This window comes from Pseudomonas sp. ICMP 460 (assembly GCF_002723595.1).
GTDB lineage: Bacteria > Pseudomonadota > Gammaproteobacteria > Pseudomonadales > Pseudomonadaceae > Aquipseudomonas > Aquipseudomonas kitaguniensis.
In genome coordinates this window covers 1-113659 of sequence record NZ_LKBR01000002.1, presented here as the reverse complement: position 1 = coordinate 113659, position 113659 = coordinate 1, and the positions used below count along the sequence as shown (strand labels likewise).

Below are 113659 nucleotides of genomic sequence, written 5' to 3'. Positions count from 1 at the left end.
TTTAAGGGTGTTGGAAGATCGCGTGGTGGTGCCCATTGGTGGTGAGCCGCAGGCGGTGGACGTCAGAATCATCAGCGCTACCCACCGTGACCTGTTGGCACGTGTTGCCACCGGTAGCTTTCGCGAAGATCTTTACTATCGTATCAATGGCCTTGAAATTGCCGTGCCGCCCTTACGTGAACGTAGCGACAAAGCGCAATTACTGGCGTTATTACTGGCGGAGGAGGCTGCAGGGCAGGTTGTGTTGATTGATGAGAAGGCGAACGACGCTTTGCTCAATTACGCTTGGCCGGGCAACGTTCGGCAGTTGCGCAACGTACTGCGCACCTTGGCGGCTTTGTGCGAGAAAGGGCAAATCAGATTCGAAGATTTGCCGCCTATCATCCACGAGACGCGTGCGGTGATGGTCGTCGAGCCCCGTCATGGGGGCGCTTTGGATGATGCGGAGTGTATGGCGTTGCTCAATGCGCTTAAGCAGCATCGTTGGCACATGTCCCGTGCGGCAGAAAGTTTGGGCGTGAGCCGGAATACGCTTTACAGGAAGTTGCGCAAGCACGGAATCGACCGTTGTTCACACACGTGATCTGCGCGTTGTTAAGGCAACACTAAGGAAGCTGACTACCAGCCACTAATGAGCAATGTGGTTAAAACTGAAATATTTGGATAAAATTTTCCGAATTTTTTTGAACGATTTGCGTGATTTTGCACCACTCAGCGTACGAACAGTTACCCATCTTGTTTCGTGTGCGAGTGTGGAAATGACAATTTTTGAAGCTGTTAGAGTAACGCCAGCCTTATCAAGTAAAGGGGTGAACGAACCTCCTGCCGCTGCCGCAGGGCTGAGCATCGATAATGCCGTCGCCAGGAGCCACGTCACAGCGCAAATGCCTGACACCCCCGAAGCGCGTGCAACGGCTGACGCTCAGTTGGCGAAGCCCTACGCGATAGCATTAGCGACGCGCTCCTATCACGCCTCAATAGCGCCGCCTGATGTTCAAGTTCCCCCGCAGTCCACACTAGGACGTTGGCGCACTCAACTGGACAGTGCTTTCAAAAGCCCTCGGTTTTTATCGTGGGCAAAAGAACAGGGACTTGATACCAAGAGCCTTAAAATGGATCCCGCGCTTGGGGAATTGAGGGGAATTGTAAATGGCAGGATGCAAACGTTTACCTTAACAGACGATTCGGGTTGGTCGGATAACGCTCGAGTGCTGTTGTCGATTGCCAAAGCGATCGCACCAATGCCCGGGCAAGCGTTCGATTATCCGTGGCCGGACGGTAAGGTGCCGTTGTACACGGTGGGGCGATTTTACGGCGTGCCTATCGACCTTTCCCCTTCACAAGCCGCCTCGCACCGAGAGAAATTAAAAGCAGGGGCCGCGTTTGAGTTCCCGCCTCTGGCGCGCGCGTCGCAGCGATCTGTAGAGGCGTTAGAGGGCCAGAGCAAGGCGCTGGGTGATGATGCTAACCAGCATGCACTGCTTGCTGCGTTGAGGTCCCAGGTAGACGATGCCGAAGGCAAGATAGACCTGAACAACAGCAGGGTCCCGATTGACCGACGTTCAAGATTATTTTTCACCGAACAGCGCCGGGAGATAAGTGTTGCGCAAATGCTCGAACAGCAGGGGCATAAACTACCCGGCACCCAAACACAGGCGCATGGCTTGGCTAATGCACTGTCCTTTGACCTTGTCCATCGGATGCCTGGCGCTGACGCTGGCGGAGTAAGGCATATTGCTGCGCTGCTGAACAAAACTGAATTACGCAAGATGAAAGCGGTGGTGGGTCAGTGGAAGTTGAAACATACAAGCCAGGCGCCTGATCCGCAGGCAGGGGCTGGGGCAGGCAGTTTGTTACGGAGTTTGGTCAGCACGCTGGCGGCGTCCACAAAGAAGGTGATTGCAGACAACCCTTCATTAGCACTGGACCAGCTCATTCGGTCGCCCGATGCGCAGGAGTTGGGCAAGGCGATACAACATAAACTTAAATCAGCCGTGTCGCCGACCGGTGCCACGGAGGCCTTGACTGCGGCCCTCTTGCAAGAACTTGATCCTGACCCAGACAAGTCACGTTTCAACCTGGCGGGCTATAACCTCTATAAGAGCGAAAATGTGGGTGCCTCCGCGGTTGAGATCGTTAAACGGTTCACTACTTACCTTGAAACCAAGGTAGGGGTTGAAGCCGCGCCGCTTGCTGCGCGGCTATTACTATCAGCTGCTGCGCCTGAGTTGCTGGTGAAAAATATTCCACCTAACCTTGTTTATGGATCTCATACGTGGGCGGATTTCTCTATAGCGGTCGCACTGGTAGAGCAAGAGGCGCACGGCGCATCGGCGAACATGACGCTCAGTCAAGTCATAAGCTATGCGGATGCGCAGCTTAGTACCCTTGACGGTGGGGACGCGTTAGCTGCAGCGTCGGCGGATTCGCTTATTGCGTGGGGCCTCGCTAATCAGGTGATTAAAAGCAACCCTAAAGGTCGGTATGCGTTAGAGGATATTGAGCAGTCACTCAAGGTGTTAAAAAAGCAGAAAAAAGAATTGGCATGGGCGCGCGTAGAACTACTGAAGCCAGCGCCCACTCGGGAGGAGCTGGCGCTGGCTGAGTTCAAGCGGGTGTTCCCGAATGTTGACCCAACAAAGACAACATTACGCGGTGTTAGGGACGACAAGTATGTCGTATCGCCACTGGATGTCTACATGACGGAGCCATTAGATACAAGCTTGTGGAAGTCGCGAAATGAACAGGAAATGCCTTGGGAGGCGATGAAATCTCGTTTTTCTGAGCTTGATCAAACTATCAATAAAACATTTTCTGAAAAGTTTGATGAATATACAAAGAGTCAGGCAGCGGCCTGGGCTGTCCAGTTCAAATATCAGGTTTCTCTGCTGCCTGTAGCGGACCAAGCGCGTATTAAACAATCAAATGTCACGTTCATGGAAGTCTCCCGCCCGTTTTTAGGCACAGAGGAAAAGAATAACCTGTCCTTGTACCCCGGGCGCCAACCACGAACGCCGACTCAAAGCGAACTCAAAGCATTAGCAGGGGGGCTGGCTGTGCTTATGAAAGTGGAAGGCGTTGACGGGGAGGTCGAGTACTATAGTTATCTGCCCCGCTTAGGGAAAATCGTTAAGGAAAAGGGGCTGCCGCAAGATCCGTCAAAATTTGATGACAGTACTTATTTTTCCGAGGATTCCGCCGCGCGTGTGCCGGGCGTATATAACGTGGTGACGCAATTCGATGCCACCAATAAACAGCGTGATTCGCGTGACGTAACTGATGAAGAAAGAGTTCCTTATTTTTCTCCACGAAACGGCTCGCTGGGGACCGTCGTGGGTAAATTTTTCACAAAAAATTATGGGGATTTAAAAGCAGGGGTTACGGGTGAGACAAGAATTGAAAAAAACACCAAAGCTAATCAACGCGTCAATGAGTTTTTGCTGTCGCTTGTTCCTTTTTATGACGGTATCAAAGATGCCATCAAGGGCAATATTGCCGGCGCAATTTTTAATATCGGGTTCGATATTTTGGGGTTCTTGCTTCCCGCGGCAGGCGCCGCGAGCAAAGCTGCGAAGCTGGGTAAGTCGACAGGCAAAATAATCGCGCGTACTTTTTTTGCAGGTATCGGCGCTTCGGTGGGCGTTACCGATGCAATTCATCTGCCGAAAAATCTTACGCGCGGAATAAAGACGTTAGGTAAGGACGCAAAGACGCTGTTCAAATATGGAGATGAGGTGCTTCCCCGGTTAAAAGGGAACTATAGGTCTTATGAAGTAACAAGGACTTATAAAGAGGGTGATGTAGTAAAGGGGTTCTATCAGGTGGAGTCACAGGGTGTGCTTACGCCAATACTCGCTATCTTTAACAAGGGGGGGTGGTACGCGTATAGCGCCCTCACCAATACACCCTTCGGCCCTCAGTTAGCCCAATTTGGTCTGCTGAGCGCAATGCGGCCTCCAACGGGAGCGTGATAATTTTCACGTACTCGGATTGGCTGGCATTGACCGCATCAGTATGGATTTTTAAAGTTATGCTTGGTTGGGTATTCTAGCTTGCAGCGCTTAGTGTCTGGCTGGCGAAGTATTCTCGCCGCGTTTGTGCTGTATTAGTTATAAGCGTGTATTGTTTTTTGGGGGGGGTGGAACTGGTTGATGTCGTTCTGTCACACAGTAGGTGAAAGAAAGGGATGGCTTTCTAATGTAAATTAATCATTAGGTAGATCATTATGATATTTTCAAACGCAGTGGCACGGCCGATAGTAAGCATGAAGCTTGGCGATCTTTTTAGTGGAGGGTGGTCCAGGACCGAAGCGCCTAGCCCTGTAAGGCCAGTTGAAGTGCCTAGAGTAGAAGTCCCGGGAGGGTCGAGGCCGGCAGACAGCGCCGGTAATAGCTTTGATCAAGGGTTCGTTGATAAAAAAGTAAGTGGCTTCGAAGGGCAAGGGCACGTCAGTGGTCAACGACAGCCTGGGGATACCCCCGATGCAGAGGCCCCCGCTGCTCCAGAATTGGCTCAATTCAGAAAAGCGAACGGGGCCAAGTGGCAAGCTCAAAAAGATGCTGGGGCTCGGGATAGGTTGTTTGCTCAGCCGACGGCAGGTCGAGTCGACGGACAGGAGGTCGGGGCCTTTTCTGAGAGAGCCCTGGCAGAAAACGCCACGGCGTTAGTGGCTGCTAAAACTGCGAAAGTGGATCGGGCGCTTCCGCTTGAACGGCGAAATATTTTAAAGGTCGCCGCAATTACTGCAGCAATCACCGCACCCTTAACGGTTGGCCTGACATTGGCCGCCAATGTCGGTCTCGAATATCTAAAACCCCTAATTAATCCGCCGAAGACGCCAGCCACAGAGGAACATGTTAAGGAGTCGCTATTGGTCGATAATGCTCAGAGGAGCGTATTTGTATTGGCAAATACCTTGGCTGACCTTCGTTCAGAGCCGCATGTCTCACCCAGTGTGGAATGGCTGGCAAAGACAAATGATGAGCGTATGGACTATCTTGACGAGATGCTTGACTACCTGGAACCGGAGTTTGCTAAAGAAGCGGGCGCGCTGGGTATTCAAACTCAGGCTCCGTCAACAGGAGCGCAAGAAGATGATATCAAGAGCCGGGCGACTGGCGTGGAGTCCCGAATGGCATACCTCAACGAGCTGATGGGCGCCATGAAAGACAAATATAGTTAATATCAGCCTCGTACACACCGCAGTAAGTTGTTCCAGCGGTTGCTCACTCAGTGGGGCAACTGCTGACAGTGCTTCAATACCCTGACGGTCATCCTCTCCGATAAAATCGACGTCAATGGTTGCGTGGTCACTTTGGGAACCATCGAGTTCTCATACGCCCAAAGGGAGTCACGGCGTACTTCGTTTGAAGCCCGGCCGCTCGCCGCATAATAGGTGCGATTTCCCCCTCCCTGCGCTAACCTGCCTCGATGTTCAAGAGGTCAACCATGCACATTCATATTCTCGGTATCTGCGGCACTTTCATGGGTTCGATGGCGGTGTTGGCCAAAGAGCTGGGCCACCATGTCACCGGCTCCGACGCTAATGTTTATCCGCCCATGAGCACGCAATTGCAGGCTCAGGGTATCGAGTTGACCCAAGGCTACGACCCATCGCAATTCGACCCGGCCCCGGACCTGGTGGTGATCGGCAACGCCATGTCCCGTGGCAATCCTGCGGTCGAATATGTACTCAATAAAGGCTTGCCGTATGTCTCCGGTCCACAGTGGCTGGCCGACCATGTGCTGCAAGGTCGCTGGGTACTCGCGGTGGCCGGCACGCACGGCAAAACCACTACCAGCAGCATGCTGGCGTGGGTGCTGGAGCACGCTGGCATGAGCCCGGGCTTCCTGATCGGCGGCGTGCCGCAAAACTTCGCGGTGTCGGCGCGTCTGGGTGAAACGCCGTTTTTCGTGATCGAGGCGGATGAATACGACAGCGCGTTTTTCGACAAGCGTTCCAAGTTCGTCCACTACCGCCCGCGCACGGCGATCCTCAACAACCTGGAGTTTGATCACGCCGACATTTTCCCTGATCTGCCGGCGATTGAGCGCCAGTTCCACCACTTGGTGCGCACCATTCCGAGCGAAGGCCTGGTCATCCACCCGACCACCGAGCCTGCGTTGCAGCGCGTGATCGACATGGGCTGCTGGACGCCGGTGCAAACCACCGGGGCGGGCGGGCAGTGGCAGGTCAAGTTGCTCAGCGAAGACGGCTCTACATTTGAAGTGCTGTTTGAAGGGCAAGCCCAAGGCATTGTCGATTGGGGCATGACCGGCCAGCACAACGTCGCCAACGCCCTGGTCACCCTGGCGGCCGCGCGGCATGTAGGCGTGGTGCCGGCCATGGGCATTGCTGCCTTGAGCGCGTTCAAAAGCGTGAAGCGCCGTATGGAAAAAGTCGCCGACGTGAACGGCATTACCATTTACGACGACTTCGCCCACCACCCAACGGCGATTGCGACCACGCTGGATGGCCTGCGCAAGCACGTCGGTGATGCCAACATCATTGCGATTGTCGAGCCGCGCTCCAACTCCATGAAGCTTGGCGCGCACCGTGATGGCCTGCCGGAAAGCGTCAACGATGCCGACCAGGTGGTCTGGTATGCGCCCGCCAACCTTGGCTGGGACCTGCCGTCCATTGCAGTGCTGTGCACTGTGCCCTCAACCGTTTGCGATTCCATCGAAGGCATTATTCAACAGGTCAAACTCAAGGCCACACCGGGCACCCACGTAGTGGTGATGAGCAACGGCGGCTTCGGCGGCCTGCACGGCAAACTGGCTGAGGCGTTGAAATGAGCGGCCCGGAACGCGTGACCCTGGCGATGACCGGTGCCTCCGGCGCACCCTATGGCCTGCGCCTGCTTGATTGCCTGGTGCGTGAGGAGCGCGAGGTGCATTTTTTGATCTCCAAGGCCGCGCAGTTGGTAATGGCCACCGAGACCGATGTGGCGTTGCCGCCCAAGGTGCAGATGATGCAAGCCTTCCTCACCGAATACACCGGTGCGGCGGCGGGGCAGATCAAGGTTTACGGTAAAGAAGACTGGATGTCGCCGGTGGCCTCCGGCTCCGGTGCGCCGGCAGCGATGGTGGTGGTGCCGTGTTCCACCGGCACCTTGTCGGCGATTGCCACGGGTGCCTGCAATAACCTGATCGAGCGTGCGGCGGATGTGACCCTGAAGGAGCGCCGCCAGTTGATTCTGGTACCGCGCGAGGCGCCGTATTCGAGTATTCACCTGGAGCACATGCTCAAGTTGTCGAACATGGGCGTGACCATCTTGCCTGCATCGCCCGGGTTCTATCACCAGCCGCAGACCATCGATGACCTGGTGGATTTTGTGGTGGCGCGCATTCTCAACCTGCTGAATATTCCTCAGGACATGCTGCCGCGTTGGGGCGAACACCATTTGAGCAACGATGAATAAGGCGCTGCTGGTGGTGTTGGCGCTGCAGCTTGCGGGCTGCGCCACGGCGCGCACGCTGGATGCGGCGCAGCCCGGTGCGCCAGTGGTGTACGCCGGTACGCGGTTGGATGTGTATGCGATCAACGGCGGCTGTTGCGCCCGCGACCGGTTTGGCGCTGAAGCGCCGAGCTACCCGCACATCGACCTGCCGGCCAGTGCGCTGCTCGACACGCTGCTGTTGCCGTTGTCGGTATTGACGGTATTGGGCGTGGGCTTCAATGCAACCGGTGGCCTGTAGCACCGACCTCGCAGGCAACCCAAAACCACTGTGGGAGCGGGCTTGCTCGCGAAGGCGGCGTGTCAGTCGATGCCTAAGTTGACTGATCCCACCGCCTTCGCGAGCAAGCCCGCTTGTTGTGTGCCAGAGCTCAACGACGTTACTTGCCGAGCTTGCGCAACTCGTCTGACTCCACCACGCGCACGCCATCTTGCTCTTCGAGTGCCAGGCGCCACATGGCGCGGGCCAGTTCACAGACTTCAATGCCGTGGTATTTGCCTGGAATCAATCGCGACAATGTGCCCGCCAGTTGTTCGGCCAGGCGCGGGTGCAGGCGTTCGCCGAGTAACAGCGACGGCCTCGCGATGGTCAGTTGCGGCCAGTCCTGCGCCTGCAACGCCAACTCCATTTCGCCTTTGACGCGGTTGTAAAAGATCGAGGATTTCGGGTCAGCGCCAATCGCGCTGATCACGATCAAGTGGCGCGCGCCCATTTCCCGCGCGCGCTTGGCGAAGGCCACCACCAGGTCCAGGTCGACCGCGCGGAAGGCCGCCTCGGAGCCCGCCTGCTTGATGGTGGTGCCCAGGCAACAAAAGGCGATATCGACCTGGCCGCTCAGTTGCGGCAGCAGTAGCGCGGGGTCGCCTACCGGGTTTTCCAGGCGCGGGTGTTCGGCCAGCGGCTTGCGGCTGGGCGCCAGTACACGGGTCACCGTGGGTTCGTTGAGCAGGCGGTCGAGCAGGTGTTCGCCGGTGAGCCCGGAGGCGCCGGCGAGCAAGATGTGTTGAGGTGTCAGGTACATGGTGTTTCCCCCTTGTTACACGTAACAGCTTAGTTGCCTTTGGCTTCCTTGCTATTCATAGAGACGCTTTCGAGCGCCTTTCGTGCCTGTTGTTTGCGTAATAATTGCCAGTGGGCGATCACGCCTTTGGGGGCCCAGATCTGTGGTTCAGAGGCTTCGAAGTTGTCCGCTTGTTCGCGCTCGGCCACATGCACTTGGGCCAGTTTGAAGGCTTGTTGCAAATCGTCGGTCTGGTTGAAAGCTTGAGCAAAAAGGGCGTCGCCAAAATAGGTGAAATCCGCTTCCTCGGAGCAACCGAAAGACACGCGATCCGCGCGCGAGGCGGTCATGATCAGCGTGCGCTCATCCTTCAGCGCCGGGATAAACCCGCCGGAATAACAGGCTGAAATCACCACCACCTTGTCGCGGGCTTTCAGCGGTTCGAGCACCGCCGCCAGTTCATCGGCGGGCAGGTCGGCCAGCTCCATGCGCGGCTGGTCGAGCACCAGTTCGTGTTCGTGGGTGCCGTGGCTGGTCAGGTAGATAAACACCAGGTCTTCCGGCCCGGTGCGCTCGGCCAGGGTTTGCACCGCGCGGCGCAGGCTTTCGCGGGTGGCCAGCGGGCGGTCGGTGATGTGGTCGCGGTGGTTGACCAGGCGGATCTGCCCGCGCGCCCCGAAGCGCGTGGCGAGCAGGTTGCTGACGTAATCCGCTTCGCGCAGGAACACACTTTGCTTGCCATCGCCCGCCAGCACCAAGGTGTATAGCTCGACGGCGGGCGTGGAGGCCGGCACGGCGGCGAGGGCGGCATCGAGCAAGCGGCCTTGGGCCAGTACGCCGATTTCGAGCGGGTCGGGCAACAGCTTGCCGTCGGCATCGCGCACGCGCAGGCCATTCACCCACGTGCCGGCCTGCACAGTGCCGTCGGTGAGTACGAGGGTGCCTTTGCCTTGATAGCTGTCGCTGTCAAAACCGCCGATGTAGAAGCTGCCATCGGTGAGGTTCAGGCGGCCTTCGCCGCTGAACCGCCAGTCGCTGAACTGCCCGACATAGTGGCTGCCGTCGACGCCGATCAACTCGCCTTTGCCGCTGAGTGCACCTTCCTTGAACTGGCCGATCCACACGTCGCCGTCGGCGTTTTCGTAGCGGCCTTTGCCGTTGAGCTGGTTCTGTTTGAACTGGCCGACATAGATGTCGCCATCGGCGCTGTTGAAGGTGCCGTTGCCTTCGAGTTGGCCATCGACAAAGTGGCCGCTGAACTGGTTGCCGCTGTCGTCGTTGCGTTGGCCTTCGCCGTTCGGTTTTCCGTATGCGAACTGGCCCTGGTATTGGCTGCCATCGGCCAGTTCCAGGCGACCGAGGCCGGAATACTGGTCGTCCTTGAATTCGCCGCGGTAGGTCATTTGGCCCTCTTTGAGGGTGCCTTCGCCGTTGCGCCGCCCGCTTTTGAAACCGCCATCGTAGCTGCTGCCCGAGGTGGTCAGGCTGCCCTGGCCGTCGAACAGGCCTTGCTGGAACTGGCCCTTGTAAACCTCGCCGTTGCTGCCATGCCATTCGCCCTGGCCGTGCCACTGGCCTTTGTCGAACTGGCCGGCGTACCAGCTGCCGTTGGGGTAATCCACGCGGCCCTGGCCTTGCAGCAAACCATTGACCACATCGCCACGGTAGCGGCCGCCATCGGGCAGGCGCGCATCGGGCGGCAACAGCGATTCGCCGTCTCCGCAAGCGGTGAGCAACAGGGCAAGGGCAAGGGGGGCGAATGGGCGCATAGCGGGATCCGGATAATTGAGCGCCGAGTATGCCGTAGCTACGCGATTCATACATAAATTTACATACACTGTGGCAAGGTTTCTCACCTCACCACAGGCGCGGCCTTACACGAAGCAGAGTGATAACGACTCGGCGATGTAAGCAGGCTTTTCCTGGCCTTCGATTTCCAGGGTGGCAGTGGCCTTGAATAGCCATTGGCCAGGTTTTTTCTCGGTCACGTCAGTCAGGGTGACGTTAAGGCGCACCCTGGCATTGACTTTTACCGGCTGGATGAAGCGCACGCTGTCCAAACCATAGTTGATCGCCATCTTCAGCCCTTCGGGCATGATCAGGATGTCCTCCATCAGTTTGGGCATCAGCGACAGCGACAGAAAGCCATGCGCGATGGTGCTGCCGAATGGCGTTTGCGCGGCCTTGGCCGGGTCAACGTGGATGAACTGGTGGTCGCCCGTGGCCTCTGCGAACAGGTTGATACGCGCCTGATCGATGGTGAGCCATTCGGAACGTCCCAGTTCCTTGCCGATATAATCTTTGAGCTGCGCTACAGGTACACAGGGCATTGCGACTCTCCTTGGGGCATCGGCTTTTATCACCCAGGCGCTGACAGGGCGGGTGTTTTTTGTGGGTCACACAGAACCCATGTAGATCATCATGCGCAACCGACCCGGTCAACCCACCATGCTTTTGGCGAATGCCGATGCATAGGGCAGGCATGCTTATAATGCGCGCGGGTTTTGAGGGGGAGAAAACGCATGCTGTTACGTGGGCTGACATGGCTGGTGCTGTTTCAATTGATTGGCACCGCGCTCAACCATTTGCTGTTGCCGGTGCTGCCGGGGCCGATCATTGGCTTGCTGTTGATGCTCGGCTTTTTGATCGCGCGCGGCGAAGTCGGCGAGCCACTGAGCCTGGCAGCCAGCAGCCTGTTGCGTTATTTGCCGCTGTTGCTGGTGCCGCCCGCCGTGGGCGTGATGGTCTATGCCAAAGACATCGAGGCAGACTTCTGGGCCATTATCGGCGCGCTGGTGTTGTCGCTGGTGATCGCGATGGGGTTTGTTGGCGTGTTGATGCAAAAGCTGGTCAAGCGCCAGGCGCGCCCGGAGCAGGACCAATGATCTTCGACACGCAAGGCGCGTGGACGGCAGTCATCCATCATCCCTTGTTTGGTATCGGCATCACCCTTGGCGCCTATCAACTGGTGCTGGCGGCGTTCGAGAAAACCCGCTGGGTGTTCCTGCAACCGGTGCTGGTGTCGATGCTGTTAGTGATCGGCGTGCTGCTGACCTGCGGCCTGAGTTACGTCGAGTACCGCAAGAGCACCGAGATCATGGGCATCCTGCTCGGCCCAGCGACCGTAGCGCTGGCAGTGCCGCTGTATTTAAACCTGCGACGAATTCGGCAATTGTTCTGGCCGATTCTGACTACGCTGGTGTTAGGCGGCGTGCTGGTTACCGGCCTGTGTGTACTCTTGGGCGGGTGGTTCGGCGCCGAGCACCGCATGCTGATGACCATGGCGCCCAAGTCGGTAACCTCGCCGATTGCCATGCTGGTCGCCGAGCAGATCGGCGGCGTGGCGGCATTGGCGGCGGTGTTTGTGCTGATCACCGGGGTGGTCGGCGCAATGATCGGCCCGGCGTTCCTGTCACGCCTCGGCGTGCACAGTCCCGAAGCGCGCGGCATGGCCTTGGGCATGACCGCCCACGCCGTCGGCACCTCGGTGGCGTTGCAGGAAAGTGAAGAGTGCGGCGCCTTTGCGGCGCTGGCCATGAGCCTGATGGGCGTAGCCACGGCGGTGTTCCTGCCGTTGGCCGTGTCGGTAATTGTTTAAAGGAAACCTTTATGAGTCTGGCCCTGTTCCCGCTCAATACCGTGCTGTTCCCAGGCTGCACCCTCGACCTGCAACTGTTCGAGGCACGTTACCTGGACATGATCAGCCGCTGCATGAAAAACGGCGAAAGCTTCGGTGTGGTGTGCATTCTCGATGGCCGGGAAGTCGGCATGGCCCCGGATGGCTACGCGCTGATCGGCTGCGAAGCGCTGATTCGCGACTTCAAGCAACAGGACAACGGCCTGCTGGGGATTCGCGTCGAAGGCGGGCGCAGGTTCCGTGTGCGTGACGCTGGCGTGCAGAAGGACCAATTGCTGGTGGCCGAGGTGCAATGGCTGGAAGAGCTGCCCGACCGCGTGCTGGAAGACGAGGACGCCGACTTGCTGGCGTTGCTTCAGGCACTCGCCGAACACCCGATGGTTGCCTCGCTGGACATGGACGCCCGCGCCGATGGCCAGCAGGCCTTGGGCAATCAGTTGGCCTACCTGTTGCCGTTCACCGAAGCCGACAAGATCGACCTGCTGCAACTCGACGATCCGCAGCAAAAGCTGGACGCGATCCAGATGTTGCTCGACGAGTTGCAGGGCGAACTCTTCACTCAGTAGGCGTAGCGCAGCAAGGCATGCGGTGTGCCGGTGAGCGCGATAAAACTCAGCACCGCCACCAGCGCCGGAAGCAACAGCCACCAGGTTTTTTGCGGCATGGCCGGTAACCGGCTGCGGTACTCGCTGGCGGCCAGGCTGAACGCGCACACCGTCATCGCCAGCAGCGTGCCGGCCAGAATGTCCGTGGGCCAATGCGCACCGAGGTACACCCGCGACAGCGCGATAAAGGCTGCCGGAATACAGCCGAGCAGCATCCAGGTCAGGCGTAAGCGCGTGGGTTGCCCGCGACCTGCCAGCACTGCCAGCGCCAGGAAGAACGCAAACGCACCGGAGGCGTGGCCGCTGGGCATGCTGAAGCTGGTCAGTGGGTCGGTGAGGATTTCTGGGCGGCCGCGCGCAAAAAACAGCTTGGTGCCTGTATTGATCACTGCCGCCCCGGCCAACGTAGCGCCGACAAACACCGCGTGCCGCCATTGCCGCGCGAGTAACAGCAGCCCGGTGAAAATGGCGCTGGCGAAGAACATCTTCTTGAACTCGCCCAACTGGGTAATCCGCACCATCACCTCGTCCAGCCACGGGCTGCGATGTTCCTGCACCAGCGCGCTCAGGCCTTGATCGAAGTGGTTGAGATGCGGGTAGCCGATAAACATCGCGATCAATAACGTCAGGCTGGCGCAGCCCATCCATAAGGTTGCGCGACGGTGGCCGCGCAAGCTGCTGTTTAAACTCAGCCCCAGCAACACCGCCAAACACACCGCCACAACGCCTGCTTCCGGCCAGAAGCCTTCTGGTAACGGCAGGCGGAATGCGGCGCCGGTGGCCCAGCCAGGCAGTAGATACGCCACCGACCAGCCCGCCGCCGCCAAAATGCTCACGGCGGCAAAACGCGGGAAGGGCATGTCGCACATGCCGGCCACCATCGGCAGCATAGGCCGCAGCGGGCCGATGAAGCGCCCTACAAGCAGGCTGGCAATGCCGTACTTATGAAAGTAGGTTTCTGCGCCATTCATCCATTCAGGGTGGTGACGCAAACCGGGTAGGCGCCGGATGTTCTGATGGAAATGTCGGCCCAGAAAGTACGACACGCCGTCGCCCAGCAAGCCACCGAGGAAGCCCAGTAACAGCGTTTCGCTCAGCGACAGCGCACCGCTGCCGGCGAGTGCCGCAATGGTAAACAACAACACCGTGCCCGGCACGATCAGCCCCGCGATCGCCAAACATTCCACGCACGCGACGATAAACACCGCCACCGCCAGCCATTCTGGGTTCACGGTGAGCCAGGCGGTAATGCTATCGAGCCATTGGCCCATAAAACGTCACTCCCTCTATGCAATACATCACTCGAAACGCTGAAGGTCTACTGCGTTGCAGGTATCAATTTTCAGCAGGCGCAGCCGGTTTAAACCAAAAAGTAATCGCGGCCTTCGACTTGGCCCCGGCGCAGCGGGTTCCGTGTGCAATAAGGCGCATAGCCAGCATCGACGAAACGGTACATCAAGTGCTCATCGCGTCCGCTGGGGATGCCGAGGCGTGTGGTCTGAATAATCTGCGACGGTGGTTGGTCCACGTCTTCCACATACAATAATTGCGGGTCGAAGCGCTTGGCGTCCCACATCGGCACCTTCAAACCCAGGGCTTTGCACAGCAGGGTCTGGCCTGCGCAGAGTTTTTGCGAAGCGCGAGGGCTGCCGTCGGGATTCGGGTTATTCAGCAGCATCTGCGCCAGGCTCGCCGGGCCGGACACTTCGTCCACCCACGGATAAGCCGATTTGATCAGCACGGCATTGCCCGGGCCTTGCGCGCTGAAGTTCAGCGAATCGCCGCCACGGGCGTAGTACATGTAGATGTGCCCGCCATCCAGAAACAAAGCCTTACGTTTTTCCGTGTAGCCGAGTGAGGCGTGGCTGCCTTTTTCGGCCACGTAATAGGCTTCGGTTTCGATGATTCGCGCAGAAAGCCAGTGATCACCGACGCGATGGCGTATGACTTTGCCGAGTAGTTCGCGCGCAAGAATCTGCGCGTCGCGGTCGAAGAAGCTGTCGGGCAGGGCGCTGGCGGGGAGCTTGGGGGCGAAATTGGGCATGGCGGTCAGAGGTTAATACGGCTAAATGTGACGGAATAATAACAACTCCCACCTTAATTGCCGCTGAACCTCAGGTTTTTACAGTTCATTTCAACCATCCGCCCCTCACCGCTGTCAGTCGGGCGGCGTCGCAGCTATAATCTGCCGCTTTCCTCTTTGCCAAGACTCCCCGACCATGACTGAGTCCGTTCTTGACTACATGACCCGCCTGGGTCGCGCTGCCCGTCAGGCCTCGCGGTTGATCGCCCGCGCGAGCACGGCGCAGAAGAACCGTGCCCTGTTGGCCGCCGCCGACGCTCTGGATGCTGCGCGCTCCGAGCTGACCGCCGCCAACGAACGGGACCTGGCCCGTGGCCGCGAAAATGGCCTTGAGCCAGCCCTGCTGGACCGCCTGGCACTCACCCCTGCGCGTATCGACGACATGATCGAAGGCCTGCGTCAGGTGGCCAAGCTGCCTGACCCCATCGGTGAAATCCGCGACATGCGCTACCTGCCGTCGGGTATTCAGGTCGGCAAAATGCGCGTGCCGTTGGGCGTGATCGGGATCATTTATGAGTCGCGCCCGAACGTGACCATCGACGCCGCGAGCCTGTGCCTCAAGTCCGGCAACGCGACCATTTTGCGCGGCGGTTCCGAAGCGATTAATTCCAACCGCGCCATTGCCGCCTGCATTCAGCAGGGTTTGGCCGTGGCCGAGCTGCCGGCCGAAGTGGTGCAAGTGGTCGAAACCACCGACCGCGCCGCCGTTGGCGCGCTGATCACCATGCCGGAGTTTGTCGACGTAATCGTGCCACGCGGTGGCAAGAGCCTGATCGAGCGCGTGAGCCGTGATGCCAAAGTGCCGGTGATCAAGCATTTGGACGGCGTGTGCCACGTGTACATCGACATCGCCGCCGATATCGACAAGGCGATCCGCATCGCCGACAACGCCAAGACCCATCGTTACGCCCCGTGTAACACCATGGAAACCCTGCTGGTGCACGCCGGCATTGCCGATCGCGTGCTGCCGCCGCTGGCCGCCATTTACCGCGACAAAGGCGTGGAACTGCGCGGTTGTGAGCGCACCCGTGCGTTGCTCGGTGCAGACGTGATCGAGGCCACCGAACAAGACTGGTACACCGAGTACACGGCGCCGATCCTGTCTATCCGCATCGTCGACGACTTGGACGAGGCGATTGAACACATCAACAAATACGGCTCCAAGCACACCGACGCCATTGTTTCCGAGCATTTCAGCGATGCCCGGCGTTTCCTTAACGAAGTGGATTCCGCTTCGGTGATGATCAACGCCTCTACGCGTTTTGCCGACGGTTTCGAGTACGGCCTGGGGGCGGAGATCGGCATCTCCACCGACAAGCTGCATGCACGCGGCCCGGTTGGCCTGGAAGGCCTGACCAGCGAGAAGTACGTGGTGTTCGGCGACGGTCATGTGCGCACTTGACGGCTAAACGCATCGGGCTGCTCGGCGGCACCTTCGACCCCGTGCACATTGGCCATTTGCGCAGTGCCCTGGAAGTGGCGGATGCCCTCGCGCTGGATGAGCTGCGGGTGATGCCCAACGCGCGGCCGCCACACCGCGATACGCCGCAGGTGTCTGCGCAGCAACGCCTGGAAATGGTACGCCTAGCGGTGGAGGGCATAGCGCCGTTGGTGGTGGACGACCACGAGCTCAAGCGTGATAAACCGTCCTACACTGTCGATACGCTGGAATTGCTGCGCGCCGAGTTGGCCGCAGATGACCAATTGTTTCTGCTTTTGGGCTGGGACGCTTTTTGCGGCCTGCCCTCTTGGCATCGTTGGGAGGAACTCCTCCAGCATTGCCACATCCTGGTTTTGCAACGCCCGGATGCCGACAGCGAACCGCCGGATGCCTTGCGCAACCTGCTGGCCGCGCGGTCGGTAAGTGACCCCTTGGCCCTGACCGGGCCGAACGGGAATATTGCATTCGTCTGGCAGACCCCGCTTGCGGTGTCCGCCACCCAGATCCGTCAACTGCTGGCCAGCGGGAAGTCGGTACGTTTCCTGGTGCCTGACGCGGTCCTGGCCTACATCGATGCGCACGGGCTTTACCGTGCGTCGAACTGAAAAGGCGCGCTTGAACGCACGAACAGTCGTGCAGCGAGCGCCCGAACATACGAGCAAAACGAGTTTTATATGACCAACAAAGACGTAAGCAAAGTTAAGCGCAAAGGCACCTTCAAAAGCGCACCGCTGCCGGTTGAAGCCCACGTTGGCCCGGAACTGGCTGGCGAAGAGCTGGTAAAAGTCGCCGTGGCTGCCCTGGAAGACGTTAAGGCCCAGGACATTCAAGTGCTGGACGTGCGTGACAAGCAGAGCATCACCGACTTCATGATCATCGCCACCGGTACGTCCAACCGCCAGATCGGCGCGATGCTCGACAAGGTTCGCGAAGCCGTCAAAGCCCAGGGCGTCAAGCCGCTGGGTGAAGAAGGCAAGGGCGACAGCGACTGGGTGCTGCTGGACATGGACGACGTGATCGTTCACATGATGACCTCCAACGCCCGTCAGTTCTACGACCTGGAACGTCTGTGGAAAGGCGCCGAGCAGAGCCGTGCCGCCGATGGCAAGCACCACAACCCGGAAGTGGGCCACGCGCACTTCGACAAGCTCAACAAAGACCAGGAATAAGGAACGGCTGTGCGCCTGCGTCTGATCGCTGTCGGTTCACGCATGCCCAAGTGGGTGGAAGAAGGCTGGCACGAGTATGCCAAGCGTCTGCCCGCTGAGCTGTCGCTGGAGCTGGTGGAAATACCGCTCAACACACGGGGCAAGAATGCCGACGTGGCACGCTTTATCCGTCAGGAAGGCGAAGCCATGCTGGCCAAGGTCGGCCCCAACGAGCGTATCGTCACCCTTGAGGTGCACGGCAAACCCTGGAGCACCGAGCAACTGGCGGTGGAACTGGATCGCTGGCGCCTTGACTCGCGTACGGTCAACTTCATGGTGGGCGGCCCCGAAGGGCTGGCGCCGGAAGTGTGCGCGCGGGCGGACCAGCGTTGGTCGCTGTCGGCATTGACGTTGCCGCACCCGTTGGTAAGGATTCTGATCGGTGAACAGCTGTATCGCGCCTGGACAGTTCTGTCCGGGCACCCTTACCACAAATAATCTGCGCCCCTGCCGATGACCCAGCCGATCCGCATCAAGGACCACGAGAAAGACGCACGTCTGGTACGCGCGCGGGTGGTGTTTGGCGCTTTTATGGTGGTCGGCTTGATCGGCGTGCTGATTGCGCGCCTGTATTTTCTGCAGGTGATCCAGTACGAATATCACTCCACGCTGTCGGAAAACAACCGGGTGCATGTGCAACCGATTCCGCCGACCCGTGGGCTGATTTTCGACCGCAATGGCGTGGTAGTCGCCGATAACCGGCCCAGCTTCAGCCTGAGCATGACCCGCGAGCGGTCCGGCGACTGGCAGCAGATCCTCGATGTAATCGTTGAGGTGCTGCAACTGACGCCGGAAGACCGCGTGATCTTCGAAAAACGCATGAAGCAGGGGCGCCGGCCATTTGAGCCGGTGCCGATTCTGTTTGAGCTGACCGAAGAGCAAATTGCGCGGATCGCGGTGAACCAGTTCCGCTTGCCCGGTGTGGAGGTGGTAGCGCAGTTGGTGCGGCATTACCCGCAAGGGCCGCATTTTGCGCACTCCGTTGGCTATATGGGGCGGATCAACGAGAAAGAGCTGAAAAGCCTCGACCCGGTGAATTACAGCGGCACCCACCATATCGGCAAAACCGGCATCGAGCGTTTTTACGAGCCCGAGTTGCACGGCCAAGTGGGTTACGAAGAAGTCGAAACCAACGCGCGCGGGCGTGTGCTGCGGGTGCTCAAGCGCACCGACCCGGTGCCGGGCAAAGACATTGTGCTGAGCCTGGACATCAAGTTGCAGGAAGCTGCCGAGATGGCCCTCGGCGGGCGGCGTGGTGCCGTGGTGGCACTGGACCCGAAAACCGGCGAAGTGCTGGCGATGGTCAGTCAGCCGAGTTTCGACCCCAACCTGTTTGTCACCGGGATCAGCTTCAGGGCCTACGCCGAGCTGCGTGATTCTATCGACCGGCCGCTGTTCAACCGCGTGCTGCGCGGCTTGTATCCACCCGGCTCGACCATCAAGCCGGCGGTGGCGATTGCCGGCCTCGATTCGGGCGTAGTGACCGCATCGAGCCGCGTGTACGACCCCGGCTACTACATGCTGCCCAACTACGACCACAAATACCGCAACTGGAACCGCACCGGTGACGGCTATGTCGATTTGGACACCGCGATCATGCGCTCCAACGACACCTATTTTTATGACCTGGCCCACAAGCTCGGCATTGATCGGCTGGCTGCCTACATGGGCAAGTTCGGCCTCGGTCAAAAAGTCTCCCTGGACATGTTCGAAGAATCGCCTGGCTTGATGCCGTCACGCGAGTGGAAACGTGCGACCCGTCGCCAGGCGTGGTTCCCCGGCGAAACCCTGATTCTGGGGATCGGCCAGGGCTACATGCAGGCGACGCCGCTGCAACTGGCGCAGGCCACGGCGCTGGTCGCCAACAAAGGCATCTGGAACCGCCCGCACCTGGCCAGGACCATCGAGGGCGAGAAGCCGGTCGATGAAAACCCGATCCCTGACATCGTGCTGCGCGACCCGTCCGACTGGGCCAAGGTCAACCACGGCATGCAACAAGTGATGCACGGCGCGCGGGGCACCGCGCGCAAGGCGGCGATCGGCGCGCAGTACCGAATTGCCGGCAAGAGCGGTACGGCCCAAGTGGTCGCGATCAAGCAGGGCGAGAAATATGACCGTTCCAAGGTTCAAGAGCGCCACCGTGACCACGCGTTGTTTGTCGGTTTTGCGCCGGCCGACGACCCCAAAATAGTCGTGGCCGTGATGGTCGAAAACGGCGAGTCCGGCTCCGGTGTTGCGGCGCCAGTGGTGCGCCAGATCATGGACGCCTGGCTGTTGGCCGACGACGGCAGGCTCAAACCCGAATATGGTGGCCCCCCTTCAAGCACCGAGGTTACGGCCCGTGAAGAGTAATTTTGACCGCATCCTCTCCAGCGAAGATGTGATGCGTCGCCGCGCGACGTTGCTGCAGCGCATGCACATTGATGGCCCGTTGCTGATTCTGCTGCTGACCTTGGCCGCCGGCAGCCTGTTTGTGTTGTATTCGGCCAGCGGCAAGAACTGGGACCTGCTGATCAAACAGGCGTCTTCGTTCGGCCTGGGCCTGTTGTCGATGGTGGTGATTGCGCAGCTTGAGCCGCGCTTCATGGCGCGCTGGGTTCCGCTGGGTTACGTCGCGGGCGTGCTGCTGCTGGTGGTGGTGGACGTGATGGGCCACAACGCCATGGGCGCGACCCGCTGGATCAACATTCCTGGGGTGATTCGCTTCCAGCCGTCGGAATTCATGAAGATTCTGATGCCGGCGACCATCGCCTGGTATTTGTCCAAACGCACCTTGCCGCCGCAGCTCAAGCACGTGGGCATCAGCCTGTTTTTGATCGGCGTGCCGTTTATCTTGATTGTGCGCCAGCCCGACCTTGGCACGTCGCTGCTGATTCTTGCGGGCGGCGCGTTCGTGCTGTTTATGGGCGGCTTGCGCTGGCGCTGGATCCTCAGCGTGCTGGCCGCGGCAATCCCGGTGGCCGTGGCCATGTGGTTCTTCTTCATGCACGACTACCAGAAGCAGCGCATCTTGACCTTCCTTGACCCTGAGAGCGACCCGCTGGGCACCGGTTGGAACATTATCCAGTCCAAGGCGGCCATTGGCTCCGGCGGAGTATTTGGTAAGGGCTGGTTGCTGGGCACTCAGTCGCATTTGGACTTTTTGCCCGAAAGCCACACCGACTTCATTATTGCGGTGCTGGGCGAAGAGTTCGGCCTGGTGGGCATTTGCGCGCTGTTGCTGATCTATTTGCTGTTGATCGGGCGCGGGTTGGTGATCACCGCGCAGGCACAAACGCTGTTCGGCAAATTGCTCGCCGGCAGCCTGACCATGACTTTTTTTGTTTACGTTTTCGTCAACATCGGTATGGTCAGTGGCCTGCTGCCGGTGGTTGGGGTGCCGTTGCCATTCATTAGCTACGGCGGAACTTCGCTGGTGACATTGCTGTCAGCGTTTGGGGTTTTGATGTCGATTCATACGCATCGCAAGTGGATCGCACAGGTTTGAATAAGGTGAAGATGTCAATGCAAGTAATGCGCGGCTGGGCGACTCGGCATGCGTCCTGGATGGGCCTGATTGGGCTACTGGGCGCGACGCAAGAGGCGCAGGCCGGTGACTACGATGGCTCACCTCAGGTCGCCGAATTTGTCGGTGAGATGACCCGCGACTACGGTTTCGCCGGTGAACAGCTGATGGGCGTGTTCCGCGAAGCCCAACGCAAACAGGCGATCCTCGATGCGATTTCACGGCCCGCCGAGCGCGTGAAGCAGTGGAAGGAATATCGCCCGATGTTCCTTACCGATGCCCGCGTAGCGCGCGGCGTCGACTTCTGGCGTCAGCATGAAGCGGTGCTGGCCCGCGCCGAGCAGGAATACGGCGTGCCCGCCGAGGTGATCGTCGCGATTATCGGCATTGAGACCTTTTACGGCCGTAATACCGGCAGTTACCGCGTGATCGACGCCTTGTCGACGCTGGGTTTCGATTACCCGCCGCGCGCCGAGTTCTTTCGCAAGGAGCTGCGCGAATTCCTGTTGCTGGCCCGCGAAGAGCAAGTCGACCCGCTCACGCTTAAAGGCTCCTACGCCGGTGCGATGGGTTTGCCGCAGTTCATGCCGAGCAGCTTTCGCGCGTATGCGGTGGATTTTGACGGCGACGGCCACATCAATATCTGGAGCAACCCCGACGACGCCATCGGCAGCGTGGCCAGCTACTTCAAGCGCCACGGCTGGGTTGCCGGCGAGCCGGTAGTGATCCGTGCGCAGGTGACCGGGGAGCGCGCCGACGAAGGCCTGACGCAAGGAATCGAGCCGGTCAAAACGGTCGGGGAGTTGCGAGCGCTGGGCTGGTCGAGTCAGAATGCGCCACGCGACGATATGCCGGTGACGGCGTTCCGTCTCGAAGGCGAAAACGGTCCGGAATACTGGATGGGCCTGAAGAATTTTTACGCAATCACGCGTTATAACCGCAGTGTGATGTACGCCATGGCCGTGCATCAGCTGTCAGACATGCTGGTCCAAGCACGGGGCAACAAGTAATGCGGGCATCGCCGTTCCATAAACCGCTCAAGCTGGTGGCGTTTGCCGCGTTGTCCTTGCTGGTTGTCAGTTGTTCCTCCACCCCTACCAGCAGCCGTGCGCCGGCGCAAAAGTCCGGGGGGGCCGTGGTTCGCGCCCAGCCGGGGCTGGACATCAACCGCGCGCACAAAGACGGCGCGCCGTGGTGGGACGTCGACGTGTCGAAAATCCCGGATGCCACGCCAACCCTGCATACCGGGGCGTACAAGGCCAACCCGTATACCGTGCTGGGCAAGAACTACTTCCCGCTGCAGGATTCCAAGACCTACGTTCAGTCGGGCACAGCCTCCTGGTACGGCACCAAATTCCACGGCCAGAACACCGCCAACGGCGAAGTGTATGACCTGTACGGCATGAGCGCGGCACACAAGACCTTGCCGCTGCCCAGCTATGTGCGCGTGACCAACCTTGATAACAACCGCACGGTGATCCTGCGCGTTAATGACCGTGGGCCGTTTTATTCGGACCGCATCATTGACTTGTCGTACGCCGCCGCAAAAAAACTCGGTTACGCCGAAACCGGTACTGCGCGCGTGAAGGTTGAAGGTATCGACCCGGCGCAGTACTGGGCGCAGCGCGGCAAGCCAGCGCCGTTGATGCTCAACGAGCCGCAAACCGCGCAACCGCAAGTAACCGCGTCAACCGGCAAGATCGAACAGTGGACGCCACCGCCGGCGCAGCACGCCCCGGACACAGTCGTGGTGCCTCACGCAGCACCGGGCGCTTCAACCGTGGGCGGCCAGTACCTGCAGGTGGGCGCTTTCGCCAACCCGGATGCGGCAGAACTGTTAAGGTCCAAGCTCAGCGGCATGGTCAAGGCGCCGGTTTTTATCAGCTCCATCGTGCGTAACCAGCAGACCTTGCACCGTGTACGCATGGGCCCGATCGGTTCGCCGAGCGAAGTAGCGCAAGTGCAGAACAGTGTGCGTCTGGCCAACCTGGGGCAACCCAGCGTGGTCACCGCCGAGTAAGCAGTAAAGGCTTGATGGTTCGGGTGCGCCTGCGCGCCTGAGCCCTGGTTGTTGGCTCGTTGAACAATAAAACCCAGGGGCAAGGGGTGAGCGGGCAACCGAACACGTGACAGTCTGGAAGCGGGCTGTCTGAATAGTTTTGCCCGCGAGGGCAAGTTTCCATAAGCAATTTCGAGAGACGGATGAACATCACCACCTTAGCCAAACGCACGTGCCTGCTTCTTTCGCTGATCATCACCCCGGCCGCCTGGGCGGTTGAAATGGTGCCGGCTTCCCCGCAACTGGCCGCCAAGGCCTGGGTTCTCATGGATGCCGCCAGCGGCAACGTGCTGGTCGAGAACAATGGTGACCAGCGCCTGCCGCCAGCCAGCCTGACCAAGCTGATGACCGCTTATATCGCGACGCTGGAAATCCGCCGTGGCCAGATCGGCGAGAACGACCCGGTCACCGTCAGCGAAAATGCCTGGCGCACCGGCGGTTCGCGGATGTTCATCAAGGTCGGTTCGCAGGTCACTGTGAGCGACCTGCTGCACGGCATCATCATCCAGTCCGGTAACGACGCCAGCGTCGCCTTGGCCGAGCACATCGCCGGCAGCGAAGACGCGTTCGCCGACATGATGAACAAAACCGTGGCTGACCTGGGCATGACCAACAGCCACTTCATGAACCCGACCGGTCTGCCGAACCCTGAGCACTACTCGTCGGCTCACGACATGGCGATCCTGGCGCGCGCGATCATTCGTGTCGACCCGGTGCACTACGCGATCTACTCCCAGAAGGAGTTCTTCTGGAACAACATCAAGCAGCCTAACCGCAACTTGCTGCTGTGGCGCGACAAGACCGTCGACGGTCTGAAAACCGGCCACACCGAAGAAGCCGGCTACTGCATGGTGTCGTCCGCTGTGCGTGATGGCCAACGTCTGATCGCCGTGGTATTCGGTACCAACAGCGAGCAGGCCCGTGCGGCCGAGACGCAGAAGCTGCTGACCTATGGCTTCCGTTTCTTCGAAACCCAAACCTTCTACCAGAAGGGTACTGAACTGGCGCAGGCGCCGGTGTGGAAGGGCGCTACCCATCAAGTCAAGGCCGGCCTGGCTGAAGACCTGACCCTGACCATGCCTAAAGGCCAGCTGAAAAAGCTGGTGGCCAGCATGACCATGAACCCGCAATTGGTTGCGCCAATCGCCAAGGGTGACGTTATCGGTAAAGTCGAAGTGAAACTCGACGACAAGGTGGTGCACAGCGCCGACCTGATCGCCCTGGACGCTGTCGACGAAGGTGGTATCTTCCGCCGCGTGTGGGATAGCATCCGTCTATTCTTCTACGGCTTGTTCAACTGATAGTGTGCACCTGCAAAGCCCCGTGTTGATCCGACACGGGGCTTTGCCCGTCGCCACGGCTTACGCTTACGAGGCCGTTACGCCATGACCGATAAAGAAGTAGAAGTAAAGGCGCCGAAGATCGAATTCCCGGTGGTGGACTATCCCATCAAGGTGATCAGCGATACCGGTGTCGGCCGTAAAGACCTGATTCTCGAGATCGTGCGTAAACATGCGACGATCAACGACCAGCGTGTGGACGAGCGATCCAGCTCCACAGGCAAATACACCACGATCCAGTTGCACATCGTTGCGACCGGTCAAGACCAGCTCTACGACATCAACAGCGAGTTGCGGGCCACCGGCTTCGTGCACATGGTGCTGTGATGTCACAGGTTCTGGGCTTTCGCGAGCTCGGTCGGCTGGACTACGAGCCGGTCTGGCACGCCATGCAGCGTTTCACCAATGAGCGCGGCAGCTCGGCCCCGGATGAAATCTGGCTGGTGGAACACCCGCCGGTGTTCACCCAGGGGCAGGCCGGCAAGGCTGAGCATCTGCTGCTGCCGGGTGATATTCCGGTGGTGCAGGTCGACCGAGGTGGCCAAGTAACTTACCATGGCCCCGGTCAACTGGTTGCGTACCTGTTGCTGGACGTGCGCAAGCTTGGGTTCGGCGTACGCGACCTGGTGAGCCGCATGGAGGCTTGCCTGATCGAGCTGTTGGCCAGTTACGGCGTGACCGCCGCGGCCAAGCCCGATGCACCCGGCGTGTATGTAGACGGCGCGAAAATCGCGTCCCTCGGTTTACGCATTCGCCACGGTTGTTCCTTTCACGGCCTGGCCTTGAACGTGGACATGGACCTTGCGCCGTTTCGACGGATCAACCCGTGCGGTTACGCGGGGCTTGCGATGACCCAACTGAGCGAGCACGCCACACCGATTAAATTTGCCGAGGTAAGTGCCCGGCTGCGTGCGCAGCTCGTCAAACACCTCGACTACGCTGAGCAGACGACCCTTACGGGCGGAATCGACTGATTATGACTACTGATGCAGTGCAAACCATGATCCCGACGCTGGACATCACCGAGCGTCCGGCCCCGGCCCCGCGTGCCAAGGTGGAAGCCGGCGTCAAGCTGCGCGGCGCCGACAAAGTTGCACGCATCCCGGTCAAGATCATCCCCACGACCGAACTGCCGAAAAAACCTGACTGGATTCGCGTGCGCATCCCGGTTTCGCCGGAAGTCGACCGAATCAAAGCGCTGCTGCGCAAACACAAGCTGCACAGCGTGTGCGAAGAAGCGTCCTGCCCGAACCTCGGCGAATGCTTCTCCGGCGGCACCGCCACCTTCATGATCATGGGTGACATCTGCACCCGTCGTTGCCCGTTCTGCGACGTTGGCCATGGCCGACCGAAGCCTCTGGACGTCAACGAGCCGGAAAGCCTGGCTGTCGCCATCGCCGACCTGAAACTCAAATACGTGGTGATCACCTCGGTAGACCGCGACGACCTGCGCGACGGCGGTGCCCAGCACTTTGCCGATTGCATCCGCGAGATCCGCAAGCTGTCGCCGAACGTGATGCTCGAAACCCTGGTGCCGGACTACCGTGGGCGCATGGACGTGGCGCTGGCAATTACCGCCGCCGAGCCACCGGATGTGTTCAACCACAACCTGGAAACCGTGCCACGCCTGTACAAAGCCGCGCGCCCAGGTTCGGACTACCAGTGGTCGCTGACCCTGCTGCAGAAATTCAAGCAGATGATGCCGCACATTCCGACCAAATCCGGCCTGATGCTGGGCTTGGGCGAAACCGACGAAGAAGTGATCGAAGTCATGAAGCGCATGCGCGAACACGACATCGACATGTTGACCCTCGGCCAGTACCTGCAACCGTCGCGCAGCCACTTGCCGGTGCAGCGTTTTGTGCACCCGGACATCTTCGCCTGGTTCGCCGAGGAAGGTTACAAGATGGGCTTCAAGAACGTCGCGTCCGGCCCGCTGGTACGTTCCTCGTACCATGCCGACGAGCAGGCCAAGCTGGTCAAGGCGAGCCTGGTGTCCTGATATAGATTTATGTAACACCCCCAGCTCTAAAGTGGGAGTAGGTTGTGTGGGAGGCGGCTTGCTCCCGATGGCGGTTTATCAGTATCAGACGTGCTGACTGACACACTGCCATCGGGAGCAAGCCTCCTCCCACATTTCGTTCTGCGCTACACACGGAGATCCATGGATGAACACTGCCGTACCCGCACTGCGCTCTGAAGGTACCATCGGCCTGATCGCTCCAGCCGGCCCCGCCGCACTCGATGTTGAAAAAGCCGTGCAATGGATGCGCGCCCGTGGCTACCAATTACAGATCTTCCCCGGCGTGTACGAACGCGACGGCTACCTCGCCGGCAGCGATGAGGTGCGCCTGCGTGACTTGCACGCTGCCTTCGCCGACCCCGAAATAGATGCCATCTTCTGCCTGCGCGGCGGCTACGGCACACCGCGCTTGCTCGATCGCGTGGATTTCGACCTGCTGCGGGCCAACCCCAAGCCGTTCGTGGGTTATAGCGACATCACCGCGCTGCACCTGGCGATCAACCGTTACGCGGGTTTCGTGACCTTTCACGGGCCGATGCTGAATGCCGACTTGCTCGGCGACAAGCAGCAACCGACTGAATCGTCGCTGTTCAACATGCTGCGCGGCCAATTGGGCGCAGGCAGTGTGCTGACGCACCCGGTGGCCTACCCGCTGACCACCCTTGAGCCTGGCATCGCCTGTGGGCGCTTGCTCGGCGGTAACCTGTCGATGATCGCAGCGTTGATGGGCACCGCGTATGCGCTCGATGCACAAGGCATTATTCTGCTGATTGAAGACGTCAACGAGCCGCTCTACCGCATCGACCGCTTGCTCACCCATTTGCGCCTGGCGGGCAAGCTGGCGCAGATTGCCGGTGTGCTGGTGGGGGATGTATCGGGCGTGGATAACGCTGCATTGGCGCGGCTGCTGAAGCAGACCTTCGAACCGTTGCGTATTCCGGTGCTGGCTGGCTGGCGCAGCGGGCACTGTGACCCGAACCTGACCCTGCCGATGGGCGCGCTGGTGCGGCTGGATGCGGGGCAGCAATGCGTGGTGCTGGAGCAGGATGTGGTGTTTAAAGCCTGAAAAGCCGCCATCGCGAGCAAGCCCGCTCCCACAGTGGGGATGCATTTCCCTGTGGGGGCGGGCTTGCTCGCGATGGCGGTAGTGGCGCTACGCCGATCTATTGGCTTTGCAGCGACTCAAGCAGCTTCACTGTCGGGTAACCGTCGGCTGGCCAGCCCAGCGCCTGTTGCGCTGCGCGAATGGCCTTGCGCGTGTTGGCGCCAATAATGCCGTCCGGGTTGCCGGCGTCATAACCCTTGGCGCTGAGCGCCGTCTGCAAATCGATGCGTTGCGAGCGACTCAGCGGCAGCTCGTCTTTTGGCCAAGCGCCACGAATGATGCCGCCGCCGCCGAAGCGTTCCGACAGCAAGCCAACCGCCAGCGCGTAGGACGACGAGTTGTTGTACTTGAGGATCGCGCGGAAGTTATCCAGCACCAGGAACGCCGGGCCACGGTAGCCTGCGGGCAGCAGCAGGGCGGCGGACAGTTGGTCGACATTCGCCGGCAGGCTGGCGCCAGGCGGTAGCTGAATGCCGAGTCTCAGCCATTCAGCCACGGTTTTGCGCATGCCGCCGTCGGCCAGCGCGAAGTCGAAGTTCGCCGGCAGTTGTTGCACCTCAAAGCCCCACGGCTGGCCTTTCTGCCAGCCGGAGCTTTGCAGGTAGTGCGCGGTAGAGGCGAGGGCGTCGGCCGGGCTGTTCCAGATATCGCGGCGACCGTCGCCATCGAAGTCCACTGCATGGGTGTTGTAGGTCGTCGGGATGAACTGGGTCTGGCCCATCGCACCGGCCCAGGAGCCTTTCATCTGGTCGGCCTGAATATCGCCATGCTGGATGATCTGCAGCGCCGCCAGCAATTGCGCTTGGGCAAACGCTGGGCGACGGCCTTCATACGCGAGCGTCGCGAGGGAGCGGATCACCGAGTTATTGCCCTGGAACTGGCCGAAGTTGCTTTCCATGCCCCACACCGACACCAGCGCTTGGCGGTCGACGCCATAGCGTTGCTCGATACTTTGCAGGGTATCGGCGTATTTGATCAGCAAGGCTTGGCCGTTGCGCACGCGTACCGGTGACAGCGCACCATCGAGGTATTCCCACACCGGGCGCGAAAACTCCGGTTGGCTGCGGTCGGCGCGGATCACTGCCATGTCGGGCGTGACGTTGGCGAAGGCGTTATCAAACACGGCGGGTGTGATCCCGGCCTTCAGGGCGTCCACACGAAAACCAGCCTGCCATTCGGCAAAGGTCTGGGTCGGTTGGATATCAAGATTGTCCACCGCCAAAGGGGCAACCACGGCAGGCGCGACGGCCGGTGCGGTCTGCAGTTTCGGCAATGGTTGAGCGTCTGCGGCGGTGGGTTTTTCGGCGCAGGCGACAAGCAAAATGAGGCTGGAGGCAGCGATCAATTGGCGAAGGTGCCAACGACGAGAAAGACTAGAGGGCATGCACAGGTCCAGGGATTACAAATCAGATGCTGACCTTATCATGCCGGAGGGGCACTTGCCTTCAAGCAGCCAGAAAGTAAGAAGCCTCCCAGCTATTAGACTGGAAGGCTTCGCGGCGGTAGCTGCCTTTGCCCTTGCCGGCGCGTTCCTGACGGCTGCGGAACAGTGGCTGGGCGATGATTGATTTGGCCTTGTTGGGGCCATGCTGGGATGGCTTTTTGCTCATGGTCAGTACTCTCTAGAGGTGGGGTGAAGCGGTGCAAATCATCTGCCGAAGTTGCGCGGCTGTAAAGCCCGGCACGTTTCAGGAAATGTAAATGTGATTGAAATGTAGGAGGGGGCTTGCTCCCGATGGCGGTCTATCAGTGATGGCTGTAATGGCTGACTCGCCGCCATCGGGAGCAAGCCCCTCCCACAGGGGATAGGAGGTTATTCGGCGGGTAATGTAAGGCGCTGGCCAGACATCAATAGTGACAAACGGCTGAGGCTCATCCATGGCGAGCCCGCCGCCTGGCCTTTGATTTGCGCGTCAATGCGCTGGGCTTCGAGCAACAGTTGCGCCCAGCGTTGCGCCGAGTACCGTTGCAGGGCTTTGCTCATCAGCGGTTTGCGCTTGTCCCACACTGGCGGCCTGGCTTGGCTGAAGGCTTTGTCCAGCGGGATGCCCTGGCTGTATTGCAGGGCAATATTAGCCAGCACGCGCAGCTCCCGCGCCAGCGCCCAAAGAATTACCGGCGGCTCGACGCCTTCGCCGCGCAGCCCTTCGAGCATGCGCAGGGCGTGGGCGGGTTCACCGTTGAGAATCGCATCGACCAGCCCGAACACATCAAAACGCGCGCTATCGGCCACTGCGCCTTGCACGGTTTCGACGGTAATCTGCCCGTCTTCGGCCATCAGCTTGAGCTTTTCGATCTCTTGGGCGGCGGCCAGCAGGTTGCCTTCGACCCGCGCGGCGATCAGCTCGACAGCGTCTTGTGTCGCCGACAGCCCCGATTGGGACAGGCGCTGACGAATCCACTGCGGCAACTGGTTGCTGTCCACTGGCCAGATCTGGATGAACTGGGTCTGTGGGCCTTCCACCAACGCCTTGCCCCATTTGGTCTTCTGCGCGCTGCCGTCAAGCTTGGGCAGGCTGATCAGCAACACCGTGTCTTCAAATGGGCGCGAGCAGTATTCCATTAACGCGGCCGCGCCTTTGTCACCCGGCTTGCCCGAGGGCAGGCGCAATTCCAGCAGGCGTTTTTCGGCAAACAGCGACATGCTCGCGCCGGCCTGCAGCAACGTACCCCAGTCGAAACTGGCGTCGGCGCTGAACACCTGGCGTTCATCGAAGCCTTGTTGGCGCGCGGCTGTGCGAATGGCGTCTGCCGCTTCCTGGCACAGCAACGGGTCATCACCGCTGACGATATAGACAGGCGCGAGGCCACCTTGCAGGTGTTTGGCGAGTTGGGCGGGAGCGAGTTTCATAGGCGGGTCGAACGGGGCGCCTGGGCGCCCCGCTTGGCTTACTCTACCGGGACTTCAGCAGGCGATTGTTTCGGCGTGTTGTCTTCATACTCTTGCGCCGCTTTCAGGGCGTCGGCGTCAGCCTTGGCCTTGTTGTCGGCAGTACGTTGCAGCACTTCAAGCTGTTGTGGAGTCAGCAACTGCAGGCGCAGCATCAGGCGCTGGATCAGCTCACGACGCATTTCCTTGCGAACCTGGGTGATTTCCGAGTCCGAACCCACCAGGTTGTTACCGTCGTGGCTCACGACCTTTTGCACCTGAATCTTGTCACCCATCAACGGCAGGTGGTCGCGGCCCTGAACTTCGAAGTTGAGTTCGGAGGTCAGTTCGATGTCGGACGCACGGCCAGCGCTTGCGTAGCTGAGGTTACGCTGGGTGTCTTTCTCGTCGACCAGGTTCAGTTTGTAGAGCGCGCCGGTGTACACGCGCACGCCGCTGTTTTCCAGGGTCTGGCGCAGCTGAGTCACGGTTTCGCCGTAGGCGTTGCGGGCGCTGACGTCCAGTTCCTTGATGCTCAGTTCATTGGTGCCGGTGCCGCGCAGTTGAAAGCCGCAAGCACTCAGCAGCACAGCAAGGCCCATCACCAGCAAATTGCGTTTGATCATTTTGTTGCTCCCCTTGAAACCATGTGGGCCTTATCGAGGCCCTGGAGGTTTTGTTCGGCGCAGGGCTCAAGCCCTGCGCCCGATCCGATTAGCTAGCGACTATATTCACCAGTTTGCCGGGCACCACGATCACTTTGCGGATCGTCAGGCCTTCGGTAAAGCGCAGCACGTTTTCGTTGACGCGTGCCGCCGCTTCGACGTCTTCACGGCTGGCGCTGGCGGGCATGTCGATCTGGCCGCGCAGTTTGCCGTTGACCTGAATCACCAGTTGCAGCGTGTCCTGTACCAGGGCGCTGTCATCCTGCACCGGCCACTTGGCATCAATGACCGCTTCGCTGTGGCCCAAACGGCTCCACAGTTCGTGGCTGATGTGCGGCGTGATCGGCGCCAGCAGCAAGGTGACTGTTTCCAGGCCTTCCTGCACCAGCGCGCGGTCTTGTTCGGTGGTTTGCGGGGCTTTTTCGAGTACGTTCATCAGCGTCATCACTTGCGCGATGGCGGTGTTGAATTTGTGATTTTGCCCTACGTCCTGGCTGGCCTGCCGGATGGCCAGGTGGGTGCTGCGGCGAATGACTTTCTGCTCGTCGGTCAGGCCGGCCACGTCGAGTTTGCCCGGCAGGCCCTGGCTGACATGCGCGTGCGCCAGGCGCCAGACGCGCTTGAGGAAGCGGTGCGAACCTTCGACGCCAGAGTCGGACCATTCGGCGCTCATGTCAGGCGGCGAGGCGAACATCATGAACAGGCGGCAGGTGTCGGCGCCGAACTGATCGATCATCGACTGAGGGTCGACGCCGTTGTTCTTCGACTTGGCCATCTTCTCGGTGCCACCGATTTCCACCGGCAGGCCGTCGGCAATCAGCTTGGCGCTGATCACTTTGGCTTTGCTGTCACGCTCAAGTTCTACGTCGGCGGGGTTGAACCAGGTGTAGGCGCCATTGGCTTCGCGACGGTAGTACGTGTCGGCGATGACCATGCCTTGCGTCAGCAGGTTCTTGAACGGCTCATCGGAGCTTACCAGGCCTTCGTCGCGCATCAGCTTGTGGAAGAAGCGCGCGTACAGCAGGTGCAGAATGGCGTGTTCGATGCCACCGATGTACTGGTCCACCGGCAACCAATGGTCGGCAGCGGATTTTTCCACCAGGCCGCCTTCATAGTGCGGCGAGGCATAACGAGCGTAGTACCACGAGGACTCGACGAAGGTGTCCATGGTGTCGGTTTCGCGCTTGGCAGGCTGGCCGCATTTCGGGCAGGCGCATTCGTAGAACTCGGGCATGCGCGCCAGCGGCGAACCGGCGCCGTCCGGCACCACGTCTTCCGGCAATATGACCGGCAACTGGTCTTCCGGCACCGGCACGTCACCGCAGCTTTCGCAGTGGATGATCGGGATCGGGCAACCCCAGTAGCGCTGGCGGCTGATGCCCCAGTCGCGCAGGCGGAACTGGGTGCGCGAGGCACCGAGGTTTTTCTTGATCAGTGCAACTTCAATCGCGTCAAAGGCGCCGGCGAAGTCGAGGCCGTCGAATTCGCCGGAGTTGATCAGTTCGCCGTGCTCGCCGTAGGCGTCTTGCCACGGGGCCGGGTTGGTGTCACCCGCGCTGGTACGCACCACGGACTTGATCGGCAGGCTGTATTTGATGGCGAATTCAAAATCGCGCTCGTCGTGCGCCGGCACCGCCATGACCGCGCCGTCGCCGTAGTGCATCAGCACATAGTTGGCGACCCATACCGGGAGCTTTTCGCCCGTCAGCGGGTGCTCGACGAACAGCCCGGTCGGCAGGCCTTTTTTCTCTTGGGTGGCGACGTCGGCTTCGGCCACGCTGCCGCCTTTGCATTCGGCGATAAACGCCTGCAGTTCAGGGTTGTTGTGTGCGGCCTGGGTGGCCAGCGGGTGTTCGGCGGCCACGGCGACGTAGGTGGCGCCCATCAGGGTGTCCGGCCGCGTGGTGAAAACTTTGAGTGCGCCCGCTGCGCCGATGGAGTCGAGGTTGTACGGGAACTGCACTTCCATGCCCTTGGATTTGCCGATCCAGTTGCGCTGCATGGTCTTGACCTGTTCAGGCCAGCCCGGCAAATCGTCGAGGCTCGACAACAGTTCATCCGCGTAGGCGGTGATCTTGAAGTAGTACATCGGGATTTCGCGCTTTTCGATCAGCGCGCCGGAGCGCCAGCCGCGACCGTCAATGACCTGCTCGTTGGCCAGTACGGTCTGGTCGACCGGGTCCCAGTTCACGGTGCCGCTTTTTTTGTAGATCACACCTTTTTCGAACAGGCGAGTGAACAGCCATTGTTCCCAACGGTAGTAATCAGGCTTGCAGGTGGTCACCTCGCGTGACCAGTCCACCGCCAGGCCCAGGCTGCGCAGCTGGGTCTTCATGTAGGCGATGTTTTCGTAGGTCCACTTGGCGGGGGCCACGTTGTTTTTCATCGCGGCGTTTTCTGCCGGCATGCCAAAGGCGTCCCAACCCATGGGTTGCAGGACATTTTTGCCGAGCATGCGCTGGTAGCGGGAGATCACGTCGCCGATGGTGTAGTTACGCACATGCCCCATGTGTAGCTTGCCGCTGGGGTAAGGGAACATCGACAGGCAATAGAAAGTCTCCTTGCCTGGCTGTTCACTGACTTCAAAGGACTTCTGCTCGTCCCAGAACGACTGGGCGGCGTTTTCTATTTCACGGGGCTGATAGTGTTCGTGCATGGCTACTTTTGAACTGAATGGGGTGGCCTAATCCTCTTCGGTGCAACGTTCAGGTTGATCGACACCAAAAAGCGGCGCGTCCGTGCCCAAACCCTGCGGGAAGTGGAGTTACAGGAAGCGCCGTAGCATACATGACCCCACTCTATCGAGGGAAACCCTGATTGCTCGGCAAGGGCCGTCTGTCGCGGCGCCACGCACGCGCGGCAACCGGGACTACGCTGTTTATTGGGGAGCAAGTCTTATCTTCAATGAGGTGAGGGATGGCTGAATCGCAGCGAACTTTAACGAAACCGCAGCTATATGAAGGATTGATCGAGCGTTTGGGTCGGGCACTGGATGCCGCAACAACCGCAGGCCGATTGCGTGATGAACGGCCTCTGGAGTTGGAGTTGCGTGGCTTGAGCAAGGCAGAGCTTGAACTGATCAAGGTCTACCTTGAGTTGAATCACCACCGCGCCGCGCTTGCGCAGGCTTCCCCGCCCGCCACAGAGCCCTCGCGTTCAGCCAAGGTGATCTGGCTGAAGGACGTGTGTGCGGGCCGCAGCCCTGAAAAGCTGCGAGCCGTACGGTGCAAGTAAAACGCAGGGTTATGCCTTAACTTTCTTGATTGAAATGTGCGCGTAAAGATTGTCGTAAAACCACGTTGCATCTAGGCTTCGGGCATCTTTGGAGATGCCCGATGCCTTTTCGTTATTTCATTAAACAACTGCTTTTGCCGCCCGGTATTTTTTTGCTGTTACTCGCGCTTGCCTGGTGCTTTCGTAAAAGTCGCCCACGCTTGGCCGGGGTGTGTTTTGCCGCCGGGTTGGGCGGGATGTGGCTGATCAGCCTGCCGGTGATGGTGCAATGGGCGGCGCATGCCCTTGAGACCGAACCGCCGCTGGCCCGTGAAGACTGGGCGACGCTGGCGCAGCGCGCCGATGCGATTGTGGTGTTGGGTTCGGGGCGTGAGCGCGGTGACCCCGCGTGGGGCACAGACCAGCCCACGGGCATCGGGCTGGAGCGCCAGCGCTATGCCGCGCGACTGGCCAAGGCGTCCGGGTTGCCGTTATTGACCAGCGGCGGCCTGCATTACGGCACGCCGCCGAGTGAGGCCGAACTGATGGCCGTGTCGCTGCAGGATGATTTTGGCGTCAGCGTGCGCTGGAAAGAAGAGCGCAGCCGTACCACGTGGGAAAACGCACAGATGAGCGCCGAAATTCTATTGCCGCAAGGCATCAAACGGGTGGTGGTGGTGACTCAGGCCTGGCATATGCCGCGCGCGGTGTGGAGCTTTGAGAAGGCCGGCTTCACGGTGGTGCCCGGCCCGGTAGGCTTTTTGGGTGTGGACAATGCCCGGCCACTGGGCGGCTGGATGCCGGAGTTCGTGTCGGTGTGGCGCAGCGGGCAGTTGATCAATGAAGCGGTGGGGCAGGTGGGGTATCGGTTGTTTTACCGATAACAGCGTAAATCAACAGGTGGGAGGGGAGCACTCCCACCGTGTTTTGGGTGTGTCTGTTAAACGGTTTTCGACATTCGAGCCGCCAGCAATGCCCAACCGAACAGCGCCAGGCACACGATGATCAGCGGCCACGAGCGCCATTGCAGGTACGGCGTGAGGTTGTGCATCGGCACCACTTCGCCGTACAGAATGCCGCGTTCGAACTGTGGGATCTGCTCGGTAATCTGCCCAAACGGGTTGATCAGGCCGGTCACGCCGTTGTTGGTGGCGCGGATCATCCAGCGGCCAGCTTCCAGCGCGCGCATCTGCGCCATTTGCAGGTGTTGCAGCGGGCCGATCGAGCGGCCAAACCACGTGTCGTTGCTGATGGTCAGCAACAGATCGCTTTGGGCCGAGAGGCCTGCAGCGAATTCCGGGTACACCACTTCATAGCAAATGAACGGCGCAATCTGATAACCCTTGGCCTGCAACATCGGCTGGTCCGCAGGGCCGCGGGCGAAGTCCGACATCGGCAGGTCGAAGAAGGCGATCAGCCCGCGCAGCATGTCTTGCAGCGGCACGTATTCGCCAAAGGGCACCAGCTTTTGCTTCAAGTAAGTGCCTTCGCCTTCGCCGAGCACGGTGATGCCGTTGAAGAAGCGCTTTTCATGGCGCACTTCCTGGCGGATCGGCACGCCGGTGATCAGCGCGGTGTTCCGGTCGGCGGCGAACTTGCCCATCATGGCCAGGTAGCCTTCGACGGAGTCCTTGAGCACCGGCACCGCCGTTTCCGGCCACACCAGCAGGTCGACGCGTTTGGAACTCAAGCTCATGTCGCGGTACAGCGCCAACTGCGCATTCAGCTGTTCGGGGTCCCACTTCATGCTTTGTTCGACGTTGCCCTGAATCGCCGCCACGCTCAGCGGTGCGCCGGAGGGCGTGGTCCAGGCGTGATGCTTAAGCGCGAGGCCGATGGCCCATGGCGCAACCAACAGCACCAGACCCGCGCCGATAAAGCTGTTGCGCTTGCTTGCCAGCAGGCGCGGCAGGTTGCACAGCACGGCGGCGGTCAGCGCCAAGGCGAACGAGATCAGCCACATCCCGCCCAGCGGCGCGAGGCCGGTGAGTGGGCCGTCGAGTTGGCTGTAACCGGAATAGAGCCAGGGAAAACCCGTCAGGAACCAGCCGCGAAACGCTTCCTGGCCCACCCACAACGCAGCAAAGGTCAGCGCGTCGGCCAATGGCGCTTCATTGCGGCGCAGCCAGCGCGCCCACAACCAAGCGGGCAGGGCGAAGAACCAGGCAATCGCGGCAGTAAACAGCAACATCAAAAAGCCAGCCAGCAACACCGAAGCGCCGCCAAAATGGTGAATGCTGTAGTAGATCCAGCTGGTGCCGGCGCCAAACAGGCCGAAGCCAAAACACCAGCCACGGCCCAGCGCCTGACGTGGCGTCAGCTCGCGCAGGCCGATATAGAACAACCCGACTGCGACCAACGCAAACGGCCACAGGTCGAACGGCGCCAGCGCCAGTGTTGTCATGGCGCCAGCCACCACGGCCAGCAAATTACCGGGCCAGCCGGGTGCGATCAAACGGCGCATGTCAGTCCTTAGCGGGCAATAGGTGTGAGGCGAATCAAGTGAATCCGGCGGCTGTCGGCATTCAGGATGCGGAACCGATAAGCGCCGATCTCGGTGGTTTCGTTACGCTTGGGCAGGTGCCCGAACGCACTCATCACCAGGCCACCGACGGTGTCGAACTCGTCGTCGGAGAATTCGCTGTCGAAAAACTCGTTGAAGTTCTCGATCGGCGTCAGCGCCTTGACCAGGAAGTCACCGCTGGGCAGCGGCTTGATATAGCTGTCTTCTTCTACGTCGTGCTCGTCTTCGATGTCGCCGACGATTTGTTCCAGCACGTCTTCGATGGTCACAAGCCCTGCCACGCCGCCGTATTCGTCGATCACGATGGCCATGTGATTGTGGTTGGCGCGGAACTCGCGCAGCAACACATTCAGGCGCTTGGATTCAGGCACGAAGGTGGCCGGGCGCAGCAGGTCCTTGATGTTGAAGGAGTCGCCGTTCTCTTTGAGGATCAACGGCAACAGGTCCTTGGCCAGCAGGACGCCCATGACGTCGTCATGGCTTTCACCGATCACCGGGTAGCGCGAGTGCGCCGAGTCGATCACGGCCGGGAGGAATTCCCGTGGGGTCTGGGTCGCCTTGATGCTGATCATCTGCGAACGCGGAACCATGATGTCCCGAACTTGCAGGTCAGCCACCTGGATGGCGCCTTCGACGATGGCCAGCGCTTCGCTGTCCAGCAACTTGTTCTGATGGGCCTCGCGCAGCAGCTCCAGCAGCTCCTGGCGGTTTTTCGGCTCGTGGGCAAAAGCCTGGGTCAGTTTACCCAGCCACGACTTCTGCCCGTTGCTCGATCGGTCTTCGCTCATAGCGATTACTCTAAATCCTTTGTTGTGTCAGTTAGGGGGTGTATCGGTTTCGTCGTCGGCATAGGGGTCGCGATGCCCCAGTTCTGCAAGCAACGTTTGTTCCAGTGTTTCCATTTCCACGGCTTCGTCATCGTCTATATGGTCGTAGCCCAAGAGATGCAAGCAACCGTGGATGACTAGATGTGCCCAATGCGCCTCAAGTTCCTTGCCTTGTTCCCTGGCCTCGCGTTCCACCACTTCAACACAGATGACCAGATCGCCCAGCAGCGGAATATCCAGTAACTCATCCGGTACGTCGGCGGGGAAGGACAGCACGTTGGTCGCGTAGTCCTTTTGGCGCCAGGTGTGATTCAGCTCACGGCCTTCGGGCTCGTCGACCAGACGAATGGTCAATTCCGAGTCGGCGCTGCGCTGGCGCAAAGCCAGCGTGCACCACTCACGGAACTGCGCTTCGCTGGGGGCGGGCGCTTCGGTGGCCAACTGCAGGTCAAGCTCAAGCATCGCGGCGAACGTCCTTGGCCGGGGCGTCATCACGGTGATCAAAGCGCTCGTAGGCTTCGACGATGCGCTGAACCAGTGGGTGGCGCACTACGTCCTTGGGCATAAAATGCGTAAAGCTGATGCCCGGCACGTCCTTGAGCACCTCAATCACCTGCGCCAGCCCCGACTTCGTGCCCTTGGGCAGGTCAACCTGGGTGACGTCGCCAGTGATCACGGCGGTGGAGCCGAAACCGATACGCGTCAGGAACATCTTCATCTGTTCGACGGTGGTGTTCTGGCTTTCGTCGAGGATGATGAAGCTGTTGTTCAGCGTACGGCCACGCATGTAGGCCAGCGGGGCGATCTCGATCACCTGGCGCTCGATGAGCTTGGCCACGTATTCAAAGCCGAGCATCTCGTACAGCGCGTCGTAGAGCGGGCGCAGGTACGGGTCGATCTTCTGGGCCAGGTCGCCGGGCAGGAAGCCGAGTTTTTCACCCGCTTCAACCGCCGGGCGCACCAGCAGGATGCGGCGCACTTGCTCGCGCTCCAGGGCATCAACCGCGCAAGCCACCGCCAGGTAGGTCTTGCCTGTACCGGCGGGACCGATGCCGAAGTTGATGTCGTTATTGAGGATTTCTTTAACGTAGCGCTGCTGATTCAAGCCGCGTGGGCGGATCATGCCTTTTTTGGTGCGCAAGGCCACGCTGGCTTCGGCGACCGGGTTGTTGGCCAAGTCTTCCACGGCAGATTCCTGCAGGTACAAGTGCACGGACTCCGGCGACAGCTCACTGCCCTTGGTTTCGCGGTAGAGGCGGCGCAGCAGGTTTTCTGCCGACGTGGTTTGCTCGGGTTCACCAATAAGCTCGAACTGATTGCCGCGGTTGCGGATCTCGATGCTCAGGCGTTGTTCGATCAGGCGCAGGTGCTCGTCGAACTGTCCGCACAGGTTGGCGAAACGGCGAGCCTCAAAGGGCTCGAGGATAAAACGATGGGGTTCTGTAGGTGCGTTCAAGGTCGCTTTTAGCCGCCCTTTGGCTGTTGAGGTGAAACAGAGGATAACGCCAGTGGCGCGGGTACGAAAGCACTTATCTAGCCCAAGTGCAGCGCGGTTCCCATGTGGGAGCGGTGTGGGAGCGGGCTTGCTCGCGATGGCGGTGTGTCAGCCAATACAGGTAACAACTGATCCACCGCCTTCGCGAGCAAGCCCGCTCCCACATTTTGATCTCAATCAGTCACAAATAAGGGTGGGTTACTGCACCAATGACCCACGCAACGAGTGCGGTTGGGCCGCATCAATATGCACGTCGGCGAACTGGCCAATCAGGGTGGGGGTGTCGCAACGGAAGTTGACGATGCGGTTGTTCTCGGTACGGCCTTGCAACTCGCCCGGGTCTTTTTTCGAGTAGTCGGTGACGAGAATGCGCTGGATCGAACCGACCATTTGTCGGCTAATTTCGAAGCCTTGCTGGTTCAGGCGATGTTGCAGCGCGTTCAAACGTTCTTTTTTCAGCGCTTCCGGGGTTTCATCCGCCAGGTCGGCGGCCGGGGTGCCGGGGCGCTGGCTGTAGACGAACGAGTAGGAAAAGTCGAAACCGACGTCTTCGATCAGCTTCATGGTCTGCTCGAAATCTTTCTCGGTCTCGCCGGGGAAGCCGACGATAAAGTCCGAACTGATGCAAATACCCGGCACCGCTGCGCGCAATTTGCGCAGTTTGGATTTGTATTCCAGCGCGGTGTGGTTGCGTTTCATGGCTGACAGAATCCGGTCCGAGCCCGATTGCACCGGCAAATGCAGGTGTTTGACCAGCTCCGGCACCTCGGCGTGCGCCTGAATCAGGCTGTCGGAGAACTCCAGCGGGTGCGAAGTGGTGTAGCGAATGCGCTCGATGCCATCCACCGCCGCCACTACGCGGATCAGCTCCGCCAGGTCGGCCAGGCGGCCGTCTTGGGCCTGGCCACGGTAGCCGTTGACGTTCTGGCCAAGCAGCGTCACTTCGCGCACGCCGTTTTCGGCCAAATGGATGATTTCCGCCAGCACGTCGTCAAACGGCCGGCTGACTTCTTCGCCGCGCGTGTAAGGCACTAAACAAAACGTGCAGTACTTGCTGCAGCCTTCCATCACCGACACGTAGGCACTTGGCCCGTCAATGCGCGGCTCCGGCAAATGGTCGAACTTTTCGATTTCCGGGAACGAGACGTCTACCTGCGGCAACTTGGTGAGGCGCGCGGCGTCGATCATTTCCGGCAAGCGGTGCAGGGTTTGCGGGCCAAACACCACGTCGACATAGGGTGCGCGGTCGCGGATCGCGGCGCCTTCCTGGCTGGCCACGCAGCCGCCGACGGCGATCACCATGTCCGGGTTCGCCAGTTTCAATTCGCGCCAGCGGCCTAGCTGCGAATACACACGGTCCTGCGCCCGCTCACGAATCGAGCAGGTATTGAGCAGGATGACGTCGGCATCTTCGGCGCGGGCGGTGACTTCCAGGGCCTGGTGGGCGCCCAGCAGGTCGACCATGCGCGAGCTGTCGTACTCGTTCATCTGGCAACCGTGGGTTTCGATGTAAAGCTTCTTGGCCATGGGAATCATCAACTGGTGGTAAAGAACCGCGCATTATAGGCGGCATGCCCATTGGTTCCTAGCGCTGTGCATCGGGTGCCATGCTATAGTTCGCGCCCTCTTTTATATCCCCGATGTGTTGTTCGCCCACCATGACCAAACGTGAAGCTCCAATCTATAAGGTGATTTTCCTTAACCAGGGCCAGGTGTTCGAAATGTACGCCAAGCAGATCTATCAAAGTGATCTGTGGGGCTTCCTGGAAGTGGAAGAGTTCGTCTTTGGCGAGCGCACCCAGTTGGTCGTCGACCCGGGCGAAGAAAAGCTCAAGGCGCAGTTCGAAGGCGTGGTGCGCAGCTTTGTGCCGATGCATTCGATCGTGCGCATCGATGAAGTCGAGCGCTTGGGCACACCGAAGATCAGCGAAGCGCGTGGCACCAGCAATGTCATGCCGTTTCCGATGCCGATGCCTGAGAAGTAGGGCTTTAGACCGGGTCGCGCCCTATCGCGAGCAAGCCCGCTCCCACAGTAGACCGAGTCCCATGCTGAAATGCAGTCAATTGTGGGAGCGGGCTTGCTCGCGAAGAGGCCCTTGAAAGCACTAAAAATCCAAGGCAGCGGTGAAAAGGGCGAACGCCCATCGGCACTCTGCAATTGCTGCAGGTAATTGCGCAAAATCTCCCACAGTAGACCGAGTTCCCATGCTGGAATGCAGTCAAATGTGGGAGCGGGCTTGCTCGCGAAGAGGCCCTTGAAAGCACTAAAAATCCAAGGCAGCGGTGAAAAGGGCGAACGACCATCGGCACTCTGCAATTGCTGCAGGTAATTGCGCAAAATCTCCCACAGTAGACCGAGTTCCCATGCCGGAATGCAGTCAAATGTGGGAGCGGGCTTGCTCGCGATAAGGCCTTCAAAGCCACTAAAAATCTAAGGCAACGGCGAAAAGGGCGAACGCCCATCGGCACTCTGCAATTGCTGCAGGTAATTGCGCAAAATTTCCCACAGTAGACCGAGTTCCCATGCCGGAATGCAGTCAAATGTGGGAGCGGGCTTGCTCGCGAAGAGGCCCTTGAAAGCACTAAAAATCTAAGGCAACGGCGAAAAGGGCGAACGCCCATCGGCACTCTGCAATTGCTGCAGGTAATTGCGCAAAATCTCCCACAGTAGACCGAGTTCCCATGCTGAAATGCAGTCAAATGTGGGAGCGGGCTTGCTCGCGATAAGGCCTTAAAGCCACTAAAAATCTAAGGCAGTGGCGAAAAGGGCGAACGCCCATCGGCACTCTGCAATTCCTGCAGGTAATTGCGGAAGATCTGCCCCAGCACCTGAGTCGCTACCTCCAGTTCATCGCGCTGCATGTGCTCGGCGACTTCGTCGGCGGTGTCCAGCGCGTCTTCGGCGCCGTTGACCGCGGCCATTTTCAGCACGATGTACGCCTGAACGTTATTGGCCGGCACGCCTTCGCCTTTGAAGAACATGTTGCCCAGCTGGAATTGCGCCTGAGCGTGGCCCTGCAACGACGCTTGTTCGAAGTAGCTCAAGGCTTTGTTGAGGTCACGGGCAGGGTTTTTGTCGTCGTGGTAGTACGCGCCCAACTCGTATTGCGCCTGCGCATCCCCGCCTTCGGCCTGCTTCTGGCACGCGCTCAGGGCTTCTGCCTGGCTGTCTGGCGGGGTATTGAGGGTGCAACGACCCATCGCTGGGATTAACAACGAGTTGCCGCCTGCTTGTGCATGTGCCAGCAGCGGCTGAAGGAGCAACAGGCAGCCCAGAACCAGGGTGCGGCCGGTGCGTTTCATGGGAATCGACTTACCTCTGACGGGGCGCGCGGACCCTCGGGGAGTCCAATAAGCGCGCATTATGAAATAAGCAGGCCCCTGCTTACAAAGTCTTTACTCGTTTTTCTGCTGCTTGGGCAAGTTATCTGCCGGATTGCAGGTGATTTCTCAAGAAACGCAGGAAATCACCGTCAGCAAAATAGCAAATTCTGACGCCGCCACGTGCAACGTCAGATTAAGTGCCCCTTACTTCAGGGCCGCGAAGGCGCGCTCGGCTGCATCCAGGGTCAGTTTCAGCTCTGCATCGCCATGCGCGATCGACGTGAAGCCGGCTTCGAAGGCGCTCGGTGCCAGGTAAACGCCGCCATCCAGCATCAAATGGAAGAAGCGTTTGAACAGGTCGGCATCGCTGCCCATCACGTCATCGAAGGTGACGATGGCGTCGGCGCCGCTGAAGTACAGGCCAAACATACCGCCGGCCTGGGTGGTGACAAACGGGATGCCGGCGGCATCGGCGCGTTGTTGCAGGCCGTCGAGCAGGCGGGTGGTGTAGTCGCTCAGTTCGGCATGGAAGCCCGGGCGGCTGATCAGGCGCAGGGTAGTCAGGCCGGCGGCCATGGCCAATGGGTTACCCGACAAGGTGCCCGCCTGGTACACCGGGCCGAGCGGCGCGATGTGTTGCATGATTTCGCGCTTGCCGCCGAAGCAGCCTACCGGCATGCCGCCGCCGATGATCTTGCCGAAAGTGCTCAGGTCTGGCGTGACGCCGTAGTAAGCCTGGGCGCCGCCGAGGGCGACACGGAAGCCGGTCATCACTTCGTCAAAAATCAGCACCACGCCGTGCTTGTCGCACTGCTCGCGCAGGCCTTCGAGAAAGCCCGGCGCCGGTGGCACGCAGTTCATGTTGCCGGCCACTGGCTCGACGATGATGCACGCGACTTCCTCGCCGACTTCGCTGAGCATCTGCTCAACCGCTGCGATGTCGTTGAACGGCAAGGTCAGCGTGTGTTTGGCGAACGCCGCCGGTACACCGGCCGAGCTTGGCACGCCTTGGGTCAGGGCGCCGGAGCCGGCTTTCACCAGCAGGCTGTCGGAGTGGCCGTGGTAGCAGCCTTCGAATTTGATGATGCTGTCGCGGCCGGTAAAACCACGTGCCAGGCGAATCGCGCTCATGGTGGCTTCGGTGCCGGAGCTGACCATGCGCACCATTTCCATCGACGGCACAATCGCGCACACCAGGTCGGCCATCTCGGTTTCCATGGCGGTCGGCGCGCCGTAGGACAAACCGTGTTGCAGTTGCTGGCGCACCGCATCCAGCACGTCCGGGTGGCTGTGGCCGAGGATCATCGGCCCCCAGGAGCCCACGTAATCCACATAACGCTTGTCATCTTCGTCGGTGACGTAAGCGCCTTCGGCATGCTTGAAGAACAACGGCGTGCCGCCCACGCTTTTGAACGCGCGCACGGGGGAGTTAACACCGCCGGGGATGTGTTTCTGGGCATCGGCAAACAAGGTTTCAGAACGGGACATGATCGGGCTCTCTAAACTGAATATTTAAGAAGATCGTTGAAGGCGCGGGCGCGGCGCGTGACTTCCTGGGTGCTGTCGGCACCGAACAGGCCGTGCACCACCGCGAGCAGGTCGGCGCCGTGGGCCACTAACGGTTCGGCGTTCTGCAGGGTGATGCCGCCGATCACGCAGACCGGCAACTGCACGCGCGCGCGGGCCTGGGCGAGCATTTCAACGGTGGCGGTGGGTGCGCCGGGCTTGGTAGAGGAATTGAAGAAGCGGCCGAAGGCGACGTAACTGGCGCCTTCTTTGGCGGCTTGCTCGGCGAGTTCGATCTGGCTGTGGCAGGTGGCGCCGATGATCGCTTTGGAGCCGAGCAACGCCCGCGCCGGGGTCAGCGGGCCGTCGGTCTGGCCCAGGTGTACGCCGACGCCAAGGCGTGCGGCCAATTCGGCGTCATCGTTGATGATCAATTGGGTCTTGTAGCGTGAGCACAGTTCTCGCAGCTTTTCGGCTTCACGCAGGCGGCGCGCTTCGTCGCAGCTTTTGTCGCGGTACTGCAACAGGGTCACGCCGCCGTCCAACGCCGCTTCGACGTAAGCGAGGAATTTGCCGGCCAATAATTGGCTGTCGGTAATGGCGTAAAGGCCACGTAGTTTCATCGGGCAAGTCCCTTGGTATTACGAGCAGAAATCCAGCGGCAGCCGACGCGGCACGAACTGGCCCTGGCCGAGCTGCTCCGCGTCACGCAAGGTGCGCCACGTGTAGTTAAGCGCCGATTGCACCGCGCTGACCAGGCCTTCGCCCTGCGCGAGCCGGCCAGCCAGCGCGCTGGCGAGCGTACAGCCTGAGCCGTGATAGCTGCCGGGCAGGCGCTGGCAAGTAAAGGTCTGGCGCGTGCCGTCGCGGCTATACAGACGGTTGTGCACTTCGTGTTCGTCGCCGTGGCCGCCGGTGATCAGCAGATGCTTGATAAACGGCAATAGTTTTTCGGCGCATTGGTCTGCGGTGCCTTCAGGCAGCTCGGCGAGGATGCGCGCTTCAGGCAGGTTCGGCGTGGCGATCAGCGACAACGGCAACAGCCGCTCGCGCATCGCGTAACCAACTTCGTCCTTGCCCAGGCTACCGCCGCCGCCAGCGCGCAGCACCGGGTCGCACACCACTGGCAGGTGCGGGTGCGCCTGCAGCAGCTCGACCACGGTGTCGACCATCGCGGTGGAACCTAGCATGCCGAGCTTGACCGCCGCCACTTCGGAATCGCTGAGCACGGCGTTGGCTTGCGCCAATACCCACTCGCGGTCGAGCACGCGGAAGTCGCTGACATTAACCGTGTTTTGCACGGTCAAGGCGGTGACGGCCGGCGCCGCGTGGCAGCCTTGGGCCAGCAGGGCTTCAATATCTGCCTGCAAGCCGGCGCCGCCACTGGGATCATGGCCGGAGAGACAGAGGACAACGGGGCGAGAACTGTAGATATTCATGGTGCGCGAGCTTACCACCAAACGCTTTTTGCGTGGCCGTGTGGCGAGGGTTGAATTTCATCCAGGCCTGCGTGCGAGCATAGCCATTTGCTAGCACTTGAAGAAGGCCTTAAAAACCCTGAAAGCCTTGAGCTAGAGCCTTTCAAAAAATCATTTCAATGGTGTCCAATGGCCTTTACGGGCTATGCTAAAGTGGATTTAAACAACTTACTGTATCGCCGGTATACGTCTACTCAAAAGGAAGAGGGGCTTTTGACATAACCGGACAGGCCACGCTGGGGCTCTATGCGCTATCTATTGATTTTACTATTGTGCGGGCTGCCGATGCTCGCCAGCGCCGTCGAGTTCAACCCAGGCACGCGAAGCCTGCCGTTGGGCCGTGCCATGCAAGTGCTCGAAGACCCGACCGACGCCCTCACCATCGCCGACGTCAGCTCACCCGCGTACGCCGCTCAATTCAAGCCCCATGACAAAGCCACCCTGAACGCCGGCTATTCGCGCTCGGTGTTCTGGCTCAAGGTCGACCTGCATTACACCGCCACTGACCCGCGTGCCCCGCGTACCTGGTTTCTGGAACTGGCTTACCCGCCGCTGAATCATCTGGACTTGTACCAGAACGATGGCACCGGCACTTACCGGCTAACCACCCGCACCGGCAGCACCTTGCCGTTTTCCAGCCGCGATGTGCGCCAGAGCAATTACCTGTTCAAGCTCAACTTTGTGCCCGACCAGCGCCAAACCGTCTACCTTCGGCTGCAAAGCCAAGGCTCTATCCAGGCGCCGCTGACGCTGTGGGCCGGCACCGCGTACCTGGAAGAACAACCGCTGCGCCTGTATGTGCTGGGCGCCATTTATGGCGTGCTGCTGGGGATGCTGGTCTACAACCTGTTCATCTACCTCAGCGTGCGCGACACCAGCTACCTCTATTACATCCTGTACATCGCCTCGTTCGGCCTTTACCAGTTGTCGGTGAACGGCGTGGCCGTGGAGCATTTGTGGCCGAACAACCCGTGGTGGGCGAATGCGGCAGTGCCGTTTTTGATCGGCTCGGCGGCGCTGTTCGGCAGCCTGTTCGCGCGCAGCTTCCTGCACACCGCGCAGCACAGCCGCTGGCTCAACCGAATATTGCTCGCGCTGGCGGCCTGTGGCGGGGTGGTGATGGTGTTGGCGCTGCTGACCAGCTACGCCGTGGCCTTGCGCCTGGCCACCGGCTTGGCGCTGGTGTTTACCGTGACCATTTTTATTGCCGCGATCAAGGCCTGGTATTGCGGCCAGCGCATGGCACGTTATTTCATCATCGCCTGGTCGGCGTTCCTGCTCGGCGGGCTGGTCAATACGATGATGGTGTTGGGCTATTTGCCGAACATGTTCCTCACCATGTACGCCAGTCAGATCGGCTCGGCGATTGAAGTGGCGCTGCTCTCGCTGGCGCTGGCGGATCGCATCAACGGCATGCGCGAGCAGCAAGCGCAGATCTTGTTGGACGCCAGCCAGAAGCTCGAAGTGCTCAACCTGCAATTGGCTCGCAGCAACCGGCTCAAGGATGAATTCCTTGCGACCTTGACCCACGAACTGCGCACCCCGATGAACGGTGTGATCGGCTCGTTGGAATTGATGCAAACCGTGCCGCTGGATGAAGACCTCGCGCAGTACCAGCAAACCGCCGCCGGTTCTGCGCGGGACATGATGCGCATGGTCAACGGCATTCTCACCCTGACCGAACTGCAAGCCGGCCGCCTGACGGCCCAGCCGCAAGTATTCAGCCTGCGCGGCGCACTCGACACGTTGCGCCAGCAATTCAGCGCCAGCGCCCACAGCAAGGGGCTGGAATTTTCCATCGACGTGGCGGATGAGTTGCCGGACCGCGTGATCGGCGATGCTGGCAAACTGATTCAGTGCCTCGACTGCCTCTTGGACAACGCCTGCAAATTTACCCACGAAGGCGCCGTGCGCTTGCGCGTGGTCGGTGTTGGGCAACGTGATGGCGAGTTGCGCCTGAGCTTTATTGTGACCGACACAGGCATTGGCTTCGCGTACATCGACGAGGCCACGCTGTATCAGCGCTTCTTCCAGGTCGACGGTTCGATGACCCGCGAATACGGCGGCTTGGGTATCGGCCTGGCGATTTGCAGGCAACTGATCGAGCTGTTGGGCGGGCGCCTGACGCATCATTCCGAGCCGCGCAAGGGCAGCCGTTTCCAGCTGGAAATGAACGTCAGCCCGGTGCCGGCCGAATCAAAGCCGCCGGCAGCGGTGCCGCACCCGCAGCGTGCGCCGCAAGCCTGCACGGTGCTGTTGGTCGACGATAACAGCGTCGGCCAGTTGGTGGTGCGCGGCATGTTGCTCAAGCTCGGTTACAGGGTGAAGACCGTGGACGGCGGCCCGGCCGCGTTGACGGCCTTGCAGGAGCAACACGTCGACGCGGTTTTGCTCGATGTGCCTGAAGGTGGTTTTTCGCTGTGTTGTCAGATTCGGGCGCTGCCGGGCTGCGGTGAGCTGCCGGTGATTGCCTTGAGTTCGTCACTGAACGCCTCCGAGCGTGAGCGCTGTCATGGCATCGGCATCACCGACCACTTGGCCAAACCGGTGCGTTTCGAAGCGCTACAAGCACTGATGGAGCGCCGCGTACTGTGCCTGCCAGAGGGTGAAAGCGCCGAGTATTCGGCGCGTCTGCCACTTTTTTAAGCGCGGTGACGGTGCTTAACTGGAACCGGGGCCTCATTCGACGTGGCCCTTTTCAGGAGGCCTGTCATGAACCTGCACCAGTTTGCTGAAACCCACGACGTCACCAATCAGCCGCCGTCGCTGGACGGCATTAACCTGTACCGCATCGACGTACCGCTGCAAGCGTGGGCGCGCCGCTTTGGCGCTGGCTGGGCCGAGGCGCGTATCGACGCGTATGGCGCATTGGCGGGCGGGCCGTTGATGCAGGCCGGGTTTCTGGCAAACCAGCACAAGCCGGTGTTCAACAGCCATGACCGGTATGGCCATCGCATCGACCTGGTGGAGTTTCACCCGGCGTACCACGAGCTGATGCGCACTGCGGTCGAACACGGCTTGCCGTCGCTGCCGTGGGCGCATCCGCAGCCCGGCGCGCACGTGGCCCGTGCCGCCATGACTTACCTGCACAGCCAGGCCGATGCCGGCACCGGCTGCCCGCTGACCATGACCTTTGCCTGTGTGCCGGCACTGCGCCTGCAACCAGACCTGGCACAGACCTGGCTGCCGAAAATTCTCGGCACCGAATACGACCCGCGCAACGTCGGCATCGCGCACAAGGCTGGCGCCACCATCGGCATGGCCATGACCGAGAAACAGGGCGGCACCGATGTGCGCGCCAACACCACCCGCGCCTATCCCGTCGGCGCGGGCGGCCCCGGCCAGGCGTATGAATTGGTGGGGCACAAGTGGTTTTGCTCGGCGCCCATGTGCGATGCGTTTCTCACCCTGGCGCAGACCGACAAAGGCCTGACGTGTTTCCTGCTGCCCCGGCAGCGCCCGGATGACACGCGCAACCAGTTCTACATCCAGCGCCTGAAAAACAAACTCGGTAACTGCTCCAACGCCTCCAGCGAAGTCGAGTTTCGTGGCGCCCTGGCCTGGATGATCGGCGAAGAGGGGCGTGGCGTACCGACCATTATCGAAATGGTCGCCATGACCCGCTTCGACTGCATGGTCGGCTCCAGCGCCCTGATGCGCCAGGCGCTGACCCAGGCCAGCCATCATTGCGCGCATCGCTCGGTCGGCGGGCGCATCCTCAGTCAGCAGCCGCTGATGCAAAACGTATTGGCCGACCTGGCGCTGGAAAGCGAGGCGGCGCTCGCCTTGAGCCTGCGCATGGGCCGCGCGCTGGACCACCTGGAGAGTGAGCAGGAAGCCAAATTCGCTCGGCTGGTCACGGCGGTGGGCAAGTATTGGATCTGCAAGCGCGCGCCGGCGATGATCAACGAAGCCGCCGAGTGCATGGGCGGCGCGGGGTATGTCGAAGACAGCATCCTGCCGCGGCTTTACCGTGAGGCACCGGTGAACTCCACGTGGGAAGGGTCCGGCAATGTGCAGTGCCTGGACGTGCTGCGGGCGCTGTCAAAAGAGCCGGGCGTGCTGGAGGCGTTATTTGTTGAACTGGGTGACGGGCATGGCGACAAGCAGTTGGCGCGGCACATCGAGCAACTCAAGTCGGCGTTCATGGACACTCAGGCTATCCAGTACCGCGCGCGGCAGTTGACCGAGGACATTGCCGTGGCGTTGCAGGCCAAGCTGTTGCTGGAGGCGGGTAACGCGGCGGTCAGCGACGGGTTTATCGCCAGCCGCTTGGGCGAGTCATCCGGCCGGGCCTACGGCACCTTGCCACGTGGAGTGGACGTGGAGGCAATCGTCGCCCGCTCCACACCCACCGCCTGACCCCACTTGATCAAAATGTGGGAGGGGGTAAGCCCCCTCCCACAATGGCCTTCTCACATTATTAAGTGCATTCCACTTCCGCTGTTTCAGTGAGGCCGCGATACAGGCAAGATAAAGGCCTGCACGTCAGAACACAGGATGCTTACCGTGACCGAAGCTTTTGTTGTCGTTCAAACCGCTGAAGAAGCCGTGGACCGGCTGGCGGCTCTGCATGAGCAGGCCACCGGCGCGCTCAATCAAGCCCTCAAGCAATACCTCAAGGACCGCGTCGAACCCGACGCCGCACAACGCGCGCTGTTTCGCTACCCGGAACTGCGCCTGACCTACCACTGCCACGGCGAAGTCCCACAGACCACACGCGCGTATGCCAAGGTTCAGTTGCCGGGAACCTACAGCGTCACCGTCACCCATCCTGCGGCATTCCGTAAGTACCTGCTGGAGCAACTGGTGCCATTGATGCACGACTTCACCGTGACGGTAGAAGTGGGCGTCAGCCAACAGAACATTCCATACCCGTACGTAGTGGAGCAAGGCGACGAACTCGCAGGCTCCGGCGTGACTGCCGCGACGCTGGCGCGGGTGTTCCCCAGCACTGATCTGTCGGCGGCCACCGATGGCATTGCCGACGGCCTGTATGACTGGGAAAACACCGACCCGCTGCCGCTCGCGCTGTTCGACGCCGCCCGTGTGGACTTTTCCCTGCGCCGCCTGGTGCACTACACCGGCAGCGACTGGCGCCATGTGCAGCCGTGGATTTTGCTGACCAACTACCACCGTTATGTCGACCAGTTCATCGTGCATGGCCTGGAGCAACTGCGCAGCGACCCGCGTTTTATTCGCATGGTGTTGCCGGGCAACGTGATCATCGACAAGAGCATGGACCACGGCGAAGCCTCGGCGATTGCCGCAGGCGTGGTGTGGCACCGTTATCAAATGCCGGCTTATCACCTGCAGGCCTCTGACGGCCACGGCGTGACCCTGGTGAACATTGGCGTCGGCCCGTCCAACGCGAAGAACATCACCGACCACTTGGCCGTGCTGCGCCCACATTGCTGGCTGATGATCGGCCACTGCGGCGGCTTGCGCCAATCGCAAACTATCGGCGACTACGTACTGGCCCACGCCTATATGCGCCGCGACGGGATTCTCGACCGCGTAGTGCCGCCGAACATCCCGATACCCGCGCTGGCCGAAGTGCAGATGGCCTTGCAACAGGCGGCTGCCAACGTGACCGGCGAAAAAGGCGAAGAGCTGAAAAAACGCCTGCGCACCGGTACGGTATTGACCTACGACGACCGTAACTGGGAACTGCGTTGGGCGCAGGAGCGGCCGCTGATCAACCTGTCCCGCGCGGTGGCGGTGGACATGGAAAGCGGCACCATCGCGGCGCAAGGCTACCGTTTGCGCGTGCCGTACGGCACCTTGTTGTGTGTGTCGGACAAACCGCTGCACAGCGAGATCAAGCTGCCGGGTTCGGCCAACGCGTTCTATGAGCGTGCGGTCAGCCAGCACTTGAAAATCGGCATCGAGGCGGTGGACCTGTTGCGCACCGAACTCAACTCGCTGCACTCGCGCAAACTGCGCAGCTTCGACGAACCGCCGTTCCGCTAAGCGGTTGGGATGGTCATTTAGCGGTCAGGCCACTAGCATTGTCGGTCCTGACCGTTAGATGTTCCTTTGCCATGTCCCGTCCCACCCGTCCCGATTCGCGCCGCCCTGGCGTGAAACCTGCGAATGCTGCACCGCGCCGTGTCGCCAAGGCGCCTCCGGCCGAGCCGAAATTGGTGCTGTTCAATAAACCGTTCGACGTGCTGACCCAGTTCAGCGACGAAGGCGGGCGCGCGACCCTCAAGGATTTCATCGACATGCCCGGTATCTACCCGGCAGGCCGCCTGGACCGCGACAGCGAAGGTTTGTTGCTGCTGACCAACGATGGCCAGTTGCAGGCGCGGATTGCCGACCCCAAGCACAAACTGGCGAAAACCTACTGGGTGCAAGTCGAAGGCGAACCCAGCGAAGCGCAGTTGCAACGCTTGCGTGACGGTGTAGAACTTAACGACGGCATGACTTTGCCTGCCGAAGCCCGACAGCTCGACGAGCCAGAGTTATGGCCGCGCAACCCACCGGTGCGGTTTCGCAAAAGCGTGCCGACGCACTGGCTGGAACTGGTGATTCGTGAAGGGCGAAACCGCCAGGTACGGCGTATGACGGCGGCGGTGGGCTTGCCGACCTTGCGCTTGGTGCGCGTGCGAATTGGCGACTGGTCCATCGATGGCCTGGATCAAGGCCAATGGAAGGAAGTGCCGGCGCGGCTATAGGGCGCCGGACTCGATCAGGCCGATCACCACGCTCTTGATCACGAACGCGGCCACGCCCAGCCCCAGCACAAAAAACAGGATGAACGAGCCAAAGCGCCCGGCCCTGGATTTTTTTGCCAGGTCCCACACGATAAAGCCCATGAAGATAATCAGGATGGAGACCAGAATGGTCATCATCCATTCTTCAAACACGGCGGGATCGGTGGCGTCCATGGGGTGTTTTTTCCGACAGGGCAGGCGGCAAGTATAAAGCAGCGTCACAGGCACACTATTGATCTGGATCGAAGTGCAATCCAAATGTGGGAGCTGGCTTGCCTGCGATAGCGGTGTGTCAGCTAAGAATATGCCGCTGATCCACCGCTATCGCAGGCAAGCCAGCTCCCACAAGGGATCGCCAGTGTGGTTGAGGTCAGGTGCGCAGGTGCGTCAGCGGTAATTCGGTGCTGTTAAGCACCTGGTTGAGCACAAAGCTTGAGCGCACGCTGGTCACGCCTTCAATGCGGGTGAGATGACCGAGCAGCAGTTTTTGATAGTGATCCATGTCCGGCACCACCACTTTCAACTGGTAGTCGGCGTCCATCCCGGTCACCAGGCTGCATTCCAGCACTTGGGGCAGGGTGCGGATGGCCGCTTCGAAGTTCTCGAAACGCTCGGGAGTGTGGCGGTCCATGCCGATCAGCACGTAGGCGGTGAGGCTCAGGCCGAGCATCTTGCGATCAAGCAAAGCGACTTGGCGCGCAATGTAGCCGTCGTCTTCCAACTGCTTGACCCGGCGCGAGCAGGGCGACGGCGACAAGCCGATGCGTTCGGCCAACTCCTGGTTGGAGATCCTCGCATCACGCTGCAATTCCGCCAAAATACTCAGGTCGTATCGGTCAAGCTTGCTCATTGGGTTGGCCTTTGTCGTAACTATTGCGGTGAATTATCCATGAAGGGTTAAAAATTGCGCAAGCACTGTTTATTAACGCAATCTTCGCAATCATCTGTCGGGCGCTCGCGGGTATCTTTATTAACAGAATCACCGCCTGGACAAACAGTCCACTGCAGCTCGCCCAATCAGGCCCGCTGCGGCCGCCGCCCAAGCAGGGTTGGCCGGCCTCCAGGCTGCACACTGTTCACAAGACGGCGTGAGGTGAGCCAACGTCAAAAGCGTTGAGCAAGGACGAAATTCTCAAGGGGTGGCCGACGGGTCGCCCCTTTTTCTTTGGCTTCAGAAAAACTCCTCGCGACTGATAACCTGTCAAAGAACCTGATCAGGCTTTTCCAGTCTCATACTCTGAGGCCGGACACGATGGGCCCTAATCCGCAGTGAGGAATAGCATGAAGCGCATCTGGCGTTTGGCAGGTGTAGGTGTGCTGATGGTCGCCATCAGCACGCAAGTGATGGCCGACGACCCGCGCTCCGAAGGCGGTGGTCAGCATGAAAGAGGGCCGCAAGGCCCGCGGCAAGATAACGAGCAGCCGCGCCCGCAGAATAACCAGCCGCGCCCGCAGAACAATCAAGCGCGCCCGGAAAACAATGCGCCGCGCCCGCAGAACGAGCATTTTGAGCGTGCCGAGCAACAGCAACACGGCGGCGGGCAGTGGCAAGGCCGCCCGCCAGGTGCCGAGCAGCCTCGGCCTGCGCCGCAACCGGCGAATAACCTGCCGATACAGGGCCGCCCAGACACGGTTCGGCAAACTCAGGAACCGCGCCAGGGTTATTATCAGGACATCCCGCGCCGTAATGACGGCAACCCACATTGGCAGGCCGGTAATGGCCCCGGCCCGCACCCGAACGACAACCGCTGGCCGGGCCGCCCTGATGGGCATGGCAATGGTTGGGGCGCAGGCCCGCAATATCGCCCTGGCTATACCGTCGACCGCTTCCCCGACCGCAATTACCGCGTGCCCTACCGTGGCCAGGATTACTTCTTCTCGGGCGGTTACTGGTATCGCCCGCAAGGCCCGCGGTATGTAGTGGTCACGCCGCCGTATGGGATTCGCGTGCAATACCTGCCGGACTACGCACGTGAAGTGTGGGTGGGCAGTTCGCTGTTCTTCCTCGCGGCCGGTTCCTACTACACCTACGAAAGCAGCTCCCAGCAGTACGTGGTGGTGCAGCCGCCGACGCAAGTGCCGGCGCCGCAACCCGCGCCGCAAGGCAATGGCTATAACGTGACAGCCTACCCTGCCAACGGCCAGTCACCGGCCCAAGTGCAGCAGGATGGCTATGACTGCTATCGCTGGGCGGTGCAGCAAAGCGGCTTCGATCCGCAGGCCGTGACCTATGCCCCGGACCCTGCGGTGGTGCAAACCTACCGTCAGGCCCAAGGCAACTGCCTGACCAGTCGCGGGTACCAAGTGCAGTAAGCAGGGGCGAAGCTGCAAGCTTCAAGCTTCAAGCTCACCGCGCACGGCTTGAGCTTGTGGCTTGTAGCTTGCCGCTTGCCGCTTAAAGGCTGCCGCTATCGGCAGGGTCGGCGTGCACCAGCACTTCGGCGCGCGGGTAGGCTTGGTGAATTGCATCGGCGGCTTGGTCGCTGATGCCGTGGGCGACTGACAGCGTCAATTCCCCTGGCAGTTCCAGGTGCAACTGCACAAACCAGTGGCTGCCGGAAATACGCGTGCGCAAATCATGCGCACCCAACACACCCGGCACGCCACGCGCCAACTCCAGCATATGCTGGCTGACATCCGGCGGCAGTTCCTCGTCCATCAGCACCGCGAAGCTTTCGCGGGCTATCTGCACCGCGCTCCACAAGATGTAGGCGGCAATCCCCAAGCCGAACCACGCATCCACCTGATTGAAGCCAAAACCCGCCAACACCAACGCCACCAGAATGCTGCCGTTAAGCATCAAGTCCGAGCGGTAGTGCAGCGAGTCCGCGCGCACCGCGTTGGAGCCGGTTTCGCGGATCACGCGGTGTTGCAGCATCAGCAACGCAACCGTCAGCACCAGTGAAAACACGATCACGCCGATGCTCAGCCATGGCGCGCCCACCGGCTCCGGGTGCTGCAAGCGCTGATACGCCTGGAACGCGATCAGCACCGCACTGCCGCCGATAAACAGCGCCTGCGCCATGCCCGACAGCGATTCCGCCTTGCCATGCCCATACCGATGATCGTCATCGGCTGGGCGCAGCGCGTAATGCACCGCGAGCAAATTCAGCAGCGACGTTACGCCGTCGAGCAGTGAGTCGGTCAAGCCTGCAAGCATGCTCACCGAGCCGCTGAGCCACCACGCGATAGCCTTGGTGATGATCAACGCACAGGCCACGCCGACCGACGCGCGGGTGGCCAGGCGCAAAAGCTTGGCGTGTTCGGGACTGGTGGTCATGGGCGGTCCTTAGGCAGCAGGTTGCAGGCCCAGGGAAGCAAGTTGTTGCACGCTGCCCTTGAACTGAATCATACGAGGGTCGTCCAGCGGCAAGGTACGGCCGGTTTCCTTCTGGATGATGCTTTGCAGCTTGGCGTTATCGACCTTGCCGTCGGCGCCGATGGCTTCGTGGAGTTTTTCAGGGGCGACTTGGGCGGTCTTGCCCGGCTCGAAATAGATCGCGCCGGTGGCGAAGTCGACGCCGAACGCGATCAGCCCCGGGATCACATAGAACAGCAGGCCTACGGCATCGAGCACGGCAATCGCCGGGTCGATCTTGCCGTCGATCTGGCCACGGCGGTCCGGGTAGAAAATCGAACCGCAGGCCGTCAGTTGGCTCAGCAGGGTAACGGCGAGAACACCGCCGATGACACGGGAAGCGATACGCATGGAAGTTCTCCTGAAGGGGTGACTAAAAGCAGCGAGTCTACAAGACGCCGATGTTCAAATGTGCAAGCACGCTGGTTTGGGAGATGTGCTTGTGTGGGAGCGGGCTTGCTCGCGATAGCGGTGTATCAGTCAACACCTGTAGTGAATGACACGCCGCCATCGCGAGCAAGCCTGCTCCCACCGTTGACTGGGTTCACAGTTCAAGCCAGTTGTGTTTTTGAGACCACCACCGGCGTCCGGCAGTTCGCCGTTATACTCGCGGCTCTGCTTTGGAGCCAGTATGAATTTGTTGCCCATCGATGATGTTTTACCCGCCCTGCGTGACGCCTTGGCGAATCGCCATGAAGCCGTGCTCGAAGCGCCGCCCGGCGCCGGTAAAACCACCCGCGTACCGTTGGCATTGTTGAACGAGCCCTGGCTGGCGGGGCAAACCATCCTGATGCTCGAACCCCGGCGCCTCGCCGCGCGTGCCGCCGCCGAACGCCTGGCCAGTGAGCTGGGTGAAAAGGTTGGCGAAACCGTGGGCTATCGCATTCGCCTCGACAGCAAAGTCGGCCCCAACACGCGCATTGAAGTGGTCACCGAAGGCATCCTCACTCGCCGCCTGCAAGATGACCCGGCGCTGGAGGGCGTGGGCTTGCTGATTTTTGACGAGTTCCACGAGCGCAGCCTCGACGCCGACCTGGCGCTGGCCCTCAGCCTCAACGGTCGCGACTTGTTTCGCGATGAACAGCCGCTGAAAATCCTGCTGATGTCGGCCACCCTTGAAGGCGAACGCCTTGCCGCGTTGCTTGGCAATGCGCCGATCCTGCGCAGCGAAGGGCGCATGTTCCCGGTGCAGATGCGCTGGGGGCGGCCGTACCAGGCCGGTGAATTTATCGAGCCGCGCGTGGTGCAAACCGTCCTCGAAGCGCTGCATGACGAGACCGGCAGCGTGTTGGTGTTTCTGCCGGGGCAGGCCGAAATTCGCCGGGTTAATCAACAGTTGGCCGAGGCCCTCGGTGATCGCAGTGACGTGTTGTTGTGCCCGCTGCACGGCGAACTCGACCTGAATGCCCAGCGCGCCGCCATCGACCCGGCGCCCACCGGCAAACGTAAAGTGGTGCTGGCCACCAACATCGCCGAGACCAGCCTGACCATCAATGGCGTGCGCGTGGTGATCGACGCCGGGCTGGCGCGGGTGCCGCGTTTTGACCCTGGCAGCGGCATGACCCGCCTCGACACTCAGCGTATTTCCCGCGCCAGCGCCACCCAGCGCGCCGGTCGGGCAGGGCGCCTGGAACCGGGCGTGTGTTATCGGCTGTGGTCCGAGGACCAACACGAAGGCTTGGCCGCCTATGGCAGCGCGGAAATTCTCGCCGCCGACCTCGCAGGCCTGGCCTTGCAACTGGCGCGCTGGGGCGTCACGCCTGCGCAACTGGTGTGGATGGACGTGCCGCCGACCGCCGCGTATGCACAGGCGCAGGATTTGCTGGTGCGCCTCGGTGCTTTAAATGAACACACCTTGACCGCGCATGGCCAAAAAATGGCCGAGCTGCCGGCGCATCCGCGTATCGCGCATTTGCTGCTGCGTGGTCAGGATTTGGGGCTGGCGGCCACTGCCTGTGATGTCGCCGCGCTGTTGGGTGAGCGCGATATTTTACGCGGCGGCGGCGCCGATTTGCACAGCCGGTTGGCGCTGCTGTCCGGCGAAGAACGGGCGCGCGGCGCGCAAGGTGGGGTGCAGCGGGCCAAGCAATTGGCGCGGCAATATCGCGGCTATTTAAGGGGCAAGGCGACGCAACCGGTGGCCGACCCCGACCACCCGCGCTGGCTCGGCGCGCTGCTGGCGCTGGCCTACCCAGACCGTGTGGCCCAGCAACGGCGCCCCGCTGGCGCCGAATATCGCCTGGCCAACGGCCGCGCCGCGCTGTTCGCCGAGGCCGACAGCCTGATGAAACAAGCCTGGCTGGTGATCGCCGACCTCGGCAGTCGGCAGGGCCAGCGCGAAGAACGCATCTACCTCGCGGCGGACTTTGACCCTGCGCTGTTCGACAGCGTACTCGCCGAGCAAGTGCGCAACGTCGACCAGTTGGACTGGGATGAGCGCGAGGGCGTACTGCGCGCCGAGCGCCAGCGCAAAGTCGGCGAACTGGTACTCAGCCGCGAGCCACTGACCGGCCTCGACGAAGCCGCGCGCAGCCAGGCGTTGGTCAACCTGGTGCGCCGCAAAGGCCTGGAACTGCTGCCCTGGACGCCCGAACTGCGTCAATGGCAAGCCCGAGTGATGCTGCTGCGCCAGCTTGATGTTGGTAAAACCAGCGAATGGCCCGACATCAGCGACAACGCCTTGCTCGCCAGCCTCGAACACTGGCTGATGCCCTACTTGGGCAAAGTCTCGCGCCTCAGCCATTTTGCCAACCTGGACATCTCCAGTTTTCTGCACAACCTGTTGCCTTGGCCGCTGCCTCAGCGCCTCGACGAACTTGCGCCGCAGCATGTGAAAGTGCCGTCGGGCTCCTCAGTGCGTTTGGACTACAGCGAGCAGCCGCCGATTCTGGCGGTGCGCCTGCAGGAATTGTTCGGCCTGGCCGACACCCCGCGCATTGCCGGCGGCCGCCAAGTGGTCAAGTTGCACCTGTTGTCACCCGCGCGGCGGCCGGTGCAGGTGACGCAAGACCTGGCGAACTTCTGGCGCAGCACGTATGCCGAGGTGAAGAAGGATTTGAAGGGGCGTTACCCAAAGCATTACTGGCCGGATGACCCGTTGGTGGCGGAAGCGACGGCACGGGCTAAACCGAGAGGTACATGATCGTTCCCACGCTGATCTGGCGATCTGGTGCTTACTGCGCAGCAGGCAGCAGGAACCGTGCAATCACCGGCAAATGGTTGGAGATACGCAATGTGTCCGCCTGCCGCACCTTGGCCTCTACCCGCTTGATACGCGGGCTGTGGAACAGGTAATCCAGCGTGCGATCCGGGCCGGCCAGGCTCGGGTCGTTGGGGAAGTGCGTCAGCCACTGCTGCCGGTCGATACCGCTGGATTCGTTGTTGCTCGGGATCAGCGGGTATTTATCCCAGAGCAGGTGCAGTTCGCTGTCCGGCGAATACGCGCTGCGCTTGTTGGCGTCCAGGCGCAGGAATTGCCCGAGGGGCAGCAGGTTGAAGTCGCCGCCGATCAGCCAGGGCGTGCCACGGCCTTCGAATTTATCGAGCAATTTCACCGTGGTTTTAACCTGTTCCAGTACCGCTGAGCGCCCAGGCGCACCGCCATCCAGGCGGGTGTTGAGCACCGCCAGTTGGCCGCCGTCGCTTAACGGCAGGTAGGTCAACAGCAAGGCGGGTTTGGGCTGGAACTGGCGGCTGATGAAGTCGGTCGAGGCGACGGGCAGTTGCAGGCGTTCGGCATGTTCGATCTGGTAGCGGCTCAGCGTCGCCAGTTTGCGCCCCACACTGCCGAAGATGTGCAGGTCGGGTACCAGGTCGGCTTTCCAGTCGTAGGTTTGGGCGCTGCACGGGTAGAGGTCGGCGAGGCGTTCTTGCAACAGGGCCAGCTGGTCCTGGTAGTGCGAGCGTTTGGCGTTGTTGTCGAGTTCCTGCAGCAGCAGGATGTCGGGTTGTTCGTCGCGGATTACCCGCGCCACTTCATCCAGGCTGGCAGCCATGTCTTCGACAGTGGGCCGCTCGTCCGGGCCTTTACCGTCGGTGGTGTCGTACCAGAACACGTAGTTTTTGCCGGCCAGGTATTGCACGTTCCAGGTCATGACCTTGAGCGCCTGCCCCGGCAGCAATGTCGGCGCACGCGGCGCGACGCAGCTCACGGGCAAGGTTTGCTGGTCGGCCGGGCGCCAGGTCAGGCTATAGACCACAACCATCAGCAGGGCCGCGATAATCAGCAGGCTCAACAGGGTGATGCGCAATAAACGGGTCATCGGCTCGGCTTATAGCGTGTCAGAGGTGGCAGCGAGCATATCACCGCGCGTCGGCATCGCCACCGATCAACATGAATAAACGGAACAGGACTACGCTGGTGAACAACTGCAGGAAGCTGTGGGCGCTGTCGATCACCACGCTCAGCAGCGGCGACGGGTCGGGATACGCCGCCACACTCGCGCCTTTAAGCAGCCACAGCGGTGCCATTACACACAGCAGGCACACCAGGATTCGCCAGAAATGCCCACGGGTCAGGCGAAAACTCTCCTTCATCGCTTCCAGCGCCGGCAGGCCGCGCAGCACCAGCAGGTACTCGGCAAACGCCAGCACCACCATCAACCACAGGCCTGGCAGAAAATACAGCGACAAACCGAGCAGAATCAGCAGCGTACTCACGGCCGTGAGCAGGGCGAAGCGTGGCCACAGGGCCAGGGCCATGGCCCATACAGCCTGTGTACGCGGCGACTCGCCACGGGTGCGCGCGTCCAGAAACACGATCAGCGCGCCGGTGTACAGCGGGTACACCAACAGGCCCACCATCACGCTGTAGCCGGGGAATGCATCCGGGCCCAGCGTGTGGTCGAGTACCTGTTGCAGCAGGGCTTCGAGAATCACCAGCGGCAAACACAACTGCACGATGGCGCCCAGGTTGTGCCGGGTAAAACGAAAGGAGTCGCGCAATACGTCTAACGGATTCATCAGGGTCATCACAGGCTTGAAAGCAAGGGCCACACTTTAACCGATCAGGCCCTGGCGTTAGCAAACGTAAACCTTGCGTAAAGACCATTGAAACAAATGGTAACAGCCCCATAACTAGCGCGTAGCCCGCTTGACCACAGGCGGGGCAATGATTTCTACCGGCAATCTAACGAGGTCGCCATGAACAGCGAAGAGCAAACCCTGATCGATGGACTGTTTTCACGGTTGCAACAAGCCGAAACGGACTCAGCCCCGCGCGACGCCCAGGCCGAAGCGCGGATCAAGGAACACATGACTCGCCAACCCGCCGCCGGGTACTACATGACCCAGTCGATCCTGGTGCAGGAACACGCGATCAAAAGCCTCGACGCGCAGAACAAGCAGCAGGCGCAGCAGATCCAGCAACTGCAGGACGAGTTGCAGCAGGCCCGCGCCCAGTCGGCGCAACCGGCGCAAAGCAGCGGCGGGTTCCTGTCGAGCATCTTTGGCGGTGGTTCGCGTGACAGCCAACCGGCACCGAGCGCGCAGGCCCCGGCAGGTGGCGGCTGGCGTGAACCGGCGCGGCCGTCTTTCGGCCAACCTGCGCCCCAGCAACAGAATTACGCTGCGCCGCCGCAGAATTATCAGCAGCCAGCCGCAGCGCCGGTCGGTAGCGGCTTCCTCGGTGGCGCCCTGAAAACCGCTGCCGGCGTGGCGGGTGGCGTGATGTTGGCCGAAGGCATCAGCAGCCTGTTCCATCACAACCAGCAGCCGCAGATCGTTGAAGAAATCATCGAGCAGCCGGCACCCGCCAGCGACCAAGGCAACTGGGGCAATGACGACCAGAAATTTGCCGGCAACGACAACTGGGGCAGCAGCAACACCGACAGCTTCGCGGATAACGATTATGCCGACGACGCCTCATCCTTCGGCGATGACGATTCGTTCGTCTGACACACGCAACGGCCGGGGCGCTTTGTCGCCCCAGGCTGATTTTTCTCGGAAACTCCCCCATGGCTGGCATACTGGCGCCTTTGCGGACCTTCACGTTCGGGGTCCAAACGGCAGCCATGGGGAAGTGCGGTGAAGAAAATTGCGGTGTTCGCCGATGTACAAAACCTCTACTACACCGTGCGCCAGGCCTATGGCTGCCACTTCAACTACGCCGCCCTGTGGGCTGACATCAGCTCGCGCGGGCAAATCGTCGAGGCGTACGCGTACGCCATCGACCGTGGCGACAGCAAGCAACAGCAGTTCCAGCAGATCCTGCGCAACCTGGGTTTTACGGTAAAACTCAAACCCTACATTCAGCGTGCCGACGGCTCGGCCAAGGGCGACTGGGACGTGGGCATCACCCTCGACATCATGGACGCCGCCGACCACGTCGACGAAGTGGTGCTGGCCTCCGGCGACGGCGATTTTGACATGTTGCTCGAACGCATCATCCAAAAGCACGGCGTTGAAGCCATTGCCTACGGCGTGCCGGGGCTGACGGCCAATTCATTGATTCGCGCCGCCAGCCGCTACGTGCCGATCGAAGGCGCGCTGTTGCTTAAATAAGCCCTGCGGCTTGATAAATTGTCAGACGGAGTTGGAACAGGTTTGGAACGTATAGCGGTCATCGACTTTGAAACCACCGGCATCACGCCGAGCAGCCACTGCCGGGCCACGGAAATTGCCGTGGTCATTCTTGAGCGCGGGCACATTGTGGACCGCTACCAGAGCTTGATGAACGCGGGCGTGCGCGTGCCGGGTTTTATCGAACAACTCACCGGAATCAGCAACGCGATGTTGCGCAGCGCGCCACCGGCTGAGCGCGTGATGAACGAGGTGAATGAGTTTGTCGGCGTGACGCCGCTGCTGGCGCACAACGCCGCGTTCGACCAGAAGTTTTGGGATTACGAGCTGGGCTTGATTCGCCGCACCCGCCTGCAAAAATTCGCCTGTTCGCTGCTGCTGGCGCGCCGGTTGATGCCGTCAGCGCCGAACCACAAGCTTGGTACCCTGAACACCTTCGCCCAACTGCCCCACACCGGCAAGGCTCACCGGGCGATGGCGGATGCCGAGATGGCCGCCAACCTCACGGCACACCTGGCCCAGCAACTGCGCGGCACGCATGGCTTGCGTGAACTGTCGCACGACCTGCTGTGCACGTTGCAGAAAGTGCCGGCGGCGAAGATCAATGAGCACCTGAAGAAGCACCGCGGGTTCTGAGCAACGGCACTGTCTCAGGAACACTGAAGATTCAAATGTGGAGATCAAAATGTGGGAGGGGGCTTGCTCCCGATGGCAGTGTGCCAGTCAGCTCATGTTCATCTGACCCACCGCCATCGGGAGCAAGCCCCCTCCCACAGTTATTTATGGGGTGCCTATCGAGGCTGCACACACTCCAACGCTCGATCTACAACTTCCTTCGCCATCCCCACCAAATGCATCACCGCACGCTGCTGCGGGTTCACCACATCACCCAACGAATTTGTCGTCTCCACCGCGCAATGCAGCAAATCGGCCGCATGGGCGAGGGCATCTTCAAAGCTCAGGTTGTCATTCAGCACAAAGTTGGGCGCATCGGGGGCGCAGGCTTTGAGGTAGTAGTCGAGGGCTCGACGATTGAGCAGGGCGTCTTGGCTGAGGAACGTGGGTGGATCGGGGGTAACTTTGACCATGTTGTAACTCCTTCCACTAGGTAAGAAGCTGCAACCATTCGCTTGCACGCGAATTGGGGTGGCAGCAATACGCGGGTGTGCAAGACCAGGGCGGAAGACCCAGCAGGCCCGAAGGCCTCCCGCGCACAGCTGCCATAACATTCAACGAGGACGGTTAGGCTTTTGTACATGATCCACTGGTCGGACTTGCACGTCCGGTCACCGAAAACTCGATGACTGGGCGAGACTAGCGACCTAATCCGGCGGAAACAAGGCCGTGGAATTCTCTAGGAAACTTCCCGCAAATGAAAGGGATCGGTCTTGCTGGCCATTGAAACATCAGGCATTGGGGAGGGTTTTTAAGATTTCCCGAAACAGTCAGTAGGTTGAGTCTGATTCCTGTGTAGGACGCTGCCACTGACGCCCTCGGGCGCACGTCGCACCGCCCCTCGCACATTTTGAATCTGCGCCCGCCAGCGGTAGATCAGCCCCCATTTTTGCCATTGCCCTCCAACTGCCCCAACGGCACTCGCCGCTCTATCGCGCTGGATAAAATAATCGAGGTCTTGCTGAACCCGAACTTTGCGATCCGGTTGATCAGGTTCTCCAGGTCCGGCATCGAGCCCACCGCCGCTTGCATGATCACGCAGGGGTCGCCGGTGACGCGGTGGCATTCGGTCAGCTCGGGAATTTCGGCCAGTGCGTCGTACACCTTCTGGCTGCCGTGGTTGGTCAGGCGCACTTCAATGACGCACTGGATCGGCAACCCGACTTTGGACAGGTCGACCTTGGCCTGATAGCCGGTGATCACGCCGCTGGCCTCAAGCTTGGCCACGCGTTCGGCGACGGCGGGCGCTGAGAGGTTAACCGTGCGCGCGAGTTGCGCGAAGGACGCGCGGCCGTCTTCGAGCAGGGCGCTGAGGAGCATGCGGTCATATTTGTCCATGATAAGGCGCCTGGAATACGTGGCTTTCGAAAGCACGGTTTATAGCGCTCATAACCATGCTTTGAAAAGTGTATGGGCGGTTTAAACAGGTTTTGTAACTTATGTTTAACGGCCGGCCTTTCTAAAATAAGCCTTCCTTCTTCTGCCGCAGAGCTACCCAATGCCAGGCCCACGTCGTTTTCCCTTGCCGTTGATCGCTGCCTTTTTTGCGTTGTATGTGATCTGGGGGTCTACCTACCTGGTGATTCGGATCGGCGTGGAGTACTGGCCGCCGCTGATGCTGGGCGGGATTCGTTTTCTGCTGGCGGGTGTGGCGATGTATGGCTTTTTACGCTGGCGCGGTGCGCCGGCGCCGACCTGGACGCAGTGGAAGGCGGCTGCCAAAATCGGTATTTTGCTGCTGACCTTCGGTAATGGCGCGGTGACGGTGGCCGAACACACGGGGGTTGCTTCCGGTGTGGCCGCGCTGGCGGTGGCGACGGTGCCGTTGTTCACGTTGTTGTGCGGGTATTTCTGGGGGGCACGTAACACCCGCCTGGAGTGGGCCGGGGTGGTGCTGGGGATTATCGGCATTGGCATGCTCAACCTGGGCTCCAACCTGCAATCGAGCCCGACCGGTGCGATGTTGTTGCTGTTTGCTGCCGCTTCCTGGGCGTTCGGCTCGGTGTGGAGCAAACACTTGCCGCTGCCTGCGGGGGCTATGGCCAGTGCGGCGGAAATGATCATCGCCGGGGCCATGCTCTTGCTGGGCAGTGCGCTGACCGGTGAGCGCTTGCACGCCATGCCGCCGCTTGAGGGCTGGCTGGCCCTGGCCTACTTGGCCGTGTTCGGTTCGGTCATCGCGTTTAACGCGTATATGTATTTGCTCAAACATGTGCGCCCGGCCGCCGCGACCAGCTACGCCTACGTGAACCCGGCCGTCGCGGTGTTGTTGGGCATTGTGTTTGTCGGCGAAACCATCGGTATGGAAGAATCCCTGGCAATGCTGGTGATCATCAGCGCGGTGCTGTTGATCAGCCTGCCTCAGTGGCGCAAGCCCAAGCCGGAAATAAGGTAAACTGCGGCGCATTACGGCTTTGCGCTGAATTTTTCCTACGGTAAACACATGACTTTCGCCACTCTTGGCCTGATCGAACCCTTGCTGCGCGCCCTTGAGACGCTTGGCTACCAGACCCCGACGCCGGTGCAGGCGCAAGCGATTCCGGCGGTGCTGGCCGGTCGCGACCTGATGGCTGCGGCCCAAACCGGCACCGGCAAGACCGCTGGTTTCGCCCTGCCGCTCCTGCAATTGCTGACAATGGAAGGGCCGAAAGTCGCCGCCAACTCGGCACGCGCGCTGATCCTGTGCCCGACCCGCGAGCTGGCCGAGCAGGTTCACCAAAGCGTTGCCGAGTACGCACAACACTTGCCGCTGACCACGTATGCGGTGTACGGCGGCGTGAGCATCAACCCGCAGATGATGAAGCTGCGCAAAGGCGTCGACATTTTGGTCGCTACGCCGGGCCGCCTGATCGACCTGTTCCGCCAGAACGCGCTGAAGCTTAATCAGCTGCAAACCCTGGTGCTGGATGAAGCCGACCGCATGCTCGACCTGGGTTTCTCCGAGGAGCTGGCGAACATCTACCGCATGCTGCCGAAAAAGCGCCAGACCTTGTTGTTTTCCGCGACGTTCTCCGATGAAATTCGCCAGCTCGCCGGGCAAATGCTCAACGACCCGCTGACGGTCGAAGTCAGCCCGCGTAACGTGGCCGCCAACACCGTCAAGCAGTGGGTGGTGCCGGTCGACAAGAAGCGCAAGGCCGAGCTGTTTGTGCACCTGATGCGCAAAGGCCGCTGGAAGCAAGTGCTGGTGTTCGCCAAAACCCGCAACGGCGTGGATGCGTTGGTGGATAAGTTGCAAGGCCTGGGCATCAATGCCGATGGCATCCACGGCGACAAGCCACAAGCGACCCGCCAACGTGCGCTGGACCGCTTCAAATCCAGCGATGTGCAGATTCTGGTGGCCACCGACGTGGCGGCGCGTGGGTTGGACATCGAAGACCTGCCGCTGGTGGTCAACTTTGACCTGCCGATCGTGGCCGAGGATTACATCCACCGTATCGGCCGTACGGGCCGGGCGGGCAACACCGGTGAGGCGATCTCGCTGGTGTGCGCCGATGAGGTGAACATGCTGTCGGCCATCGAGATGCTGACGCGTCAGACCTTGACCCGGCACATGGAGCAGGATTTTGAACCGGAGCACCGCGTGCCAGATACCGATGCCAGCGGGCAAGTGGTGAAGAAACCGAAAAAACCGAAGAAGCCTAAAACGTCGGGCGGCGGCGGTAAGCGCAATTTGGGCAAGTGGGTGGACAGCGGGGAAGCGTCGCCGGTGGAACCTTCGATTAAACCTGTGCGTAAAGTGCCTGTTTTTAATACGGGGCCGCGTAAGAAGAAGTAAGCTTTTGTTGATCACTTAAACGTGGCTGAACTGAGTGAGCGGTGCAATGCCGCTTACTCGTCGTGTATAAAGCGTCGCGACGATAGTTTAATAGTTATATAAGTTTATTTATGTCTGCGCGTGTAGACATTTCTAGTCATTATGCACCCTGACCCTATCGGGAACTTAGCGCGTTCGCTTGCCACTGATGTCGTAGACTGGAAAACTAACGATGGACGTGCAGTGAGGGTTTTTTATGGCGGTTGTTCCTATTGCGGTTGTGCTTGCCGGGGTTGTTATATGGGGGAAAGTTGAATCTGATAGCACCCTGGCAAAGGAGAACGATGCGAAGACGTGGAAGACGTTCGAAGTTCGTTTGGACCATGCCTTCAATAAGTATAAGACGCATGAGGCGAAGGGGGAGTTTGCGCAAGCGATCAATGCGCTAAAAGATTATATTGCTTTGAACAGGCAGCGTGGGTCGGTGCCGCCTCAGGACGAGAAGATGTTAGGCAGGATGCTTGATGAGTTGACGTTTAAAGGCCAGGCAAAAGGGCTGGCCCTTAGCCGTGAGTTTAAATCCACCGAGGAACGTTTGAGCGACGATCCTTATGCGCGTGCTGATGCTCACTTTGAGTACATAGAAAAGTTGAAGGTTTCTCTACCTGAAGACGACACTTTCTTACGCAAGGAAGTGGAACATTATGACCGGTTAAATCCTCAGTTTTCCTTATACGATTGATCTCTGGCGCAACGAGCGTTATGGCTCACGCTGAACGGCCACTGAGCTAATGGGTGACCCAAGCGTTTTCCTGTCTCGGTGCGTTGGCTAGAGGCACCGGCATAGGTGTTATTGCTTGATCCAGGTATTTCCTGTATTCGCGGAAAACGGGATAAAAAGCGCCCGATGCCAAATGCGCTTTCACTCCAGCGAACAGCTCACCGGCTTTTTTCTGCGTTTTCAAGTTTGGCGGCAGTCGCCGCTCTATTCCTTCCCGCCTCAATGGCTGGCTTGGTCAAGGACAGCCACTCCAGAACGCCGCGCCCAGCCGCTCGCCCGCTGGCAAAACACCCGGTCAGCAAATACCCGCCGGTCGGCGCTTCCCAATCCAGCATTTCCCCCGCACAAAACACCCCCGGCAATGGCTTGAGCATCAAGCGCTCATCCAGCACCTCGAACGGCACCCCGCCTGCCGTGCTGATCGCCTCATCCATCGGCCGTGTCCTCACCAGGTTCAGCGGCAGCGCCTTGATGCTCACCGCCAACTGCGCCGGATCATTGAAGTGTTGCGCAGGCGCCAATTCACGCAACAGCGCGGCTTTCACTCCATCCAGGCCTAATTGGCTGTGCAAGTGCTTGCTCATCGAGCGTGAACCACGCGGCTTGGCCAACGCGGCCTGCACCTTGTCCAGCGGTTTGCTCGGCAACAGGTCGATGTGCACGGTGGCGGAGCCGTGCTGATTGATCGCTTGCCGAATTGGCGCTGACAGCGCGTAGATCAAACTGCCCTCGATACCGCTGGCCGTGACCACACATTCCCCGAGCCGGGGTGTGTCATCCGCCAACCCGATGGCGACGTTTTTCAACGGCGCGCCCGCGAATTTGCTGACCATCAATTCGCTCCAGGCTGATATCTCAAAGCCACAATTACTCGGTTGCAGTGGCGCACACGGCACGCCTCTTTCCTCCAGCAATCTGAGCCAGGCACCGTCGGAACCCAAGCGCGACCAACTGCCGCCGCCCAAGGCCAGCAACACTGCGTCGCTGTGGACAGTTTTATCACCGTCCGGGCTGTGGATAAGTAAATCGCCATCGGCATTCCAGCCCAGCCAGCGATGCCGGGTGTGGATAACCACGCCGTGGTCGCGCAGGCGCTTGAGCCAGGCGCGCAGCAGCGGGGCGGCTTTCATGTCGGTAGGGAAGACTCGGCCCGAGGTGCCGACGAAAGTTTCAATGCCCAGCCCGTGAATCCATTCGCTCAAGGCTTCGGCACCAAATTCGCGCAACAACGGTGCCACGTGCGGCGCGCGTTCGGCATAGCGCGACACAAACGCCGGGTAAGCCTCGGAGTGGGTGATGTTCATGCCGCCGACACCGGCCAGCAGGAACTTGCGCCCCACCGACGGCATGCCGTCATACAGGTCGACCCGCACGCCCGCTTGGCTCAAGACTTCAGCGGCCATCAGCCCGGCAGGGCCGCCGCCGATGATGGCAACGTGTGTGGAGGCGGTTTGAGGCATGGGCAGGGCTACGTTCGCTGAATAGGCCGAGCATTCTACCCGAGGACAGCCTGGCTGCCTGATCAAAAAATGTACACTTTCCTACAGGCCATACGGATGTTCGCTCTCAGCGCCTTACGCTCAAGTTATCCACAGGCCGTTCCACAGGCATTGTGGGTAAGCTTCACAGTTCAATGACAACCTGATGACGCCCACACCCGCTGCGCGCTGTGGTGCAGGATGCCGTGGCGACGGGCCAGGGCAGGGCGGTCTTTGCTGTAGCCGCCACCGATCACGCCCATCACCGGGATGTCGCGCCCCAGGCAATGGCGCATCACACTTTCATCACGCGCGGCCACGCCGGCGTCTGTCAGCTTGAGGTAACCGAGGGCGTCATCCTTGTGCACGTCTACACCGGCGTCATACAGCACCAGGTCGGGCTGGTAGAGCGGCAACAGGTAGTTGAGCGCGTCGTCCACCACCTTGAGGTAATCGGCGTCGCCCATGCCCATGGGCAGCGGGATGTCCCAATCACTCTGCGCCTTACGCGCGGGGAAGTTCTTTTCGCAGTGCAGCGACACGGTGATTGCATCCGGCGTGTCGTGGAGGATGCGCGCGGTGCCATCGCCCTGGTGCACGTCGCAGTCGAAGATCAGCACGCGGTTGACCCGGCCGCTGGCCAGCAGGTACTGGCTGATCACCGCCAGGTCATTAAAGATGCAAAAGCCTGCCGGGTAATCGTAATGCGCGTGGTGCGTGCCGCCCGCCAGGTGGCAGGCCAAGCCGTGCTGCAGCGCTTGTTCCGCCGCCAGTATCGAGCCGCCAACCGCGCGCACGGTGCGCCGCGCCAACGCTTCGCTCCAGGGCAGGCCGAGGCGCCGTTGGTCTTCGCGGCACAACTGGCCGCTCATGTAGCGTTCGATATACCCAGGGTCATGCGCGAGGGCCAGAATCTCTGGCGGGCACAGCGCCGGGCGCAGCAATTGGCTGTCGTGCGTCAGGCCGCTGTTCACCAGGTGGTCGCGCAACAGGCGAAACTTGTCCATGGGGAAGCGGTGTTCCGCCGGGAACTCGGGGCTGTAGTCATCGTGGTAGATCAATGGCAAAGGCATGGGATTTTCTGACGGGAACCTGCGAAGGATCTTAACAGCGCTGTACACTCACGCACATCGCAAGGGAGGGGACCCATGGAGCCGATACTCGAATTGGAAAGCGCACGCCTGGTGCTGCGCCAATGGCGCGACAGCGACCTGCCGGAATTTGCGCGTATGTGCGCCGACTCGCAGGTGATGCGCTATTTCCCTGCCACGTTGGGCCACTTGGAAAGCGCCGCGTTGATTGGCCGGATTCGCGGCCACTTCGCCGAATATGGCTTCGGTTTTTGGGCCTTGCAGCGCAAGGACACCGGCGAGTTTATCGGCCTCACCGGGCTGCAGAATGTCAGCTTTGAAGCCGACTTTGTGCCGGCGGTAGAGATTGGCTGGCGCTTGGCCCGCGAGCATTGGGGCTTGGGTTACGCCAGTGAAGCGGCCTGGACTGCGCTGCGCTGTGGGTTTGACCGGTTGCAGCTGGACGAAATTCTCGCCTTCACCACCGAAACCAATTTGCCATCACAAAAAGTCATGCAAGCCATCGGTATGCATTACGCTCCCCAGGCAGACTTTGAACACCCCAAAATCGCAGCCGATAACCCGCTGCGCCACCATGTTTTGTACCGCATCACCCGCGCCCAATGGTTGGACACGCTGCATGGATAAGCAGCCCGGAATGCCTTATCGATTGTTGTAGGAGTTGCTCAATGAGCCAAGTATTGGAAGACCTAGTGGACTTGCTGACCCTGGAGCCGATCGAGGAAAACCTCTTTCGCGGCCGCAGCCAAGACCTGGGTTTTCGCCAACTGTTCGGCGGCCAGGTGCTGGGCCAGTCGTTGTCGGCCGCCAGCCAAACCGTCGATGAAGCGCGGCACGTGCATTCCTTGCACGGCTATTTTTTGCGCCCGGGCGATGCCGCGTTGCCGGTGGTGTATTCGGTGGACCGGGTGCGCGATGGCGGCAGTTTCAGCACGCGGCGGGTCACGGCGATTCAGAAAGGCAACCCGATTTTTACCTGCAGCGCGTCGTTTCAATATGACGAGGAAGGCTTTGAGCACCAGACCACCATGCCGGTGGTGGTCGGCCCGGAAAACCTGCCGTCGGAGCTTGAGCTGACCAAACAGCGCGCGCACCTGATCCCCGAGCACATGCGCGACAAGTTGCTGTGCCCCAAGCCGATCGAAGTGCGCCCGGTCACCGAAAAAGACCCGTTCAACCCGCAGCCGTCCGACCCGGTCAAATACGTGTGGTTTCGCGCAGACGGCGCGCTGGCCGACTCGCCCGCGCTGCATAAGTACCTGCTGGCCTATGCCTCGGACTTCGGCCTGCTCACCACCTCGTTGCTGCCGCATGGCAAAACCGTGTGGCAAAAAGACATGCAAGTCGCCAGCCTCGACCACGCGCTGTGGTTTCACGCCGACTTGCGCGCCGATGACTGGTTGCTCTACGCGATGGACAGCCCGTGGGCGGGTAATTCGCGCGGTTTCTCACGCGGCAGCGTGTACAACCGCGCCGGGCAACTGGTGGCGTCGGTGACGCAGGAAGGCTTGATTCGCCATCGCAAGGATTGGTCATGAGCCTGTCGCACGTTAAGCACTGGGTGTTCGACATGGACGGCACCCTCACGGTGGCCGTGCATGACTTTGCGGCGATTCGCGTGGCCCTCGACATCCCGCCCGAAGACGACATTCTCACGCATTTGGCGGCGTTACCGGCGGATGTCGCGGCGGCCAAACATGCCTGGCTGCTTGAGCATGAGCGCGAGTTGGCGCTGGGTTCGGTGGCGGCTGAAGGCGCGGTGGCGCTGGTGCGCGAACTGGCCGAGCGTGGCTATCGCCTGGGCATTTTGACGCGCAATGCGCGCGAGTTGGCGCACGTCACGCTGGAGGCGATTGGCTTGGCGGACTGCTTTGCGGTTGACGATGTGCTGGGGCGTGAGGACGCGCCGCCCAAGCCTGACCCCGGTGGTTTGCTGAAGCTGGCGGCGGCTTGGGAGGTTTCGCCCACGCACATGGTGATGGTTGGGGATTACCGCTTTGACCTGGATTGCGGGCGGGCAGCGGGGGCAAAGACGGTGCTGGTGAATCTGCCGGAAAACCCGTGGCCGGAGCTTGCAGACTGGCATGCTGAGGATTGTGCGGCCTTGCACCGGATGATCCAGCGCCAGCTTTAGCTTTAGCTGTAGCTGTAGCTGTAGCTGTAGCTGTAGCTCTGGCTCTAGCCCTGGCTCTGGCTTTAGACACTGGAGATCAACTGTGGGAGGGGGCTTGCTCCCGATAGCGGTGTTTCAGTCAGAACATGTGTAGCTGACCCACCGCCATCGGGAGCAAGCCCCCTCCCACAATTTGATTCCCACAGGTTGATCCAGTTTTTTCAGTTATTTCTACTGTGCGAACAACGCCTTTTTCCCTTCAGGCGAAGTGAATATCCCGTCGCCGTTATGCCCAACCCCCGGCACTTCCACCAGCGTGTGGCTGAGCTGTGGATGCCGCGCTTTCAGGTAGTCAAAATAATTGTGCCCGCGAATCAGCCGATACGCGCCTTGGGTTTCGGCTTCGCAGCTTTTATCCAGCGCCGGGTGATTCGGGTCGGTGTCTTGCTGGCCGAGCAGGTAGGTGACGTTGCGCGACACGTAAGTCTGCTCAAGCAGCGTTGCGCTCTGGCCGTCGGCGTAGGCCGGCAGGTGTTGCATGCCGTACTTCCAGTCGTTGAAGCCAGGGCAACTGGCTGGGTCGAACTTCACCGGGCGCTGCGCGCTGAAGTAGGCGTAGGTCGATGGGTTCGCCACCACGTAACGCAGGCTGATGCCTTCGGTTTTCAACAGGGGGTGGTCGTGGCCGGTGAGGGCGAAACGCTGCACCACTTGGCCGCCGCCGGAGTGGCCGGCCACCACGATTTCTTTCAGAGCCGGGAACAGCGTGCGGTTGCCCAAGTGTTTGATGATGTGGTCGAGCGCGCCATAGGAGCTGACCTGGCCAGGGCCGGTCGACGGCTCGCCAGCCATCCAGTCGTTGCCATTCCAGCGCAGCACTTGGTCGCCCAAGTGGTTGCGCTTCACGTCTGAGGCGTTCAAAAACTGCGGCGCGATCACCAGTGTCGTGGCGCCAAGCCCGGCATGCTCGGCGGCAGATTCACCGCTGTGCAGGTAGGTCTGCGCGTTGCGCAGGCGACCGTGCACGATGATCAGCGCACGGGTAACGTTGGGCAGCGGCTGGCGCCAGTCCTGGCTCAGGCCCACGCTGAGGTCGCCAGCCTCCAGGTGCAAACGATCAGGGCTGACGTCTTTGACGCCGTGTTCTTTCTCGGCTGCCCAAATGAAAGGCGCGCAGGTGATCAACACGCCCAACAGCAAACCCAATCGTTTTTTCATTTAGAGGCTCTTGGCGGCGAAGGTATCGCATTGAGTGATCTGGCCTTGGGCGAAGCCGGTTTTGAACCAGCGAACCCGCTGCGCCGAGGTGCCGTGGGTAAACGAGTCCGGCACCACGCGCCCTTGACCCTGTTGCTGCAAACGGTCATCGCCGATGGCGTTGGCCGCGTTCAATGCTTCTTCAATGTCACCGGGCTCCAGCCAGTTAAGGCGCTTTTGCGCACGGTTGGCCCACACGCCGGCAAAACAGTCCGCTTGCAGCTCCTGGCGTACCAACAGACCGCCATCGCCCTGCATCGGCCGGCCTTGTTGACGCGCAGCCTGGATCTTCGAGGATATGCCGAGCAACGTTTGCACGTGATGCCCGACTTCGTGAGCGATCACGTAGGCCTGCGCGAAATCGCCGGCGGCCTGGAAGCGTTGCGACATTTCCCGGAAGAAATCCAGGTCCAGGTACACCTGTTGGTCGGCCGGGCAATAAAACGGGCCGCTCGCCGAGGTCGCGCCACCGCAGGCGGAATTGACCCGGCCACGGAACAGAATCAGTTTCGGGTTCTGGTAGGTCAGGCCGTTTTCCTTGAACACCTGGCCCCACGTGTCTTCGGTATCGCCGAGTACGGCGCGCACAAAGTCGGCCTGCTCATCGTTGGCCGCTGGTGCCTGGCGCGATTGGGTGCTGGCCGTGGGTGCCTGTTCCATCTGGCCGGTCAACTGGCCGAGGATCTGCATCGGGTCCTGGCCGGTCAGCCAGCCGATACCCACAATCAGCACAATCGCCGTGAGGCTCAGGCCCTTGCCGCCGCCAAAACGCATGCCGCCACCGCCACCACTGCCGCTGTCATCGCGGGCATCTACCACGTTGTCGCTGCGTCGGCCTTTTTTCCATAGCATGAAGCAATCCTCTCGATAAACCTTGGGAACAGTGTTGTGGGTGCGCAGGCATGGCGCCTGTTGAAGGGTGTGTCAGCAAAGCCTGCTCAATCGCGGCAGTAGCCCTCGCCGGTATCGACAATCAGGCAGTCTTTTTTATCCGCCAGCCATTTCAAACCCGTCGCTTCACCGTCGCCGGCGCTCAGTTGTTGCGGGCCGTCCGGGCGGGTAAAGGTGATGCCATCTTCGTTGGCTTCACCTTTGAAGGTGCCCGAATCGTCGGCGTCGACCCCGTATTGCATGGTCAAGAGGTAGTGGCCGCGGCCAATGCTGTCGTCTTTGGCAATGGTCAGGTACAGGCCTTCGACGCCCACCCACTTGCCCACCCACTTATCGGTCGGTGGGGTGTTCGGCACCAGGGTCGCTTGCACCGACGCGGGGGCGGGTTTGGGGGCTTCTTTCGTTTCCTGATTACACGCGGCGAGCAGGGCGACGGCAGAAAGAATAAACAGTGTTTTTTTCATAGCGGCAGGGCCTTGGTTAAAAAGTACGCAACGCGCGAGCAAACCTGCAGCGTTGGACTCGAATCAGGTGATTTAGTGCGCTGTTCGCACGGCGTTTGGTTATGCTCTTGGGGCAGACGCAGGCCCGGCTGCTAGAGTAACGGGTTGAGTGCCCCAGCGTTCAACCCGCCACGCAAGAGAACCCAATGACTGTCAGTACACCGCTCTCCGGCGTCAACCACCCCTTCAAAGGTATTTTGCTGATTGTGGTGGCGACGTTTCTGTTTTCCAGCCACGACGCCTTGTCCAAGTACCTGGCGGGGTTTTACCCGATTGTGATGGTGGTGTGGGCGCGTTACCTGGTGCACACGGTGTTGATGGCGGGCATCTTCCTGCCGCAATCGGGCCTGCGTGTATTGCGCAGCAAGCGGCCGGGCATGCAGTTGGTGCGGGCGTTGTGCCTGTTGGGCACCAGCCTGTTTTTCACCACGGCGCTGCATTACATCCCGCTGGCTGAAGCTACGGCAGTGAACTTTCTGGCGCCGATTCTGGTGACCGCATTGTCGGTGCCCTTGCTCGGCGAGCATGTCACGCGTGGCCAATGGCTGGCGGTGATCTGCGGGTTTATCGGCGTGCTGGTGATCATCCATCCCGGCGGCGAGCTGTTCACGCCTGCGGTGTTGCTGCCGCTGTGCTCGGCGATGTTCTTCTGCTTTTACCAACTGCTCACGCGCATCCTGAGCAAATACGACACCCCCACCACCAGCAACTTTTTCGCCGGCCTGTGCAATACCGTGGTGATGAGCGCGATGGTGCCGTTCTTCTGGCAAATCCCGACGCTGTGGCATGGCGTGTTGATGCTGGCGCTGGGCACCTGCGGGATGACCGCACACTTGATGCTGACCCAGGCGTTCCGCTTCGCGGCGCCAGCCTTGCTGGCGCCGTTTGGCTATTGCCAGATCGTGTTTGCGGGGTTGTTGGGCTGGCTGGTGTTCAGCCATACCCCCGACATGACCACGGCGGTCGGCATCGGGGTTATCTGCCTGAGCGGGTTAGCCGCTGCCTGGCAGCAGCGGCGGCGCTGAATCACACGTCTACGCTGGGTATCTTGCGCGGCGCCATGAAGTACATCCACGTCAGCGCAATGAAGTACATCGCCGGTATCAGCGTGAACAGCACGGTGTAGTTATTGTGGGTGACGGTGAGGATATGGCCGACGATCTGGGTCATGAACATGCCGCCGATGGCTGCGCACATGCCGCCGAAACCAAACACCGTGCTCATCATGTGCTTGGGCGTGTAGTCCATCACCAGGCTCCAGATGTTGGCGGTCCAGGCCTGATGCGCGCCGATGGCCAGCGAAATCGCGAACACCGCAACCCACAGTTGGCTGGAACCTGCGGCCATGATCACGCCGACGATGCAGCAGGCAAACAGCAGCATCGACAGCAGCCGCGCCTTGATCGAGTTCATCCCGCGGCCAATCAGGAACGACGACAGAATGCCGCCGCCCACGCTGCCGAAGTCGGCGGTCAGGTAAATGATGATCAGCGGGATGCCCATTTGGGTCACGTTGATGCCCAGGTTGTATTGCTGGTTCAAAAACGGCGGCAGCCAATACAGGTAAAACCAGAACACCGGGGCGGTCAGCGAGTAGGCGATGGCAAAGGCCCAGGTGCCGCGCATGCGCAGGATACGGCTGAAGGGCACGCTCGGTTGCGGCGGCTCGACTTCCTGTTGCACGTAGGCAAGTTCCGACTGTTTAACGCTCGGATGGTCTTCTGGGTTGTAGTACTTCAAACCCCAGAACAGCAGCCAGATGCCGCCAAGTGCGGACATGCACAGGAACGCCGCCTGCCAGCCCCACACGTGAAGAATCAACGGCAGCAGCATCGGCGTCATCATGGCGCCGACATTCGTGCCGGCGTTGAAAATACCGGTGGCCACCGCGCGTTCACCGGCCGGGAACCACAGCCGCGTGGTCTTGACGCACGCCGGGTAGTTCGCGGCCTCGGTCAGCCCGAGGATAAACCGGCACACCATAAAACCTACGGCCGAAGTGGCCAGGCCGTGGGCGCCCGTGGCCAGGCTCCACAGCAGCACGGCGCAGAAGAACACGCGTTTTACGCCGACGCGGTCGATCAGGCGGCCCTGCAGCACGAAACCGATGGCGTAGCCGACCTGAAACCAAAAGTTGATGTTGGCGTAGTCCATCGCCGTCCAGCTCATCTCCTTGGCCAAAATCGGTTGCATCACGCCCAGTGCGGCACGGTCGATGTAGTTCAGGGTGGTGGCGAAGAACACCAGGGCCAGCATGCCCCAGCGAGTTTTACCCACGGCCAGGGCACCGCGAATCTTGTCGCCGATGCCGGCGTGCGGGTTGCCTGGGCGCGCGGCCAGGGCGGAATTTTGCAGAGGCATGAGGTCGTACCCGTTTTTTGAAATTTTTATGGTGTGTTCTGGGTCTTTTTTTCTATGAGGGTTGCGTCGTCGATGGTGCGCAGTGGCTAAAAAATCGTCAATTCGCCGATTGCCATTTTGTTCGATAATCGCCCAAAAAACTAACCGGTTCGTACATTTCAATTGCTGTGTACAGTTTAGCGGCGAATAATTTGCCGTAAATAAGACGAGCCTCAAATGCCGGGAGTCGCCCCATGCAACGCTCCATTGCCACCGTTTCCTTGAGTGGAACCTTGCCGGAAAAACTCGAAGCCATCGCGGCTGCCGGGTTTGATGGCGTGGAAATTTTTGAAAATGACCTGCTGTATTACGACGGCAGCCCGCGCGAAGTTAAGCAAATGTGCGCCGACCTGGGCATTGCTATCACCTTGTTCCAACCGTTTCGCGACTTTGAAGGCTGCCGCCGTGACCGCTTGGCGCGCAACCTGGAGCGTGCCGAGCGTAAATTCGATCTGATGCAAGAGCTGGGCACCGACCTGGTGCTGGTGTGCAGCAACTCGTCGGCTGATTGCGTGGGCGATGAGCGCATTTTACTCGACGACCTTGGCCTGTTGGCCGAGCACGCTGGCCGGCGTGGCCTGCGCATTGGTTATGAAGCGCTGGCCTGGGGCAAGCATGTGAACACCTGGCAGCAGGTGTGGAACCTGGTGCGTCAGGTTGATCACCCAAGCCTGGGTGTGCTGCTCGACAGTTTTCACACGCTGTCGTTGAGAGGCGACCCGAGCGCCATCGCCGACATCCCCGGCGACAAAATCTTTTTTGTGCAGATGGCCGACGCGCCGATCCTGGCCATGGATGTGCTGGAGTGGAGCCGGCATTTTCGCTGCTTCCCCGGCCAGGGCGAATTTGACTTGGCGGGCTTTCTGGCGCCGATCATCAAGAGTGGTTACACCGGGCCGTTGTCGCTGGAAATTTTCAACGACGGTTTCCGTGCCGCGCCGACGCGGGCGAATGCGGCGGACGGCTTGCGCTCGCTGCTGTACCTGGAAGAGAAAACCCGCCAACGCCTGGCGCAGGAACAGCCTGCCGCGCCGGTCGAGATACTGTTTGATACCCCGGCCGCCAGCGAATATGACGGCATCGAATTCCTCGAATTTGCCGTGGACGAAAACCTCGGCGCCAAGCTCACGCAATGGCTGGAGCGCATGGGGTTCGTCAAGGCCGGGCAGCACCGCTCCAAGAGCGTGAGCCTGTTGCGCCAGGGCGACATCAATTTGATCCTCAATAGCGAACCGTATTCTTTCGCGCATAACTTTTTTGAAGCGCATGGGCCGTCGTTGTGCGCCACCGCGATTAGGGTCAACGACAGTGCCAAGGCGCTGGAGCGGGCGGTGGCCTTTAAAGGCCAGCCTTATCGCGGGTTGGTCGGGCCTAATGAGCTTGAATTGGCGGCGGTGCGCGCGCCGGATGGCAGCCTGATTTACCTGGTGGATCAGAGCGAAGGCGGGCTGTACGACACCGACTTCACGCTGCAAACCGCAACGGCTTCGAGCGGCGGCCTGCTGCGCATCGACCATATGGCGATGGCCCTGCCGGCCGACAGCCTCGACAGTTGGGTGCTGTTTTATAAAAGCCTGCTGGATTTTGAAGCCGATGACGAAGTGGTGCTGCCCGACCCTTACGGTTTGGTGAAAAGCCGCGCGCTGCGTAGCCGCTGCAGCTCGATTCGGTTGCCGCTGAATATTTCCGAAAACCGCAACACGGCGATTTCCCACGCGCTGTCGAGCTATCGCGGCTCGGGCGTGCATCACATTGCGTTCGACTGCGCGGATATTTTCGCCGAGGTCAGCCGGGCCAAAGAGGCCGGCGTGCCGTTGCTGGATATTCCGCTTAACTATTACGACGACCTGGCGGCGCGGTTTGATTTCGACGACGAGTTCCTCAGCGAACTGGCGTACTACAACGTGCTGTACGACCGTGACGCTCAGGGCGGTGAGTTGTTTCACGTCTACACCGAGCCGTTCGAGGGGCGGTTTTTCTTCGAGATCATCCAGCGCAAGAATGGCTATGCCGGCTACGGCGCGGCCAACGTGGCGGTGCGCCTGGCGGCGATGGCCAAATCGCGCAGCGGTGCGGTGCGTCAGGCGCGGCTATAACGGCGGGGCGGGTGCTTCCTTCGGCGAGCGCCGCGCCGCATAATCACCGCCTGCATAACACAGGCTGTGAGCGCCCCATGACTTCGAGTCCCGAACTCCCCGCGGTGTCAGACGCACCGCGTAAGGGTCGTAAGAACAACCCCGGAAAGACCCGCGAAAACATCCTTCAGGAAGCCATCGTCGAGTTTGTTCAGCAGGGCCTGTCCGGCGCTCGCGTGGATGCAATCGCCGAGCGCATCCACACCTCCAAACGCATGATCTATTACTACTTCGGCAGCAAGGAGCAGTTGTACCTCGAGGTGCTGGAGAAGCTCTACGGCGACATTCGCAACACCGAAACGCGCATGAACCTCACCGAGCTTGAGCCACGCGAAGCGATCCGCCGCCTGGTCGAGTTCACCTTCGATCACCACGACCAGAACGTGGATTTCGTGCGCATCGTGAGCATCGAAAATATCCACAATGCCGAATACGTGAAGCGTTCGGATTCGATCAAGGCGATGAACAGCAACATCCTTGAATCGTTGGGCGTTACCCTGCGACGCGGCGCCGAGATGGGGTTGTTTCGTGAAGGGCTGGAGCCGTTGGACGTGCACCTGCTGATCAACTCGTTCAGCTTTTACCGGGTGTCCAACCGCCATACGTTCAGTGAGATCTTTCAGATCGAGCTGTCGGACGAGGCGATTAAACAGCGGCATCGGGAGATGATTTGTGAGTCTGTGATGCGTTACCTGCAGGCCTGAATGCACTCAATATGTGAGGGGGCACGCCCCCTCCACTCAGGTATTCATGCTCTGGAAGTGCGCCAGCATGCGCTGCGCATCGGGCGCCTCGCCACTGAATAACTCGAACGCCTTCACCGCTTGAAACACCGCCATGTTGCCGCCGTCCAGTGTGCGGCAACCCAGCGCGCGGGCATCGCGTAGCAGCTCGGTTTCCAGCGGGAAATAGACGATCTCCGCGACCCATAATTCAGCCCGCAACAAGGCCGCTGGTACCGGTGTGCCGGGCAATTTTGCCATGCCCATCGGCGTGGTGTTCACCAGGCCATCCGCCTCGGCCATGGCGTTTTCCAGGTGACTGCCGACTTGAGCGCGACCGCCGCCGAAGCGTTGCGCAAGGTTATCCACAAGGTCGCGGGCGCGGGCCACGTCCACGTCAAAAATGCTCAAGTGCTGCACACCCTCGGCCAGCAGCGCATGCGCCACCGCCGCGCCCGCACCGCCGGCGCCCATCTGCACTACGCGTTGACGTGCGACATCACTCAAGTTGCGGCGAAAGCCTTCAGCGAATCCCAGGCAGTCGGTGTTGTGGCCGATACGTTTGCCGTGTTTGAACACCACGGTGTTGACCGCGCCAATGCCACGCGCCTCGTCGGACAATTCATCGAGTAACGGCAGAATCGCCTGTTTGCACGGGTAGGTAATGTTCAGCCCGGTGAACTGCATCAGCTCGACGGCGTCCAGCAGGTCGGGCAGGGCAGTGATGTTCAGTTGCAGCGGTTCCAGATCGATCAGGCGATACAGGTAGCGCAGGCCTTGCGCATCGCCTTCCTGCTCATGCAGGGCGGGTGTGCGGGAGGCCTGGATACCCGCGCCGATCAGCCCGGCGAGAATGCGCGGCTTCATTGGCCTGATCCTTTCAACGTGTGGCTGAAGTGTTCCAGCGCCAAATGGTAGCCGTGGCTGCCAAAGCCTGCGAGCACCGCCTTGGCGATGGGCGACACAAACGAGTGATGCCGAAACGCCTCACGCGCGTGCACGTTGGAAAGGTGCACTTCGATCACCGGCACTTCACTGGCCACCAACGCATCGCGAATCGCCACCGACGTGTGCGTCCAGGCCGCCGGGTTGATCACGATACCGGCGCAACGCGCGCGTGCGCCGTGTATCCAGTCGAGTAACTCGCCTTCGTGGTTGGTCTGGCGAAATTCTATTTTGAGTCCGAGTTTTTCCGCGCTGCGGCCGCACAGCGCGGCGACATCGGCCAGGGTTTCATGGCCGTAGGTGGCGGGCTCGCGGGTGCCGAGCAGGTTGAGGTTGGGGCCGTTAAGCACCAGCACGATGGGCTGCATCAGGGTGTCTCCAGACTTATTGTTCGTTGTGCAAATAAAATGTACCAGATGGTTAATTGGGTCAATCAGTCGCTCAAGATTGATGCTGCATGTGTTCGATTATCGAACCTTTAATCACTCACAGGCGTTTCTCGCAGCCTCGGCATGAGTGGTTACAAGACCAGATTCGCCGTCGCGCGCTGCGTGACTACCCTGTGAACCAGTGCTCGGATAAAGGCGCCGGTTGTCGGGTGATACAAGAAAATTGTTACCTGACCGAAAATAACCTAACGGATGGGTTACGATGAAAGTAGGTGCTTACAAAGGATGTGTGATTTCGGTGTTTCTCAGGGACGAGCATTGCCCGCCCCACGTGCATGTCAGGGGCAAGGAATGGGACGCGCGCTTTGGTTTCAATTTTCTGAATGGGAAAGTGCAGTTGTGGGACGTAGACCCTGAACGCAGGCGACCGCCGACAGCGGTGCTTGAGGGCGTACGCAAGGCGCTGCTGCAGCCGCACTACTTGGCGCGTGCCCGCCGAATCTGGTGGGAGAAGCTGCAAACGGTTTGCCTGGAGAATCATTCCTGGGATTGGGAAAACGCAGAAGTGTTGCCTGGGTTGATCATTCAGCGCGGTGTTTATGTGATCGCATGTGCCCGCCACGATGTGGTGGGGCAGAAAACAATTTTGAATCTGGTCAGGGCGCCGGGTTCTGTGGAGATCGACTTATGAAACAGATCGTAAAGGCCAACGTTTTACCCGATGTACCGCTCACTGAGGCCGACGTCGACAAGGCAATCGACCGTGGGCGCAAATTGAAGCGTTTGTACGCCAACGCCAGCAATGTGCGGCATGAAGACAACTGCATCTCCATTGGTTTCAGCGACGGCAGCCGCATCATGCTGCCGGTGGCCGGGCTACCGGAGTTCGAAGGCTTTTCTCAGGAGGATTTTCAGCAGTTGGAGGTGGGTTTTGGCGGCAAGGCGCTGTGCTGTGAAGCGCGCGATCTGGATGTTTCGATTACCGGGCTGGTCGCCACAAGCCAGCCTTTGATGGACTTGGCCGCAAGCCTGGTCGCATCGCGCAATGGGCGTAAAAGCAGCGCGGCCAAAACCGCCGCCGCCCGCGCCAATGGCAAGAAGGGCGGGCGGCCACGCAAGGAAACGTGAGAGCGCTTAGCGGCGGGTTAGGAGCACGCCCGATTCCATGTGGTGCGTCCACGGGAACTGGTCAAACATCGCGCATTGGGTAATGCGGTGCGTGTCATGCAGTTGCGCAATGTTCGCCGCCAGCGTTTCCGGGTTGCAGGAGATATACAGGATAGTGTCGAAGCGCCGGGTCAGCTCGCAGGTGTCCGGGTCCATGCCGGCACGTGGCGGGTCGACGAACACGCTGCCGAATTCGTAGCTTTTCAGGTCGATGCCGTGCAAGCGGCGGAACGGGCGTACTTCGTTGAGCGCTTCGGTGAGTTCCTCGGCGGAGAGGCGCACCAGGGTGACGTTACCCACTGCGTTTTCATCCAGGTTACTCAAGGCCGCATTCACCGACGTCTTGCTGATTTCGGTGGCCAGCACCTTGCGCACGCGGGTGGCCAACGGCAGGGTGAAGTTGCCGTTGCCGCAGTACAGCTCAAGCAAATCATCGGTGCGATCGCCCAAGGCTGCGTACGCCCAGTTGAGCATCTTCTGGTTCACCGTGCCGTTGGGCTGGGTAAACGCGCCTTCGGGTTGGCGATAGCTGAACGTGCGGCCGCCGACCTCGAGTTTTTCCACCACGTAGTCGTGGCCGATCACATCGCGTTTGCCCTTGGAGCGGCCGATGATGCTCACGTTCAACTGCGCCGCCAGGGCGTTCGCGGCGGTGTGCCAATGCTCGTCCAGCGGGCGGTGATAGCACAGGGTGATCATCGCGTCGCCGGCCAGGGTGGTCAGGAACTCCACTTGGAACAGCTTGTGGCTCAGGGCGGCGCTGGCTTGCCAGGCGGCCTTGAGTTGCGGCATCAACTGGTTGATGCGCGCGCTGGCGATGGGGAATTCTTCGATCAGGATGGGCGTGCGCTTGTCGTCCTGGGAAAACATCGCGTAGTGGCGCTCACCGCCTTCGCGCCACAGGCGAAACTCCGCGCGCAGGCGGAAGTTCTGCAGCGGCGAATCGAAAACCTCTGGCTCTGGCGCGTCGAACGGTGCCAGCAGGTCACGCAAGCGCGTGACCTTGTCTTGCAGTTGAGCGGTGTAGCGTGCGGCGTCAAAAGTCATGCGTTAAACCAGCCCAGCTTGATCACAAACAGAATCGACAGGATCACCAGTGCCGGGTTCAGCTCACGGTAGCGGCCCGAAAGCAGCTTGATGGCGGTCCAGGCGATGAAACCGAAGGCGATGCCGTTGGCGATGGAGTAAGTGAAGGGCATCGCCAGGGCAGTGATCACCACCGGCGCTGCCACAGTAATGTCATCCCAGTCGATTTCCGCCAGGCCCTGGGTCATCAGCACGGCCACAAACAGCAGCGCCGGCGCGGTAGCGAAAGGCGGAACGCTGGCAGCCAATGGCGAGAAGAACAGCGCCAGCAAAAACAGAATCGCGACCACGATGGCAGTCAAACCGGTACGGCCACCGGCGCTCACGCCCGCAGCGGATTCGATGTAACTGGTGGTGGTCGAGGTGCCCAGCAGCGAACCGGCCATGGCGGCGGTGCTGTCGGCGATCAGCGCGCGGCCCATTTTCGGCATGTGGCCGTCTTTGCCCATCAGGCCGGCACGCTTGGCGACGCCGATCAGGGTGCCGGAGTTGTCGAACAGGTCAACGAACAGGAAGGCAAAAATCACGCTGACCAGGCCGATGTCCAGTGCGCCTTTGATGTCCAGCTGCAGGAAGGTCGGCGCCAGCGAAGGTGGCATCGAAGTCACGCCGCCGAACGGGGTGAACCCCAGGGCGATGGACACGATGGTCACTGCCAGAATACCGATCAGCACTGCGCCGCGTACCGCCAGGGCTTCCAGCGCTACGATCAGCACGAAGCCCAGGGTGGCGAGAATCGGTGCGGGTTGTTTCAGGTCGCCCATGCCCACCATGGTGGCCGGGTTGCTGACCACGATACCGGCGTTGTGCAGGGCGATCAGCGCCAGGAACAGGCCAATACCGGCGGCAATCGCCGAGCGCAGGGGCAGGGGGATGCTGTTGATGATCCACTCACGGATGCGGAAGATCGACAGCAGGAAGAACAGCACCGCCGAAATAAACACCGCGCCCAGCGCCACTTGCCACGTGTGGCCCATGTGCAGCACCACGGTGTAGGTGAAGAAAGCGTTGAGGCCCATGCCCGGCGCCAGCGCGATCGGGTAGTTGGCGATCAGGCCCATCACGGTTGAACCGATGGCGGCGGCGAGGCAGGTCGCGACAAACACCGCGCCCTTGTCCATGCCGGTTTCGCCGAGGATGCTCGGGTTCACGAACAGAATGTAGGCCATGGCCAAAAAGGTCGTGATGCCCGCCAGTATCTCGGTGCGCACGTTGGTGTTGTGTGCCTTTAATTGAAACAGCTTTTCCAGCATGCCGGCTCCCTGTGACGCTATTTTGCGTCGTTATTTGTTGACCTCTAAGTCAAAGCACAAATTGCGCCAAGCGCCTGTGGTTTCAGAGAGGATCGGAAAAAGCGGCGCATCATACCAGCAGCCGAAGGCCAATGGCGCATAGGCTTGGTTTTGTGGGTACACGGCCTTGAGGCATACTGCAGCGACGTTCACCAAGGGGTCGTTCACAGCATGAAAAAAGCCAGCGCTGGCAGTCTAGCTCTGTTCGCCCTGATCGGCCTGGGGCCGGTGGCACCGACGTGGGGCGCGACTGCACCGGCGTTGAGCGAGGTGCGCGTGTTCAAGGTCGAATCGGCGCGTTGCACCGAAACCATCCCCGAGCGCGCGACCAGCACCCAAATGTGCACTCACCGTGGGCCTACCAGGGTTTCGGTGATGGAGGTGGGGCTGGGCAACAACCCGATGGGCCGCTTCGACGGCGCGGAGTTGAACGGGCAACGCACGCCGGTGTGCCAGGTCGGCACCATCAGCCAGGCATGCAATGGCGCAGGCACGGTGATGGGCTACATCTATGTGTTTGACCTGAATGTCGAAGCCCAAGGCTGGTTCCAATACAGCAATTCCTCGATCAACGGCCCGCAACATACCTTGAAAACCCTGCTTAATATCCGCTGATCAATTCTCTTGAACGCTCAAACCCACGGGAAGTCGTACCCCTGAGACGGCGACTTCCCTGAACGCCGCGGATGTACACCAACCCGTGAGGTGTTTATGAGCGCAACCCCTAATGGCGCGGCGGCCAAACCGTTCGTCAGTCACTCCATACGCCTGACCCTGAATGGCCAGGAACGCCAACTGGATGTGTTGCCCTGGACCACATTGCTCGACCTGTTACGCGAGCAATTGGACCTGGTCGGCAGCAAAAAAGGCTGCGACCACGGCCAATGCGGTGCCTGCACCGTGTTGCGCGACGGCAAACGCGTGAACGCCTGCCTGACCCTCGCCGTGATGTGCGACGGCGCCGAGTTGACCACCGTTGAAGGCCTGGCCAACGGCGACCAGTTGCACCCGATGCAGCAAGCGTTTATCAAACATGACGCCTTCCAGTGCGGCTACTGCACCCCCGGCCAAATTTGCTCCGCCGTTGGCCTGGCCAATGAAGGCCGTGCCCACGACACCGCGCAAATCCAGGAACTGATGAGCGGCAACCTGTGCCGTTGCGGTGCCTACAGCAACATTCGTGACGCTATCGAAGATGCCTTGCCGGCCTGCCGCACGCAGGGAGGCCAGCCATGAACCCTTTCCAGTACAGCAAACCCGCCGATGTGCACGAGGCGGTGCATTTGAGCAGTGCGGTGTCACGGTTTATTGCAGGCGGCACCAACCTGCTGGACCTGATGAAAGAGAACATCAGCCGCCCCGAACACTTGATCGACATCACCGGCTTGCCGCTGCAAGGGGTTGAACCCACCGCAGAAGGCGGCGTGATGATCGGCGCCCTGGTGAGCAATGCTGACCTGGCCTGGCACCCGCTGATCGAGGCGCGCTACCCGTTGCTGTCGCAAGCGATCCTGGCGGGTGCCTCGCCACAACTGCGCAATATGGCCAGCACCGGCGGCAACTTGTTGCAGCGCACGCGTTGCTACTACTTCTATGACGCCACCGTGCCCTGCAACAAGCGCGAACCCGGCTCGGGCTGCCCGGCGCGCACCGGCTTGAACCGCATTCATGCGATTCTCGGCGCCAGCGTGCAGTGCGTGGCCACGCACCCTTCAGACATGTGCGTCGCGCTGGCAGCGCTGCAAGCGCGGGTGCACGTGGAGGGCCGTGGTGGCCCGCGTGTTATCGAGTTTGCGGACTTCCATCGCCTGCCCGGTGATGCGCCGCAGCGCGACAACCAATTGGCCGACGACGAGCTGATCACCGCCATCGAACTGCCCGCCGACCACTTGGCCAGTCACAGCCACTACTTGAAAATTCGCGACCGTGCCTCTTATGCGTTCGCCTTGGTCTCGGTTGCCGCCGCGCTGCAATTGGACGGTGACACTATCGTCGACGCCCGCCTGGCCCTCGGCGGTGTGGCGCATAAGCCATGGCGCGACCGTGCGGTAGAAGCCGCGCTGATCGGCCAGACCGTCAGCCGCGAGACCTTCAGCGCCGCCGCCGACGCTCTGCTGCAAGACGCCGAACCGCTGGAACACAACGCTTTCAAAGTCAAGCTGGCGCGCCGCGCAATTATTCGCGCCCTCAGCGACGCCGCCGTCGCAGGAGAACGCTCATGAGCGCTATCGGTAAACCTCTGGACCGCGTTGACGGTCTGCTCAAGGTCACAGGCCAGGCGCGCTATGCCGGTGAGTTTCCAGACAAAGACTTGCTGCATGGCAGCGTGGTCTCCAGCACCATCGCCAAAGGCCGCGTGCTGCGCATCGACGCCTCCAAAGCGTTAGCGCTGCCGGGCGTGGTGATGGTGCTTGATCACCTCAACCGGCCCAAAATTGCCAGCTACGATGACGCGTTCGCCGACGCCGATGCCGCCGACGGCTCACCGTTTCGCCCGCTGTATAACGACCGTGTGCTCTACAGCGGCCAGCCGCTGGCACTGGTAATCGCCGATAACCTGGAGCTGGCGCGGCACGCAGGCTCCTTGGTGGAGATTGAGTACGCAAGCGAAGCCTTTGAAACCGACTTGGTGGCCCTGCAGGCGCAGGCGCACCCCTCGCCGCAAACGCCGCCTGAGCCGCGCGGCAACTTCCAGGCCGAATGGGCCGCTGCCGCCGTCAGCCTGGATGCGCACTACAGCACGCCCATCGAACATCACAACCCGATGGAACCGCACGCCAGCACCGTGCTGTATCAAGCGGATGGCACCCTGCATATCCACGACAAAACCCAAGGCCCGCAGAACTGTCAGGCCTATGTGCAAAAAGTCTTCGGGCTGGATAAAAGCCAGGTACGCATTTTTGCTGCGTTCGTCGGCGGTGCTTTCGGCTCGGGCCTGCGCCCGCAATACCAACTGCCGCTGGCCGTGATGGCATCGCTTGCGCTCAAGCGTTCGGTGCGCGTCACCCTGACCCGCCAACAGATGTTTACCTTCGGTTACCGCCCACGCACCTTGCAGCGTTTGCAGATGGGCGCTGCCGCCAACGGTCGCCTGCTGGCGTTGGGGCACACCGCAATCGGCCAAACCTCGCGTTTCGAAGACTTCAGCGAGCACGTGGTGGAGTGGAGCGGCATGCTCTACCACTGCGACAACGTGCAGTTGACCTACAAACTGGTGCCGCTGGATGTGTTCACCCCACTGGACATGCGCGCACCGGGCGCCGCGTTGGGCGTGATCGGGCTGGAATGCGCCATGGATGAGTTGGCCTGCGCCTTGGGCATGGACCCGGTGCAACTGCGCCTGATCAACTACGCCGAGCGCAACCAGGCCGAAGACAAACCCTGGTCGAGCAAAGCCTTGCGCGAGTGTTACAGCGAAGGCGCCGAGCGTTTCGGCTGGGGCCAGCGCAACCCGGAACCGCGCAGCATGCGTGACGGTAACCAGTTGATCGGCTGGGGCATGGCCGGCGGCGTGTGGGAAGCCATGCAAATGAAGGCCAGCGCCAAGGCGCGTATCGATGCGCAAGGCAAGCTGACCGTGAGCAGCGCCACCACCGACATTGGCACCGGCACCTACACGGTGATGACGCAAATTGCGGCGCAGGCGAGTGGCGTGGCGATGGCCGACATCAGCTTTTTGCTCGGCGACTCGTCACTGCCCACCGCGCCGTTGCAGGGTGGCTCGTTCACCGTGTCGTCGGTCGGCACTGCGGTGCAGCAAGCGTGCGAAGCCTTGACCGCGAAACTGCTGAGCATCGCCCGAAAGACCTACCCGGTATTCAAAGAGGCCGAATCGGTGCGCTTTGAAGACGGCAAACTGCACACCGGCGACGTCAGTGTGTCACTGGCGCAATTGGTCAAGGACGGCGGTGAGGACGCCCTGGAAGTTCAGGTCGACAGTGAGCCCGACAAGAAACGTGAGGGTTACGCCACGGCCACGCATTCGGCGGTGTTTGTCGAAGTGCGCGTGGATGAAGACCTCGGCACCATCAAGGTCAGCCGGGTGGTCAGCGCAATTGCGGCTGGGCGCGTAGTCAATCCGAAAATGGCGCGTAGCCAGATTCTCGGCGGCGTGGTCTGGGGGATTGGCATGGCGTTGCATGAAGAGACCCAAATTGACCATCAACTGGGGCGCTACATGAACCATAGCCTGGCGGAATACCACATCCCGGTGAATGCCGACATCGGCGAGATTGACGTGATTTTTGTTGAAGAGCACGACGAAATCGTCAATGCGCTGGGATCCAAAGGTGTGGGTGAAATAGGCATCGTCGGGGTCGCGGCAGCGGTGGCGAATGCGATTTACCACGCCACCGCCAAGCGCGTGCGCGACTTTCCGATCACCCTCGATAAGGTGTTGTAAGGCACTTCTTCCAAATCCTGGAGATGCAACATGTGGGAGGGGGCTTGCTCCCGATCAAGCGCGTGCGCGACTTTCCGATCACCCTCGATAAGGTGTTGTAAGGCACTTCTTCCAAATCCTGGAGATGCAACATGTGGGAGGGGGCTTGCTCCCGATAGCGGAGTTTCAGTCGACGCATAAGCTATCTGGTCTATCGCCATCGCGAGCAAGCCCGCTCCCACAGTTTGACCGTATTCCACAGATGCACTCGGAGTTTCAGTCGACGCATAAGCTATCTGGTCTATCGCCATCGCGAGCAAGCCCGCTCCCACAGTTTGACCGTATTCCACAGATGCACAGGGTCGAACTGTGGGAGAGACCCAAATCGACCATCAACTGGGGCGCTACATGAACCATAGCCTGGCGCAATACCACATCCCGGTGAATGCCGACATTGGCGAGATTGACGTGATTTTTGTGGAAGAGCACGACGAAATTGTCAATGCGCTGGGTTCCAAAGGTGTGGGTGAGATTGGCATTGTCGGGGTCGCGGCAGCGGTGGCGAATGCGATTTACCACGCCACCGGCAAGCGCGTGCGCGACTTTCCGATCACCCTCGATAAGGTGTTGTAAGGCACTTCTTCCAAATCCTGGAGATGCAACATGTGGGAGGGGGCTTGCTCCCGATAGCGGAGTTTCAGTCGACGCATAAGCTATCTGGTCTATCGCCATCGCGAGCAAGCCCGCTCCCACAGTTTGACCGTATTCCACAGATGCACTTGGTCCAACTGGGGGAGGGGGCTTGTTGCCGGATTGGCTCAGGCGCCGGGCTTAGTCGGTTCTTCCACCGGCACATGCATGCGGTCGCGGTTGGCCAGCGTCGGAAACAGTTTTATCCACACCCCTGTCACCACCAGCGTGCCGATGCCGCCCATGACCACGGCGGGCACGGTGCCAAACCAGTGGGCGGTGATGCCTGACTCGAACTCACCCAATTGGTTGGATGCGCCGATAAACAGGCCGTTGACCGCACTCACCCGGCCGCGCATTTCATCCGGGGTTTCCAGTTGCACAAACGAGGCGCGGATCACCATGCTGATCATGTCTGCGGCGCCCAATACCACCAGCACGGCCATCGAAAACCAGAACGAGGTGGACAAGCCAAACGCGATGGTTGCCACGCCGAACACGCCCACGGCGGTAAACATCACCCGGCCGACGTTGCGGTCGACCGAGAAGCGCGCCAGCCACAGCGACATCAACAACGCGCCCACCGCCGGTGCCGAGCGCAGCAGGCCCAGCCCCCAAGGGCCGGTCAGCAAAATATCCTTGGCGAACACCGGCAGCAAGGCGGTGGCGCCGCCGAGTAATACGGCAAACAGGTCGAGGGAAATCGCGCCGAGAATGTCCTGGCGGCTGCGAATAAAGCGAATCCCGGCCAGCAACGAATCCATCGTCGCCTTGGCTTTGTTCAGCGGGGTCTGGCGCGCGGGCAGGTTGAGCATCAGCACGCAGGCGATCAAGTACAGCACCACGGTCGGGCCATACACCCACACGCTGCCAAACGCGTACAGCAAACCGCCGAGCGCCGGCGCGACGATGGTGGCCAGTTGTTGCGCCGATTGCGACGCGGCCACCGCGCGCGGAAACAGCGCGGCGGGCACGATACTCGGCAGCAACGCCTGGGTGGTGGGCATTTCAAACGAGCGCGAGGCGCCGAGCAGGAAGGCGAGGATAAAGATCATCTCGCGGGTCACGTTGCCGGTCAGCCCGCCGATGGCCAGCGACAAGGCAATCAGCGCCTGCACGGTCTGGCAGATGGCGGCGACTCTGCGCCGCTCATAGCGATCAGCCACGTGGCCGGTGTGCAGCATGAACAGCACGCGCGGTATGAATTCCACCAGGCCCACCAAACCCAGGTCCAGCACGTTGCCGGTCAGTTGGTAGAGGTTCCAGCCAATGGCCACGGTGAGCATCTGAAAGCCGCTGGCGGTAAAAATACGGGCCAGCCAGAACGCGATGAAAGGGCGGTGGTGACGCAACAGCAACACAGGTTCACTAGGCATCAGGCATTCAGATCTGGATCGGAAGGAGTCGCGAGATTAGCATCAAGCTGTAACAAATAGTTGCAAGGGTTTAATGCCCGCCAGGCTGAGGCAAGCTGTCACGCGGCAAAAGACCACGCCGTCCTGCAGCCAAAATGGGACTACTCTTTGAACAATGCTTGATCCAGATCAAAACCGGCCGTGGAATTGGTCTGGCGGCCGCAAGGCCAGAATCCCCGCGTGATGGCTAATAAAAGAAACGAATTGAAATTCGCCACACTCCATATCCGTGGGGGCAGTGGGTGCAGGCTCTCGCCGGCAGCCGGTATTACCTGACAGAGGAAGACTTATGTTCGGTTTGGAGGCGCTAGATCTCGCCCGAATTCAATTCGCGTTCACCATCTCGTTCCACATCCTGTTCCCGGCGATCACCATCGGCCTGGCCAGTTACCTCGCGGTGCTGGAAGGGTTGTGGCTCAAGACCCATAACGATACCTACCGTGACCTCTACCATTTCTGGTCGAAGATCTTTGCCGTCAACTTCGGCATGGGTGTGGTCTCAGGCCTGGTCATGGCCTACCAGTTCGGCACCAACTGGAGCCGCTTCTCGGACTTCGCCGGTGCCGTGACCGGGCCGTTGCTGACGTACGAAGTGCTGACGGCGTTTTTCCTTGAGGCAGGTTTCCTCGGGGTCATGCTGTTCGGCTGGAACAAGGTCGGGCGCAAGCTGCACTTCTTTTCCACGGTGATGGTGGCCGTCGGCACACTGATCTCGACGTTTTGGATTCTTGCCTCCAATAGCTGGATGCAGACGCCGCAGGGCTTTGAAATCATCGATGGCCGGGTGATACCTACCGACTGGCTGGCGGTGATCTTCAACCCGTCGTTCCCCTACCGCTTGATGCACATGGCCACTGCGGCGTTTGTGGCGACGGCGTTCTTCGTCGGTTCGTCGGCGGCCTGGCACTTGTTGCGTGGCAAAGACAGCCCGGCGATTCGCACCATGCTGTCGATGGCGATGTGGATGGCCCTGATCGTCGCACCTATTCAGGCGGTGATCGGTGACTTCCATGGCCTGAACACCCTTGAGCACCAACCGGCGAAAATCGCCGCCATTGAGGGCCATTGGGAGAATGTCGGCGACGAGCCGACGCCGCTGATCCTGTTCGGCTGGCCCGACATGAAAGCCGAAAAAACCAAATACGCGGTCGAGATTCCGTACCTCGGCAGCCTGATCCTGACCCACTCGCTGGACAAACAGGTGCCAGCGCTCAAGGACTTCCCGCCTGAAGACCGCCCCAACTCGACCATCGTGTTCTGGTCGTTCCGGGTCATGGTTGGCTTGGGCTTCCTGATGATATTCACCGGTTTGTTCAGCCTGTGGCTGCGCCGCGGCGGAAAAATGTACACCTCAAGACCGTTCCTGTACCTGGCGTTGTGGATGGGGCCATCCGGCTTGATCGCGATTCTGGCCGGTTGGTTCACCACCGAAATCGGCCGTCAGCCGTGGGTGGTCTACGGGCTGATGCGCACGGCGGATGCCTCGTCGGGGCATAGCCTGGTGCAGATGACGATCACCCTGGTGCTGTTCGTGGTGGTGTACTTCGCACTGTTCGGCGCCGGTTTAGGCTACATGATGCGCCTGGTCCGCAAAGGTCCTGTGACCCACGAAAGCACCGAGCCGACCCACGGTGGCCCAGGTCAAAAGCGCACCCCGGCGCGGCCATTGTCGGCTGCCGATGATGGCAGCGATGACGACCACGACCACCTCCAGCACAAGGGGCATTGAGATGGGTATTGATCTTCCGCTGATCTGGGCCGTGATCATCATCTTCGGCATCATGATGTACGTGGTGATGGACGGCTTCGACCTGGGTATCGGCATCCTGTTTCCGTTTATTCCGGGCAAGGTCGACCGTGACGTGATGATGAACACCGTTGCGCCGGTCTGGGACGGTAACGAAACCTGGCTGGTACTCGGCGGCGCGGCATTGTTCGGCGCGTTCCCGCTGGCCTATTCGGTGGTGCTGTCGGCGCTTTACCTGCCGCTGATTCTGATGCTGATCGGGCTGATATTTCGCGGCGTGGCCTTCGAGTTCCGCTTCAAGGCCAAGGACGATAAACGTCACCTGTGGGACAAGGCGTTTATCGGTGGCTCGATTGCGGCGACGTTCTTCCAGGGCGTGGCGCTCGGTGCGTTTATCGACGGTATCCCGGTGGTCAATCGTCAGTTTGCCGGTGGCTCGCTCGACTGGGCCACGCCGTTCACGATGTTCTGCGGCGTTGCCCTGGTGGTTGCGTATGCCTTGCTCGGTTGCACCTGGCTGATCATGAAGACCGAAGGCAAGTTGCAAGAGCAGATGCACAATTTGGCGCGGCCGTTGGCCTTTGTGGTGTTGGCGGTGATCGCCATCGTCAGCCTGTGGACGCCGCTCGCGCACCCCGAGATCGCCTCGCGCTGGTTCACCCTGCCGAACCTGTTCTGGTTCCTGCCGGTGCCGATTCTGGTGCTGGTGACCATGTACGGCTTGATCCGCGCGGTGGCGCGCCATGCACACTACACGCCGTTCCTGCTGACGCTGGTGCTGATATTTCTCGGCTACAGCGGCCTTGGGATCAGCTTGTGGCCGAACATCATTCCACCGTCAGTCTCGATCTGGGAAGCCGCCGCGCCGCCGCAGAGCCAAGGCTTCATGCTGGTGGGCACGCTGTTTATCATCCCGTTTATCCTGGGTTACACCTTCTGGAGCTACTACGTGTTCCGCGGCAAGGTCACCCACGAAGACGGTTATCACTAGGAGGCGCGTACCATGGCCAGCAAACCTACATTGCAAGAGATCGAACAGGCCGAGAAACAGCCGCTGTGGCGGCGCTTGGGGTGGCTGGCGATGATCTGGACCGGCAGCGTGCTGGCCTTGTTTATCGTCGCCAGCCTGATGCGCATGTTTATGAACGCGGCCGGCTTGACTACCCACTGACATCCCAATCCGGGCTTTGCGGCCCGGCTTTCAGCCCTGCCTCTCGCAAGATCGGCAGGGTTTTTTTTATTTGCGCGCTTTGAGAATCACGAACTTTGGCGTGGCGGCGACTTGCTCGACGCCACGGAACAACCGCGCCAGCTTGCTGTGATAACCCAAGTGACGGTTGCCGACGATGTAGAGCGCGCCACCGACCACCAGCGCCTCGCGCGCCTGCTGGAACATGCGCCAGGCCAGAAAGTCGCCGACCACTTGCTGCTGATGAAACGGCGGGTTGCACAGCACCACGTCCAGCGATTCTGGCGCCTGGCCAGCCAGGCCATCGTCGGCGCGCACTGACACATCGCGTGCGCCGAGGGCTGCCTGCCAGTTTTGCAGCGCAGACTGCACCGCCATGTACGACTCATCCACCAGCGTGTACTGCGCGTCGGGGTTTTGCAGGGCACTGGCAATCGCCAATACGCCATTGCCGCAGCCCAGGTCTGCCACGCGGGCGCTGCCCAGGTTTGTCGGCAAATGTGGAAGGAAGGCGCGCGTGCCGATGTCCAGCCCTTCGCGGCAGAACACGTTGGCGTGGTTCAGCAACGTAATGGCCGGTGTGTCGAGGATGTAACGGCTCGGGTAGGGCGACACTGCAACGGGGCGAGCCTCCACCGTGGCGATCAGCAGGCGGGCTTTTTTGACCGCCAGCGAGGCGTGCATCGGGCCGATGTAGCGTTCCAGTAACTCGCCGGCGGCGCGTGGCAAATGCTTGACCATCGCCCCGGCAACCACGTGCGCGCCCGGCGCCAACTGCCCCTGCAGGCGGATCAGTTGTTCTTCGAGCAAGGCCAGGGTTTTCGGCACGCGAATCAGCACCCAATCAAACGGCCCCGCCGGCACGTGGCTGCCAGGCACAAACGGCACCGCATCAAACGCCTTGCCATTGCGCACCAGGTTCTTCTCAAGGCCTTGGGCTGCCAGAAACGAGTCGCCGCTGGACGTAACCTGCAACCGCCCTTGAAGGCTTGCCGCCAGGGCGCCAAAGCTGTCATTAAGCACCAACACGCGGTTTGCAGCGCCGGGCTGCTGCTCGGCCAAGTGGCTGAGCAGGTACTCGTCGGCAGCATCAAAGGCTTGCAGCGGGTCATTGTGTTGCGCGGGCTGACGGATCAGGTCGAGCTGGGCGAAGGGGCTGTCAAGCAGGGGCATGGCGGGGGAGGCTCTGGGTCATCGATGGGTGCTGGCGGGCGTGGGCAGCCGGCGCAACTGCCTGAGTGTACGGCGAGGCGGCTCCCGCTAGGGGCTGCGTCAACACTCAGAATGGGCTGCAAATGTTACTTTTTTTTCGGAGGGATTACATGCGATGTTTCCAGGCTGTTAAAACAGCCCTGCTTTGGAGGCACACAGCACGGCGGCGATCTTGTTGCTGACCCCAAGCTTCTTCAGGCAACTGCTGATATGAAAGCCCACGGTGCGCTCTGACAGGCACAGGATCGTGGCGATGTCACAGGCCGTTTTGCCCATGGCCGACCATCTGAGGATTTCTGTTTCTCGCGGGGTCAATTTGCACGGCGCAGTGATGTTCGGTGCGTCGGCATATTTTTGTGCCATCACTGCATGCATCGCGTGGCACAGCCACATCACCTGGCCAGCTTTCTCGTACAGTTCTTCAGGGCTGACTTCGCCGGTACTGCGACCCAGCGTCAGCATGCTGAACATTCCATGAAAGTCATGCACTGCTTGAGTCCAGCCTAAATGCAGACCAAATGATTGGGCCAACGACCATAAATTTGGCGTGCTGCTGAAGGCTTTCTCATCCCACACAATCGGCATTACGCTGCGCTTGCAGTGGGCGACGATAGGATCAATTTCAAAAAAGTGCGCTTGCTTATAAAGCGTGTTCCACTCATTTGGATAGTTGTTTAAGTTAATGGGTTTTGTTGGATTAGTCGGTTGCTGGGGGCTCATCGTAAATGAGCAATATTCAAAGCCTAGCTGGTAGGTGTGGTTAATGACCATCTCATAAATAGTGGTGATCTTGTCCTCACCCTCAAGTTTGGGGATTTTCGTGTTGCGCCAGTTGATCATCCGATGCCCTCCATGCGTTTGGGTGTGTTGGCCCCTCATGGAGCCTACGGTTCACGGAAATGAGTGTAGGACATGTACTACATCTCAGTGTGAAAAAATATCTGCGCTCACCCGTGTTGAAGTTTCTTGAGCGTCGGCAGCCATCGGGTTTTAAAAAATGCCAAGTTGAACGTGGAAGAACCTTCCTTGTTTCAAAGGTGTCCAGCCGCTGATGTTTGCATTTGCTGCACTCATTAATCGTGTGCAGGAAGGTAGGGCATAACTAAATGATTAGTTCGATCTGCCAATGAGTGCAAGAAGCTACCGTCTTAAAAAATTAACACTTTCACGCTTGTCAGCGCACGCACTGCTAATGCCAGTACAAACCAGCGGTGTTTCCCGGCACGACTTTGAGGGACACTAGGGCACCTGTTGAACGGAGCCCGCCATGACGGCCAGTGCTGAGAAATTTACCCGCCAGACCCTGCTCGACGTGCAGTCACTCACCCCCAGCCTGTTTACCCTGCGTACCACACGCGACCCGGGCTTTCGGTTTACCGCCGGCCAGTTCGTGCGCCTTGGGGTGACCAAGCCGGATGGCAGCACGGTATGGCGTGCCTATTCGATTGTGTCTTCGCCGTTTGACGAGTATCTCGACTTCTTCTCTATCGTCGTGCCGGGTGGCGAATTCACCAGTGAGTTAAGCCGCCTGCAGGTGGGCGACACCTTGATGGTGGAGCGCCAGGCCACGGGTTTTCTGACCTTGAATCGCTTTATAGACGGGCGTGACTTGTGGTTGCTGGGCACGGGCACCGGCGTGGCACCGTTCCTGTCGATGCTGCAGGACTTTGAGGTCTGGGAAAAATTCGAGCGCATCATCCTGGTCTACAGCGCGCGCGAAACCAGGGAGCTGGCGTACCAGTCGCTGATCGCGACGCTGGGTGAGCGTGAATACCTGGCCGAGTACGCGCACAAGCTCATCTATATTCCCATCGTCACCCGTGAGGTCCAGCCGGGCGCGTTGAACGGGCGCATTACCACGTTGATCGAGAACGGCGAGCTGGAGCGCGCCGCCGGCGTAGAGCTGACCCCGCAACATTCGCGCGTGCTGATTTGCGGCAACCCGCAGATGGTCGATGACACCCGCCAACTGCTCAAGCTTCGCGACATGCAATTGAGCCTCAGCCGGCGCCCTGGCCAAGTGGCGGTGGAAAACTACTGGTAATAAAAAAGGCGCCTGTCACCAGGCGCCTTTTTTCCAAGCCGGTGCTGATTAAAGCGGCTTGTCGTTCTGTGCCTTGAGCAGATCGCGGATCTCGCTCAGCAGCACCTCTTGCTTCGTCGGCGTTGGCGGCAAAGTGGGGGCCACGGCCTCTTCGCGCTTCAGGCGGTTGATGGCCTTCACGCCCATGAAGATCGCGAACGCGACGATCAAAAAGTCGACCACGCTCTGGATGAACTTGCCATAGGCCAGCACCACTGCTGGCACATCGCCTTGAGCGGCTTTGAGCGTCACCGCCAAATCACCAAAGTCCACACCGCCGATCAACAGACCGAGCGGTGGCATCACTACGTCGCCTACGAACGAGGAAACAATTTTGCCGAAGGCAGCGCCGATGATGATACCGACGGCCATATCGACCACATTACCTTTGACCGCGAAGGCCTTGAATTCACTGATCACGCCCATAGGTTATTCCTTGTTACAGATGAGTAGAGTGAATGGCAGTGTAAGACAGTCGCAGAGCGCTTGCCCGACACAACTGTTTACACTGTTGATTTTTATCGACACATGAAATCGTAAATAGTTTGCAAAGTGCCAGTAATCGCGCGCGAAATACTCGCTATTTCGGCGGCGGGCCACATTATTTTCTTTATCGAGTAGGTACAGGTTTTCTATTTATCTTCTGGCGTTCAGGTCATTAGCCTCTGACAAGCACAACTGAATGTGTACTAAAAAAACCAGAGGAAACCATGATGAAGAGTCCAATGAGCCGCGGGCCGGTTTCAGCGCGATATGCGCTGACACTGGTGAGCGTAAGCCTGCTTTCTCTCTCCGTACACGCCGCAAACCTGACCCGCGATAATGGCGCCGCCGTTGGCGATAACCAGAACTCGCAAACCGCCGGAGCCACTGGCCCAGTGCTGCTGCAAGACGTGCAGCTGATTCAGAAGTTGCAACGTTTTGACCGTGAACGCATCCCCGAGCGTGTGGTACACGCCCGAGGTACCGGCGCCCACGGTACATTCACCGTGACCGACAACCTCAGCGACCTGACCAAGGCCAAGGTATTCGCCGCCGGTGAAGCCACGCCGGTATTCGTGCGTTTCTCCGCCGTGGTGCACGGCAACCATTCGCCGGAAACCCTACGTGACCCGCGCGGCTTCGCCACCAAGTTCTATACCGCCGACGGTAACTGGGACCTGGTCGGTAACAACTTCCCGACGTTCTTTATTCGCGATGCGATTAAATTCCCGGACATGGTCCACGCCTTCAAGCCGGACCCGCGCACCAACCTCGACGACGACTCGCGCCGCTTTGACTTCTTCTCGCATGTGCCAGAGTCCACCCGCACACTCACCGAGTTGTATTCCGACTCGGGCACCCCGGCCAGCTACCGCGAGATGGACGGCAACGGCGTGCACGCCTACAAGCTGATCAACGCCAAAGGCGAAGTGCATTACGTTAAGTTTCACTGGAAGAGCCTGCAAGGCATCAAGAACCTTGATCCCAAGCAAGTCACCGAAGTGCAGGGCCGTGATTACAGCCACATGACCAATGACTTGGTCACGCATATCAACAAGGGCGACTTCCCCAAGTGGGACCTGTACGTGCAGGTGCTCAAGCCTGAAGACCTGGCCAAGTTTGATTTCGACCCGCTGGACGCCACCAAGATCTGGCCGAATGTGCCTGAGCGCAAAGTCGGGCAAATGGTGCTGAACCGCAACCCCGGCAACGTCTTCCAGGAAACCGAGCAAGTCGCCATGGCCCCGGCCAACCTGGTGCCGGGCATCGAACCGTCTGAGGATCGCCTGCTGCAAGGCCGTGTGTTCTCCTACGCCGACACCCAAATGTATCGCCTGGGCGCGAATGCCCTGCAACTGCCGATCAACGCCCCCCGCGTCACCGTTAACAACGGTAACCAGGACGGCACGCTGAACACCGGCAAAACCACCAGCGGCGTGAACTACCAGCCAAGCCGCCTGGAGCCTCGCGAAGAGCCAAAAGACGCGCGTTACAGCCAACTGGCGCTGTCGGGCAGCACCCAGCAGGCGAAGATCCAGCGCGAGCAGAACTTCAAGCAGGCCGGTGACCTGTACCGCTCCTACACCAAGAAAGAGCGTGAAGACTTGATCGAAAACTTCGGCGGCTCGCTGGCCACCACCGATGACGAGAGCAAGCACATCATTCTGTCGTTCCTCTATAAGGCCGACCCGGAATACGGCACCGGCGTGACCAAGGTCGCCAAGGGCGACCTGGCCCGCGTGAAAGCGCTGGCAGACAAGCTGACTGACTGACGTTGGTGACAGTCGACGCCCTGCTTTCGGGCGTCGACCTCTTGAGGAGAAAAGCCCATGCGTATTTCAATTGGTTTACTGCTGGCAATGCTCGCGTTCGTCGCCCATGCCGAGTCCCCCGACCCGGCGGTGCTCAAAGCGCAGTTACAGGACTACTATTTCGACGCCGCGCGCCGTGGCGATGTCGACATGCTCAACACCTTTATCGACTCCGGCTACAGCCTCAACACCCAGGACGATAAGGGTTACACCGCGCTGATTCTCGCCGCCTATCACGGCCAGGCCCCGTTCGTGGAGCGCCTGCTCAACGCCGGTGCCGATGCCTGCGTGCAGGACAAACGCGGCAATACCGCGCTGATGGGCGCTATTTTCAAAGGCGAGCTGAAAATCGCTCAACGCCTGCTGTCGACCGACTGCAACCCCGACCAACGCAACGGCGCCGGGCAGACCGCCGCCATGTACGCCGGGCTGTTCAAGCGCGTCGAATTGCTCGATGAGCTAAAGGCCAAAGGCGCCGACCTCAACGCTGAAGACCCTATCGGCAACAGTGCTTCACGATTGGCCAGTGGTGAAATCCGGACCCCGGCGCCGCGCTGAGCTATCATCGCGGTTTTTCGGTTGGAGGTTCTTAAATGGCAAAGGCCAAGCGCATGTACGGCTGCACCGAGTGCGGCGCGACCTTTCCCAAGTGGGCTGGCCAGTGCACCGAGTGCGGCGCGTGGAACACCCTGACTGAAACCATGATCGAAAGTGGCGGCGCTGCAGCCCCCACCGGCCGTGCTGGCTGGACCGGGCAACAGGCGCAGATCAAGACCCTGGCCGAAGTCAGCGTCGAAGAGATCCCGCGTTTCTCCACGGCTTCCGGGGAGCTCGACCGCGTACTTGGCGGCGGCCTGGTGGACGGCTCGGTGGTGCTGATCGGCGGCGACCCCGGCATCGGCAAATCGACCATTCTGCTGCAAACCCTGTGCAGCATCGCCAGCCGCATGCCGGCGCTGTACGTCACCGGCGAAGAATCCCAGCAGCAAGTGGCCATGCGCGCGCGTCGCCTGGGTTTGCCCCAGGACCAGCTACGGGTGATGACCGAAACCTGCATCGAAAGCATCATCGCCACGGCGCGCATCGAAAAGCCCAAGGTGATGGTGATCGACTCGATCCAGACGATTTTCACCGAGCAACTGCAATCGGCGCCAGGCGGCGTGTCTCAGGTGCGTGAAAGCGCGGCGTTGCTGGTGCGGTATGCCAAGCAGAGCGGCACGGCGATCTTTTTGGTCGGCCACGTCACCAAAGAAGGCGCGCTGGCCGGGCCACGGGTGCTTGAGCATATGGTCGACACCGTGTTGTATTTTGAAGGCGAGTCCGATGGTCGGTTACGCCTGCTGCGCGCGGTGAAAAACCGCTTTGGCGCCGTGAACGAATTGGGCGTGTTCGCCATGACCGACCGCGGCCTCAAAGAAGTCTCTAACCCTTCGGCGATTTTTCTCACGCGCGCACAGGAAGAAGTCCCTGGCAGTGTGGTGATGGCGACGTGGGAAGGCACCCGCCCGATGCTGGTGGAAGTGCAGGCGCTGGTGGATGACAGCCACTTGGCCAACCCGCGCCGGGTCACGCTTGGCCTGGATCAAAACCGCCTGGCGATGCTGCTCGCGGTGTTGCACCGTCACGGTGGCATCCCGACCCACGACCAGGACGTGTTCCTCAACGTGGTCGGCGGGGTCAAGGTGTTGGAAACCGCGTCCGACCTGGCCCTGATGGCGGCGGTGATGTCCAGCCTGCGCAACAAACCACTGCCGCATGACCTGCTGGTGTTTGGTGAAGTGGGCCTGTCAGGCGAAGTGCGCCCGGTGCCCAGCGGCCAGGAGCGCCTGAAGGAAGCCGCCAAGCACGGCTTCAAGCGCGCCATCGTGCCCAAAGGCAATGCGCCGAAGGAAATGCCGCCGGGGCTGCAGGTGATCGGGGTCACGCGACTGGAACAAGCCCTGGATGCATTGTTCGAATAACCCGCCAACAGGCTACCAAGCCTGACCTGTGGGAGGGGGCTTGAACCCGATAGCGGCCTGCCAGTGACACACAGGTGCCTGACACACCGCTATCGGGAGCAAGCCCCCTCCCACACAAGCCCCCTCCCACGGTGGGTAGGTGTTGCCGTTAGATTTCCAGCAACGCCGCCAGCTCCCGATGCAGCTCATCCTCATCACCCAGGTTCAACTCGATCAGCCTGCGCAAGTGGCTGATCGAGTCCAGGTCAATGTGCTCGCACACAAAACCCAGTTGCCCATGATCATCGTGAGTCAGGCGCACCTGCATCTGCACATCGGTTTCTGCGTCGAGGTGAATATCCACATCAAAAGGGGCATCGGCGCTGCCCAGCCAAGGCTGCGGCCGTTGCACCAACAAACCTTTCAGCGACAGATCGACTAACTGCACCGACCATTCCTGGCCGTTTTGCCGCAGTTCGGTCTTGGCGTCAAAGGCGATTCGGCGGAAGCGGCGGCGATCAGACGGTTGCTCGTTCATGGTGAAACCCTCGGTGAATGAGGAAATTGTAGCCCTGCGCCATTATTGAGTCGGGTTTTCTTGTTTTTGGCCCATTGAAGGCTCTAGACCAATGTAGGGGGCTGGTCTTTAAGGCAAGTAGCGCTAAACTCGGGATGGCTGTCCTTTCTGTCCACCCTGGCTGGAATATAAAAATGAAAAATAATAATAGCCTGCTACGCCACTTACCCTGGCTGCTGCTGGCAATCGTAGGAGCAGGCGCCCTTGGCGTAGTGGCCTTGCGCCGCGGCGAGGCGATCAATGCGTTGTGGATTGTGGTTGCTGCCGTGGCCATCTACCTGGTTGCCTACCGTTACTACAGTTTGTTTATCGCGACCCACGTGATGCAACTGAACCCGCTACGGGCCACCCCCGCAGTGGTCAACAACGACGGTCTGGACTATGTGCCGACCAACAAACACATTCTTTTCGGTCACCACTTTGCGGCGATTGCCGGTGCAGGCCCGTTGGTCGGCCCGGTGCTGGCGGCGCAAATGGGCTACCTGCCCGGCACGCTTTGGCTGATTGCCGGGGTGGTGCTGGCAGGCGCGGTGCAAGACTTCATGGTCTTGTTCATGTCCACGCGGCGCAACGGCCGTTCGCTGGGCGACATGGTCCGCGAAGAGATGGGCCGCATTCCCGGCACTATTGCGCTGTTTGGCTGCTTCCTGATCATGATCATCATCCTCGCGGTGCTGGCGCTGATCGTGGTCAAGGCCCTGGCCGAGAGCCCGTGGGGCATCTTTACGGTGATGGCGACCATCCCGATCGCGATGTTCATGGGCGTGTACATGCGCTACATCCGTCCCGGCCGCATCGGCGAAATTTCGATTATCGGCGTGCTGTTGCTGCTCGGCTCGATCTGGCTGGGCGGGCAAATCGCGGCTGACCCGGTGTGGGCCAAGGCCTTCTCGTTTACCGGCATTCAGATCACTTGGATGCTGATCGGCTACGGTTTCGTCGCAGCGGTACTGCCGATTTGGCTGATCCTGGCGCCGCGTGACTACCTGTCCACGTTCCTGAAAATCGGCACCATCGTCGCGCTGGCGATTGGCATTCTGGTCACCATGCCCGAGCTGAAAATGCCGGCGCTGACGCAGTTCACCGACGGCACTGGCCCGGTGTGGAAGGGCGGCCTGTTTCCGTTCCTGTTCATCACCATCGCCTGTGGCGCGGTCTCGGGTTTCCACGCGCTGATCTCCTCGGGCACCACGCCCAAGCTGCTGGATAACGAAGTCAACTCGCGCTACATCGGTTACGGCGCGATGCTGATGGAGTCGTTCGTCGCGATCATGGCCATGGTTGCCGCCTCGGTGATCGAGCCAGGCGTTTACTTCGCCATGAACAGCCCGGCTGCCGTGGTGGGCGCAGACGTGGTGACGGTTGCGCAAACGGTCAGCAGTTGGGGCTTTGCGATCACCCCGGAAGCGCTGCAAGCCGTCGCGCATGACATCGGTGAAACCACCATCCTGGCGCGTGCCGGGGGTGCGCCGACGCTGGCGGTGGGTATCGCGCAAATTCTGCACAGTGTGCTGCCGGGTGAAAACACCATGGCGTTCTGGTACCACTTTGCGATTTTGTTCGAAGCATTGTTCATCTTGACCGCGGTTGACGCCGGCACCCGAGCCGGGCGCTTCATGCTGCAAGACCTGCTCGGTTCGTTCGTGCCGTCGCTCAAGCGTACCGAGTCGTGGACCGCCAACCTGATTGCCACGGCGGGCTGTGTGGCGATGTGGGGTTACTTGCTGTACCAAGGCGTGATCGACCCATTGGGTGGCATCAACACCTTGTGGCCGCTGTTCGGTATCTCTAACCAGATGCTGGCCGGTATCGCGCTGATGCTCGCCACCGTTGTGCTGATCAAAATGAAACGCCAGCGCTACATTTGGGTGACCATGTTGCCCGCTGTATGGCTGCTGATTTGCACCACCACCGCAGGCTTCATCAAGCTGTTCGACGCTAACCCTGCGATCGGCTTTCTGTCGCTGGCCAAGAAGTACAGCGACGCGCTGGCCAACGGCCAGATCCTCGCCCCGGCCAAGAACATCGACCAGATGCAGCACGTGATCTGGAACGCCTACACCAACGCAACGCTTACCGCGCTGTTCCTGTTCGTGGTGTTCAGCATCCTGTTCTATGCGCTCAAGGTTGGCATTGCTGCCTGGGGCAACAAAGAACGCACGGATAAAGAAGCCCCGTTCCAGGCCATACCGGACGCATAATCGAGGAGTGCAAGCATGTTCAATGACATCAGTCGCCTCGGTAAATACCTCGGTCAGGCCGCGCGCCTGATGGTCGGCATGCCCGACTACGACACCTACGTCGAGCATATGCAAACCAAACACCCGGGCAAACCGATGATGGACTACAAGGCGTTCTTCCGCGAACGCCAGGAAGCCCGTTACGGCGGCAAGGGTGGGCCCAAGTGTTGCTAGCCCGATAAGTTGGGCGTGTAGTGCCCCATGTGGGAGCGGGCTTGCTCGCGATTGCGGCGTGTCAGTTGATGCATACTCAGACTGATACACCGCCTTCGCGAGCAAGCCCGCTCCCACATTTGTTTTGCGTTCCTTCAGTTATTTCATCTAAAAAGGAGAATCTCTTTGTCCTCTCCCATCCCCGTCACCATACTCAGCGGCTTCCTCGGCGCGGGTAAAACCACCTTGTTGCGCCACCTGCTCAAGGCCGAACACGGCTTGAAAATCGCCGTGATCGAAAACGAATTCAGTGACGCCGGTATCGACACCCAGCTGTTGGGTGCCGAGCCGGTGCAAGTCATGACCCTGTCCAACGGCTGCGTGTGCTGCACCATCCACACCGACCTGACCAAAGCGCTGTACCTGCTGCTGGAGCGGCTGGACAACGGCGAGATCGCCTTCGACCGCCTGGTGATCGAATGCACCGGCCTCGCCGACCCGGCGCCGGTGGCGCAGACGTTTTTCATCGATGAAGAACTGCGCGAGCGCTACATCCTCGACGGTATTATCACGCTGGTCGACGCGGCCCACGCCGACCAGCACCTGGCCCAGACCATCGCGCAGGCGCAAATCGGTTTCGCCGACCGCTTGCTGGTGAGCAAGCGCGACCTGGTCGACGCGGCGACCTTTGACGCCCTCAGCCAACGCCTGACCCGCATCAACCGCCGAGCGCCGATTAGTGTGGTCGACCACGGCGCCATCGACCTGGCCGAGTTGCTGGACGTGCGCGGCTTCAACCTCAACGCCGGCATGAGCCTGCGCCCGGTGGTTGCTGCGCCGTCTGTAGACCGTATTTCCAGCCTTGTGCTGCGTACCGACCAGCCGCTGGATATTGACCGCCTCAGCGCGTTCATGAACGACCTGCTGGAGGACCACGGCAAGCAGTTGTTGCGCTACAAAGGCGTGCTCAATATTGCCGGCGAAGACCGGCGCATGGTGTTTCAGGGCGTGCTCAAGCTCTACGGGTTCGATTGGGACACCGAATGGGCCGAGGGCTGCGCACGCGAAAGTGTGATCGTGTTTATTGCCGACGAGTTGCCGGAAGACAAGATCCGCGAAGGTTTTGCCAAGGTCTACCAACCCTGACCTGACCTGAAATGCAGCCAAAAACTGTGGGAGGGGGCTTGCTCCCTCCCACAATTTGATTGCATTTCAGGTTGAGCAAGCAGCGTTTTCAGGCATAAAAAAGCCCGGCTCATGAGCCGGGCTTTTTGTTCAAGCAACTGCAATCAAGCGCCGTATACCGGCAGCTTCTTGCAGATGGCCTTGACCTTCTCACGTACCGCATCAATCACGGCTTCGTTGGAAAGATCCGCCAGGATGTCGCAGATCCAGCCGGCCAGTTCCTTGCACTCTGCTTCCTTGAAGCCACGTGTGGTCACTGCCGGGGTGCCGAAGCGCAGGCCGGAAGTGACGAACGGCGAACGTGGGTCGTTCGGCACGGAGTTCTTGTTCACGGTGATGAAGGCTTTGCCCAACGCGGCGTCAGCATCTTTACCGGAAATGTCCTGCTTGATCAGCGACAGCAGGAACAGGTGGTTTTCAGTACCGCCGGAAACCACGTCGTAGCCGCGTTCGATGAACACGCCGGCCATGGCCTTGGCGTTTTTTACCACTTGTTGCTGGTAAGTCTTGAACTCAGGCTGCAGCGCTTCCTTGAAGCAGATCGCTTTGGCGGCGATTACGTGCTCCAGCGGGCCACCTTGGGCGCCCGGGAATACCGCGGAGTTGAGCTTCTTCTCGATCTCGGCGTTGGCGCGCGCCAGGATCAGGCCGCCACGTGGGCCGCGCAGGGTTTTGTGCGTCGTGGTGGTCACCACGTCAGCGTAAGGCACCGGGTTCGGGTACACGTCAGCCGCGACCAGACCGGCTACGTGAGCCATGTCGACGAACAGGTAGGCGCCCACTTTGTCGGCGATTTCACGGAAACGCGGGAAGTCCAGAATCTGCGAGTAGGCAGAGAAACCGGCCACGATCATTTTTGGCTTGTGTTCAACCGCCAGGCGCTCGACTTCGTCGTAGTCGATCAGGCCGTTGGCGTCGATGCCGTATTGAACCGCGTTGTACAGCTTGCCCGAAGAGGAAACGCTGGCGCCGTGGGTCAGGTGACCGCCGTGCGCCAGGCTCATGCCCAGAATAGTGTCGCCGCCTTGCAGCAGGGCCAGGTAAACCGCGCTGTTGGCTTGTGAGCCAGCGTGCGGCTGCACGTTGGCGTAATCGGCGCCGAACAGTTCCTTGGCACGGTCGATGGCCAATTGCTCAACCACGTCGACGTACTCGCAACCACCGTAGTAGCGCTTGCCTGGGTAGCCTTCGGCGTACTTGTTGGTCAGCACCGAACCTTGAGCCTCCATAACCGCAGGGCTGGTGTAGTTTTCCGAAGCGATCAGCTCAATGTGCTCTTCCTGGCGCACGGCTTCTTGCTCCATGGCGGCAAAGAGATCGGCGTCGTACTTGGCAATAGTCAAATCACGGCTGAACATGGCGGTCCTCAAGGATCGGGGGCAGAAAAGGAGGGCATTCTAACCCAACGGGTTTTAGATGGCATATGAAAGGACATCATGTTGCGGATGGACGCCGCTCAAGCGGCAGCTGTAAGCCGCAAGCCGCAAGCAAAAGCAAAAGCAAAAGCAAAATCTAAAGCGGATCCGCTTCTGCTTGCAGCTTGCAGCTTAAAACTTGTACCTGCTCCAAACAGCTTGCAGCTTAAAGCTTGAATCTGCTCCAAAATCAGTCAAGCAAGAACAGCGCATCATTGCTGAACTGCGCTTCGAACCGGTTCGCCGGCATCGGCCGCCCGAACAGATAACCCTGCACCTCGTCGCAGCCATGCTCACGCAGGAAATCCAACTGCTCGTGGGTCTCGACGCCCTCGGCGATTACCGCGAGGTTGAGGCTGTGGGCCATGGCGATAATCGCGCGGGCGATTTGCGCGTCCTGCTCGCCGGAGGGCAGGCCGTCGACGAACGTGCGGTCTATCTTCAGCACGTCGATAGGGAACTGCTTGAGGTAGTTCAGCGACGAGTAACCCGTACCAAAGTCATCCACTGCGATGCTCAGGCCGAGGTTTTTCAAGCTGGCGAGGATCTGCATCGCCTCGTTGACCTCACGCATCAGGATACTTTCGGTCAGCTCCAGCTCCAGGCACGCCGGTGGCAGGCCCGTGTCGCGCAGAATGCTGGCGATGCGTTCACCCAGTTGACCATCCGAGAACTGCCGCGCCGAGATGTTCACCGAGACTTTCGGCACCCGCACCTTGTTCTGATGCCAGGTTTTAAGCTGGCGACAGGCTTCGCCGAGCACCCAGTCGCCCACGTCTACCACCAGCCCCAATTCCTCCAGCACCGGAATAAAATCACCCGGCGGCACCAGCCCGCGACGCGGGTGGCGCCAGCGCAGCAAGGCTTCGGCGCCGGTCAAGCGTTTGCCGTCACCACTGAATTGCGGCTGGTAATACAGCACGAATTCGTCCTGTTCCAGCGCGTGGCGCAGGTCGCTTTCGAGCTCCAGGCGCTCAAGGGCGCTGGCGTTCATGTCGGCCTGGTAGAACTGGAAGTTATTTTTGCCGCGTTCTTTAGCGTGATACATCGCGGTGTCGGCGTTCTTCATCAACTGGCTCAGCTCGTTGCCGTCTTGCGGGCTGAGGGCGATGCCGATACTGGCGGTCACGAAGAACTCGCGGCCTTCCAGCACGAACGGCTTCACCAGGCTGGCGAGGATCTGCTCGGCCACATTGATCGCGCGGTTCAACGCCATTTCGCGGCTGACGCGCGGTTGCAGGAGCAAGGTGAACTCGTCGCCGCCCATGCGCGCCACGGTGTCGTCTTCGGCCACGCAGCCCAGCAAGCGCGTGGCCATCTCTTTGAGCATGCGGTCGCCGGCAGCGTGGCCCAGCGAATCGTTGATCGGCTTGAAGCGGTCGAGGTCGAGGAACATCAGCACCACCCACGACTTCTGCCGTTCCGCCGACTGCAACGCGGTGTGCAGGCGGTCCTGAAACAGCGTGCGGTTGGGCAGGTGGGTCAGGGCGTCGTAATACGCCAGGCGGTGGATGCGCTGTTCGCTGGCCTTGCGCTCGCTGATGTCGCTGAAAAAGCACACATAGCTGGCCAAGTCGCCTTCATCGTCGAACACCGCGGTAATGCCGACCCACGCCGGGTAATGTTCGCCATTCAGGCGTTTCAGCCACACCTCGCCTTCCCACGTGCTGTGCTGGTGCAGTTGCTTTAGCACATAACGCAGGTGGGCTTCCTGCTGTTCGTCGACGGTCAGCATGTTCGGCAACTGGTCGAGCACATCCGCCACGGCATAACCGCTGACGCGGCTGAACGCCTCGTTGGCCTGCACGATGTAACCCGCCGGGTCGGTGATCAGGATCGCCGACGTTGAGTGTTCGAACACCGTGGCGGCCATGCGCAGGTCTTTTTCGGCGCGCCGTTGCTGGCTGATGTCGCGGCCCACGCCAAGAATGCCTTCAAACGCGCCATGTTCGTCCCAGACCAATACCAGGCGCAGCTCAATCGGTACTTTGCGCCCATCGGCGCGCAGGCAGTCGAAGACGAACAGCCGGCTCTGCAATTGATCGCGCAGCGTGTTCAGCGCCTCGACGTCGCCCAGCGCGCGGCTGACCTGCTCGACCAGGCTATAAATGCCGGTGAGTTGCTGCGGGTTGGCAATAATCGACTGCCAGCCGTTTTTCAGCACCCATTCCACGTCATAGCCCAGCACGGCGCTGACCGACGGGCTGATGTAGTTGAGCGCCAGTTGGCTGTCGGTGGAGCAAATCACGTCGCTGATGCTTTCGGCCAGCATGCGGTAGCGCTGCTCGCTGTCGCGCAGCGATTCGCTGGCTTCAATCTGGTCGGTAATGTCTTTGGCCACGCCGATGATTCGGGTGACTTGCGCGCTCTTGTCGCGGGCCAGGGCCTGCTCGCGAATATCAAAGCGCCGCCATTGGTTATTGCGGTGGCGAAAGCGCAACTGGCACTGCAACTGGTTCGCGTAGCCGGTTTCACGTTGTTGCTGGCGCAGGTCGTGGTAATGCTCGGCGTCTTCGGGGTGCAGCAGGATTTCCCAGAAGTAGTCGCCCATTTGCTGCAGCGCTACTTTGTCATAGCCCAGGGTGTGGCCGAGGTGATGGTTGCTGAAAATAATGCGCTGGCTGATCACGTCCTGCACGTACAGGTGGTCGGGCACGGTGCGCACCACGTCGGACCAGAAGCTTTCGCGCTCCACCAGTGACAGCTCGATCAGCTTGCGGCTGGTGATGTCGCTGATGCTGAGGATCACCGCCTTGAAGTCGTCTTGCTGCTCCGGCAGGCGCATCACCAGCCACAGGTATTGTTCGTTGCCTGCGGCGTCGTTGAGCTGGATTTCCAGTTCCAGCTGCTTTTGCTGGGTCAGCACCGCTTCAAGCACCAGGTGGCCGATTGCGGTGGCATTGCCCGAGCGATCATCAATCAGGCGTTCCCACGCCTCCTCGCAAGAGCCGACGCCCAACAGGCGCACGGCGACTTGGTTGACCTCGGTGATGCGCAACTCCTTGAGCAGTTGCCGGCGCTGCTCAGCGTTGTGGTGCAGCCAGGCCTGCAATTGCTCGCGGGTGTGCAGTTTTGCCTTGTCGAAAAAGCCTTTCAACCCCGACAGGTCCAGCACGCACAGGGCCACGCCGGTGCCTTCGAAAATATCCTGATAACGCCTGCGGCCTTCATGCACCTGGCGCTGGCGGCGGCGCATGTTCAGCAGCACCACCAACGGGATCAGCGAGAAGGCCAGGCCCAACAAGCATTTGCCGATAAACGCCGGCAGTAACTGCTCCAGCACGGCGCTGCGGTCGAACAGCCCGCGCAACTGCCAGTCGCTTCTGCTCAGCGGCGTTACCAGCACGCTTTTATTCAGTTCATCCGGGGTCAGCGCGGTGGGCCACTGCGCCGGCATGCCGGTGTCACGGCTGACCACGTGATGGTTAAGGCGGTTCTCGATGGCCCACATCGGGCGCGGGCCTTGGGCGTCCTGGCCGTTGAGGTTGGTCAGGTAATTGGGGGCCAGGCGCAGTGCCCAGTACATTTTCGAGCCGCCGCTGGGCTGGTGCAGCAGCAAATAGATCAGCGTGCCGTCGGCGTTGTTGCTCAGGTAATACGGTTGCGCCTGGCTGCGCTGCACCAGTTCTGTCAGCAACGCGCTGTCCTGGCTGTCTTTGGCGCTGTCGCTGATCATCGCACCGCTGGCGCTGAGCAACGCCACGCTGCGCAGCTCCGGCAATGAGCGTTGCAAGGTGCTTATCAGGGCCTGATGCTGTTCGTCGTTGCGCGGCGGCTCGACGATCGGCAGCAAATTCATCGCGATTTTTGCGCTCAGCGCCATGTTCAGGCTGATCTGTTCAGCCAGGTCGGCGCTGTAGTCGATGGTGTATTGCTGCTGGTTCTTCTGGTTTTGCTGCAACTGGTCGAGCAATTGCCAGAACAATAAAGCGAGCAACATCAGCACAAGCGTCGCCAACGCGCCTTTAAAGGTGCCGTGCAGGGGCGCTCCGGGCGCTATATGAGCGGCGCGAAGAGGCGTGGGCGGCGTGACTTTGGACAAGCTGTGATCCTGCGGTTTGGCTGAGCTGGCGCGCGACGTGCACTATAAGCCGGACGCCCGAAGGGCGGCTAGCATGCCTTGAGTTGTGGCAAAGTGCCAGTCCCGCCTGGCTGGACTGACCAAGCGCATTCAGGTAGCTTTGAAGGTTACGCGAGGGCGTTCCAGCCCCAGACATTCAGGCTTCTTCCGCACGCAGGCATTGATCACCATCAACGGCCCGCGCGGCGCATGGCCTGGCACGGGCTTCGCCCGCTTAATTCATCTGTCACTGACGCTAGGTTCACCATGGCTCAATACGTATTCACCATGCATCGGCTGGGAAAAGTTGTTCCGCCGAAGCGGGAAATCCTGAAAAATATTTCGTTGTCCTTCTTCCCCGGCGCCAAAATTGGCGTGCTCGGCCTCAACGGTTCGGGTAAGTCCACGCTGCTGAAAATCATGGCCGGCGTCGACACCGAGTTCGAAGGCGAAGCCCGCCCGATGCCGGAACTGAACATCGGTTACTTGCCGCAAGAGCCTATCCTCGATCCGACCAAGACCGTGCGTGAAGTGGTTGAAGAAGCGGTCAGCGTGATCAAAAACGCCCAGGCCCGCCTGGACGAGGTTTACGCCGCTTACGCTGAAGAAGACGCCGACTTCGACAAGCTCGCTGCCGAACAGGCCAAGCTAGAAGCCATCCTGCAAGCTAGCGACGGTCACAACCTTGAGCGCCAACTCGAAGTTGCCGCCGATGCGCTGCGCCTGCCGGCGTGGGATGCCAGGATCGAATTCCTCTCCGGTGGTGAAAAACGCCGTGTGGCTCTGTGCCGCCTGCTGCTGTCGGCGCCCGACATGCTGCTGCTCGACGAACCTACCAACCACTTGGACGCCGATTCCGTCGCCTGGCTGGAGCGCTTCCTGCACGATTTCCCGGGCACCGTGGTTGCGATCACGCACGACCGCTACTTCCTCGACAACGTAGCCGGCTGGATTCTGGAGCTCGACCGTGGCGCCGGTATCCCTTACGAGGGCAACTACTCCGGTTGGCTTGAAGCCAAGTCCGACCGTCTGGCCGCCGAATCCAAGCAGCAATCGGCTCACGAAAAAGCCATGAAGGAAGAACTGGAATGGGTGCGCAAAGGCGCCAAAGCCCGCCAGTCGAAATCCAAGGCACGTCTGCAGCGCTTTGAAGAAATGCAGTCGCAGGAATTCCAGAAACGCAGCGAAACCAATGAAATCTACATCCCGGCCGGTCCGCGCCTGGGTGACAAGGTGATTGAGTTCAAAAACGTTTCCAAAGGCTATGGCGACCGCGTACTGATCGACAACCTGTCGTTCAGCATGCCAAAAGGCGCGATCGTCGGCGTTATTGGTGGTAACGGTGCGGGTAAATCCACGCTGTTCCGCATGCTGATGGGCAAGGAAACGCCGGATTCGGGCAGCATCGAAGTCGGCGACACCGTGCAGCTTGCCTGCGTGGACCAGAGCCGCGAAGACCTCGACGGCAGCAAAACCGTGTTCCAGCAGATTTCCGACGGCTCCGACCAGATCCGCATCGGCAACTATGAAATCCCGTCGCGCACCTACGTGGGCCGTTTCAACTTCAAGGGCGGCGACCAGCAGAAGTTCGTCAAAGACCTCTCCGGCGGTGAGCGCGGTCGCTTGCACCTGGCGCTGACCTTGAAAGAGGGCGGCAACGTGTTGCTGCTCGACGAACCTTCCAACGACCTCGACGTTGAAACCCTGCGTTCGCTGGAAGAAGCCCTGTTGGACTTCCCGGGCGCCGCCATTGTGATCTCTCACGATCGGTGGTTCCTTGACCGCGTCGCGACCCACATCCTGGCGTACGAAGACGACTCCCAGGCAGTGTTCTTCGAAGGCAACTACACCGAGTACGAAGCCGACCGTAAAAAGCGTTTGGGCGATGCAGCTGCCCAGCCGCACCGTGTGCGACACAAAAAATTGGCCTGATCCGGGTCAGTGGTTTGAAAAAACGGAGCCTTCGGGGCTCCGTTTTTTTGCGCGTATTTCAGCGAGACCTGTGGGAGCGGGCTTGCTCGCGATGGCATCAACCCGGTGTACCTGATGGTCCGAAGTGCCTGCATCGCGAGCAAGCCCGCTCCCACAGTTGGTCGTTAAGCCTCGGGCTCTACACGCAGCACTTCGATCAACTGATCGCCGACGGGGCGTTTCCACAGCACCTAGTCGCCAATCTTCAGCGAGACCTGTGGGAGCGGGCTTGCTCGCGATGGCATCAACCCGGTGTACCTGATGGTCCGAGGTGCCTGCATCGCGAGCAAGCCCGCTCCCACAGTTGGTCGTTAAGCATCGGGTTCTACACGCAGCACTTCGATCAACTGATCGCCGACGGGGCGTTTCCACAGCACCTCGTCGCCAATCTTCAGCGAGACCTGTGGGAGCGGGCTTGCTCGCGATGGCATCAACCCGGTGTACCTGATGGTCCGAGGTGC

The 113659-nt window shown here is 60.4% G+C and carries 105 protein-coding genes and 2 pseudogenes (1 of these 107 cut by a window edge); 62 read left to right on the top strand and 45 right to left on the bottom strand.

The genetic code is table 11. The annotated features are described in order from the left end of the window. The 6 genes from AO240_RS02800 to AO240_RS02775 form a co-directional block, all read left to right on the top strand. Positions 1-583, top strand: partial view of a sigma-54-dependent Fis family transcriptional regulator gene (locus AO240_RS02800; RefSeq protein WP_099235083.1) — the end only. The gene continues 1325 nt to the left of window position 1, outside the view; the window shows 583 of its 1908 coding nt (coding positions 1326-1908); the start codon falls outside the window, past its left edge; it ends in the stop codon at positions 581-583. Between the two features lie 55 nt (positions 584-638). After that, positions 639-3971, top strand: a complete 3333-nt coding sequence (locus AO240_RS02795) for a hypothetical protein (RefSeq protein ID WP_143505267.1) — start codon at positions 639-641, stop codon at positions 3969-3971. A gap of 365 nt (positions 3972-4336) precedes the next feature. Next, positions 4337-5182, top strand: a complete 846-nt coding sequence (locus tag AO240_RS02790; protein ID WP_143505265.1) for a hypothetical protein — start codon at positions 4337-4339, stop codon at positions 5180-5182. A 266-nt stretch (positions 5183-5448) separates the two neighbouring features. After that, the gene (gene mpl, locus AO240_RS02785; protein WP_099235080.1) at positions 5449-6798 is read left to right on the top strand and encodes a UDP-N-acetylmuramate:L-alanyl-gamma-D-glutamyl-meso-diaminopimelate ligase; all 1350 of its coding nucleotides are present in this window, start codon (positions 5449-5451) and stop codon (positions 6796-6798) included. Continuing rightward, positions 6795-7424, top strand: a complete 630-nt coding sequence (gene ubiX / locus AO240_RS02780) for a flavin prenyltransferase UbiX (protein ID WP_099235079.1) — start codon at positions 6795-6797, stop codon at positions 7422-7424. The genes mpl and ubiX overlap by 4 nt, the downstream gene beginning before the upstream one ends. Beyond that, complete coding sequence (locus AO240_RS02775) at positions 7417-7701, top strand: YceK/YidQ family lipoprotein (RefSeq protein WP_099235078.1); 285 nt, start codon at positions 7417-7419, stop codon at positions 7699-7701. The genes ubiX and AO240_RS02775 overlap by 8 nt, the downstream gene beginning before the upstream one ends. 139 nt (positions 7702-7840) lie before the next feature. Here the strand turns inward: AO240_RS02775 and AO240_RS02770 are convergent, their stop codons facing one another. The 3 genes from AO240_RS02770 to AO240_RS02760 all read right to left on the bottom strand — a co-directional run bounded on the left by AO240_RS02770 (position 7841) and on the right by AO240_RS02760 (position 10791). Beyond that, positions 7841-8482 carry an oxidoreductase gene (locus tag AO240_RS02770; RefSeq protein WP_099235077.1) on the bottom strand — a complete coding sequence of 214 codons (642 nt, stop codon included), beginning with the start codon at positions 8480-8482 and terminating at the stop codon, positions 7841-7843. 29 nt (positions 8483-8511) lie between these two features. Continuing rightward, a complete protein-coding gene (locus AO240_RS02765) occupies positions 8512-10230 on the bottom strand; it encodes a C13 family peptidase (RefSeq protein ID WP_099235076.1) in 1719 nt (572 codons plus the stop codon). 105 nt (positions 10231-10335) lie between these two features. Further along, the gene (locus AO240_RS02760) at positions 10336-10791 is read right to left on the bottom strand and encodes a MaoC family dehydratase (RefSeq protein WP_099235075.1); all 456 of its coding nucleotides are present in this window, start codon (positions 10789-10791) and stop codon (positions 10336-10338) included. Positions 10792-10983: 192 nt separating this feature from the next. Between AO240_RS02760 and AO240_RS02755 the strand changes: the two genes are divergently transcribed. The 3 genes from AO240_RS02755 to AO240_RS02745 are packed head-to-tail and all read left to right on the top strand — an operon-like array spanning position 10984 to position 12664. Beyond that, positions 10984-11346, top strand: a complete 363-nt coding sequence (locus AO240_RS02755; RefSeq protein WP_099235074.1) for a CidA/LrgA family protein — start codon at positions 10984-10986, stop codon at positions 11344-11346. Then, a complete protein-coding gene (locus AO240_RS02750) occupies positions 11343-12059 on the top strand; it encodes an LrgB family protein (RefSeq protein WP_099235073.1) in 717 nt (238 codons plus the stop codon). Before AO240_RS02755 ends, AO240_RS02750 begins: the two co-directional genes overlap by 4 nt. An 11-nt stretch (positions 12060-12070) precedes the next feature. Next, positions 12071-12664: an LON peptidase substrate-binding domain-containing protein gene (locus tag AO240_RS02745; protein WP_099235072.1), complete on the top strand. Its 594-nt coding sequence runs from the start codon at positions 12071-12073 to the stop codon at positions 12662-12664. On the opposite strand, the gene AO240_RS02740 is transcribed toward AO240_RS02745, so the two are convergent. Together AO240_RS02740 and AO240_RS02735 are read right to left on the bottom strand one after the other, a co-directional pair. Beyond that, a complete protein-coding gene (locus AO240_RS02740; protein WP_099235071.1) occupies positions 12658-13974 on the bottom strand; it encodes a bifunctional DedA family/phosphatase PAP2 family protein in 1317 nt (438 codons plus the stop codon). The genes AO240_RS02745 and AO240_RS02740 overlap by 7 nt on opposite strands. Before the next feature lie 89 nt (positions 13975-14063). Next, positions 14064-14747 (bottom strand): DNA-3-methyladenine glycosylase, encoded by a 684-nt coding sequence (locus tag AO240_RS02735; protein WP_099235070.1) that lies wholly within the window; start codon positions 14745-14747, stop codon positions 14064-14066. 175 nt (positions 14748-14922) lie between these two features. On the opposite strand from AO240_RS02735, the gene AO240_RS02730 reads away from it, so the two are divergent. From AO240_RS02730 to AO240_RS02670, 13 genes are all read left to right on the top strand, one after another. Continuing rightward, positions 14923-16188 carry a glutamate-5-semialdehyde dehydrogenase gene (locus AO240_RS02730; protein ID WP_099235069.1) on the top strand — a complete coding sequence of 422 codons (1266 nt, stop codon included), beginning with the start codon at positions 14923-14925 and terminating at the stop codon, positions 16186-16188. Continuing rightward, positions 16185-16832, top strand: a complete 648-nt coding sequence (nadD, locus tag AO240_RS02725; protein ID WP_058412892.1) for a nicotinate-nucleotide adenylyltransferase — start codon at positions 16185-16187, stop codon at positions 16830-16832. Before AO240_RS02730 ends, nadD begins: the two co-directional genes overlap by 4 nt. 69 nt (positions 16833-16901) lie before the next feature. Continuing rightward, complete coding sequence (gene rsfS / locus AO240_RS02720) at positions 16902-17396, top strand: ribosome silencing factor (RefSeq protein ID WP_058412893.1); 495 nt, start codon at positions 16902-16904, stop codon at positions 17394-17396. A 9-nt stretch (positions 17397-17405) separates the two neighbouring features. Further along, a complete protein-coding gene (gene rlmH, locus AO240_RS02715) occupies positions 17406-17873 on the top strand; it encodes a 23S rRNA (pseudouridine(1915)-N(3))-methyltransferase RlmH (protein ID WP_003176297.1) in 468 nt (155 codons plus the stop codon). Between the two features lie 15 nt (positions 17874-17888). Beyond that, the gene (gene mrdA / locus AO240_RS02710) at positions 17889-19787 is read left to right on the top strand and encodes a penicillin-binding protein 2 (RefSeq protein WP_099235068.1); all 1899 of its coding nucleotides are present in this window, start codon (positions 17889-17891) and stop codon (positions 19785-19787) included. 31 nt (positions 19788-19818) lie between these two features. Beyond that, positions 19819-20922, top strand: coding sequence for a rod shape-determining protein RodA (rodA, locus tag AO240_RS02705; RefSeq protein ID WP_177445768.1), 1104 nt, complete (start codon positions 19819-19821; stop codon positions 20920-20922). A gap of 17 nt (positions 20923-20939) precedes the next feature. After that, positions 20940-21950: a lytic murein transglycosylase B gene (gene mltB, locus AO240_RS02700; protein ID WP_058412896.1), complete on the top strand. Its 1011-nt coding sequence runs from the start codon at positions 20940-20942 to the stop codon at positions 21948-21950. Next, complete coding sequence (locus AO240_RS02695; RefSeq protein ID WP_099235066.1) at positions 21950-22960, top strand: septal ring lytic transglycosylase RlpA family protein; 1011 nt, start codon at positions 21950-21952, stop codon at positions 22958-22960. The genes mltB and AO240_RS02695 overlap by 1 nt, the downstream gene beginning before the upstream one ends. Positions 22961-23142: 182 nt before the next feature. Continuing rightward, positions 23143-24300 carry a D-alanyl-D-alanine carboxypeptidase family protein gene (locus AO240_RS02690; RefSeq protein WP_076014088.1) on the top strand — a complete coding sequence of 386 codons (1158 nt, stop codon included), beginning with the start codon at positions 23143-23145 and terminating at the stop codon, positions 24298-24300. Between the two features lie 84 nt (positions 24301-24384). After that, the gene (locus AO240_RS02685; RefSeq protein WP_058412899.1) at positions 24385-24666 is read left to right on the top strand and encodes a DUF493 domain-containing protein; all 282 of its coding nucleotides are present in this window, start codon (positions 24385-24387) and stop codon (positions 24664-24666) included. Continuing rightward, positions 24666-25313 carry a lipoyl(octanoyl) transferase LipB gene (gene lipB / locus AO240_RS02680; protein ID WP_058412900.1) on the top strand — a complete coding sequence of 216 codons (648 nt, stop codon included), beginning with the start codon at positions 24666-24668 and terminating at the stop codon, positions 25311-25313. The genes AO240_RS02685 and lipB overlap by 1 nt, the downstream gene beginning before the upstream one ends. Positions 25314-25339: 26 nt before the next feature. Beyond that, entirely contained in the window at positions 25340-26341 is a 1002-nt protein-coding gene (gene lipA / locus AO240_RS02675; RefSeq protein ID WP_161936699.1) for a lipoyl synthase, read from the top strand. Positions 26342-26507: 166 nt separating this feature from the next. Then, the gene (locus AO240_RS02670; RefSeq protein ID WP_099235065.1) at positions 26508-27428 is read left to right on the top strand and encodes an LD-carboxypeptidase; all 921 of its coding nucleotides are present in this window, start codon (positions 26508-26510) and stop codon (positions 27426-27428) included. A gap of 97 nt (positions 27429-27525) precedes the next feature. On the opposite strand, the gene AO240_RS02665 is transcribed toward AO240_RS02670, so the two are convergent. From AO240_RS02665 to leuS, 5 genes are all read right to left on the bottom strand, one after another. Beyond that, positions 27526-28851, bottom strand: coding sequence for a lytic murein transglycosylase (locus tag AO240_RS02665; protein WP_099235064.1), 1326 nt, complete (start codon positions 28849-28851; stop codon positions 27526-27528). 61 nt (positions 28852-28912) lie between these two features. Continuing rightward, complete coding sequence (gene arfA, locus AO240_RS02660; RefSeq protein WP_058415608.1) at positions 28913-29077, bottom strand: alternative ribosome rescue factor ArfA; 165 nt, start codon at positions 29075-29077, stop codon at positions 28913-28915. Positions 29078-29280: 203 nt separating this feature from the next. Further along, positions 29281-30318, bottom strand: a complete 1038-nt coding sequence (gene holA, locus AO240_RS02655) for a DNA polymerase III subunit delta (protein ID WP_099235063.1) — start codon at positions 30316-30318, stop codon at positions 29281-29283. A 38-nt stretch (positions 30319-30356) separates the two neighbouring features. Continuing rightward, positions 30357-30962 (bottom strand): LPS assembly lipoprotein LptE, encoded by a 606-nt coding sequence (gene lptE, locus AO240_RS02650; RefSeq protein WP_099235062.1) that lies wholly within the window; start codon positions 30960-30962, stop codon positions 30357-30359. 88 nt (positions 30963-31050) lie between these two features. Beyond that, a complete protein-coding gene (gene leuS, locus AO240_RS02645) occupies positions 31051-33657 on the bottom strand; it encodes a leucine--tRNA ligase (protein ID WP_099235061.1) in 2607 nt (868 codons plus the stop codon). A 260-nt stretch (positions 33658-33917) separates the two neighbouring features. Between leuS and AO240_RS02640 the strand changes: the two genes are divergently transcribed. Together AO240_RS02640 and AO240_RS02635 are read left to right on the top strand one after the other, a co-directional pair. After that, on the top strand, positions 33918-34235 hold the full coding sequence (locus tag AO240_RS02640) for a hypothetical protein (protein ID WP_099235060.1): 318 nt from the start codon (positions 33918-33920) through the stop codon (positions 34233-34235). A gap of 101 nt (positions 34236-34336) precedes the next feature. Then, entirely contained in the window at positions 34337-35098 is a 762-nt protein-coding gene (locus tag AO240_RS02635) for a YdcF family protein (RefSeq protein WP_099235059.1), read from the top strand. A 56-nt stretch (positions 35099-35154) separates the two neighbouring features. On the opposite strand, the gene lnt is transcribed toward AO240_RS02635, so the two are convergent. The 5 genes from lnt to miaB form a co-directional block, all read right to left on the bottom strand. Continuing rightward, complete coding sequence (lnt, locus tag AO240_RS02630) at positions 35155-36678, bottom strand: apolipoprotein N-acyltransferase (protein ID WP_099235058.1); 1524 nt, start codon at positions 36676-36678, stop codon at positions 35155-35157. An 8-nt stretch (positions 36679-36686) separates the two neighbouring features. Continuing rightward, entirely contained in the window at positions 36687-37526 is an 840-nt protein-coding gene (locus tag AO240_RS02625) for an HlyC/CorC family transporter (protein ID WP_005791724.1), read from the bottom strand. Positions 37527-37553: 27 nt separating this feature from the next. After that, a complete protein-coding gene (gene ybeY / locus AO240_RS02620) occupies positions 37554-38027 on the bottom strand; it encodes an rRNA maturation RNase YbeY (RefSeq protein ID WP_058415615.1) in 474 nt (157 codons plus the stop codon). After that, positions 38020-39021, bottom strand: a complete 1002-nt coding sequence (locus tag AO240_RS02615; protein WP_099235057.1) for a PhoH family protein — start codon at positions 39019-39021, stop codon at positions 38020-38022. Before AO240_RS02615 ends, ybeY begins: the two co-directional genes overlap by 8 nt. Positions 39022-39258: 237 nt before the next feature. After that, a complete protein-coding gene (gene miaB / locus AO240_RS02610; RefSeq protein WP_099235056.1) occupies positions 39259-40587 on the bottom strand; it encodes a tRNA (N6-isopentenyl adenosine(37)-C2)-methylthiotransferase MiaB in 1329 nt (442 codons plus the stop codon). Between the two features lie 131 nt (positions 40588-40718). Here miaB and AO240_RS02605 point away from each other — a divergent pair, with 131 nt between their 5' ends. Further along, positions 40719-41045 carry a DUF1820 family protein gene (locus tag AO240_RS02605; RefSeq protein WP_003194436.1) on the top strand — a complete coding sequence of 109 codons (327 nt, stop codon included), beginning with the start codon at positions 40719-40721 and terminating at the stop codon, positions 41043-41045. Positions 41046-41176: 131 nt separating this feature from the next. On the opposite strand, the pseudogene AO240_RS28805 reads toward AO240_RS02605, so the two are convergent. From AO240_RS28805 to AO240_RS02565, 5 genes and pseudogenes are all read right to left on the bottom strand, one after another. After that, positions 41177-41254: pseudogene (locus tag AO240_RS28805) on the bottom strand (sel1 repeat family protein); the annotation flags it as partial. A gap of 554 nt (positions 41255-41808) precedes the next feature. Then, positions 41809-42363, bottom strand: a complete 555-nt coding sequence (locus AO240_RS02580) for a tetratricopeptide repeat protein (RefSeq protein WP_099235055.1) — start codon at positions 42361-42363, stop codon at positions 41809-41811. Positions 42364-42588: 225 nt separating this feature from the next. Continuing rightward, complete coding sequence (hemL, locus tag AO240_RS02575) at positions 42589-43872, bottom strand: glutamate-1-semialdehyde 2,1-aminomutase (protein WP_099235054.1); 1284 nt, start codon at positions 43870-43872, stop codon at positions 42589-42591. An 11-nt stretch (positions 43873-43883) separates the two neighbouring features. Further along, positions 43884-44513, bottom strand: a complete 630-nt coding sequence (gene thiE / locus AO240_RS02570; protein ID WP_099235053.1) for a thiamine phosphate synthase — start codon at positions 44511-44513, stop codon at positions 43884-43886. A gap of 18 nt (positions 44514-44531) precedes the next feature. Beyond that, positions 44532-45329, bottom strand: a complete 798-nt coding sequence (locus tag AO240_RS02565) for a hydroxymethylpyrimidine/phosphomethylpyrimidine kinase (RefSeq protein ID WP_099235052.1) — start codon at positions 45327-45329, stop codon at positions 44532-44534. A 285-nt stretch (positions 45330-45614) separates the two neighbouring features. On the opposite strand from AO240_RS02565, the gene AO240_RS02560 reads away from it, so the two are divergent. The 4 genes from AO240_RS02560 (at position 45615) to AO240_RS02545 (ending at position 52048) form a co-directional block, all read left to right on the top strand. Then, complete coding sequence (locus AO240_RS02560) at positions 45615-48014, top strand: hybrid sensor histidine kinase/response regulator (RefSeq protein WP_099235051.1); 2400 nt, start codon at positions 45615-45617, stop codon at positions 48012-48014. A gap of 66 nt (positions 48015-48080) precedes the next feature. After that, entirely contained in the window at positions 48081-49730 is a 1650-nt protein-coding gene (locus AO240_RS02555; protein ID WP_099235050.1) for an acyl-CoA dehydrogenase family protein, read from the top strand. 138 nt (positions 49731-49868) lie between these two features. Next, entirely contained in the window at positions 49869-51341 is a 1473-nt protein-coding gene (gene amn, locus AO240_RS02550; RefSeq protein ID WP_152747946.1) for an AMP nucleosidase, read from the top strand. A 71-nt stretch (positions 51342-51412) separates the two neighbouring features. Beyond that, a complete protein-coding gene (locus AO240_RS02545) occupies positions 51413-52048 on the top strand; it encodes a pseudouridine synthase (protein ID WP_099235048.1) in 636 nt (211 codons plus the stop codon). Here the strand turns inward: AO240_RS02545 and AO240_RS02540 are convergent. Then, positions 52043-52261, bottom strand: a complete 219-nt coding sequence (locus tag AO240_RS02540; protein WP_099235047.1) for a DUF2788 domain-containing protein — start codon at positions 52259-52261, stop codon at positions 52043-52045. The two genes, AO240_RS02545 and AO240_RS02540, sit on opposite strands and share 6 nt — an antisense overlap. A 196-nt stretch (positions 52262-52457) precedes the next feature. Continuing rightward, entirely contained in the window at positions 52458-52937 is a 480-nt protein-coding gene (locus AO240_RS02535) for an Lrp/AsnC family transcriptional regulator (RefSeq protein ID WP_003194418.1), read from the bottom strand. 431 nt (positions 52938-53368) lie between these two features. On the opposite strand from AO240_RS02535, the gene AO240_RS02530 reads away from it, so the two are divergent. Further along, complete coding sequence (locus AO240_RS02530; protein ID WP_099235046.1) at positions 53369-54400, top strand: DUF6515 family protein; 1032 nt, start codon at positions 53369-53371, stop codon at positions 54398-54400. Between the two features lie 82 nt (positions 54401-54482). On the opposite strand, the gene AO240_RS02525 is transcribed toward AO240_RS02530, so the two are convergent. Both AO240_RS02525 and AO240_RS02520 read right to left on the bottom strand, forming a co-directional pair. Next, positions 54483-55367: a cation diffusion facilitator family transporter gene (locus AO240_RS02525; protein WP_099235045.1), complete on the bottom strand. Its 885-nt coding sequence runs from the start codon at positions 55365-55367 to the stop codon at positions 54483-54485. Positions 55368-55376: 9 nt separating this feature from the next. Beyond that, positions 55377-55796: a hypothetical protein gene (locus tag AO240_RS02520; RefSeq protein WP_058413854.1), complete on the bottom strand. Its 420-nt coding sequence runs from the start codon at positions 55794-55796 to the stop codon at positions 55377-55379. 280 nt (positions 55797-56076) lie between these two features. On the opposite strand from AO240_RS02520, the gene hrpB reads away from it, so the two are divergent. Beyond that, positions 56077-58587 carry an ATP-dependent helicase HrpB gene (gene hrpB, locus AO240_RS02515; protein ID WP_099235044.1) on the top strand — a complete coding sequence of 837 codons (2511 nt, stop codon included), beginning with the start codon at positions 56077-56079 and terminating at the stop codon, positions 58585-58587. Positions 58588-58618: 31 nt separating this feature from the next. On the opposite strand, the gene AO240_RS02510 is transcribed toward hrpB, so the two are convergent. Together AO240_RS02510 and AO240_RS02505 are read right to left on the bottom strand one after the other, a co-directional pair. Continuing rightward, positions 58619-59707, bottom strand: coding sequence for an endonuclease/exonuclease/phosphatase family protein (locus AO240_RS02510; RefSeq protein WP_099235043.1), 1089 nt, complete (start codon positions 59705-59707; stop codon positions 58619-58621). 40 nt (positions 59708-59747) lie between these two features. Beyond that, positions 59748-60407: a YciC family protein gene (locus AO240_RS02505; RefSeq protein WP_099235130.1), complete on the bottom strand. Its 660-nt coding sequence runs from the start codon at positions 60405-60407 to the stop codon at positions 59748-59750. A 180-nt stretch (positions 60408-60587) separates the two neighbouring features. On the opposite strand from AO240_RS02505, the gene AO240_RS02500 reads away from it, so the two are divergent. The 3 genes from AO240_RS02500 (at position 60588) to AO240_RS02490 (ending at position 62600) form a co-directional block, all read left to right on the top strand. Further along, positions 60588-61340 (top strand): DUF2076 domain-containing protein, encoded by a 753-nt coding sequence (locus tag AO240_RS02500; RefSeq protein ID WP_099235042.1) that lies wholly within the window; start codon positions 60588-60590, stop codon positions 61338-61340. Between the two features lie 129 nt (positions 61341-61469). Beyond that, entirely contained in the window at positions 61470-61946 is a 477-nt protein-coding gene (locus AO240_RS02495; RefSeq protein ID WP_099235041.1) for an NYN domain-containing protein, read from the top strand. A 42-nt stretch (positions 61947-61988) separates the two neighbouring features. Further along, positions 61989-62600 (top strand): PolC-type DNA polymerase III, encoded by a 612-nt coding sequence (locus tag AO240_RS02490; protein WP_099235040.1) that lies wholly within the window; start codon positions 61989-61991, stop codon positions 62598-62600. Between the two features lie 155 nt (positions 62601-62755). On the opposite strand, the gene AO240_RS02485 is transcribed toward AO240_RS02490, so the two are convergent. After that, positions 62756-63052, bottom strand: a complete 297-nt coding sequence (locus AO240_RS02485; RefSeq protein WP_099235039.1) for a DUF3077 domain-containing protein — start codon at positions 63050-63052, stop codon at positions 62756-62758. 463 nt (positions 63053-63515) lie between these two features. After that, complete coding sequence (locus AO240_RS02480; protein ID WP_099235038.1) at positions 63516-63977, bottom strand: Lrp/AsnC family transcriptional regulator; 462 nt, start codon at positions 63975-63977, stop codon at positions 63516-63518. 160 nt (positions 63978-64137) lie between these two features. Between AO240_RS02480 and yedA the strand changes: the two genes are divergently transcribed. The 3 genes from yedA (at position 64138) to AO240_RS02465 (ending at position 67138) form a co-directional block, all read left to right on the top strand. Further along, positions 64138-65034: a drug/metabolite exporter YedA gene (gene yedA, locus AO240_RS02475; RefSeq protein ID WP_099235037.1), complete on the top strand. Its 897-nt coding sequence runs from the start codon at positions 64138-64140 to the stop codon at positions 65032-65034. Positions 65035-65082: 48 nt separating this feature from the next. Next, on the top strand, positions 65083-66417 hold the full coding sequence (locus tag AO240_RS02470) for a DEAD/DEAH box helicase (protein ID WP_058413865.1): 1335 nt from the start codon (positions 65083-65085) through the stop codon (positions 66415-66417). Positions 66418-66652: 235 nt separating this feature from the next. Next, positions 66653-67138: a hypothetical protein gene (locus AO240_RS02465; RefSeq protein ID WP_099235036.1), complete on the top strand. Its 486-nt coding sequence runs from the start codon at positions 66653-66655 to the stop codon at positions 67136-67138. 197 nt (positions 67139-67335) lie between these two features. Here the strand turns inward: AO240_RS02465 and AO240_RS02460 are convergent, their stop codons facing one another. After that, complete coding sequence (locus AO240_RS02460; RefSeq protein WP_256585828.1) at positions 67336-68637, bottom strand: TIGR03862 family flavoprotein; 1302 nt, start codon at positions 68635-68637, stop codon at positions 67336-67338. A 170-nt stretch (positions 68638-68807) separates the two neighbouring features. After that, on the bottom strand, positions 68808-69728 hold the full coding sequence (locus AO240_RS02455) for a histone deacetylase (RefSeq protein WP_099235035.1): 921 nt from the start codon (positions 69726-69728) through the stop codon (positions 68808-68810). Between the two features lie 75 nt (positions 69729-69803). Here AO240_RS02455 and AO240_RS02450 point away from each other — a divergent pair, with 75 nt between their 5' ends. From AO240_RS02450 to AO240_RS02440, 3 genes are read left to right on the top strand one after another with little or no spacing between them, the layout of a single operon-like run. Further along, positions 69804-70373, top strand: coding sequence for a GNAT family N-acetyltransferase (locus AO240_RS02450; protein ID WP_099235034.1), 570 nt, complete (start codon positions 69804-69806; stop codon positions 70371-70373). A gap of 41 nt (positions 70374-70414) precedes the next feature. Next, positions 70415-71284, top strand: coding sequence for an acyl-CoA thioesterase II (tesB, locus tag AO240_RS02445; protein ID WP_058413869.1), 870 nt, complete (start codon positions 70415-70417; stop codon positions 71282-71284). Beyond that, complete coding sequence (locus tag AO240_RS02440; RefSeq protein ID WP_099235033.1) at positions 71281-71880, top strand: HAD family hydrolase; 600 nt, start codon at positions 71281-71283, stop codon at positions 71878-71880. Before tesB ends, AO240_RS02440 begins: the two co-directional genes overlap by 4 nt. Before the next feature lie 210 nt (positions 71881-72090). On the opposite strand, the gene AO240_RS02435 is transcribed toward AO240_RS02440, so the two are convergent. The 3 genes from AO240_RS02435 to AO240_RS02425 all read right to left on the bottom strand — a co-directional run bounded on the left by AO240_RS02435 (position 72091) and on the right by AO240_RS02425 (position 74471). Continuing rightward, a complete protein-coding gene (locus AO240_RS02435; RefSeq protein WP_099235032.1) occupies positions 72091-73077 on the bottom strand; it encodes a hypothetical protein in 987 nt (328 codons plus the stop codon). After that, complete coding sequence (locus AO240_RS02430) at positions 73078-73968, bottom strand: neutral zinc metallopeptidase (RefSeq protein ID WP_099235031.1); 891 nt, start codon at positions 73966-73968, stop codon at positions 73078-73080. It abuts the gene before it with no gap. An 86-nt stretch (positions 73969-74054) separates the two neighbouring features. Continuing rightward, entirely contained in the window at positions 74055-74471 is a 417-nt protein-coding gene (locus tag AO240_RS02425; RefSeq protein ID WP_099235030.1) for a membrane lipoprotein lipid attachment site-containing protein, read from the bottom strand. A gap of 185 nt (positions 74472-74656) precedes the next feature. Between AO240_RS02425 and AO240_RS02420 the strand changes: the two genes are divergently transcribed. Continuing rightward, positions 74657-75535, top strand: a complete 879-nt coding sequence (locus AO240_RS02420; RefSeq protein WP_099235029.1) for a DMT family transporter — start codon at positions 74657-74659, stop codon at positions 75533-75535. A 1-nt stretch (position 75536) separates the two neighbouring features. On the opposite strand, the gene AO240_RS02415 is transcribed toward AO240_RS02420, so the two are convergent. Then, on the bottom strand, positions 75537-76871 hold the full coding sequence (locus tag AO240_RS02415; protein WP_099235028.1) for an MFS transporter: 1335 nt from the start codon (positions 76869-76871) through the stop codon (positions 75537-75539). A 233-nt stretch (positions 76872-77104) separates the two neighbouring features. Here AO240_RS02415 and quiC point away from each other — a divergent pair, with 233 nt between their 5' ends. Together quiC and AO240_RS02405 are read left to right on the top strand one after the other, a co-directional pair. Beyond that, a complete protein-coding gene (gene quiC, locus AO240_RS02410) occupies positions 77105-79006 on the top strand; it encodes a 3-dehydroshikimate dehydratase QuiC (RefSeq protein WP_099235027.1) in 1902 nt (633 codons plus the stop codon). Positions 79007-79083: 77 nt separating this feature from the next. Continuing rightward, complete coding sequence (locus AO240_RS02405; RefSeq protein WP_099235026.1) at positions 79084-79749, top strand: TetR/AcrR family transcriptional regulator; 666 nt, start codon at positions 79084-79086, stop codon at positions 79747-79749. Positions 79750-79785: 36 nt separating this feature from the next. Here AO240_RS02405 and AO240_RS02400 read toward each other — a convergent pair whose 3' ends face one another. Continuing rightward, positions 79786-80634: a shikimate dehydrogenase gene (locus tag AO240_RS02400; RefSeq protein WP_099235025.1), complete on the bottom strand. Its 849-nt coding sequence runs from the start codon at positions 80632-80634 to the stop codon at positions 79786-79788. Beyond that, positions 80631-81080, bottom strand: a complete 450-nt coding sequence (aroQ, locus tag AO240_RS02395; RefSeq protein ID WP_058413879.1) for a type II 3-dehydroquinate dehydratase — start codon at positions 81078-81080, stop codon at positions 80631-80633. Before aroQ ends, AO240_RS02400 begins: the two co-directional genes overlap by 4 nt. 283 nt (positions 81081-81363) lie before the next feature. On the opposite strand from aroQ, the gene AO240_RS02390 reads away from it, so the two are divergent. Both AO240_RS02390 and AO240_RS02385 read left to right on the top strand, forming a co-directional pair. Beyond that, a complete protein-coding gene (locus tag AO240_RS02390) occupies positions 81364-81792 on the top strand; it encodes a DUF4160 domain-containing protein (RefSeq protein WP_099235024.1) in 429 nt (142 codons plus the stop codon). Continuing rightward, positions 81789-82229 carry a DUF2442 domain-containing protein gene (locus AO240_RS02385; protein WP_099235023.1) on the top strand — a complete coding sequence of 147 codons (441 nt, stop codon included), beginning with the start codon at positions 81789-81791 and terminating at the stop codon, positions 82227-82229. The genes AO240_RS02390 and AO240_RS02385 overlap by 4 nt, the downstream gene beginning before the upstream one ends. A gap of 6 nt (positions 82230-82235) precedes the next feature. On the opposite strand, the gene trmA is transcribed toward AO240_RS02385, so the two are convergent. Both trmA and AO240_RS02375 read right to left on the bottom strand, forming a co-directional pair. After that, a complete protein-coding gene (gene trmA / locus AO240_RS02380) occupies positions 82236-83315 on the bottom strand; it encodes a tRNA (uridine(54)-C5)-methyltransferase TrmA (RefSeq protein WP_099235022.1) in 1080 nt (359 codons plus the stop codon). Next, positions 83312-84607 carry an NCS2 family permease gene (locus AO240_RS02375; RefSeq protein WP_058413883.1) on the bottom strand — a complete coding sequence of 432 codons (1296 nt, stop codon included), beginning with the start codon at positions 84605-84607 and terminating at the stop codon, positions 83312-83314. Before AO240_RS02375 ends, trmA begins: the two co-directional genes overlap by 4 nt. 210 nt (positions 84608-84817) lie before the next feature. Between AO240_RS02375 and AO240_RS02370 the strand changes: the two genes are divergently transcribed. The 5 genes and pseudogenes from AO240_RS02370 to AO240_RS02350 form a co-directional block, all read left to right on the top strand. Further along, positions 84818-85261, top strand: coding sequence for a DUF4879 domain-containing protein (locus tag AO240_RS02370; RefSeq protein WP_099235021.1), 444 nt, complete (start codon positions 84818-84820; stop codon positions 85259-85261). Positions 85262-85357: 96 nt separating this feature from the next. Then, a complete protein-coding gene (locus AO240_RS02365) occupies positions 85358-85882 on the top strand; it encodes a (2Fe-2S)-binding protein (protein WP_099235020.1) in 525 nt (174 codons plus the stop codon). Then, positions 85879-86868, top strand: a complete 990-nt coding sequence (locus tag AO240_RS02360; RefSeq protein WP_099235019.1) for a xanthine dehydrogenase family protein subunit M — start codon at positions 85879-85881, stop codon at positions 86866-86868. Before AO240_RS02365 ends, AO240_RS02360 begins: the two co-directional genes overlap by 4 nt. Continuing rightward, a complete protein-coding gene (locus AO240_RS02355) occupies positions 86865-89048 on the top strand; it encodes a xanthine dehydrogenase family protein molybdopterin-binding subunit (protein ID WP_099235018.1) in 2184 nt (727 codons plus the stop codon). The genes AO240_RS02360 and AO240_RS02355 overlap by 4 nt, the downstream gene beginning before the upstream one ends. 354 nt (positions 89049-89402) lie before the next feature. Continuing rightward, positions 89403-89660 (top strand): annotated as a pseudogene (locus AO240_RS02350) (xanthine dehydrogenase family protein molybdopterin-binding subunit); the annotation flags it as partial. 185 nt (positions 89661-89845) lie between these two features. Here the strand turns inward: AO240_RS02350 and AO240_RS02345 are convergent. Next, positions 89846-91093, bottom strand: coding sequence for an MFS transporter (locus tag AO240_RS02345; protein WP_099235017.1), 1248 nt, complete (start codon positions 91091-91093; stop codon positions 89846-89848). A 328-nt stretch (positions 91094-91421) separates the two neighbouring features. On the opposite strand from AO240_RS02345, the gene AO240_RS02340 reads away from it, so the two are divergent. From AO240_RS02340 to AO240_RS02330, 3 genes are read left to right on the top strand one after another with little or no spacing between them, the layout of a single operon-like run. Next, positions 91422-92861 (top strand): cytochrome ubiquinol oxidase subunit I, encoded by a 1440-nt coding sequence (locus AO240_RS02340; protein ID WP_099235016.1) that lies wholly within the window; start codon positions 91422-91424, stop codon positions 92859-92861. Between the two features lies 1 nt (position 92862). After that, positions 92863-93870 (top strand): cytochrome d ubiquinol oxidase subunit II, encoded by a 1008-nt coding sequence (gene cydB / locus AO240_RS02335; protein WP_058415051.1) that lies wholly within the window; start codon positions 92863-92865, stop codon positions 93868-93870. 12 nt (positions 93871-93882) lie between these two features. Next, positions 93883-94050 carry a DUF2474 domain-containing protein gene (locus tag AO240_RS02330; RefSeq protein ID WP_099235015.1) on the top strand — a complete coding sequence of 56 codons (168 nt, stop codon included), beginning with the start codon at positions 93883-93885 and terminating at the stop codon, positions 94048-94050. A 66-nt stretch (positions 94051-94116) separates the two neighbouring features. Here AO240_RS02330 and AO240_RS02325 read toward each other — a convergent pair whose 3' ends face one another. Together AO240_RS02325 and AO240_RS02320 are read right to left on the bottom strand one after the other, a co-directional pair. Continuing rightward, positions 94117-95241, bottom strand: a complete 1125-nt coding sequence (locus tag AO240_RS02325; RefSeq protein WP_099235014.1) for a methyltransferase — start codon at positions 95239-95241, stop codon at positions 94117-94119. Between the two features lie 168 nt (positions 95242-95409). After that, a complete protein-coding gene (locus AO240_RS02320) occupies positions 95410-96120 on the bottom strand; it encodes a LuxR family transcriptional regulator (RefSeq protein WP_099235013.1) in 711 nt (236 codons plus the stop codon). Positions 96121-96547: 427 nt separating this feature from the next. Here AO240_RS02320 and AO240_RS02315 point away from each other — a divergent pair, with 427 nt between their 5' ends. Beyond that, a complete protein-coding gene (locus AO240_RS02315) occupies positions 96548-97324 on the top strand; it encodes a ferredoxin--NADP reductase (protein ID WP_099235012.1) in 777 nt (258 codons plus the stop codon). A 48-nt stretch (positions 97325-97372) separates the two neighbouring features. Here AO240_RS02315 and mscL read toward each other — a convergent pair whose 3' ends face one another. Next, entirely contained in the window at positions 97373-97789 is a 417-nt protein-coding gene (gene mscL, locus AO240_RS02310; RefSeq protein WP_058415055.1) for a large-conductance mechanosensitive channel protein MscL, read from the bottom strand. A gap of 287 nt (positions 97790-98076) precedes the next feature. On the opposite strand from mscL, the gene katB reads away from it, so the two are divergent. The 3 genes from katB to radA are packed head-to-tail and all read left to right on the top strand — an operon-like array spanning position 98077 to position 101618. Further along, on the top strand, positions 98077-99618 hold the full coding sequence (gene katB / locus AO240_RS02305; RefSeq protein ID WP_099235011.1) for a catalase KatB: 1542 nt from the start codon (positions 98077-98079) through the stop codon (positions 99616-99618). A gap of 57 nt (positions 99619-99675) precedes the next feature. After that, positions 99676-100215, top strand: a complete 540-nt coding sequence (locus AO240_RS02300) for an ankyrin repeat domain-containing protein (RefSeq protein ID WP_099235010.1) — start codon at positions 99676-99678, stop codon at positions 100213-100215. Between the two features lie 35 nt (positions 100216-100250). Next, positions 100251-101618, top strand: a complete 1368-nt coding sequence (radA, locus tag AO240_RS02295) for a DNA repair protein RadA (protein WP_058415058.1) — start codon at positions 100251-100253, stop codon at positions 101616-101618. 148 nt (positions 101619-101766) lie between these two features. On the opposite strand, the gene AO240_RS02290 is transcribed toward radA, so the two are convergent. Further along, positions 101767-102135: a PilZ domain-containing protein gene (locus AO240_RS02290; RefSeq protein WP_099235009.1), complete on the bottom strand. Its 369-nt coding sequence runs from the start codon at positions 102133-102135 to the stop codon at positions 101767-101769. Between the two features lie 173 nt (positions 102136-102308). Between AO240_RS02290 and AO240_RS02285 the strand changes: the two genes are divergently transcribed. The 3 genes from AO240_RS02285 (at position 102309) to yjiA (ending at position 105713) form a co-directional block, all read left to right on the top strand. Beyond that, entirely contained in the window at positions 102309-104375 is a 2067-nt protein-coding gene (locus tag AO240_RS02285) for a carbon starvation CstA family protein (RefSeq protein WP_058415060.1), read from the top strand. A 15-nt stretch (positions 104376-104390) separates the two neighbouring features. Then, on the top strand, positions 104391-104588 hold the full coding sequence (locus AO240_RS02280) for a YbdD/YjiX family protein (protein WP_058415061.1): 198 nt from the start codon (positions 104391-104393) through the stop codon (positions 104586-104588). A 165-nt stretch (positions 104589-104753) separates the two neighbouring features. Further along, on the top strand, positions 104754-105713 hold the full coding sequence (yjiA, locus tag AO240_RS02275; protein ID WP_099235008.1) for a GTPase: 960 nt from the start codon (positions 104754-104756) through the stop codon (positions 105711-105713). A 143-nt stretch (positions 105714-105856) separates the two neighbouring features. On the opposite strand, the gene glyA is transcribed toward yjiA, so the two are convergent. Further along, complete coding sequence (gene glyA, locus AO240_RS02270) at positions 105857-107110, bottom strand: serine hydroxymethyltransferase (protein ID WP_099235007.1); 1254 nt, start codon at positions 107108-107110, stop codon at positions 105857-105859. Positions 107111-107188: 78 nt separating this feature from the next. On the opposite strand from glyA, the gene AO240_RS28520 reads away from it, so the two are divergent. Next, on the top strand, positions 107189-107344 hold the full coding sequence (locus AO240_RS28520; RefSeq protein WP_218244379.1) for a hypothetical protein: 156 nt from the start codon (positions 107189-107191) through the stop codon (positions 107342-107344). Between the two features lie 13 nt (positions 107345-107357). On the opposite strand, the gene AO240_RS02265 is transcribed toward AO240_RS28520, so the two are convergent. Further along, complete coding sequence (locus AO240_RS02265; protein ID WP_099235006.1) at positions 107358-111209, bottom strand: bifunctional diguanylate cyclase/phosphodiesterase; 3852 nt, start codon at positions 111207-111209, stop codon at positions 107358-107360. A 285-nt stretch (positions 111210-111494) separates the two neighbouring features. On the opposite strand from AO240_RS02265, the gene ettA reads away from it, so the two are divergent. Continuing rightward, positions 111495-113159 (top strand): energy-dependent translational throttle protein EttA, encoded by a 1665-nt coding sequence (gene ettA / locus AO240_RS02260; RefSeq protein WP_099235005.1) that lies wholly within the window; start codon positions 111495-111497, stop codon positions 113157-113159. The last annotated feature ends 500 nt before the right edge of the window (positions 113160-113659 follow it).

Bases quoted from the DNA above. Each gene is read 5' to 3' on its own strand.
- AO240_RS02540 (WP_099235047.1), bottom strand. From the start codon at position 52,261: ATGGACGCCACCGATCCCGCCGTGTTTGAAGAATGGATGATGACCATT.
- AO240_RS02555 (WP_099235050.1), top strand. From the start codon at position 48,081: ATGAACCTGCACCAGTTTGCTGAAACCCACGACGTCACCAATCAGCCG.
- lnt (WP_099235058.1), bottom strand. From the start codon at position 36,678: ATGCGCCGTTTGATCGCACCCGGCTGGCCCGGTAATTTGCTGGCCGTG.
- AO240_RS02510 (WP_099235043.1), bottom strand. From the start codon at position 59,707: ATGACCCGTTTATTGCGCATCACCCTGTTGAGCCTGCTGATTATCGCG.
- AO240_RS02360 (WP_099235019.1), top strand. From the start codon at position 85,879: ATGAACCCTTTCCAGTACAGCAAACCCGCCGATGTGCACGAGGCGGTG.
- hrpB (WP_099235044.1), top strand. From the start codon at position 56,077: ATGAATTTGTTGCCCATCGATGATGTTTTACCCGCCCTGCGTGACGCC.
- AO240_RS02285 (WP_058415060.1), top strand. From the start codon at position 102,309: ATGAAAAATAATAATAGCCTGCTACGCCACTTACCCTGGCTGCTGCTG.
- AO240_RS02775 (WP_099235078.1), top strand. From the start codon at position 7,417: ATGAATAAGGCGCTGCTGGTGGTGTTGGCGCTGCAGCTTGCGGGCTGC.
- trmA (WP_099235022.1), bottom strand. From the start codon at position 83,315: ATGACTTTTGACGCCGCACGCTACACCGCTCAACTGCAAGACAAGGTC.
- AO240_RS28520 (WP_218244379.1), top strand. From the start codon at position 107,189: ATGTTGCGGATGGACGCCGCTCAAGCGGCAGCTGTAAGCCGCAAGCCG.
- AO240_RS02665 (WP_099235064.1), bottom strand. From the start codon at position 28,851: ATGCCCTCTAGTCTTTCTCGTCGTTGGCACCTTCGCCAATTGATCGCT.
- quiC (WP_099235027.1), top strand. From the start codon at position 77,105: ATGCAACGCTCCATTGCCACCGTTTCCTTGAGTGGAACCTTGCCGGAA.
- AO240_RS02690 (WP_076014088.1), top strand. From the start codon at position 23,143: ATGAACATCACCACCTTAGCCAAACGCACGTGCCTGCTTCTTTCGCTG.
- glyA (WP_099235007.1), bottom strand. From the start codon at position 107,110: ATGTTCAGCCGTGATTTGACTATTGCCAAGTACGACGCCGATCTCTTT.
- AO240_RS02325 (WP_099235014.1), bottom strand. From the start codon at position 95,241: ATGCCCCTGCTTGACAGCCCCTTCGCCCAGCTCGACCTGATCCGTCAG.
- AO240_RS02465 (WP_099235036.1), top strand. From the start codon at position 66,653: ATGGCGGTTGTTCCTATTGCGGTTGTGCTTGCCGGGGTTGTTATATGG.
- hemL (WP_099235054.1), bottom strand. From the start codon at position 43,872: ATGTCCCGTTCTGAAACCTTGTTTGCCGATGCCCAGAAACACATCCCC.
- AO240_RS02405 (WP_099235026.1), top strand. From the start codon at position 79,084: ATGACTTCGAGTCCCGAACTCCCCGCGGTGTCAGACGCACCGCGTAAG.
- aroQ (WP_058413879.1), bottom strand. From the start codon at position 81,080: ATGCAGCCCATCGTGCTGGTGCTTAACGGCCCCAACCTCAACCTGCTC.
- thiE (WP_099235053.1), bottom strand. From the start codon at position 44,513: ATGAAACTACGTGGCCTTTACGCCATTACCGACAGCCAATTATTGGCC.
- mrdA (WP_099235068.1), top strand. From the start codon at position 17,889: ATGACCCAGCCGATCCGCATCAAGGACCACGAGAAAGACGCACGTCTG.
- radA (WP_058415058.1), top strand. From the start codon at position 100,251: ATGGCAAAGGCCAAGCGCATGTACGGCTGCACCGAGTGCGGCGCGACC.
- AO240_RS02300 (WP_099235010.1), top strand. From the start codon at position 99,676: ATGCGTATTTCAATTGGTTTACTGCTGGCAATGCTCGCGTTCGTCGCC.
- AO240_RS02455 (WP_099235035.1), bottom strand. From the start codon at position 69,728: ATGCCTTTGCCATTGATCTACCACGATGACTACAGCCCCGAGTTCCCG.
- AO240_RS02530 (WP_099235046.1), top strand. From the start codon at position 53,369: ATGAAGCGCATCTGGCGTTTGGCAGGTGTAGGTGTGCTGATGGTCGCC.
- rsfS (WP_058412893.1), top strand. From the start codon at position 16,902: ATGACCAACAAAGACGTAAGCAAAGTTAAGCGCAAAGGCACCTTCAAA.
- AO240_RS02750 (WP_099235073.1), top strand. From the start codon at position 11,343: ATGATCTTCGACACGCAAGGCGCGTGGACGGCAGTCATCCATCATCCC.
- AO240_RS02470 (WP_058413865.1), top strand. From the start codon at position 65,083: ATGACTTTCGCCACTCTTGGCCTGATCGAACCCTTGCTGCGCGCCCTT.
- AO240_RS02460 (WP_256585828.1), bottom strand. From the start codon at position 68,637: ATGCCTCAAACCGCCTCCACACACGTTGCCATCATCGGCGGCGGCCCT.
- AO240_RS02500 (WP_099235042.1), top strand. From the start codon at position 60,588: ATGAACAGCGAAGAGCAAACCCTGATCGATGGACTGTTTTCACGGTTG.
- AO240_RS02560 (WP_099235051.1), top strand. From the start codon at position 45,615: ATGCGCTATCTATTGATTTTACTATTGTGCGGGCTGCCGATGCTCGCC.
- AO240_RS02670 (WP_099235065.1), top strand. From the start codon at position 26,508: ATGAACACTGCCGTACCCGCACTGCGCTCTGAAGGTACCATCGGCCTG.
- AO240_RS02385 (WP_099235023.1), top strand. From the start codon at position 81,789: ATGAAACAGATCGTAAAGGCCAACGTTTTACCCGATGTACCGCTCACT.
- leuS (WP_099235061.1), bottom strand. From the start codon at position 33,657: ATGCACGAACACTATCAGCCCCGTGAAATAGAAAACGCCGCCCAGTCG.
- lipB (WP_058412900.1), top strand. From the start codon at position 24,666: ATGTCACAGGTTCTGGGCTTTCGCGAGCTCGGTCGGCTGGACTACGAG.
- mscL (WP_058415055.1), bottom strand. From the start codon at position 97,789: ATGGGCGTGATCAGTGAATTCAAGGCCTTCGCGGTCAAAGGTAATGTG.
- tesB (WP_058413869.1), top strand. From the start codon at position 70,415: ATGAGCCAAGTATTGGAAGACCTAGTGGACTTGCTGACCCTGGAGCCG.
- AO240_RS02740 (WP_099235071.1), bottom strand. From the start codon at position 13,974: ATGGGCCAATGGCTCGATAGCATTACCGCCTGGCTCACCGTGAACCCA.
- AO240_RS02505 (WP_099235130.1), bottom strand. From the start codon at position 60,407: ATGAATCCGTTAGACGTATTGCGCGACTCCTTTCGTTTTACCCGGCAC.
- AO240_RS02345 (WP_099235017.1), bottom strand. From the start codon at position 91,093: ATGCCTAGTGAACCTGTGTTGCTGTTGCGTCACCACCGCCCTTTCATC.
- AO240_RS02605 (WP_003194436.1), top strand. From the start codon at position 40,719: ATGACCAAACGTGAAGCTCCAATCTATAAGGTGATTTTCCTTAACCAG.
- arfA (WP_058415608.1), bottom strand. From the start codon at position 29,077: ATGAGCAAAAAGCCATCCCAGCATGGCCCCAACAAGGCCAAATCAATC.
- AO240_RS02735 (WP_099235070.1), bottom strand. From the start codon at position 14,747: ATGCCCAATTTCGCCCCCAAGCTCCCCGCCAGCGCCCTGCCCGACAGC.
- AO240_RS02580 (WP_099235055.1), bottom strand. From the start codon at position 42,363: ATGAAACGCACCGGCCGCACCCTGGTTCTGGGCTGCCTGTTGCTCCTT.
- AO240_RS02280 (WP_058415061.1), top strand. From the start codon at position 104,391: ATGTTCAATGACATCAGTCGCCTCGGTAAATACCTCGGTCAGGCCGCG.
- AO240_RS02340 (WP_099235016.1), top strand. From the start codon at position 91,422: ATGTTCGGTTTGGAGGCGCTAGATCTCGCCCGAATTCAATTCGCGTTC.
- miaB (WP_099235056.1), bottom strand. From the start codon at position 40,587: ATGGCCAAGAAGCTTTACATCGAAACCCACGGTTGCCAGATGAACGAG.
- cydB (WP_058415051.1), top strand. From the start codon at position 92,863: ATGGGTATTGATCTTCCGCTGATCTGGGCCGTGATCATCATCTTCGGC.
- AO240_RS02640 (WP_099235060.1), top strand. From the start codon at position 33,918: ATGGCTGAATCGCAGCGAACTTTAACGAAACCGCAGCTATATGAAGGA.
- AO240_RS02755 (WP_099235074.1), top strand. From the start codon at position 10,984: ATGCTGTTACGTGGGCTGACATGGCTGGTGCTGTTTCAATTGATTGGC.
- AO240_RS02290 (WP_099235009.1), bottom strand. From the start codon at position 102,135: ATGAACGAGCAACCGTCTGATCGCCGCCGCTTCCGCCGAATCGCCTTT.
- mltB (WP_058412896.1), top strand. From the start codon at position 20,940: ATGCAAGTAATGCGCGGCTGGGCGACTCGGCATGCGTCCTGGATGGGC.
- AO240_RS02440 (WP_099235033.1), top strand. From the start codon at position 71,281: ATGAGCCTGTCGCACGTTAAGCACTGGGTGTTCGACATGGACGGCACC.
- AO240_RS02320 (WP_099235013.1), bottom strand. From the start codon at position 96,120: ATGATCAACTGGCGCAACACGAAAATCCCCAAACTTGAGGGTGAGGAC.
- AO240_RS02770 (WP_099235077.1), bottom strand. From the start codon at position 8,482: ATGTACCTGACACCTCAACACATCTTGCTCGCCGGCGCCTCCGGGCTC.
- AO240_RS02430 (WP_099235031.1), bottom strand. From the start codon at position 73,968: ATGCTATGGAAAAAAGGCCGACGCAGCGACAACGTGGTAGATGCCCGC.
- AO240_RS02525 (WP_099235045.1), bottom strand. From the start codon at position 55,367: ATGACCACCAGTCCCGAACACGCCAAGCTTTTGCGCCTGGCCACCCGC.
- AO240_RS02415 (WP_099235028.1), bottom strand. From the start codon at position 76,871: ATGCCTCTGCAAAATTCCGCCCTGGCCGCGCGCCCAGGCAACCCGCAC.
- holA (WP_099235063.1), bottom strand. From the start codon at position 30,318: ATGAAACTCGCTCCCGCCCAACTCGCCAAACACCTGCAAGGTGGCCTC.
- AO240_RS02355 (WP_099235018.1), top strand. From the start codon at position 86,865: ATGAGCGCTATCGGTAAACCTCTGGACCGCGTTGACGGTCTGCTCAAG.
- AO240_RS02565 (WP_099235052.1), bottom strand. From the start codon at position 45,329: ATGAATATCTACAGTTCTCGCCCCGTTGTCCTCTGTCTCTCCGGCCAT.
- lptE (WP_099235062.1), bottom strand. From the start codon at position 30,962: ATGATCAAACGCAATTTGCTGGTGATGGGCCTTGCTGTGCTGCTGAGT.
- AO240_RS02635 (WP_099235059.1), top strand. From the start codon at position 34,337: ATGCCTTTTCGTTATTTCATTAAACAACTGCTTTTGCCGCCCGGTATT.
- ubiX (WP_099235079.1), top strand. From the start codon at position 6,795: ATGAGCGGCCCGGAACGCGTGACCCTGGCGATGACCGGTGCCTCCGGC.
- AO240_RS02435 (WP_099235032.1), bottom strand. From the start codon at position 73,077: ATGAAAAAACGATTGGGTTTGCTGTTGGGCGTGTTGATCACCTGCGCG.
- AO240_RS02545 (WP_099235048.1), top strand. From the start codon at position 51,413: ATGTCCCGTCCCACCCGTCCCGATTCGCGCCGCCCTGGCGTGAAACCT.
- AO240_RS02695 (WP_099235066.1), top strand. From the start codon at position 21,950: ATGCGGGCATCGCCGTTCCATAAACCGCTCAAGCTGGTGGCGTTTGCC.
- AO240_RS02730 (WP_099235069.1), top strand. From the start codon at position 14,923: ATGACTGAGTCCGTTCTTGACTACATGACCCGCCTGGGTCGCGCTGCC.
- lipA (WP_161936699.1), top strand. From the start codon at position 25,340: ATGATCCCGACGCTGGACATCACCGAGCGTCCGGCCCCGGCCCCGCGT.
- yedA (WP_099235037.1), top strand. From the start codon at position 64,138: ATGCCAGGCCCACGTCGTTTTCCCTTGCCGTTGATCGCTGCCTTTTTT.
- amn (WP_152747946.1), top strand. From the start codon at position 49,869: ATGCTTACCGTGACCGAAGCTTTTGTTGTCGTTCAAACCGCTGAAGAA.
- AO240_RS02400 (WP_099235025.1), bottom strand. From the start codon at position 80,634: ATGAAGCCGCGCATTCTCGCCGGGCTGATCGGCGCGGGTATCCAGGCC.
- rodA (WP_177445768.1), top strand. From the start codon at position 19,819: ATGCGTCGCCGCGCGACGTTGCTGCAGCGCATGCACATTGATGGCCCG.
- AO240_RS02795 (WP_143505267.1), top strand. From the start codon at position 639: ATGTGGTTAAAACTGAAATATTTGGATAAAATTTTCCGAATTTTTTTG.
- AO240_RS02330 (WP_099235015.1), top strand. From the start codon at position 93,883: ATGGCCAGCAAACCTACATTGCAAGAGATCGAACAGGCCGAGAAACAG.
- AO240_RS02420 (WP_099235029.1), top strand. From the start codon at position 74,657: ATGACTGTCAGTACACCGCTCTCCGGCGTCAACCACCCCTTCAAAGGT.
- ettA (WP_099235005.1), top strand. From the start codon at position 111,495: ATGGCTCAATACGTATTCACCATGCATCGGCTGGGAAAAGTTGTTCCG.
- mpl (WP_099235080.1), top strand. From the start codon at position 5,449: ATGCACATTCATATTCTCGGTATCTGCGGCACTTTCATGGGTTCGATG.
- AO240_RS02425 (WP_099235030.1), bottom strand. From the start codon at position 74,471: ATGAAAAAAACACTGTTTATTCTTTCTGCCGTCGCCCTGCTCGCCGCG.
- AO240_RS02485 (WP_099235039.1), bottom strand. From the start codon at position 63,052: ATGGTCAAAGTTACCCCCGATCCACCCACGTTCCTCAGCCAAGACGCC.
- AO240_RS02370 (WP_099235021.1), top strand. From the start codon at position 84,818: ATGAAAAAAGCCAGCGCTGGCAGTCTAGCTCTGTTCGCCCTGATCGGC.
- AO240_RS02315 (WP_099235012.1), top strand. From the start codon at position 96,548: ATGACGGCCAGTGCTGAGAAATTTACCCGCCAGACCCTGCTCGACGTG.
- AO240_RS02760 (WP_099235075.1), bottom strand. From the start codon at position 10,791: ATGCCCTGTGTACCTGTAGCGCAGCTCAAAGATTATATCGGCAAGGAA.
- AO240_RS02375 (WP_058413883.1), bottom strand. From the start codon at position 84,607: ATGCTGGAAAAGCTGTTTCAATTAAAGGCACACAACACCAACGTGCGC.
- AO240_RS02520 (WP_058413854.1), bottom strand. From the start codon at position 55,796: ATGCGTATCGCTTCCCGTGTCATCGGCGGTGTTCTCGCCGTTACCCTG.
- ybeY (WP_058415615.1), bottom strand. From the start codon at position 38,027: ATGCTTGAGCTTGACCTGCAGTTGGCCACCGAAGCGCCCGCCCCCAGC.
- AO240_RS02450 (WP_099235034.1), top strand. From the start codon at position 69,804: ATGGAGCCGATACTCGAATTGGAAAGCGCACGCCTGGTGCTGCGCCAA.
- AO240_RS02745 (WP_099235072.1), top strand. From the start codon at position 12,071: ATGAGTCTGGCCCTGTTCCCGCTCAATACCGTGCTGTTCCCAGGCTGC.
- AO240_RS02365 (WP_099235020.1), top strand. From the start codon at position 85,358: ATGAGCGCAACCCCTAATGGCGCGGCGGCCAAACCGTTCGTCAGTCAC.
- AO240_RS02685 (WP_058412899.1), top strand. From the start codon at position 24,385: ATGACCGATAAAGAAGTAGAAGTAAAGGCGCCGAAGATCGAATTCCCG.
- AO240_RS02480 (WP_099235038.1), bottom strand. From the start codon at position 63,977: ATGGACAAATATGACCGCATGCTCCTCAGCGCCCTGCTCGAAGACGGC.
- AO240_RS02765 (WP_099235076.1), bottom strand. From the start codon at position 10,230: ATGCGCCCATTCGCCCCCCTTGCCCTTGCCCTGTTGCTCACCGCTTGC.
- katB (WP_099235011.1), top strand. From the start codon at position 98,077: ATGAAGAGTCCAATGAGCCGCGGGCCGGTTTCAGCGCGATATGCGCTG.
- AO240_RS02535 (WP_003194418.1), bottom strand. From the start codon at position 52,937: ATGAGCAAGCTTGACCGATACGACCTGAGTATTTTGGCGGAATTGCAG.
- AO240_RS02390 (WP_099235024.1), top strand. From the start codon at position 81,364: ATGAAAGTAGGTGCTTACAAAGGATGTGTGATTTCGGTGTTTCTCAGG.
- AO240_RS02625 (WP_005791724.1), bottom strand. From the start codon at position 37,526: ATGAGCGAAGACCGATCGAGCAACGGGCAGAAGTCGTGGCTGGGTAAA.